This window comes from Moorena sp. SIO4A5, assembly GCF_010672005.1.
Taxonomy (GTDB): Bacteria; Cyanobacteriota; Cyanobacteriia; order Cyanobacteriales; family Coleofasciculaceae; genus Moorena.
This window is the reverse complement of record NZ_JAAHHZ010000004.1, coordinates 1-86,124: the sequence shown is the minus strand read 5'-3', so window position 1 is coordinate 86,124 and position 86,124 is coordinate 1. Positions and strand designations below refer to the sequence as shown.

General features: G+C 44.0%; 65 protein-coding genes, 3 tRNA genes and 2 pseudogenes. 33 read left to right on the top strand and 37 right to left on the bottom strand.

Annotation, left to right across the window (positions count from 1 at the left end):
- Window positions 1-224: 224 nt before the first annotated feature.
- A tRNA-Ile gene (locus F6K57_RS04405) sits at window positions 225-297 on the bottom strand.
- A gap of 166 nt (window positions 298-463) precedes the next feature.
- On the opposite strand from F6K57_RS04405, the gene F6K57_RS04400 reads away from it, so the two are divergent.
- The 4 genes from F6K57_RS04400 to F6K57_RS04385 all read left to right on the top strand — a co-directional run bounded on the left by F6K57_RS04400 (window position 464) and on the right by F6K57_RS04385 (window position 5,675).
- Entirely contained in the window at window positions 464-643 is a 180-nt protein-coding gene (locus F6K57_RS04400) for a hypothetical protein (protein WP_293065161.1), read from the top strand.
- 405 nt (window positions 644-1,048) lie between these two features.
- A complete protein-coding gene (trmL, locus tag F6K57_RS04395) occupies window positions 1,049-1,510 on the top strand; it encodes a tRNA (uridine(34)/cytosine(34)/5-carboxymethylaminomethyluridine(34)-2'-O)-methyltransferase TrmL (RefSeq protein WP_293018498.1) in 462 nt (153 codons plus the stop codon).
- A gap of 1,389 nt (window positions 1,511-2,899) precedes the next feature.
- Window positions 2,900-5,263 carry a peptidoglycan DD-metalloendopeptidase family protein gene (locus F6K57_RS04390; protein WP_293065158.1) on the top strand — a complete coding sequence of 788 codons (2,364 nt, stop codon included), beginning with the start codon at window positions 2,900-2,902 and terminating at the stop codon, window positions 5,261-5,263.
- A gap of 339 nt (window positions 5,264-5,602) precedes the next feature.
- Window positions 5,603-5,675 (top strand) — tRNA-Met (locus tag F6K57_RS04385).
- Between the two features lie 40 nt (window positions 5,676-5,715).
- On the opposite strand, the gene pyrE is transcribed toward F6K57_RS04385, so the two are convergent.
- Window positions 5,716-6,327, bottom strand: coding sequence for an orotate phosphoribosyltransferase (gene pyrE, locus F6K57_RS04380; protein WP_293018270.1), 612 nt, complete (start codon window positions 6,325-6,327; stop codon window positions 5,716-5,718).
- Window positions 6,328-6,473: 146 nt separating this feature from the next.
- Between pyrE and F6K57_RS04375 the strand changes: the two genes are divergently transcribed.
- On the top strand, window positions 6,474-6,941 hold the full coding sequence (locus F6K57_RS04375) for a hypothetical protein (protein ID WP_293018272.1): 468 nt from the start codon (window positions 6,474-6,476) through the stop codon (window positions 6,939-6,941).
- A gap of 56 nt (window positions 6,942-6,997) precedes the next feature.
- Here the strand turns inward: F6K57_RS04375 and F6K57_RS04370 are convergent.
- Window positions 6,998-7,070 (bottom strand) — tRNA-Ile (locus F6K57_RS04370).
- Between the two features lie 169 nt (window positions 7,071-7,239).
- Between F6K57_RS04370 and F6K57_RS04365 the strand changes: the two genes are divergently transcribed.
- The 4 genes from F6K57_RS04365 (at window position 7,240) to F6K57_RS04350 (ending at window position 11,142) form a co-directional block, all read left to right on the top strand.
- Entirely contained in the window at window positions 7,240-7,962 is a 723-nt protein-coding gene (locus F6K57_RS04365) for a hypothetical protein (protein WP_293065153.1), read from the top strand.
- A gap of 354 nt (window positions 7,963-8,316) precedes the next feature.
- On the top strand, window positions 8,317-9,768 hold the full coding sequence (locus F6K57_RS04360) for a hemolysin family protein (protein WP_293065150.1): 1,452 nt from the start codon (window positions 8,317-8,319) through the stop codon (window positions 9,766-9,768).
- 52 nt (window positions 9,769-9,820) lie between these two features.
- The gene (locus F6K57_RS04355) at window positions 9,821-10,507 is read left to right on the top strand and encodes a lecithin retinol acyltransferase family protein (protein WP_293065147.1); all 687 of its coding nucleotides are present in this window, start codon (window positions 9,821-9,823) and stop codon (window positions 10,505-10,507) included.
- 200 nt (window positions 10,508-10,707) lie between these two features.
- Window positions 10,708-11,142 (top strand): hypothetical protein, encoded by a 435-nt coding sequence (locus F6K57_RS04350; RefSeq protein ID WP_293046716.1) that lies wholly within the window; start codon window positions 10,708-10,710, stop codon window positions 11,140-11,142.
- 86 nt (window positions 11,143-11,228) lie between these two features.
- On the opposite strand, the gene trpD is transcribed toward F6K57_RS04350, so the two are convergent.
- Window positions 11,229-12,269, bottom strand: coding sequence for an anthranilate phosphoribosyltransferase (gene trpD, locus F6K57_RS04345; RefSeq protein WP_293065144.1), 1,041 nt, complete (start codon window positions 12,267-12,269; stop codon window positions 11,229-11,231).
- A 67-nt stretch (window positions 12,270-12,336) separates the two neighbouring features.
- The gene (gene ispF, locus F6K57_RS04340) at window positions 12,337-12,816 is read right to left on the bottom strand and encodes a 2-C-methyl-D-erythritol 2,4-cyclodiphosphate synthase (RefSeq protein WP_293065141.1); all 480 of its coding nucleotides are present in this window, start codon (window positions 12,814-12,816) and stop codon (window positions 12,337-12,339) included.
- A 302-nt stretch (window positions 12,817-13,118) separates the two neighbouring features.
- On the opposite strand from ispF, the gene F6K57_RS04335 reads away from it, so the two are divergent.
- On the top strand, window positions 13,119-14,951 hold the full coding sequence (locus F6K57_RS04335) for a CapA family protein (RefSeq protein WP_293065139.1): 1,833 nt from the start codon (window positions 13,119-13,121) through the stop codon (window positions 14,949-14,951).
- Between the two features lie 67 nt (window positions 14,952-15,018).
- On the opposite strand, the gene pgsW is transcribed toward F6K57_RS04335, so the two are convergent.
- The 4 genes and pseudogenes from pgsW to F6K57_RS04315 all read right to left on the bottom strand — a co-directional run bounded on the left by pgsW (window position 15,019) and on the right by F6K57_RS04315 (window position 19,065).
- A complete protein-coding gene (gene pgsW, locus F6K57_RS04330; protein ID WP_293065136.1) occupies window positions 15,019-16,164 on the bottom strand; it encodes a poly-gamma-glutamate system protein in 1,146 nt (381 codons plus the stop codon).
- A 22-nt stretch (window positions 16,165-16,186) separates the two neighbouring features.
- On the bottom strand, window positions 16,187-16,642 hold the full coding sequence (gene pgsC, locus F6K57_RS04325) for a poly-gamma-glutamate biosynthesis protein PgsC (RefSeq protein WP_293065133.1): 456 nt from the start codon (window positions 16,640-16,642) through the stop codon (window positions 16,187-16,189).
- On the bottom strand, window positions 16,629-17,840 hold the full coding sequence (pgsB, locus tag F6K57_RS04320) for a poly-gamma-glutamate synthase PgsB (RefSeq protein ID WP_293065130.1): 1,212 nt from the start codon (window positions 17,838-17,840) through the stop codon (window positions 16,629-16,631). The genes pgsC and pgsB overlap by 14 nt, the downstream gene beginning before the upstream one ends.
- Window positions 17,841-18,161: 321 nt before the next feature.
- Window positions 18,162-19,065: pseudogene (locus tag F6K57_RS04315) on the bottom strand (IS982 family transposase).
- A 709-nt stretch (window positions 19,066-19,774) separates the two neighbouring features.
- Here F6K57_RS04315 and F6K57_RS04310 point away from each other — a divergent pair.
- Complete coding sequence (locus tag F6K57_RS04310; RefSeq protein ID WP_293018285.1) at window positions 19,775-20,284, top strand: hypothetical protein; 510 nt, start codon at window positions 19,775-19,777, stop codon at window positions 20,282-20,284.
- Window positions 20,285-20,521: 237 nt separating this feature from the next.
- Here F6K57_RS04310 and F6K57_RS04305 read toward each other — a convergent pair whose 3' ends face one another.
- The 19 genes from F6K57_RS04305 to F6K57_RS04215 all read right to left on the bottom strand — a co-directional run bounded on the left by F6K57_RS04305 (window position 20,522) and on the right by F6K57_RS04215 (window position 42,174).
- On the bottom strand, window positions 20,522-22,036 hold the full coding sequence (locus F6K57_RS04305) for a glycosyltransferase family 39 protein (RefSeq protein ID WP_293018287.1): 1,515 nt from the start codon (window positions 22,034-22,036) through the stop codon (window positions 20,522-20,524).
- Window positions 22,037-22,048: 12 nt separating this feature from the next.
- The gene (locus F6K57_RS04300) at window positions 22,049-23,635 is read right to left on the bottom strand and encodes a glycosyltransferase family 39 protein (protein ID WP_293018289.1); all 1,587 of its coding nucleotides are present in this window, start codon (window positions 23,633-23,635) and stop codon (window positions 22,049-22,051) included.
- A gap of 235 nt (window positions 23,636-23,870) precedes the next feature.
- Window positions 23,871-24,440, bottom strand: coding sequence for a metal-dependent hydrolase (locus F6K57_RS04295; RefSeq protein ID WP_293018291.1), 570 nt, complete (start codon window positions 24,438-24,440; stop codon window positions 23,871-23,873).
- Between the two features lie 278 nt (window positions 24,441-24,718).
- Window positions 24,719-25,684, bottom strand: coding sequence for a lysylphosphatidylglycerol synthase transmembrane domain-containing protein (locus F6K57_RS04290; RefSeq protein ID WP_293065126.1), 966 nt, complete (start codon window positions 25,682-25,684; stop codon window positions 24,719-24,721).
- 11 nt (window positions 25,685-25,695) lie between these two features.
- On the bottom strand, window positions 25,696-27,048 hold the full coding sequence (locus tag F6K57_RS04285) for a hypothetical protein (RefSeq protein ID WP_293065123.1): 1,353 nt from the start codon (window positions 27,046-27,048) through the stop codon (window positions 25,696-25,698).
- 85 nt (window positions 27,049-27,133) lie between these two features.
- The gene (locus F6K57_RS04280) at window positions 27,134-27,928 is read right to left on the bottom strand and encodes an acyltransferase (protein WP_293065120.1); all 795 of its coding nucleotides are present in this window, start codon (window positions 27,926-27,928) and stop codon (window positions 27,134-27,136) included.
- The gene (locus F6K57_RS04275) at window positions 27,921-28,949 is read right to left on the bottom strand and encodes a lysylphosphatidylglycerol synthase transmembrane domain-containing protein (RefSeq protein WP_293018299.1); all 1,029 of its coding nucleotides are present in this window, start codon (window positions 28,947-28,949) and stop codon (window positions 27,921-27,923) included. Before F6K57_RS04275 ends, F6K57_RS04280 begins: the two co-directional genes overlap by 8 nt.
- Before the next feature lie 177 nt (window positions 28,950-29,126).
- Entirely contained in the window at window positions 29,127-30,557 is a 1,431-nt protein-coding gene (locus tag F6K57_RS04270) for a Coenzyme F420 hydrogenase/dehydrogenase, beta subunit C-terminal domain (RefSeq protein WP_293018303.1), read from the bottom strand.
- Between the two features lie 17 nt (window positions 30,558-30,574).
- Window positions 30,575-31,780 carry a polysaccharide pyruvyl transferase family protein gene (locus tag F6K57_RS04265; RefSeq protein ID WP_293039959.1) on the bottom strand — a complete coding sequence of 402 codons (1,206 nt, stop codon included), beginning with the start codon at window positions 31,778-31,780 and terminating at the stop codon, window positions 30,575-30,577.
- Between the two features lie 165 nt (window positions 31,781-31,945).
- Window positions 31,946-32,968 (bottom strand): NAD(P)-dependent oxidoreductase, encoded by a 1,023-nt coding sequence (locus F6K57_RS04260; protein ID WP_293065115.1) that lies wholly within the window; start codon window positions 32,966-32,968, stop codon window positions 31,946-31,948.
- Window positions 32,969-33,049: 81 nt separating this feature from the next.
- Window positions 33,050-33,778, bottom strand: a complete 729-nt coding sequence (locus tag F6K57_RS04255; protein WP_293065112.1) for a class I SAM-dependent methyltransferase — start codon at window positions 33,776-33,778, stop codon at window positions 33,050-33,052.
- A gap of 30 nt (window positions 33,779-33,808) precedes the next feature.
- Complete coding sequence (locus F6K57_RS04250; protein WP_293065109.1) at window positions 33,809-34,654, bottom strand: hypothetical protein; 846 nt, start codon at window positions 34,652-34,654, stop codon at window positions 33,809-33,811.
- An 82-nt stretch (window positions 34,655-34,736) separates the two neighbouring features.
- A complete protein-coding gene (locus tag F6K57_RS04245) occupies window positions 34,737-36,494 on the bottom strand; it encodes a glycerol-3-phosphate dehydrogenase/oxidase (protein WP_293065106.1) in 1,758 nt (585 codons plus the stop codon).
- 21 nt (window positions 36,495-36,515) lie between these two features.
- On the bottom strand, window positions 36,516-37,127 hold the full coding sequence (locus F6K57_RS04240; protein ID WP_293039974.1) for a glycosyltransferase family 4 protein: 612 nt from the start codon (window positions 37,125-37,127) through the stop codon (window positions 36,516-36,518).
- Between the two features lie 265 nt (window positions 37,128-37,392).
- Window positions 37,393-37,962 carry a glycosyltransferase family 4 protein gene (locus F6K57_RS04235; protein WP_293018316.1) on the bottom strand — a complete coding sequence of 190 codons (570 nt, stop codon included), beginning with the start codon at window positions 37,960-37,962 and terminating at the stop codon, window positions 37,393-37,395.
- A 769-nt stretch (window positions 37,963-38,731) separates the two neighbouring features.
- Complete coding sequence (locus tag F6K57_RS04230) at window positions 38,732-38,884, bottom strand: hypothetical protein (protein WP_293018318.1); 153 nt, start codon at window positions 38,882-38,884, stop codon at window positions 38,732-38,734.
- A gap of 103 nt (window positions 38,885-38,987) precedes the next feature.
- A complete protein-coding gene (locus F6K57_RS04225) occupies window positions 38,988-40,010 on the bottom strand; it encodes a glycosyltransferase family 2 protein (RefSeq protein WP_293018320.1) in 1,023 nt (340 codons plus the stop codon).
- A gap of 393 nt (window positions 40,011-40,403) precedes the next feature.
- Complete coding sequence (locus tag F6K57_RS04220; protein ID WP_293065101.1) at window positions 40,404-41,483, bottom strand: hypothetical protein; 1,080 nt, start codon at window positions 41,481-41,483, stop codon at window positions 40,404-40,406.
- Between the two features lie 448 nt (window positions 41,484-41,931).
- Window positions 41,932-42,174 carry a hypothetical protein gene (locus F6K57_RS04215; protein WP_075898082.1) on the bottom strand — a complete coding sequence of 81 codons (243 nt, stop codon included), beginning with the start codon at window positions 42,172-42,174 and terminating at the stop codon, window positions 41,932-41,934.
- Between F6K57_RS04215 and F6K57_RS04210 the strand changes: the two genes are divergently transcribed.
- Window positions 42,174-42,362 (top strand): hypothetical protein, encoded by a 189-nt coding sequence (locus F6K57_RS04210; RefSeq protein WP_293039986.1) that lies wholly within the window; start codon window positions 42,174-42,176, stop codon window positions 42,360-42,362. The genes F6K57_RS04215 and F6K57_RS04210 overlap by 1 nt on opposite strands.
- 63 nt (window positions 42,363-42,425) lie before the next feature.
- A pseudogene (locus F6K57_RS04205) lies at window positions 42,426-43,096 on the top strand (Uma2 family endonuclease).
- 6 nt (window positions 43,097-43,102) lie between these two features.
- On the opposite strand, the gene F6K57_RS04200 reads toward F6K57_RS04205, so the two are convergent.
- Window positions 43,103-43,474, bottom strand: coding sequence for a hypothetical protein (locus F6K57_RS04200; RefSeq protein ID WP_293065097.1), 372 nt, complete (start codon window positions 43,472-43,474; stop codon window positions 43,103-43,105).
- A gap of 29 nt (window positions 43,475-43,503) precedes the next feature.
- Here F6K57_RS04200 and F6K57_RS04195 point away from each other — a divergent pair, with 29 nt between their 5' ends.
- Window positions 43,504-43,716, top strand: a complete 213-nt coding sequence (locus F6K57_RS04195; RefSeq protein WP_293065094.1) for a hypothetical protein — start codon at window positions 43,504-43,506, stop codon at window positions 43,714-43,716.
- A 243-nt stretch (window positions 43,717-43,959) separates the two neighbouring features.
- On the opposite strand, the gene F6K57_RS04190 is transcribed toward F6K57_RS04195, so the two are convergent.
- Complete coding sequence (locus F6K57_RS04190) at window positions 43,960-44,313, bottom strand: DUF433 domain-containing protein (protein WP_293039996.1); 354 nt, start codon at window positions 44,311-44,313, stop codon at window positions 43,960-43,962.
- A gap of 282 nt (window positions 44,314-44,595) precedes the next feature.
- Here F6K57_RS04190 and F6K57_RS04185 point away from each other — a divergent pair, with 282 nt between their 5' ends.
- From F6K57_RS04185 to F6K57_RS04170, 4 genes are all read left to right on the top strand, one after another.
- A complete protein-coding gene (locus F6K57_RS04185; RefSeq protein ID WP_293065091.1) occupies window positions 44,596-44,751 on the top strand; it encodes a hypothetical protein in 156 nt (51 codons plus the stop codon).
- Between the two features lie 1,065 nt (window positions 44,752-45,816).
- Window positions 45,817-49,260, top strand: a complete 3,444-nt coding sequence (locus tag F6K57_RS04180) for a CHAT domain-containing protein (RefSeq protein ID WP_293065088.1) — start codon at window positions 45,817-45,819, stop codon at window positions 49,258-49,260.
- A 26-nt stretch (window positions 49,261-49,286) separates the two neighbouring features.
- Window positions 49,287-49,646, top strand: coding sequence for a hypothetical protein (locus F6K57_RS04175; RefSeq protein WP_293065086.1), 360 nt, complete (start codon window positions 49,287-49,289; stop codon window positions 49,644-49,646).
- A gap of 158 nt (window positions 49,647-49,804) precedes the next feature.
- Entirely contained in the window at window positions 49,805-51,610 is a 1,806-nt protein-coding gene (locus tag F6K57_RS04170) for a hypothetical protein (protein ID WP_293065084.1), read from the top strand.
- Between the two features lie 290 nt (window positions 51,611-51,900).
- Here F6K57_RS04170 and F6K57_RS04165 read toward each other — a convergent pair whose 3' ends face one another.
- Window positions 51,901-53,178, bottom strand: a complete 1,278-nt coding sequence (locus F6K57_RS04165) for a CCA tRNA nucleotidyltransferase (RefSeq protein WP_293065082.1) — start codon at window positions 53,176-53,178, stop codon at window positions 51,901-51,903.
- A gap of 176 nt (window positions 53,179-53,354) precedes the next feature.
- Between F6K57_RS04165 and F6K57_RS04160 the strand changes: the two genes are divergently transcribed.
- Window positions 53,355-53,603, top strand: a complete 249-nt coding sequence (locus tag F6K57_RS04160) for a Ycf34 family protein (protein WP_044492409.1) — start codon at window positions 53,355-53,357, stop codon at window positions 53,601-53,603.
- A 226-nt stretch (window positions 53,604-53,829) separates the two neighbouring features.
- Window positions 53,830-54,459 (top strand): DedA family protein, encoded by a 630-nt coding sequence (locus tag F6K57_RS04155; protein WP_075898074.1) that lies wholly within the window; start codon window positions 53,830-53,832, stop codon window positions 54,457-54,459.
- A 74-nt stretch (window positions 54,460-54,533) separates the two neighbouring features.
- Here the strand turns inward: F6K57_RS04155 and F6K57_RS04150 are convergent, their stop codons facing one another.
- The 3 genes from F6K57_RS04150 to urtA form a co-directional block, all read right to left on the bottom strand.
- Complete coding sequence (locus F6K57_RS04150) at window positions 54,534-55,736, bottom strand: argininosuccinate synthase (protein ID WP_293065079.1); 1,203 nt, start codon at window positions 55,734-55,736, stop codon at window positions 54,534-54,536.
- Between the two features lie 84 nt (window positions 55,737-55,820).
- On the bottom strand, window positions 55,821-57,047 hold the full coding sequence (locus F6K57_RS04145) for a SpoIID/LytB domain-containing protein (RefSeq protein WP_293065077.1): 1,227 nt from the start codon (window positions 57,045-57,047) through the stop codon (window positions 55,821-55,823).
- Window positions 57,048-57,502: 455 nt separating this feature from the next.
- Entirely contained in the window at window positions 57,503-61,765 is a 4,263-nt protein-coding gene (gene urtA / locus F6K57_RS04140; RefSeq protein ID WP_293065075.1) for an urea ABC transporter substrate-binding protein, read from the bottom strand.
- 1,075 nt (window positions 61,766-62,840) lie between these two features.
- Between urtA and hemC the strand changes: the two genes are divergently transcribed.
- The 9 genes from hemC (at window position 62,841) to F6K57_RS04095 (ending at window position 76,569) form a co-directional block, all read left to right on the top strand.
- The gene (gene hemC / locus F6K57_RS04135; RefSeq protein ID WP_293065073.1) at window positions 62,841-63,809 is read left to right on the top strand and encodes a hydroxymethylbilane synthase; all 969 of its coding nucleotides are present in this window, start codon (window positions 62,841-62,843) and stop codon (window positions 63,807-63,809) included.
- A 325-nt stretch (window positions 63,810-64,134) separates the two neighbouring features.
- On the top strand, window positions 64,135-65,562 hold the full coding sequence (gene glgA / locus F6K57_RS04130) for a glycogen synthase GlgA (RefSeq protein WP_293065071.1): 1,428 nt from the start codon (window positions 64,135-64,137) through the stop codon (window positions 65,560-65,562).
- Window positions 65,563-65,820: 258 nt separating this feature from the next.
- On the top strand, window positions 65,821-69,939 hold the full coding sequence (locus tag F6K57_RS04125; RefSeq protein WP_293065069.1) for a CHAT domain-containing protein: 4,119 nt from the start codon (window positions 65,821-65,823) through the stop codon (window positions 69,937-69,939).
- Window positions 69,940-70,117: 178 nt separating this feature from the next.
- On the top strand, window positions 70,118-71,344 hold the full coding sequence (locus F6K57_RS04120; protein WP_293065067.1) for a serine/threonine-protein kinase: 1,227 nt from the start codon (window positions 70,118-70,120) through the stop codon (window positions 71,342-71,344).
- 292 nt (window positions 71,345-71,636) lie between these two features.
- Window positions 71,637-71,984 carry a DUF6825 family protein gene (locus F6K57_RS04115; protein ID WP_293065065.1) on the top strand — a complete coding sequence of 116 codons (348 nt, stop codon included), beginning with the start codon at window positions 71,637-71,639 and terminating at the stop codon, window positions 71,982-71,984.
- Window positions 71,985-72,144: 160 nt separating this feature from the next.
- The gene (locus F6K57_RS04110; protein ID WP_364301255.1) at window positions 72,145-73,848 is read left to right on the top strand and encodes an AarF/ABC1/UbiB kinase family protein; all 1,704 of its coding nucleotides are present in this window, start codon (window positions 72,145-72,147) and stop codon (window positions 73,846-73,848) included.
- A 222-nt stretch (window positions 73,849-74,070) separates the two neighbouring features.
- Window positions 74,071-74,814, top strand: coding sequence for a Stp1/IreP family PP2C-type Ser/Thr phosphatase (locus F6K57_RS04105; RefSeq protein WP_293065061.1), 744 nt, complete (start codon window positions 74,071-74,073; stop codon window positions 74,812-74,814).
- Window positions 74,815-74,878: 64 nt separating this feature from the next.
- A complete protein-coding gene (queG, locus tag F6K57_RS04100) occupies window positions 74,879-75,832 on the top strand; it encodes a tRNA epoxyqueuosine(34) reductase QueG (RefSeq protein ID WP_293065059.1) in 954 nt (317 codons plus the stop codon).
- Between the two features lie 65 nt (window positions 75,833-75,897).
- Window positions 75,898-76,569, top strand: a complete 672-nt coding sequence (locus F6K57_RS04095) for an HAD-IA family hydrolase (protein ID WP_293018359.1) — start codon at window positions 75,898-75,900, stop codon at window positions 76,567-76,569.
- 211 nt (window positions 76,570-76,780) lie between these two features.
- Here F6K57_RS04095 and F6K57_RS04090 read toward each other — a convergent pair whose 3' ends face one another.
- The 3 genes from F6K57_RS04090 to F6K57_RS04080 form a co-directional block, all read right to left on the bottom strand.
- Window positions 76,781-77,749: an arginase gene (locus F6K57_RS04090; protein WP_293018360.1), complete on the bottom strand. Its 969-nt coding sequence runs from the start codon at window positions 77,747-77,749 to the stop codon at window positions 76,781-76,783.
- Entirely contained in the window at window positions 77,727-78,173 is a 447-nt protein-coding gene (locus F6K57_RS04085) for a type II 3-dehydroquinate dehydratase (RefSeq protein ID WP_293065056.1), read from the bottom strand. Before F6K57_RS04085 ends, F6K57_RS04090 begins: the two co-directional genes overlap by 23 nt.
- A 551-nt stretch (window positions 78,174-78,724) precedes the next feature.
- A complete protein-coding gene (locus tag F6K57_RS04080; RefSeq protein WP_293029662.1) occupies window positions 78,725-79,612 on the bottom strand; it encodes a D-isomer specific 2-hydroxyacid dehydrogenase family protein in 888 nt (295 codons plus the stop codon).
- 1,065 nt (window positions 79,613-80,677) lie between these two features.
- On the opposite strand from F6K57_RS04080, the gene F6K57_RS04075 reads away from it, so the two are divergent.
- The 4 genes from F6K57_RS04075 (at window position 80,678) to F6K57_RS04060 (ending at window position 85,851) form a co-directional block, all read left to right on the top strand.
- On the top strand, window positions 80,678-81,682 hold the full coding sequence (locus F6K57_RS04075) for a hypothetical protein (protein ID WP_293029659.1): 1,005 nt from the start codon (window positions 80,678-80,680) through the stop codon (window positions 81,680-81,682).
- A gap of 236 nt (window positions 81,683-81,918) precedes the next feature.
- Window positions 81,919-83,127, top strand: coding sequence for a pyridoxal phosphate-dependent aminotransferase (locus tag F6K57_RS04070; protein ID WP_293029654.1), 1,209 nt, complete (start codon window positions 81,919-81,921; stop codon window positions 83,125-83,127).
- Window positions 83,128-83,129: 2 nt separating this feature from the next.
- Window positions 83,130-84,449 carry a Coenzyme F420 hydrogenase/dehydrogenase, beta subunit C-terminal domain gene (locus tag F6K57_RS04065; RefSeq protein WP_293029650.1) on the top strand — a complete coding sequence of 440 codons (1,320 nt, stop codon included), beginning with the start codon at window positions 83,130-83,132 and terminating at the stop codon, window positions 84,447-84,449.
- Entirely contained in the window at window positions 84,442-85,851 is a 1,410-nt protein-coding gene (locus F6K57_RS04060; protein ID WP_293029647.1) for a flavocytochrome c, read from the top strand. The genes F6K57_RS04065 and F6K57_RS04060 overlap by 8 nt, the downstream gene beginning before the upstream one ends.
- Window positions 85,852-86,124 lie beyond the last annotated feature (273 nt).

Genomic DNA, 86,124 nt, shown 5'->3' with positions numbered 1-86,124 from the left:
GATGTACTAGAGCAGCAAGTTTCCAGTGGCCCTGTGATTCGTACTCTGGATTTACCAAACCCCTACAATACTTCCCTACGGTTGCTAGAGCAATCGAGTGATATACCAATCCAAGTGGAAAACCAAGAATTTTTCTTGGCACCGCAGCCGCTACCACAGCTGCGTAGATGAGTATGGGTGAGATCAGTATGGGGTGATAGTAGTAGCTGACCGCAAGTGTTCAATCCAGGGTGCAGGAGTTGAACCTGCCTAGGGCAAATTATGAGTTTGCTGCCTCAACCGCTCGGCCAACCCTGGGTTATTCCTTTCTATTATGGTAGCCTGAATCAGGTTATTGCAACACTACTAACTAGAAATTCCCGATTTATCCGATAATTCACAGAACATAAGATAATCTAGCTGTATAGCAGGACTATAATACAGCACGGAACCAGCGGTAATTCGGAATAACGTTAATCACCCTATGAAATTCAACACAACTGTAGCGCTAACCATAGTTCTACTGACAATGATGTTAGGTGCAGGTGTCGTGAGTGCCTTTTGGGGATTCTCTCTCGGTCACGAAGCCCTCAAAGGAGTTACTCAACCGGATACTAACCATCCCCCTAGTCATACCTCTCCTGTTTCAGGAGGCTCCTCCTAGGAACGAGCCGCACTCCCACATCGCCTTTCGGCAAAGCCGACGCTACGCGAACAGGAAAATCCCGACGGCTCCATTGAAATCTCCCATGGCTAAATCAAGATTATATCCAGGGATTCGCAAGAGTACAAAACTCTTACTGGCTGAGCCAAACAGCCTCTAAACCCTCCCTTCGCCTAGCGGCGACCTAGGAGCATCAAACATCGGGCTTACTTGTTAGTTTTTGGTTCATGTCTTTAGCAGAGGCTTTTCAGCTTGCACATAAACCGCTGCTCTTTTGAGCGCATTAATCGGTGTTCCGATTTATCCATTCTAGCGGATATCATCGGAAAGAACAACAAATCTGGTCTCCAATTCCCCTCCCGTTATAGTCAAAGACTTAGCGGGAGGGGAATTGGAGTTGAAATGATGGTAAAAGTTGTCTTAATCAACCCGCAAATTCCACCGAATACCGGCAATATTGCCCGAACTTGCGCCGCCACCACTACTCAATTGCACTTAGTGGGTCCGTTGGGTTTTGAAATTAGCGATCGCTACTTGAAACGAGCAGGACTAGATTATTGGCCCTATGTAGATCTTAAATATCATGATTCCCTTGATGCATTTGTCAGCTATCACCAGAAGCAAGAGGGGCGTTGGATTGGCTTTACCAAGAGAGGAACATACAACTATATCAAGTTTCAGTTTCAGCCCAAGGACTGGTTATTGTTTGGCTGCGAAACCACAGGTTTGCCTCCCCATGTCTTAGATGCTTGTCAGGCTAAAGTCTTTATCCCCATGACCCAGCCGGGAGTTCGCAGCTTAAATCTCTCCGTCAGTGCTGCCCTTGGCTTATTTGAGGCCAGGCGTCAGTTGGGTTACTTGGAATAGGTGTTTTCTGTGTTAATAATTAGGACTTACTAAGTTTACTTGGTTTCCCCAGTCCTATTTGTATAAATTTTTGATATAGATTTCTTTTGTATAGATTTACTTGTATAGATTTTTCTTATAGATTTAGTTGTATCGATTTACTTGTATCGATTTACGTTTAAGCCTTAACCGTTTAATCCTTAATTAAAGCTTAGCACTTTAATATATCACTCCTGAAATCGGGTGTCAATAGAAATATCGACGGCGACTAAAGTCGCTGTTTCCCTCGTGCCACTGTTGCCGGACTACGATAGAAAAATTACATGGGGAGCAGCTGATTGCCCCACTCAAAACATACTTATCCCCCTTCAGGGGTTTAAACACTATAGCTAGAGTTCAAATGCCTAATTTATCCTCTACTGATGGTGTAAATAGGAAATGTCTGTATAAATGTGTAATTTTTGTGAAAAACAATCCCTCTCAGCGAATTCCCTAGGTGATCAATCAATAACTAGATTTTTAGATTTGGTTAAACTGTGTAAAAACGTTTTGTTGCACAAGTCTGTTTTAATCAGGGAAAGACGTCAAAACAAGCATCTTTGGGTAGAATCAAGGACTGTCAGCCTACAGCTGGCCGGACGCACCTTGGTTGAATGAGTTAGTGTGTGTAGAATTACTCACCAGAAATTAAGCTATCTAGAAGACTGAAATTACTTAACACATATAAGAAATTTCTATCATAAAGAGTAGGATTACCGAGAAATTACCCATAGATTTTGCTGATATCAAATGGGGAGTGATCAGTATACCAAACCAGCTATCAGTAGATAAAAGGAGGATTTGAAGGATTTTGTGAGCACACCATCAACTAGCAACCCACGATTAAGATCCGGGTTGATACAGGATTATACGGTTGTTGTCTTACCCAAAATTCCCGTAGAGTTCAGCTGTAATCAGTCAGTTGCTTCGAGAGTCCCATCGCTGTTTTTATGGCGCTCAAACAGAATAATCAGCAAATATGCTCGATTTTCTTGGGTTACTGAGGGTGGTTTCCCGGAGAACGCCTGATTAGCCAGTTACTTTATATGCATATATATGCAGCATATGCAGGAATCCGGAACGGCAGCCGTGGTCAATCCCGACAATATCTCTGCTATGGGATGTTGTCCACCTAGTTGTCTAAGGATAATTACCTATCAATGGCTTCAAGGTGTATCTAGCTATTGCCGTCAAGGAATAAATTTTTTAGTAGTCATGTGAGCTTGTCTAAATCAAAGAAGCACGGTAATCTTTGCTAAGTCTCCCAAATAGATGTGATTTGGATCACACTTTAGAAGTGAGTCACATCATTGACTGGTAAAAAATAAATCAGGAACTGTTAAGCGCTCGTCAAACACCAGGAGGACGTTTTTGAAAGGAACACTTACTGATAAGGTCAATCATGTTCCGACCTGTGCAGCAGAGTCATCAGATTCGCCATCGAAACTACCTGCAAGTAATCATCCGGTCGGTGCAGCAATTCCCCTTGAGGTGAACCGTAAGGCTCGTACCTCAGCAGCCATGATTGGATTGGCGATTTCCATGGGGGCATCTGGGTTACTATTACCTCAACAGGGTGATGAAGCAATGGCATTCGAGCCAGTTGCTCCTGAGCCAAGTGGGACGAATCTACCAGCAGCCGAATTTAAGGTTACCGCTGTTTCAATCCCCTCATTGCTAAACCCGGCTAAGGAGGGACAAGGGGGTGTCGAATCAAAGCCAGCCTCACCCTCAGAACTTGCGATTCGGCAAAGCCGACGCTACGCGAACGCGAATTTTAACAAGCTCAAAACCGATGAAACTCTCCCAATAGCCAGGAAGTCTACCATTGGTGAGGTTAAGGGTACTGATGTCAAAGCCTCATCTAAGTCTGAGGGTGTAGAGCCAAAACAGTTGCTAGCATCTGCACCAGTCTCAAAATCGGGTAACCTGTCAACGGATGCATCACAAGCTGTTTCCGACAAGACCAATAATCTTTTAAAAGCTAGACAAGACCTAGCCCTCAAGCGCCTTCAAAAACATCGAAACCGTCTGAGCAAAAGTCTGGTTCAGTTGAGGTCCGAGGAGTTTAACAAGTCTTATGAACTGGCATCAGCGACCCTTGGTTCTAGCCCACACACTTTACCCCCTGCAGTGCTAAAACCTGAGGGTTCAGTAACACAAACATCGCAGCCCATTGTTACGGTACCTACAGCTCCGGCGCTGCTCCCACAGCCAATGCCGAAAGTTGCTGTATCACCAGCCTTAACCCAATCAACTAGATCTGAGCCACTACCAGTGGTCATTCCAGTACCGACTCCAGAAACAACTGTCATATCGGCAGTCAAACCATCAGTTTTCAAGGTCAGTACTCCAAGAATTGCATCGGCTACAACCAAGGTAACTACAGAGCAACTAAATGTACCACAGCCAGTGGTGGTGGGAACTAGGCTGTCATCTACTGGCAACTCGTTTCACCAGGTCAAAGCTGGTGAAACCCTCGATTCTATTGCCCGTAGCTATGGTTTATCCCGCTCAGAGCTAGTCTTAGCCAATCAGCTAGATAATCCTCACCTAATTGAAATTAATCAACAGCTGAAAATTCCTCAATTTAGGAGATTCGATCACCAAAAGTCCTCTTTTACCTTGCTATCTAGCAATAGCCGGAAATCTAAATCTTGGAAGCCAGGAATAGCGCGACCATTGGATTTAGGAACTATCTCTGTTAAGACTTCTACTAGTAGAGATCAAATCACACCCGTATCTATACAGGAAAAACCTAAGGTAAAACCGTTAACTGAGACGATTCTGACTCAATCGACTTCAGACAGTGGTCTGTTAGCTCAGGCTAATTCCTCTATTGAAAATCAGCCCTTAGAGTCTATTAACTCTCAGCGCAACTCCTATGTTGAAAAATTAAGGGCTGATATTCTCAAGATGCGAGAAGAAATCCGGGAGAATAAAACCAGCCCAGAGGAAAACAAACCAATCAACCTAGGAGTTCCTACTAACGAGGCAGTTGCTGAACCCTCAGATAAGGAGTCTAAATCTGTTGAGATCACTCCCCAGTTCAATCCTGAGAATAATCAAGCAAGCGGTACAAAAGAGTGGCAATTATTACCGCAGCCACCGACAGCTCCACAGGCTCCTATTGCTATTCCAAGACCTCAGCTACCTCAGAAAACTAGACGCAGTTCTATTGCCATTCCTGTGCCTCCACCTGAGGTATCACAACCGAGAAGGATAGCTGTAGCTCCTGCCCCACCGGAACGATTTAACCCAATAATCCGCATACCGGTAGGAAAACCTGTTTCACCAGGAGTGCCACCTCTGTCTCAACCAGATATGTACTTGCCAGATAGCCCTAACCGCTTTAACGGATATATCTGGCCAAGTAATGGTGTGCTTACCTCAGGTTATGGTCGGCGTTGGGGACGGATGCACAAGGGCATTGATATTGCAGCTCCCATTGGGACACCGATTATAGCAGCAGCCCCTGGTGTTGTGGTCAGTGCTGGTTGGAATTCAGGTGGTTACGGTAAATTGGTGGAAATCAAGCATCCTGATGGAAGTCTGACCCTTTATGCCCACAACAGCAGAATTTTTGTGCGTCGTGGACAACAGGTTGGCCAAGGTCAACGAATTGCCGCTATGGGTAGCACAGGTTATAGCACTGGTCCTCACTTACACTTTGAGCTTCATCCCAGAGGTCGGGGAGCTGCCAATCCAATGGCCTATTTGCCTAGAAGACGGTAATAAAGTGATTTCAAGGGAAGTATCCCCATCAGGCCAAATTACCAGGTCGAAGGAGGAGACAGAGGTGAAGGGTAAGGTGAGTAAACGGAACTTTCCTACTCTTCCTCACCTTCTGGTGACAATATTTAGTATGACCCTTAGCAGCTTGAGCTAAAGGCAAAGTCTAAGCCTGAAGCCGAAATTACCTTTCCTATTTTTCTTCTACCTTTTCCCTATACCCTTTTACCTGTGCCGTTCCATGGGTGCCCATGCAGTATGCCAACTAAACTTCTGTTCAAGAAAATTATTTAGATAAATTATTGGCATTGATATGTTATAGTACATAAGGGTTGAAAAAAAGGCTCAGTAGCTCAGTGGTTAGAGCAAGGGACTCATAAGCCCGAGGTCGCAGGTTCAAATCCCGCCTGAGCCATATAAATTAGCTAGTTAACTGGGCTAGCCAACTGGGCTAGTCAACTGGATTGATCAAGAGAACCCTGGTAGTGTTCTCGGATTTCGTTAATCGAAAACAGAGCTTGAAACATTAGCCCAGCCGACTGATAAAGCTCGGCTCCACCTTGCAGCCGGTCAACCAGGGCTATTACCAGCTCTACCTGGTAACCGGCTTCCTTAAGGCGGTCCACGGCTTTCATGGCTGATTGCCCAGTAGTCACAACATCTTCCAATACCACTACTTTGGCTCCTGTGGGCAAAGTAGGACCTTCAATGTATGCCTTGGTTCCATGACCTTTTGGCTGTTTGCGGATAATTAGACCTGGGATAGGGCAGTTTTCTAAGGCAGAAACAATGCTAACCGCACTCACGATCGGATCTGCACCTAGAGTTAAGCCAGCAACTGCTTGAGTATCAGCAGGTAGCATTGAGAATAGCAAACGTCCTATTGCCAATGCTCCTTGAGGATGAAGGGTGACCTGTTTACCATTGATGTAATAAGAGCTACGCTGCCCTGACGAAAGCACAAAATCACCCTCTTGGTAAGCGAGTTGGCAAAACAAATCCAGCAGAAAAGGTCGCAGGGTAGGTAAATCCTTTGGCATGGACAGGGCTTGAGATTGGATGTTCATGAAACTTACTGAAAAAAACCTAGAGTCAAGGGAAAATGGGAGCCTACAAGCTACCATCAAACCGGTTGATTTGGATTTGGTGGGTATTCTTTCACCCGCTGGGGTAGTTTCCCCCTAATATCGGATACTATTGAGGAAAACTACGGGTGATTACGATGCAAATGCGTTGGGCAAAGCTGTTTAGTGTTGTAGTTATAGCAGCCACTGCTAGTCTAGGAGCAGGTGGTGCCATAGCAGAAACTAATTCGGAGGAGTTGGAGCTAATTCCTCTAATAACCTTACCTGAGGCTTTTGAAAACGCTTTTTTTGATAACTCTGGGGACTTTTTCGAAAACAGGAGCATCAAGAGTCAAATCGATACAATTTTCGGTTCCGGATGGCCACCTGCGTTTCCAGAACTAGCACTTGAGCGGGATGCTGAGCGTGTCAGTAATCTTTATCGGGATCTACTAGAGCAGCAGGTTTCGAGCGGTCCTGTCATTCGTACTCTGGATTTACCAAACCCCTACAATACTTCCCTACGGTTGCTAGAGCAATCGAGTGATATACCAATCCAAGTGGAAAACCAAGAATTTTTCTTGGCACCGCAGCCCATACCACAGCTGCGTAGATGATGAGTATGGGCGAGATCAGTATGGGGTGATAGTAGTAGCTGACCGCAAGTGTCCAATCCAGGGTGCAGGAGTTGAACCTGCCTAGGGCAAATTATGAGTTTGCTGCCTCAACCGCTCGGCCAACCCTGGGTGATTCCTTTATATTATTATGGTAGCCTGAATCAAGTTATTGCAACACCACTAACTATAAATTCCCGATTTATCCAATAATTCTGAGAACATAAGATAATCTAGCTGTATAGCAGCACTATAATACAGCACGGAACCAGCGGTAATTCGGAATAACGTTAATCACCCTATGAAATTAAACACAACTGTAGCGCTAACCATAGTTCTACTGACAATGATGTTAGGTGCAGGTGTCGTGAGTGCCTTTTGGGGATTCTCTCTCGGTCACGAAGCCCTCAAAGGAGTTACTCAACCGGATACTAACCCTAAGAAAAAGTTGACAGGAAAGAAGGGGTCTTCTTCTGGGAAAGAAGGGGTCTTGATTGTGAGCGAGAAGGATATCCTGGTTAACGTTCACGCCCACATACACAATAAGGGTAAAAATCCTTCGGCTAAGAAAAACAGCCAGAAAACTAAGCAAATTAGTTGGTCTAAGCCCGCTCAGAAGGAGTCGTCGTCTGATGTATTGACTCAAGAGGCATCCTTCACTCGGAAAAACCCTAAGCTAAATTTACCGGTTAAAAGTCAGGATAAGGGAGTCACCCTAGCGGTAAATTCTGCCAGTGTGCAGGAGGGTTCTTTAATGTTGGATGTCAGCTTGAAGAATCAGAGTTCTAATCCAGTCAGGTTTCTGTACAGCTTTTTGAATGTTACCGATGATCGCGGTCGTGCCCTAAGTGCAATTACGGAAGGCTTACCAGGAGAATTACCGGCTAATGGCAAGGAATTTTCTGGAACAGTGAGCATACCGACAGCTTTACTAGAGAACTCCGAGAAGCTTTCCCTGACACTGACCGATTATCCGGATCAAAAACTACAGTTGAAAATGTCTCAGATTCCTGTAGTTAGATAAGGAAGCAGCTCGAGGGAATGGTTGTTAAGGAGAAAACCTTGACGCTATCCTAAAATCTTATGTTGATAGCAAGCAACTAAGGCAGTTTCAGAGTCAGTCTCACGGCCAGTCTCACAGCCAGTTTCACAGCCAGTTTCAGAAATTTCCTTGACTGGCATTCGTGAACTAGCTCAAGCAAATGCTAGTAATACAACTGAAAACCCCATAATACAACTGATAAGTTTTTGATGGTAACCGATAACTCCATACCAAGCTGCCCTAGCTCTAAGAAGATACATCAGAAGGCAACCGTAACCAGCAAAAAATGAAAATTATTTGCTTTTACCTTTCACCTTTTCTATGGTTGCCAACCTGATGGTTCTTCTAACAGTGGATGCTTCTATTAGCCTCTCTGAGGGAGAGGTTTTTCTGGGATTGTTATCAGTGCTACTACTGATAGCCATCAATGCTTTTTTTGTCACGGCTGAGTTTTCGATGGTGGCCGTGCGGCGATCGCGGATTAGCCAATTAGTAGATGCGGGTGACGTGCAAGCAAAGACGGTTCAGGCTTTGCAACAGAGCATTGACCGATTACTATCTACAACTCAGTTAGGGATTACCCTCTCGAGCCTTGCTCTGGGATGGATTGGGGAGACTACCATGGCAACTTTGGTAGCAGCTGGGATAGCAAAGCTACCAATAACGCCAGATCTAAGTCCAGTTATTACCCATTCCCTAGCAATCCTGGTGGCATTTTTCCTGATTGCGTATCTACAAATTGTTTTGGGGGAACTTTGCCCCAAATCCCTGGCTTTACTTTACTCAGAACAACTAGCACGGTTTCTGGGGCCACCCAGTCTGGTAATTGCCAGGTTTTTCAATCCTTTTATCCAGATTTTGAATCAATCTACCCGCTGGCTCCTGAGGTTGGTGGGTGTTCAATATTCTGGTCAAGGTTGGTATAGCCGTGTAACGCCGGAAGAGTTGCAACTCATAATTACCACTGAACGGGAGTCTATTGGACTGGAAGCAGAAGAGAGAAAACTACTGAAAAATGTGTTTGAGTTTGGGGAGGTAACAGCCGCAGAGGTAATGGTTCCCCGCACCAGTCTTATTGCTATTTCCCATGCAGCAACCTTCGAAATCTTGTTAGAGGAAGTTGCCAAGACTAGTCACTCTCGCTATCCTGTGATTGGGGCATCCCTAGATGATATTCGTGGCATTATCGACTTCAAAAAATTGGCTAAACCTTTATCTAAAGGGAAGCTAGGACTTCAGACACCGATTAAATTGTTGGTTTGCCCAGCTAAGTTTGTCCCAGAAACTACCCCATTGAGTGAATTACTGCCGATGATGCAGCGATCGCATTTGGCAATGGTGATGGTGGTGGATGAGTTTGGAGGTACAGCTGGATTAGTCACCCTCAAGGATTTAATTGCTGAAATTATTGGTGATGGACCTGAATCTGACATAACCCAGGACTTGACGGTACAAATTCTGGACGAGTATACCTTCCTGGTGCAAGCTCAGATGAATATCGAAGAAGTCAACGAACTTTTGGATTTAAACCTACCTGTAATTGATGACTATCACACTTTGGGCGGTTTTCTGCTCGACAAGTTTCAGAAAATTCCTGTACCCGGTGAAACCTTAAATTATGACAATCTAGAATTGACCGTTGTGTCTGCTTCTGGAGCGCGCCTAAACCAAATTCGCATACGCCGCCAGCAGCCACAAGAGAATAATTCAGTAGATGTTTCCGATTCTGATAAAATGCCGATAATTCCCAGCAAGGAGGATGTCTCCTTTGATAATGGAGGGCTTTGATAGTTTTGGTTAATTTTATTTGATTAGTGCCGGAGAAAACCAAGAGAAAATAATGGCGCGAGGAGATCAAATTTACGTATTCCAAAAGTTTCTTAACTTTGAAGGGGTTTACCAACATCATGGTATTGACTGTGGAGACGGTAGTGTGATCCACTACCGCAAAAAAACTGAGACAATTGAACGTAATTCTATGGCTACCTTTGCTCTAGGTGAAACAAAAATTTATGTCAAACAGTACTCAGTTTGTTTAATTCCAGATGTTGTGATTCGTCGGGCAGAAAGTCGATTAGGGGAAAGGCAATATAACCTAATTTTTAATAACTGTGAACACTTTGCTAATTGGTGCAAGACTGGGAAAAATGAAAGCCAGCAAGTCAAGGATTTTATTCCGGTAATTAGTAATACGAATATCGAGGGTTTGTACGAAGCTATAAAACAAGCACTTCAGGGAGCAAAGCAAGACGATACAACTCAGTTACTTAATCAAGCATTATCTGATCTCAGGGTGGTTTGGGATGAGATTCAACCTAAGTATAAACAGGAACTTAAAGAAATTAATGTCTGGCAGCAAGTGGCAATTCAAGCTATTAAAAACAATAGAGAAGACTTAGCCCGTGCGGCTTTGATGCGGAAGCGGAACTATGAGAAAAGCGCCACGGACAAGAAAGCTCAACTAGACCAGTTAGCGAAGATGACAGAAACCTTGATTCGCAACCGTATGAACTGGCAACAAACCTAGCGGGTTGGTTAAGTAATCAGAAAGCTACTTTGAGCGGTCAGCTATCAGCAATCATAACTTATGGGGTCGATTTAATTTTATGACCCCTACTCCCTACTCCCTACTCCCTACTCCCTAAAATCTAGGACGAGGTACTTCAAGCAATTCAGAACTGCTATATATTCTTACTATAGTTTAGTTGTAAAGATCCAAAAAACTGAATGGAACGTGGTTTACTATGGTTACCTCTGCTAGCAGCATTTTGCTGGCTGGCTTGGTCAGGTTGGAACGAATACCAAAAGATTGAAGCTTATCGCCGCTGGGCTGAACAGTTTGAACGGGCAAAGTATGATATCTATGCCGTGCTTGGTCAAAACGGCAGTGACCTGACTTGGGGCAAACCCACTAGAAATGAACCAGTAAATCTAGAAACCTTTTCCCTCAAAGACGTTAAATCAATCAACTTGCTAGTTGATAATCAAGTGGTTGACTTAGAGCAACCACCGGATAAAGGTCGTGCGATCGCATTAGAATTTCAGTTCCTCAAACCCATAGATCCAGTCAAAATTCCCTTTACAGAAATTCCGTTGGCAGTGGAGTGGGGAAAATATCTCCAGTCATTAACTATAGCGCTGGGTGAAGGGAATAGGGAATAGCTAACTTCGGATCTCGACATTGGGTAGCACCCTCAGCCATTAATCCCAGGTTACCCTGACAAGTCAGACCTGGGGCTGCTGGTGAGTTAAGCTAAAAACTTCACCAATTGCTCTAACTTCAACCAAGGGGCACCGCTCGCCATAACATCCTTTGCCATAGCAATCCCTGCTGTGTGGTCTTCGAGAGGTATAACACCGGCGACTTGAAGGGCTAATGAAGCATTTAATGCCACCACATCCTGCTGGGCTGGTGTTCCTTTACCTTGCAAAACATTCCGTAAAATTGCTCCATTTTCCGCTACATCACCGCCTCGTAGGGACTCAGTAGGAGCAGGAGTTAGACCGAGATGTTCCGGATTCAGACTCAAAAGTCGCACCTCACCCCCCGATAGCAGTGCCAAGTCAGTTTCATCTGCCAATCCCGCCTCATCTAATTTTTCCCTGCCATGGAGAACTATTGCGTTGGGAGTACCCATTAAACACAACGATTGCGCTACAGTTTCTACAAAGTTGGGAGCATAGACACCAATTACCTGACCGGTGGGACGCAAGGGATTTACCAATGGTCCTAACAAGTTAAACACTGTCCGTACTTTGAGGGTTTGCCGTAACGGTGCCACTGCTTTCATGGCTGGATGCCAACCCCGAGCAAACAGAAACGTTACCCCTACCTCATCCAGGGCTGCCTGAATCTTGTCCGGTGCTGCTGATAAATTTACTCCTAAGCCTTCGAGCACATCAGCGGAACCGACCTTACTAGAGGCAGAACGATTACCATGCTTAGCCACCAGCACTCCAGCTGCCGCAACTACAAAGGCTACTGCGGTAGAGATATTAAACGTAGACGCGCCATCCCCACCGGTACCACAAGTATCAATAACGGGTTGGTTGTGTTCAATGGTTGTCTTTTGCAAAGACTGGGATTGTAGCACCTGAGCCATCCCTGCCAATTCGGTAGCGGATACTCCTTTAGCCTGGATAGCTGCCAAAAGTGCGCCAGATAAGACGGTGGGAATTTCTTCATTCAACCATCCCTGCATCAGTTGTGATGCCTGGTCACTGGATAACGATTGCCCATCCAACAACTGTTGCAACAAACTGGGCCAGTTAGAAGAGGTTTGAACCATTATTTATAGAAGCTGAGTATTTGATCTAGAAATGCGATCGCATTAACTATTCAATCACTATTTCCGATCAATCTCCCACTAACAACGCTACAGCATAAGCGGCAATTCCCTCTTCACGTCCCACCGGGCCCAACTTTTCATTAGTGGTTGCCTTAATGCCAATTTGGTCAGGCTTCAGGTCTAGGACTACACTTAAGCGATCGCGCATCGTCTTAATATGAGGCTTAAGCTTAGGACGCTCTGCCACCACTACCGAATCAATATTGCCAATCTGCCAGCCATGGGATTGGATCAACTGATTCACCTGACTCAACAATACCAAACTATCCGCACCCGCCCATTTTTCGTCAGTTGGGGGGAAATAATGACCAATATCGCCCAAACTCAAGGCTCCCAGCATGGCGTCCATGATGGCGTGAGTCAGGACATCGGCATCACTGTGACCGACTAATCCCAATTCATGAGGAATTTCCACACCTCCGATAATCAGACGGCGACCTTTGCCCAATTTATGGATATCGTAACCGTTGCCAATCCGAATAGTCATTTTTCCCACTAAATCCCCCGTTAACAGAGCAAGCGATCGAATTTTACCTGTTTTTTAAAGTCTAACAATCAGGCTTTTTACTTATTATTTAAAGTATCAAAAAAATTACCTTTCTGGTTAACCCTTCCACTATTCAGCAACAGCATTTTATGAGTAGTTGTGCTCATTGCCAAACTGGGATGCACCATGATTTATTTTTTTTTAAACGCAATTCGTTGAAAAATTATCAAACAACGGCGCAAGAGGATATGGATAATAGCAAGAGGATATGGATAATAGCTAGGGCTATATTCATGCTCTTTATGGTCTTATTTTATTCGGGTCAAGCACTTTCTCTTAGCCAAGTAGAGGAAAAAAACTATATCATTGCTAACTTTGTTGGGGATGTGATGATGACAAGGCGATGGGAAAACACCCCTGATAGTTTTATCCCTAAGTACGGGGTCAATGCAATTTTTGAGCCGACTCGGGAGATTTTTGCCCAGGGAGATATTAATTTCGCCAATCTGGAAACTCCGTTGAGCGATCGCGGTACTCCTCACCCCAGCAAATTTGTAAAATTCCACACCAAGCCCGAATATGTATCGGGACTAACCTACGCAGGTATTAACGTAGTTTCCCTTGCCAACAATCACACTTTAGATTTCTCAGAGGAAGGGTTACAACAGACCATTGATGTGCTAAATGCCAACAATATCAAGCACTTCGGTTCAGGGATGAACCTTGAAGCCGCAGCTAAACCACTGTTAATGGAAATACACGGAATTAAAATTGCCTTTCTTGGTTTCTCTGGAATTACCGGCAAGCAACCTCCCTGGCTGTATGCTGATGTGGATCGCGCTGGTTCGATGCGACTAACCAGCCATTATTTAGAAGAGGGAATCAAGACTGTTCGTGACCAAGCTGATGTGGTGATTGTGTCGATTCACGGTGGGAAAGAATACAGCAGCGAACCCGGAAGCTGGCGAGAATTAGAGCATTTGGCCATTGACTTGGGCGCAGATTTGATTGTTTCTCATCATCCCCACGTCTTACAAGGGGTGGAAATGTACAAAGGAAAACTGATTGCCCATAGTTTGGCTAACTTTGTCTTTGACCAACCTTGGTTTGAAACCTTACCGAGTATGATTCTTACCTGCAAGATCGATAAGGATGGTGTCTTTGAAGCGTTTTTCCATCCTATTTATCGCGCTGATTATGTGCCGAAGTCCGTTAGGGGTAATCTGGCTAACTCGATTATTAAAGAAATTGCCGATTACTCGTCTAAATTTTCGACATTGGTTTTACCTGAAGAGAATATCGGACGGATCATTTTGGATCGAGATAGCATATCCCAGGATAACAAGGTTATTCAAACAACAATTCCCCTTCAGCCAACCCAGGACAAGTACAGTCTCTCCACTCCCATTGTTCTGGACGAGTCTTGGTTGCTTTCTTCGGTTTCCGCAGATGCCAAAGCAGAAGCAAGATTTGGTCGGGATCTTCTCTGGTTGAGTGGATTTGAAGAATCTGAAATCAATTTATGGGATTTGAACGGATCGGGTGAATTGTACGATGATTCTGTGGCTAAATTTGGCCAACGTTCTTTGCAAATTACTGGGATGTCTAGCAACAGTTCCGACGGGCAAGCAAATCTGACATCGAAAATTCCCGTTGAGTCTGGCAAAAACTACACCCTTTTAGGTTACGTGCAAACTGAGCAAAATGCCAAAGCTAAGGTTGAAATCCAGTATTATACTCACCAAGGACGCAGATCCAAATATTACAGCGATTATAGCGATCGCCCTTTGCCACCCATTTCCAGTGAAACTGCGATGGCCTTATCTGAGTCTGTTCCTTGGCAATTGTTCAGTTTCGATTTTCAGCCTCCCGAAAACACGGAGGCTGTTGACATTGTTTGCCAAAATGCTTCGACTGAGGGAGCAAATAACCGGGCTTGGTTTGATGGCTTAATGCTGATTGAATGGCAAGAAGATTTTGCCCCGCTGCCTCAAGAATTACCGACACCCAATAATCTCAAAGTATTGCAAGTTCGCAGCCACAATCAAGAGAGTCTGAATATCTGGCTGGGGAAAACTACCTATTCCCAAAGGTTAAATATCAATTATACTGAGAATACTGGCTCGATGTCCTAGGATATTTTCTAGGATATTTTTATATTTCACGATATTTTATCCTCCTAACGACATTTTTATGGAGGTTTTATGCAACTGGCAAGTCTTTTTCTGCCAAGTTTGTCTCTGCCGAATTCAAGATAATAGTTCCTTGCCTTTCTTTGACCAATAGCAACAATAAAGCAGTAATCACCGTGAAAACCGCAATTACCAAAAACTTATTATAGTGGCTAAATATTTTTACTTCACTGACAAGAGGTATTTCTTCAATATCGCAAGGCATATTAAGTCTTTTGCAAAGTTCTGTCATATGTCTCATCTGAATTACAGGCATACCACTTTCCGCAAATCTTTTCATCAGACTGTCAGAAGTACCTGGTTTTATCCGCATATTTTTATTGAGTCCAGCCTGGAAAATTCTTTCTTTGGTATCGTCACCTACAGATATCTTGCCACCTCCTACATTTACATAAAGTTTGATTGTATCACTATCACTATATTGACTGTAAATACTCATTCTATGGTCGATATTTTGTCTTCGATCTATTTCGTAAATATAGTACATCTTATTGCGCTTGATAATTTCTTCCATCATTTGTACTGCTTGTGCTTCCAGTCCTAATCCTAAATCTTCCAATCCACCCCGAGAAGCAGCTACAGACCGATTGGAAATAATTTGTTTTTCGTTGAGAATTCTTTCCATATCAAGCCATGCTAGATTGGGAAGATTAGATCCCCATGAGGAACTGCCAACACTGGAGATCGCAATAACTTTTATATCCATTGCTTCTGCTGCCGCCATAACAGCAAGATTCAAAGCTGGATAGGAACCGCTGAAGCTTGCAGCTATAGTATCTCCATTTTTTACTCCCGCTTTTATGTATAAATCGACCATTAATGCCGCCCAATTTGGATTAATTGTTGCTACTTTAGCGGTAGGAGCAACTACCATTGTTGTTATCGGGGATGATAGCACTCCTATCATCCCCGACTCAATAAACTTATTAAGTTTGTCCGCATCATATTGATCGTAGTATTGTTCGCCAACTTCTTTCTGACGATACTCTTTTATAGTCTCCATACCAGCTTGCATTATTTGGGCAGCTTTTATCTCTGTCTCTCCAGCTTTCACCGAAATATTTTCCACAGCCATTAAACCTATCAACGCTACTATAGCGACGGTCAGGATAATTTTCCAAGTCTGTTTTTCCGATTGCCAGTACAGTCTTTTCATGTTCAAAAACCTCCTAGTGCTATTAGCTCACCAAAATTAGGATTAACTTAACCAGTACGCTGCCTATTATCACACTTGATAAAGCTTCAACCCAACCATAAGATTCCATATTGTTCGCAATCAATCCTGGAATAACATAACCAATAACATTAAGTGAGTCTTGTCCCATCTCCATACCACCTCCTAAATTTCCTGGCGATAATATATCCCAGATTAATTTGAATCCAAATCCTAAAAGTATGGCGATCGCTGTTTTTCGTCTACCGTATATAATCAGCTTATAACTGAGAACACGAACAATTAAATATACCAGGAAACTCACAGCAAAAGTTACTACCATACTCAATGGTCTATCCAGGTAAAGAGCAATATATCCCGGAACAATTATTCCCCCCGGATAAAATCCTGTAATGTTGGCAAACAAGACGCTGATTACTATCCCGATCGCGATCGCTTCGGTCAAACTATTTTCCCACATTTACTTCTCCTGTTAATTTCGCTTTCTTCTCCACCAGTTCGATTAGATTTACTCCCCCATCCTTGATATTTCCAACACCCATCACCATTGAGGAAGCTTCAGAAATCTCTACTATTCTTTCCCAGATATCTTCCGTTATCAATCCTTCAGCGTTAATTATTTCTGAATCAGCTATTCCCTGCCCGATCGCTATTTTAATTAGGACATCACATTTTTCTCCTATTACTATATACTTATCAGCTGGCTTCCATTGAATTATATATTGACCAATTTCCTGGGAACGGCTAATTCTATCTTTTCTCGTATTTATTACCATTATTTTTGTTGGTTTTTCGCTATGGCGCAAAACAGCATTATTCCAATTTTTTTCTGTCGATTCTATATCATTAGCTGCAAAACCATTAATGAAAACTATTTTTTCACCGCCTTTGTCAATAGTATACTCCTTCATTGATCCGATATCTGGAGTAGCTTTATACATGCCTTTTAATGCAATGTCTTTGGAAACATTTAAAGCACTGCATACTGTTAGCGCTAAAGCTACGTTTTCTTTATGTTCTATATAAGCAAATTTACTCATGTCTTCATCTGATATCCTCTCTAATTCTGCTGGTGATACAACCAATAGTTCGCTATTACGATCTTGGCAAGCCATCTGAAAATCTTCTCGATAATCTTGTGCTGCTGTGAACAGCTTCCCATTTTTGGGAATCGTTCCCAAAAGTGCTAGAGTCACATCCCGCTTTCTCGGGCCCATAACATCAAGATGATCTGCACGTACATTGGTGATTACTCCATGAGTTGATTTAATCATATTTAACTCTGTTACCGCCTGCAAACGAGGATTAAGTGCCATACATTCTATTACCAACACTTCCGCCTGGTTTTTCGCAGCAAATGCCACTATTTTTAACTGCTCGATTATGTTAGCTTTCGACTTTATTCTGTAAACTGGCAATTCTCGCCCTTTATCTGTAATTAATCTTGGCTGAGTTCCGGTGGTTTTGGCAAATACCTTGAAACCCCCTTCCCTAAGACCACCAGCAATTAATCTGGTGACCGATGATTTTCCCCGGCTACCATTTACATGGATTCTGACCGGTATAGACATTAGGTTTTTGATATGAATTACATATTCTAAACCCAGAACTATCAACATGATTATTGTCGCCACTGTGATCACGAGCCAAGTATTCAATCTACTTTCCTTCCTTCAGTTATTTTTTATGTTACAGACAATACCATATTTTTTGCAGTTCTTTGGGATAGAGCTCACTTGACAAAAGAGACTTTTGTGCCTGGGGGGCGACATGCAAAAGGATTTGAGCTTGCATGTCGCCCCCCCAGTTCATAACTGAAGTTCCCCTGTACAAATGTACTATCTATGCCCAAAAGTTATGCCAATCCTAGCTTTGAGTGCTGTAGAACAATAGTACTACTGGGTACAACCAGTTTGAGAAAATGCTTGTACCTATTGCTATGATTAGATTACAGCGTACTAGACTAACGTCAGTTTTGGTTAAGCGGAAGCAGGTAATAACTGTTCTAGGCGGAGGGAAGGCTTTTTGGGCTGGTGGCAATAGGCAATCAGCCCACCCAACAGATTAATCAGAAAATTGACGGGACTGCGATGGCGGGTGTGTTCAATCTGAGAAATGTTCTTCAACTGGTCGAGGATGGTCTCAATAATGCTTCGCTTGCGGAGCAATAGCTTGTCCCACAACGGCAAGAGTCGGTTCTTCATGTTTTTTTTCAACGGGGTAATCAGTTGTAAACCTGTAGTTTGCCAAAGTTGCTCACTGAGTTTTTTGGAGATGTAGCCTTTGTCTCCAAACAGCTTACCCGTCAAGCTTTTAACCAGCGCGGGAACGGGTTTGCGGTCATCGACATTCCCCGGTGTCAGGGTGATATTGAGTAGTTCTCCGCAATCATTGACTACCAAATGAAGCTTAAAGCCAAAGAACCAATCTACAGAAGTGCGTCCACGCGCTGCCTGTCCAGAAAAGGTACGATGTTGAGAAATCCGTCGATTATGACAAACTTTCAGCTTCGTGGAATCGATAAAACTCACCCCAGTATTTTAACCAAAGCAGTATCGCAGGTAAGCACACAGGGGTAACAAGGTTGAAGGGAGTAACTGTACGAAACGTGAGTAGCTGACCAGACCAGGAAAAGCCTCGTGCCAGTAAGGTTGAACCAGTTTTTGATAAAAGTCCTTAAAAGTGCGGTAGCCCATTTGATGGAAGGCAATCACAATCGTCATCCGTTCACTCAAACATAGACCCGATGACCGATTGCGATATTCTGCGCCCGCTTCTAGTAGTTGTCTGTTCCATAAGGGTTCAAATGTTTGACAGAAGTCATTGCCCTATCGGGCACGCTACGCGAACGACATGGCAAAACAGGTTTTCTATACTAAGCATGGGGCAAGCTAGGGGTTGACGGTTGGCACTTTCAGCCTACCTGCTTCGCTCCTCCTTATCCAAAACTGACGTTAGACTAGTGTGGCGCGTACGCATTGGCTATTCATTATAGCACAACTTAGTATCCCATGGCCAGAAAACCCCTACGCCATGTGAAGGTTTGTTTTTGATAAGTGTACGCTCTATAATAAAAAATTAATAGATGAGCGCCTTGCATCAGCACTACATAAGGCGATGAATCGATTTGTACCCAGTAGTACATTAGTCCTACCTGTCAAAATGTAGGCACCGTAAGAGTTCAGGGATTCATAGTACACGTGTATGGGGGAACTTCAGTCATAAACGAAAGTATTATCAACGAGGTCTAAGGGCTAAGTCGCTTATACAGCGGTTTGCAATTCAGTTAGGTACAAAGTTCTGGGTTTTTAGGGACTGAGGCCGTGGGCCACGCGGGGCGCGTTCGGAGCAGGGAAGAGGGAAGTCGGAAGTCGGAAGTCGGAAGTCGGAAAACAATCCTGTGTACCTGATAGTTATGCAAACCGCCGTAGAGTCTGCGTTTTAGCTTATTTCGTCGCCCCCTCAGGAGAATTGCTGTATTTCCTTACTCTTAATATTAAGTTTTATTTCGAGATTGGAAATTTATGGAACCTACAGTGTATTTACGGATATCTAGAGAACAAATATCCCAAATATATGACGAGGTTCAACAATGAAAAAAATCGGTTCTACTACTCTACTCATGTTCGCTACACTCTCGGGACTTCTGTTGTTTGCTCCCCCAGTAAAAGCGGATCAAATCAGATACTGTTACAGTGTCCCTCGTTACTACGTTGAGAAGGATGCAGCTAACCATCGTGAAGCTTACGATGATGGTTATCAGGAGGGGCGACGTGATGCCAGGAGGGGTATAGCTTATGAAGAGCGCACCGCAGGGGGCGAGTTTAGCCGTGGCTATCGTCATGGATATTACGGTCGCCGCTACAGAGGTCAGCGGCGTCAGGTTGCAGACCGCCGTAACTACTACAACACCAGGGAGTGTCGTACCTACAACTATGACGATAATGAGAATATGAAAGATGTTTTGGGCAGGATTTTGCACCAATTTGAAAGGGATCTGCGTTGGGATATGAACTGGAACAATAATCCTCAACGATACGAGGAAAGGTACGAAGATAGAAGCCAGGACAGAAACTCTCAATTATATCGATATCCAAGATAGTTGTTCATTCAAGTATTTCCATAACCGAGTCACTATGGTGCTGCTACTACCTTATGAAAGCTTTGGGGAGTTGGTAGTGGTACACAATTGGTGATTTTAGCTCCTGTTACCTTTACCAGACCGTAGCCAAACCACTACATGTTTACCATTACCGATTCTAATTTGATGAAATTGCGATCGCTACAAACCAGCAATAACTACTTTTAGGCTTACTTCAATAGACAACTGCGGCGAAGTCTACTCGTCAGAGGTTTGATCTGCAGAACGTGGTTTAAGCAGAAAGATTTCTATCCCATCAATGGGTTTCTCTCGGGTTTCAATCTGAAATTGCTCTTTAACAACAGACCGAAATAGTTTCGACGACTTGACATAAACTAGCCATAAACGAGATTGGGTTGGGGGCAAACTGCTAACCCAACCTTCTATCGCTTGCTGATCGTTTTTTCTAACCGATCGCGGGAGTACATCCTTAATCTCAATACTCCCAGAGCCATGATAGTAATGATTTAATGCTACAGGTATTCTCTGACCAATGGACCAAACAATCACATCACCCGGTTGTTCTTTGGTGGCAATGGTTTCCACTAAACCACGCCAATTTTCTCGATCCAGCACGGTATAGTAACGCTTTAGCCCACCACCAACAGCAATGGCATAGATCAGGGCTATCACCAACGCACCAATACGCCATCGACGCCAAATGCCGAGCCCAGCGGCTGCTAAAAGAATAAATAGGTATGGAGCTGCTAACAGTAGGTAACGATTAACCCAAAGAGAGCGAGAGACTTGGGACACTGAAAAGAACAGAACTAAGGGTAAAAACGCCCAAGCCGCAATCCAAGCCAGCTTACCTGAGCGTGGTTTGTTGAATAGGACAACACCTAGCAAACAGGTCAACATGACAGAGTAGGCATTGTAAAACCAGTAGATGGCATTGGAATTGGCTCGACCAAAGGGCCAAGCGGTAAAGCGACCTGGCTGCATGATCACATGCAGTAAACCAGGACTAGTGCGTCCACCGAGATCACGAACTGATGTACCAGGTACTTTTACACCTCCCATAAATTTGGCGCTTTTAGTTACTAGGGGAAACACCCATGGCAACCATAAAATACCAATCAGTAACAGTCCGACCCCGAAACGGAACAAAACACGAGGTTGATTCCGATACTTCCAGCCAAACACAACTATGTCTGGGAGCAGCAGCGCTACGTTAATGGGTGTGGTGATAATTGCCAAGAATCGCAGACCAGCCCATCCTAATAGTAAAGGAGTCGTTGGACGTTCTAGGGCGTGGGTTAAGATCAGTGTGCCAGCAACACCAAAGAATGTACTCGGTGCGTACATCCGGACTTCTTGGGCATGATGGATAAACAGGGGTGAGAGGGCAACGATGAGGGCAGCAATTAAGCCAGTGGACTCTCCCATTAAGCGCCGACCAAGCCGATAGGTAACAAAAACAGTACCAATACTAAACACAACGCACAATCCCCGCAGCCAAGCATCACTACTGCTAACTATCATCCAGATCCGTAAAAGGATCTGATATAGGGGGCGTGTACTATTAAAGACTTGCTCTAGGTGCTTGGCACGATGAATACTAATGAGTTCATCAACCCATAGGCTTTCTGTACCAAGTTGATAGAGGTACAATCCAGTGGCTAATAGTAAGATTAAGGTAATGGGCATCCATGGTCGGAACCAATTTCCTCGCTCTAGGAGCGCTGCTGTTTTGTAGTTGTTGGCTTTCATGCTCTCTAATAATCAAAGCCCTAGAGCTGAGACCGATGTTGATTTGTTTTTGATATCAGTAGGATTTGGAGTATCAGTAGAATTGAGAGAATTGGGTATGACCAGAAATAGATGCATTAAATCATTTTGTCTATAAAAGTTCTCGTTAGTGAATTCTGCGTGTCTTTCCAGGTCAAAATGTTCTTTGAAAACAGTGCGAAACTTTTTTTGGTCAAAACCTGTGCCGCAAACTAGCCAGAGCCGCGAGGAAATAGGTGGCAAGTTATTTAGTGCTTCCTCTACGTCAGGCTTTTTGACTTGAGCAGAAGGACAAAGTTTCTTCAGAGAATAGATCGGGGCATCTCCATTATAGTAATGACCCAGCGCTGAGGTCATTTTTGGCGAACCTATGGATAACACGATGGTATCACCAGGTTTTTCATTCATGCTAATTGTTTGCGCTACATTTCGCCAATCTTGGCGATCCTGCACGGTGTAATAGCGTATTAGCCCACTGCTAACGGTAATGGTATAGATAATTGCTACTGCGATCGCTAAACTCCGTTTCCAACGCCACAATCCCATCAAGCCAGCGGCCAGAATAATCAAAATGTATGGGGATAAAAACAGTATGTAACGGTCTATCCATAATCGTTTAGACACTAAAAAAATCATGACTGACGGTATAAACGCCCAAGCAGCAATCCAACACAGGCGTGGTTTGTGGTTTTTGTGGATGATGGCAATACCGACCAAGGCAGCTAATAGTAGACTGTAGGCTTGATAAAACAAGCTGCTGACCTTCGATGTGGAAGGAAATGGAAAGGCAGTAAAATTCTTTAACTTACGTAAAACATCCACAAAACTCGGAAATGAGTGTCGAGTAGCCGATGCATCAATTTTGGCGATGGGATTAAGGGCCTTGCTTAGGAAGGGCAGGCTTCCAGACACTAGAGATAACAAAGATGGTAACCACAACAGGATCACCAGCAACAGCCATTTGCCGAAAGCTAATAATGTAGCCCGTTGCTTGCGAAACCGAAACCATACCAACCAGATGTCCGCGAAGAGCAGGGTGGCATTGAGTGGGGCAGTTAGGTTTACCAACAGTCGTAGGCTAGCCCACCAAGCCATTGAGGTGGTAGTAGGATTCTCAAGAGCATGCACTAGCGCTAGGGTACCACCTAGACCGAGACAAGTGCCTAGGGTGTACATACGAACCATTTGGGCAAAATTGATGAACAGCGGCGATAGAGCTAAGAGGAGGGCAGCAATCAAGCCTGTTGGCTTTCCCGCTACACGACGACCAAGCTGGTAAGTTAGAAATACACTGCCCAATCCAAACAAGACAGACAACCCCCGCAACCAAGCATCGCTGGTGCCAAACTGCATCCAGAGCCACAGGAGGATGAAATACACTGGGCGGATTAGACCCAGATGGCCTGGTAAGCCTTTGGCATCATTAACACTGTAGAGTTCATCCACCCACAGGCTCTCTGTGCCGAGTTGATAGAGGTCAAACCCAGCCGCCAATAGCAAAATTAAGGCGATGGGAATCGATTCCCAAAGCCAATCGGCTTGGATTGAGGTTTCTGTTGAATTAAGTTTTTCTGCTTTCATGGATCTGACCAACCTTATCTACAATCAGTATTAAGAACCACCGTGATCAGACGAGGGTTCATCATGGCTCAGGAAAGATGGTTGATCGCCATCAACAAAGAACGATTAACCTCTTACCAAAGTAAATTGGGACACACGGCCATATTACTTATCAGCCTTGTTTTAGTCATTTATGCAAAAGATCTATTATTGTCTCGATAACCTGATCACCTGATCAGCCCATCACCCTTGGCCTCTATCTTGCCAATGGTTTTCTGCCGTCAGTTTTCCCAAACCCATACCATGCCAGTCCTACCAATGGTGTAAGTACTACGATTTCCCACAGTATTCCCAAGAAATTAGGAATACTCAATATGGTGCGCACCATACCCAATTCTGGATTAAAATAATCAAATCGGGCAAAGATGGTAATAGGTGAAATAAAATACTCTAGGGAAAAAGGCCAGAGTGCCTGGACTCCGAAAGGTGCTGTTGGGTCAGCTACTAGCATATCCAAGAGAATGTGGCTGCCATAAACTAGAGCTGCCCAAATTCCCCACCGGAGCCGATTTAACCTCCAACGTCCCACTAGCCAAGCAACGAAGATGCCAATTACGGCGGCTACTATCAAGCTGTGGGTGGCCTGACGGTGAAAAGCTCCTGGATTTCCAACCAGCAGCAATCCAGGCAGAATGTCTATGTCTGGCAAATTCGTGAGCAATACTGAACCATACAACAGCCGAGTTTGCTGATGCCAAGCTACATAAGGGCGTGCCAGAACAAATCCACAAATACCGGCTAATGTGTGTCCTACTGGTGATGGCATTTTATTAATTTTAATTGGTAATTGGTAATTTTAATTGGTAATTGGTAATTTATATTTGGTAATTGGTAATTTATATTTGGTAATTGGTAATTTATATTTGGTAATTGGTAATTTATATTTGGTAATTGGTAATTTATATTTGGTAATTTATATTTGGTAATTTATATTTGCTCTGACTATTGTTTATTGATCACCATTACACCTGATTACCTGATCATCCGATTACCCGATCACGACCTTACCTGATCACGACCTTACCTGATCTGAGTTAATCACCTTTACTTGCGCAAAGCGTATACAATTCCCCCCAGCAGCCCCTGAATTATCACGATTCCGTAAGCCAGCCAAGCAAAGGCAATCGCTTCGGATCTGGCAATATTGTAGCCGTAAGCCGCAAAAAAGAATACAAATGCATTCTCACGGAGACCAATCGCGTTGATCGATACAGGCAACACCATGATCAAGGAGACTAGGGGAATGATCACAAAGAAACTAAGAAGGGGAACCGGTAAATCCAGTGCCTTGGAAATTAGGTAATAATGAGCGATGACACTGATTTGCACCATCAGTGACAACCCCATCGATATAGCCAAGGCATGTTTGCGGTTCCCAAAGGCTAGGAAAGCTTTAATAATATTCAATACCTTGTTTTTTATGGGGTGCCAAAAGGGTAGTTTTATCTTGCTAATAACCCTTGAAATCTTCTGAGAGGGTATGAAAATCATCGAGACTACAAGCATAATTGCTGCTGTACCTAGCATTACCCACAGGTGAAGTAATGGTAACTGGGCGATCAATGTCTGAGAAAAAAACAGCGCCCCGAGGCCAAACAGCATCAAACCCAGTAAACCGAGGAAACGATCCAAAAACACAGTGGCTAGTGCGACTGACTTGCTGGTTCCCAAGCGCCAGGCATCATAAGCCCTAATAGCATCCCCACCAATAGTGGAGGGCAAAAAATTACTGAAGAATATGCTGACCATGTAGGACTTATACAAATAAGGGATCCTAGCTTTCACATTCTGAGCCAAAAGCAGTACCCGCCACCGATGAGCTCTGATGTAGTAACTGGCTAAGTAGACCACAAACGCTGCTATTAAAAGAGGAATGTTGGCAGAACTCACAGCTAGGAAAATTTCGGGCAGATTTGTCTTGCGCAACGCCCAAGACAGTAGCACTATGGAAACGCCGCATTTAATTATCGTAAGAATCAATTTTTTCCTAGCAGCTAACCTTTTTTCCATTGTTTTTTAGTTTATGGACTGTAGTAATTCCAAGTCATCTTACTGCGGCGGTACTGGTTTTGAGTCCATAGCCGTGGGCGATCAAGATTGGGATTAGCTTCGGGGTTGCTGTAAATGTGCAGCTGATTCCCATTGAGAACCATCACCTCTTCCCGCCAATCCCCAGACACATCAGCAACGTAAAGTCTCGCCGCCTGTTCTTTGAACCGATGGAGAAATTCTCCACTCAGGGCATCGAAAATGCCTACGTCTCCTGGTTTATGGCGCTCTTTGACAGCCACTAATTGCCTCGACTCTCCTGTCCAATCAATCGGGAAGATCACCTCTACACCTTTTTCTGTCCATCCCTTGGGAGCAACATCATCCATTTGATAGTCAGCAATCAGTTGACCTTGGGCATCAAATACAAAGGGTTTCTGGTGCTTGTTGTAACGGCTGCGGCACCACACTTCTAATCCCGGTCGTTGGGGGTCAAAATCACCAATGGCAGCATTTTGTGGTTCTTGATGCTTGTAGTGGGTTTTCCAAATTACGCGATCGCGGTTATAAAGGAAAACCCGATTGCCACCCCCCTCTTCCAGAGCTACCACCTCTAATCCTGGGATGTCTGGACGCACATCAGCCACAAACAGGGAGTCAATATGACCTTTTATGGGAATTCGCACCAGTAGCTCTCCTAATGGTGATATAATCGTCCCGCCCAAAACCTCATCTTTGCCATCTCCGTCGAGATCTGCCACCCGTGCCCCATTGTGGGCATTGGCAAGGAAATCATCTCGGGTCCACAAAGGTTTAAGGTTTTCACCTTTGAGTAGGTTGTCTAGGGAATAGGCTGCTAGATAACGACCCATACGGTATCCTTCAGCATTAGTGGTCTGAAGTAGTAAATCGCGATCGCCTTTGCCCCGGAAATTGGCTACTACTAGGTGCTCCCAACCCTCTGTACCTTCTAGAGATGGGAGTTTTATAGTTTTCTGAGTCTCTCCATTAACCCCCTCAACAATATGAAGGGTATTGTCCTTGGTTAAAAACAGAACTTCTGTCTTTTGATCTCCATCTACATCAGCTGCTTGGACACCTGGTCCATGAGTTCCAGGTAGTCCGTTTTGCTCCGACTTCCCTACCACTTGAATGTTGATCTGCTTTGCCCAGAGCTTTTTTCCAGAATGATCGTGAACTGCAATATAATCTGACTTAGTGATGATAAAATCTTGTTGGCCGTCATCGTTAATATCTGTTGTAATCAGCCCACCAATACGCCTGTCTGGAGCTGGTCCACCTACAGGAATGACTAGGGGTTCAATTTGAGAATAAGCTAAACTATTAGCCTGAGTCCTTGATTTTTCCGTGCTGGACTGACTCACACATCCCAAGTTGATAAAACTGAACAATAAAAATGCTGAAAATAGACCAAAATCCCATCTGTTTTTGCGGGATTGGTATCCTAAACTAGGGTTTTTTATATTCTGTTGATCCATTTTGATAACTCTCCGCAAGCTCTACCTTGCGCCAGCTTCGTACCTGTGCTGGCACACCCATCGCGATCGCGTATGCTGGAATGTCTTTGGTTACTACTGCACCCGCACCGACTATTGCACCTGTACCAATAGTTACCCCATCCAAAACAATCACATGTGCTCCTAGCCAGACATCATCACCGATGTGTACACCACCCTTAGTTGCTAGTGGTTGTTGGACAATTGGGATGTCAGTACGATCAAATTGGTGACTAACACCACCTAAATAGCAACGACCAGCGAAAATGCAGTGCTGACCAATATGGACTTCGGTAGTCGAGTCAATGCGGCACTCTGCACCAATATTGGCATGGGCACTGATAAAAATAGAGCCAGCACGGGTCTTGAGTTGAGCCGAGCGACCAATTTGCACCCCATCACTAATCTCAATCCGCTCATCTTCAAAACCCCTTACGGACAGTACTGCATAGTCATCGAGTACCACATTGCTACCCAGGTGAATACGACCCGGTGCACGCAAGGTGAGGTGATGACCGAAGAGTGCATTTTTACCCACACTACCGAATAACTGCGGGTATAAGATGCGCCGCAGCCCTAGCCCAAGAGCACCAGGGAGTTGACCTACCAGCAGCGTCAGCAGTTCATATTGTAGAAGTCGCCTCCAACTACGATCACCTAAGACTAAATCCTGATACTTTTTTATAAACGAGCTTTTACTATCAGCTGAGACAGCGCTGAAGCGAAACTGTTCATGTTTACTAGTCATCACCATTTTCTCCGTATTTGTTCGTCACTTCCATCGGTACTCCCTCACGGATGGGGCTACCATCACTGACGAACGGATAAAGTAGACTACCAATTCCAGCATGGAACAGGGTCTTTGCTCTCAACAGCAATGCCGTTGAAAATGCTAGTGCAGGGGTAGCACCTACCAACCCAAGAGTGAAGCTGTAGGCAAACTCCATCAGACCAATACCTCCAATCGAGATTGGTAAGTTCATGATAAAGAGGATAACTGGCACTGCTACGAGCATGCTGACAAAATCGATCTTGGAGCCGAAGGCAAGTGCACTAACCCAGACATTCATGACCGCTAAGAAGTAGAAGATTAGAGAATTAATTAGAGCCCCCCAGATTGCCCCTGGGTCACTCTGATAGGCCAGCACTGCTTGCCGAAATTTCTCAATCTTGACGAAGAGTTTCTGCAGCAAGGGTACACGCCTTACCAATAGCTTCTGAGTCAACCGGAATGGTCGTTGGTCAATAATCAACCAGCAGATCAATGCAATGCCTATTGACCCGATGGCAAGGCCAATAGTCAACCAGGGCAGGTTGAACAGGTGCAGGTTGACCACTACTGCCACCATTGCTAACAAGACCAGGGTGGCCAAACCAGTGAAACGTTCCACAAAGACTGAGGCTACAGCATCGGCGTAGCGTCCAGTGTAGCGCCCTAGTTGATGCATCCGGACCACATCGCCCCCAATGCTGCTTGGCAGCACCAGATTGAAGAATTGACCAACCATATAGTAAGCAAACAGCCGCCAAAGATTAACTGGCAAGCCACGAGAGCGCGAAAGCATGTACCACTTGAAGGCGCTAGATAGATTAAGCAACAGCCCAAACCCAATCGATGCCAACAAAAATGGTGGTTTGACGTGAACGAAGGTGTCTAACAAATCCCGCCGTCCGTCAGCGCTGAACAACCCTGCCTTGTGAACAACATATACTAATAGTGCAGTTGTGCCAGCAATGCGGACAAAACGTAGTGTCGAGTTTTTCGGCATTCCAAGAGCTTGTTAAAGATTTTTCATTGGTAATTTGTCATTTGTAATTAGTAATTAATAATTGGTAATTAGTAATTGGTAATTGGTTTACTATCTACTATTACCAGATTGAGGTTTTGGAGTTTTGCTCATCTATACTGATCATTAGATTTACCTTACTTACTTGATGTCAATTATTTATTGGGTATCCAAGGCAGGGTCTTGTTTTTGCCTTTTTTTTGCTTGTTTGCGTAAGCGCCGTGCAGCCTTGAAGGCTTTGTAGCGCATTTTCACTGCTGTAAACACTTCCCCAAACCGTGAGAAAAAGATGGCCAGCATCAACTGGCGCATCCATTTGCGCTTAGAGAAAATAAAGGTAGCCTGACGCAAACCCTCGTGACGGTGGTCTTCTTTAGTTGGTGGGGAAATCGGTAAATGGTACTGGGGTGCAGATATTCCCTGGGCTTCACGCCACTGGATACGCACGAAGGGAGAGACACGTTTGTCACGGTAGAGGTGATCAAAACTGGCTTCCACTTCCTGCTTACCTAAAGGCATAGCGGTAATATAGCCCGATTCACGCATCTGTTGTAAAATCTTTTGACCACGTTCCGTGCGGCACATGACCATGCTTGTACCTTCCGGGTGTAGGTACTCGCCATCCTCACCGCGCACCCAGAAGTCGGAAACTGAAATATCCGCAAACTCAGCACTATAGTCAGGACACATCAGGCAACGCTGGGGTGTATAGAGATGGTAGAGGTAATTATAGGCACCATCCTTGTAATCAAACCTGTGCAGGTCGAGGCGCTGACCGTCGAGGGTTTCGATCTGAAACTTGCCAGGGAAGTTACCACCACGATAGAAGAAGCGCTTGATCTTCTCTTGGGGAAGACGACGGTGGGATAGCAACTCAGTAGTACCTTCTTTTTCTAAGGTGCCGTGGCAAGCTAAGCCAATGGTGAAGATTTCCCGGCGTACCAAAGGCTTATAGACCTTCTCCAATTTCCGTAAACCCTCAATCTGACAGCCTACACCGACAAAGGCAAACTTGCCTTCCAGTTTTTTGACGTCACGTATGACTTTGGCATGGGGGACAACACAATACTTGGAGCCAGCAGTGGCTCGAATTTCTGCCTCGGTGCGGCAAATCACAGGTGTGGGTGTGATGGGATCATCTGGCTCATAACCCACAGTCAGGGCAGCATCAATTATCCCTTCTTTGACCATACCAATCAGCAGTTGGGAAACGAGTCCACCACCACTGCCTTCTGCCTGCACCTGGGGATTGTTAGCAAAAGTCAAAAAGGCACTCTCGTAAATGCCACCAAGCCCCTCTGGTGCCTGCTCAACGCCGAACATTTTCTTATACTGAGCAGTGTAGTCAAAGTCTATACCGGGACAAACTTTTACACAGAGTCCACAGTCAACACAGGTTTTAGTATCAATAACTGGGTATCGGTGTTCGTCAAAGGAAATGCAGTCTACAGGGCAGATGGGATCGCAAGCACCGCAGCGGGTACACAGATCCTTGGGAACCACATACAATGGCTCAGTCTGCTGCTGTTTGTGAAGTGGCAAATAGCCATCTTCAGACATGCTTAATTCTGTTGCCTTCGATTTTTTCAATTTTTCCTCTCTGTTGCTCAAGCTGTAACTTGCACCTCAGATTGCTGCCGCTGGGCCAACAATTGGCTCACCAGTTCAACGCTACTGCGGGCTTTAGCTTGCTCCCGCTGCACCAGTGGTGTCATGGCCGCTCGCGTTTCATGGCGCTGTTCCCAAGCAGACTTAATTAAATTTGTCAAGGTGTTGGTGGTTAGTTCATCAAAGTTGATCAACCAGTTGTCCTGACCAATGGTTTTCATGAAGCCTGCTGTTTTAGGGTAGGAGTTAATGGCCACTACAGGGGTGAGAACTCCTGAAGCCAAAATTACGGAATGAGTCCGCATCCCCACATGGACTTCTACCCGCTGTAGCAAGCCAGCAATTTCCTGGTAGGTGTAAGTAGCATTACTGATTACCCGGATGCGATCGCGCCGCTTGACATACTTCAAACTCTCGTTGGTAATCTTGGTATCCATGACTTGGGTGATGGTATACATAATCTCAATGTCTAATTCCTCAATCAGTCGGTCGAGAGTAGACCCGATTGCCTGCAAAAAGCGTTCGCGCCCAAAAGTCTTGTTATCCTTGCGCCAGTTATCGATGTAGGCATTGATATTGAAACCAATAGTGCCTTTCGGATTTTTGAAAAGCCCCTCTTTGCCTATGATCTCCTCCATGCGTTCTGTTGGTGGCGGGGTAGTGTTGATGGCGCAATCCGCATTGATGTAAACGTCCTGGTAATTCAGTTTCTGTTGGTCAAGCAGTTGCTTTGATTGCTGATCTCGCAGGATCAGCATTGGGCTAGCATCAAGAACTCTTTGCAAAGCATACTTGCCCAGTGATGTAGTAATTGGTCCTAGACTGGCGTTGTAAAGTGCGATCGCAATACCGCGTGCCTTACAAGCTGGGGCGATTAAGGAAATTGTGGAGAGATAGTTAAACAGTGGGTTGAGTAACTTGCGATCAAACAGAATGTTATCGGTTACTAGCACCAGATCAGCTTGCAACATTGCTCGGAAAGTTGGCAAACCAAAAATCTTAATAGCACCATTCCAAGGCATTAATCCAAGTGCCTTGAGATTGTGGTGGCCAAAATGGCGTTTGACGAAGCGTGGGTTGAGAGTTGGTACTATAAACAACGCATCGGGATGTGCTGCGGCAATATCATCGAGCAGATTGCCTAAAATAGCAGCATCTCCTGCATTGCGACCTGAAAAGTTACCGAGAACTGTAATTTTTTTCATTTTTTCCTCAATCACTACCAAATTATTACGTTTTCACGGGATGAACGATACAAATAGTTGTGCCAAGAAGTTAGGAATCAGAATACTAATCAGGATTTACTCATTCAACTTACTCATTCAGTATAACCAGCCAGTTTTCACTGATTGAATCCCCATTAACCCAAATCAAAGAGATATCCATCCTTGGTCAAGATACCATTGGGCTAATTCCTTTAACCCTTCTTCATCGGAATGGACAGGCACAAACCCCAGTAAATTTCTCATCTTTGCTGTGTTAAATGAGCGGTCTTTTGTATAAAACGCTAGCCGTCTTCTATAAATAGGTGGTTCTATCCCCAGGGGACGACAGATGAATTCCAAAAAATCCCCTAAGGCAAACAGTGGCGCAGCTGGCAAGCTAATGAATTTAAATGAAATTCCATAGTATTCACTAATAATAGAGACCATTTCTTTAAAGGTTATCGCCTCCTTACTTCCACAAATAAAAACTTCTCCCACTGCTTTAGTATGGGTGGCTGATAGTATAAAAAAATTGGTCAAATCATCAACATGAATTAAGTGCAGTAAGTTACTTCCATTGCCAATTATTGGTATCCACTTACGGCCAACCATTTTGAAAATTTTCAAAAACCGTTTCTCCCCAGGACCGTAGATTCCTGACGGTCGTACCACAGTGACTGGTAAGCCTTCCTTTTTGGCAAAATCTCTGATCCACAGTTCTCCTTCTAGTTTGGTTTCCTGATATATATCTCCAGGATGCATTGGACAATTTTCATCACCAGGAGGATTTTCGACATGACCATGAACACCAATTGTTGAAACGTGAACAAAACGCTTAAAATCTGGTTCTTTTAAAGCGTATTTTGCTAGCAATTGTGTGCTTAAAACGTGGACATTGTAGTAGACATTGTCAGCGGATTTAGCTTCTCGAAAAGGAGTTACAATATGAAATATATAGTTAACTCCTTTTATGGCTTTCTTGATTAACTCTTCATCAAAAACATCCCCTTTAATCCATTCAATTTTAAGGTCATTGAAAGGCTCAAGTTTAGAACTAGGACGTGCAATAGCGACGATATCTAAACCTTGTGCCACTAATTTACGTACAAGAACTGAACCTGTAAACCCTGTAGCTCCAGTCACTAAGACGCGACTGCCAGTTGGGAGTTTGAATTGAGGATCTTCCATATTCTACTTTCTGAGCTAACCTAAAAAATATTGGAATTTCACCAAGCAAGTTTATACAATTAATTTTAATCGGTATCTGGCTTAAGTCTTGGTAAGCTTTAAAATTACTGGTGAACCAAACAAATTAGTCAAGCCTGATAGTCGAGCTAACTTCTCCATAAATGAAGAGAAGCTAGGAGATTTTAAAGCACGATGCAGTACCATAGGCACAAAGAATTGAGGATAGCGCTCAGCTTTGCTCAGACCAATAGATTTAAAAAATTCTAGAAGCTCATGTTCTTTATAACAGACAAACTCTCGTGTATTTCCTTCCAACCCTTTCTTGAACTTAAATAGATAGGGGGCAATAGCATTGACGCTCCTCACTGTCGGATAATCTAGGATGACGGCTTGCTTTGCTACTCGATTTAGTTCTGTTAAAAAAGACTGCCATTGAGTTACATGAGCCAGGAATCGGTAGCTGATCACAACATCAAACGCTTCGTCTGGGTAAGGGAGATCCAAAACATTCCCAACCTTGAAGGAACAAAGATTAGCATCAAGAAAATTCTGAATCCTCCCCTTACAGACATCCGCACTACCAAGCACAGTTAGTTGATAACCATTTTGAATCAGAGCCCCTGTGAGTTGACCATGTCCTCCTCCCACATCAAGGATGGTGGCTTTAGGATAAGGAGTCAGCATTTTCAAGGTTGCGTCTTCCTGGACTTTCAGTAGCCAAGCCCCAATTTCCCCGGCAAAACGGGAAGCATAATTCTCAGAAGATGTTTCGATATCGGCTGTTTCGGGAAAATCACCTGTAGAAACCACTGTTAAATTCCTTTAGTCATTTGTTGATTTTTAATTGCTATTTTTTCTAGACCGAATTGCTAATTGGTTACGAATAAATCGCCAGGGGTTTTCTAGAGAACCATACGCCTGAATAGGTGTCATGGGATTCAGTAGCATTTCCTTGATATCTTTTCCTGGTTTTTCTGAACTCAAGGAACCCTGGATAGTAAATCCAAAACTGCCAGGACGACAAAATTCAGAAGCTAAAGGAAGTGGATCGCTTCCTGGTAAGATCCGCCATCCTTTTTTCTCTGCTTGTGTGAACAAAACTGGTCGTGACCAGAATACAGGACGTCCACCATTGTCTCCTAGAAAAAGCTTGGGAAAATTCCTGTCTTCCAAGAGCTTATATAATAGTTGTCCCCGATCTCCGATCCATTTACCAACTCCCCAGGGGAGTATAGGGATTCCCTCCGCAGACAGAATTGCTTTAATGGTTACGTCTAAGGGTAAACCATCTTCAAGGTTTTGGTCAGTGATCAACGCTAATACCTCAAGGTTTTCCGCTGTCACAATTTGGCGACCAGCAATTAAGAATATTCCTTGGCCTAAGGCGTTACAGGTATATAAAGAGAAATCTTCCTGGGTACGGTGGAACATCCAAGGTTTTCCCTGGCTTACCCTAGACTGATTATTGTTGTCCGCTAAATCAGCTAACTTTTTATACCATTTTTGATGCTCTATTTCTGTCAACAATAATACAGCCTGAAAATTTTCTTGATCACCTGCCTCACCAGAAAATCGCTGAAAATTGCCCCAAGCTGACGTTAGCAGTTGATCGATATCAAAACAGTTATAAAGGTGAACGTGACTATCAATTAGGATTAATTGATGGTTTTGAGGGGTAGCGACCATGGATTTTTGTTAATCAACCTCCCGGATTTCTATAAACTGCTGCTGTTTCCAGCAGATTCAGCTAAAATCTTGCACCAAAACCTCAACGGATCTTCTCGGCTAAACTAACCGGACCGTTAGGGGTTTCAATTCCAATACTTTTGTCCTGACTTAATACACCTCCCTTATTAAAAATGTGATTAACCTTGTCTAACTCTAGCTCTATTTGTGACCGACTCCATCCTAATTCCGCCCCCATCACCTCAGCACAGATTCTGAGGGCCTCGTTTCCGGGATGACCAGCACTACCCAGTTCCGTCCGCCGGAACACCACATCACCTAATGTTTGAGCCATTTCCTCAACAACCCCATACAAGACTTCAGCTTTGAGTACAGCTAAATCATCAGTAGGTGTACAGGAGTGATCTGATCCTCGCTCCAAATATAGCAGTAGATCTTGATAGGCACTACCGTAGTTATACACGAGGCGGCGCATTACCTCCTGCCCCAGTCCATAGGGTTGCTTAAAGATTGCTGTCTGCAAAAACACTTCAAATTGTTCGATGTGTCCACCGTAAATTGGTGTAACTGATGACAGGGACTTGGGAGGCTTTTGCCCCCATGACCGAAATACCTGGTTAACGACTTTCTCAGCCACATCTCTGGCAGTGGTATATTTCACCCCAACCACCGAGATCAATCCTGGCAATTCTTCTTTGGCATGATCGAAGATTTGATAGTTTTTAGCCAGTTGTGGCTCTCCGGTCTCAGTAATGCCAGTTCTAGGAAGCAAGCCACCATGGACGAAGGCGACATCGGCTTGGTTGAGTTTAACCGATGGCCATGCTTGGTTGATGTCATCGAGTAGGTTTTGAATATCCTGTTCAGTAATGTTGAAGTTATCCGGGTCTTGATCCCAAACAGCATAGGATGTACCGACCAGGGATTTACCACGCCAGGGCGCAATAAATAGTAAGCGAGACCCCTTGTTAACTATGGCATCGGAGTCACGATAGGAGTATGGCGTGGAAATACCCACAGCATAGCTTTGGCAGAGGGGACGGCGAATCACCAGGTTCATGGCTTTGGCAAGGGGAACTCTGGGTTGCTGCTGGGGTTGCTGCTGGGGTTGGTTTAGTAAACTTAACACCCGATTTGTCCATGGTCCGCTGGTGTTGACCACAGTCTTGGCGCGGATGTCGAATTGATTCCCAGTTAACACATCTTGCCCCTGAATACCCGTAACCCGATTTCCAGCTTGGAGAAATCCAGTAACTTCTACGTAGTTAGCCACCACTGTCCCAGCTTGCTCAGCTGAGCGTAGAAAAGAGAGGGTCAACCGTTCAGAGTTGTAGACCTGAGCATCATAAAAGACTGCTGCTCCAGTTAGCCCTTCCTGGGGAATTCCTGGAAGCAGCTGCTGACACTCTTGCTTAGAGATTACCCGACCATTGGATATGTGTTTTTGGGGATCGAGTTGGCGATTGCGATCGCAACTGATCAGGTCATTGATAGCAAGTGCCACAGATAGCACTTCTTTTCCCTTCATGCCATGGCCGTAGGTGGGAATCAATACTGGTAATGGATGAACTAAGTGAGGCGCAATCCGCATTAAACTGGTGCGTTCATGAATGGATTCACGCATCCTTTTAAGGTCAGCATGCTGGAGATACCGTAATCCTCCGTGGATAGTCTTCAAACTATTAGCAGAGGTAGCGCCACCGAAATCAGCTTTTTCTACCAAGGCTACTGACAATCCCCTGAGGGTTGCTTCCCAAGCTACGCAAGCTCCATAGATGCCACCACCGATCACTAATAGGTCGTAAGAGTTTCTGGCTAACTCTACTAGGTTCCTTTTCATTACTTGTCTTACACTAGGTGCTTACGCTATATGCTCTACTAACTCGTGATGTAGCCAATCATAAAGACTGTTTAATTTTTGCCGAAAAGCCGCATAAGTATGCCTTTTTTCAATCAATTTCTTGCCAGCACTGCCCAGCCTCAGTCGTAGCTTTTCATCAGCGATCAGAGCCACCATTCCCTCCGCGAAAGCTTTGGCATCTGGGCTCCTCAGCAGAGCAACGTGATTGTCTAGCAACTGGGTATGGGTTGGCAAATCTGTGGCTAACAAGACTTTACCACTATCGAGATAGGAGTAGAGTTTCATCGGGGTATTTTTACCCTTAGTTCTCGGAGAGACTAAAATATCAGCTTGCTCCAGATAGATAGCCAGATCATCAACTGGTTTCGGTCCTAAAAAATGGACATGTTGTTGCATGCCAAGACAGTGAGACTTATTCGTGTATTTCCGAATGTCGTCCGCTTCTCCACCGATAATGACTAACTCAGCCTGATCAGTCTGCTCAAGGGTCAACGCAAAGCTGTCTAGAAGTAGGTCAATCCCCTGATAAGTCTCCAGATTGCCTACATACATCAGGAGTAGATTATCGATTGCTAGCTCACGTCTCAAATTACTATACATAGTACTATACATAGTTACACCAATGTTGAATCTTGAATTTGAATCTTGAATTTGAATCTTGAACTTGAAACTGTTGAATTTGTCAGCAACAATTTACAATAACCTGCACATTTTTACGATAATTATCTTTCTTTACAAAATAAAACTTAGTCTTAGGGCATCCTAACAATAGGTTTTGTTGATCATTAACAATTATTAGTTAATTTATTATCCTCCAATTCTAAAGTCTAGAGGGTTTCAATATTTAGTCTAACTTTAACTACTTTTTAGGAATTTGTTAAAAATTAGAGTTAAGCAAGGATATATCTGGAATAACTACAGTTTTTCTGGGCTTGTACTTTTGAATATCTGCTGCCAAAGCATCGCAAACTGAAACCACGACTTTGGCATTCTTCACAGCCAGTCCTTCAAAAAAGTTGAATACTGACGAAAAAATATGTAGCAAAGGATACTTTTCAATCATTTGTTGGGCTATAGATGAATCCATGTCATAGATATAGGGAATCTTACACAGGATTTTGAGCCCTAAACCAATAAAGACGGATTCTTCTCCAGCATGAACCAAATCGTAGCGTTTCTTAGTCACTAGGCGAATTACAGCAAGCAACATGAAAACATCACAGACGATTTTCTTCCAGGAGAAGCCTGGTCGTATATTCCGAACCCAAGGAAGCTTAGGGGTTCGGTATATCTTGATATTTTCATAATTGATGTCACGCCCTTCAGGATAAGTCACGACATCAACTTTGTCTCCCCGTTCAGAAAGCACTTTCAAGACCAGGTTGACTGCGATGGGTGTGCCACGATTCTGATAAAACGGATGAGGAGCGAGCAATAGAATGTTCATCCTACTGACATTTCGTTGATCATAGGAGACTGGTTTATTATCCCAGACAGTCCATTTATCCCTGCTGCTTTTGACCTCAAGCCGATCTCTAAGCCGATTAGTTTTGCTCTTTAAATACACGTTGATCTCCCCCTATGTTATTCAAAGCACCCTGAGCAAGAGCGCCCGCTTTCCAAGCCAGCTTGATTAAAGCTTCACTATTGCTCAGTAATTTTACGGTAGAGCTTAAAATAATTTAACAATAACCAGTGGTTAATTTCAGCTATGACTAACAGCCTTCACTGAGCAAGAATGTATGACTCAATGGTAAACACCGATATAAATGGATTAAATAATTGTTTAACTAGAAACTAAAACTGCTCCTAATTTATTCCCTGAGGATGAACCTTACTGCACAACTAAGTGTTATGCAGAACTGGTTTTAAGGGATTTTTTATCCAAAAAAATTCTCTTTTAATTAAACCCTAAACAAATTATACAAATCAACGAGTAATCTGGAGCTTAATGAAATCTTGATGAGAAACTTCATATAATCTTTAAAAATTGCCAATCTTCAAGAAATCCCTTTGGTTGGTGGCTAAGCTAATATGCATTTAAATTTGAGTACGAGCCACTTGTGCAAAAGCTGGTCTAGCATCTGAGCATCTCCCGATCTCCCCATCCTCATAAGGGTAGGTTTTTTACAAAGACCTTAGGTGTGGGGTGACCGGGTGTGGGGTGACCGGGTGTGGGGGATAAGAAAATATACCTAATTTGTTGTTAAAAATCATCATTGTCTTGATGGAACTGCCGTGGTTTCCCCCACTCGCGCTCTGGTACTTGACAATATTTCCCCCACTCGTGCTCTGGATAAAGACAATAAAAGTACGTACTTGCCCCTTTGTAAAAAACCTACCCCTGTGAGATCTCCCCATCTCCCCATCTCCCTATCTCCCCAAAGCACCCCCATTCACAATTTAAATTGTGAATGGGGGCTGATGATACTTTGGTTAGCCACTAACCAACTGGATTTCTAAGTGATATCACTAAGGTTGCTCAACATTAGAGGACACCACTTCTCTGACCCGATAAATCGGTCTTCCCTGAGATTCGTGGTAAGTACGCATCAGTAGTTCCCCCAGTAGACCAAGACTAAACAGTTGTACACCAGTCGAGATCAAAAGTACTGCCAAGATCAGTAAAGGCCGATCCCCGATTTCTTGATTCAGTCCTAGCTTGAGAATGGTCAGATAAGCCCCAATGATTATTCCGGTGCCTAGGGAACTCAGACCTAGTAATCCAAATACATGCATGGGTCGGGTGAGGAATTTCTTCATGAAGAAGATGGTCAACAAATCCATTAGCACCCGGAACGTTCGCCCCAGACCATACTTGCTACTACCATAGCGACGAGCATGGTGACGCACGGGTAACTCGGTAATTCTTGCCCCCTCAATAAATGCCAAGGCTGGTAAAAACCGATGTAACTCACCGTAGAGGTTCATGTCCGCTACCAATTCCGAGCGATAAGCTTTCAGAGAACAGCCATAGTCATGGAGTTTAACCCCAGTGGTGCGTGCAATCAGCCAGTTGGCAATTTTGGATGGCAGTAAGCGAGTTACAGCCGCATCCTGCCGATGTTTGCGCCAGCCACTAACCAAGTCATAGCCTTCCTCAAGTTTGACAAGCAGCATGGGAATGTCAGCTGGATCATTTTGTAGGTCACCATCTAAGGTAACAATGGCACGACCCCGAGCATAATTAAACCCAGCTGCCATGGCAGCTGTTTGACCATAGTTACGACGCAAAATTACCCCTCGCACATTAGGGCGGGAGAGGACTTGCTCCTTGAGCAGTTGGGTGGAACCATCTGTAGAGCCATCATCGACACAAATCAGCTCATAGCTGAGCTGAGTATCGGTTAAGCTGGATGCGATCGCATCAATCAGGTGGGGCAAACTCTCCACCTCATTGTAGATTGGTACCACCACTGATAGGTCTGGTGTGATGTTATTGCCAGACCAGTTCTGGGCATTTAATTGCCCTTGTTTAATTAAGGAAATTTCCATAGGATGCCCCAGGTTGAGTAATATCCAATCCGGTTTAAACTGTAAGCATATATTATTGATGGTCTACTCTAACTTTTGGGGATATGTCAAGGGATTAGGCACATTTATAGACCAAATTCATCAATCTTTTAAAGTTGAAGGTTTGTTGAAGGTTTGTTGTTCGCGTAGCGTGGCCTTTTGGCCAAGGTTGTTCGCGTAGCGTGGCCTATTGGCCAAGGTTAAATGTTGAAGGTAAGCTTTCAGTCATCAGGAATCAGTAATCAGTTTGACCCGGTGGGTGGAACGGGCATCCTGCCCGTTACAATTTTCGGACGGGCTATCCCAACACTGGCAACCGCGACACAATCAGGGCGAGCCCTTCCCTAACGCACCCTACTGCTGACCGCTGACCGCTTACGATTCAACTGACTGTAAAATCCCATCTTCTAACTGATAAATTGCTGTCATAATCCCAGTTTCTGGATTGTTCAACAGAGATTTTTTGACCTGTTGTAAGTATCCTAATATATTGCTGCGTAAAATAGGTTTTTCTACTTTAAGGGTGTGACGGTAATCCCAAACATCCCAAATCAATAAACCGATACCAGCCAGGGGATCAATGATACTTGCTCCTAACTCCGTTGCCACTAAACCACCAGTTTTTGCTGCCATTTTGCTAGCGGCTTTCCCAGCTAGTTTGCTGCTAACTTTACTGGCTACTTTTCCTCCCATGGAAACCAGGATAGGTTTAGCTACCAAGTAACCACTACCGCCAATTAACAATTTCAGGGAAATATTGGATAGGTTTCCTTCCGTATCATTAATTGTGGTCGAAATTTCGTTAATATATCTATCCCACTGACCTTGAGGAATTTGATATTGGCTTTGGATGTCACTAAGATTGTTGCCCAACTCAGCCATATATAATTCAATCGTATCATTCGTGATTAGTTCCATCCTCATTTGAGCATTCTGAGGAACTAGTACTCGTTTAGAAAATTCTTTTTGGAATGTCTCGGTAAGTTTGGCGTCAATGGCTTGCTTGCCAGAGGGAAGGTTGGGATTGATTTGATGCATGATAGCCGACGCTCCCCACATAAACGGAACTGAAAGTTCCATCTTTTTTTGATTGAAATAATCAAAATACCAATCCAAAAAACTATCTACACGGGGGATTAACTCTGCTTCCCAAACATCTAACTCCTGGGCGGCAAAGGCTTCAGCACTGGCGTGAGATTGTTTGACGGCATCAGCAACTGCTTGATTAACTTTACTAAAGTCGGGATGAGGTTCAATAACAACTGTTGATTCAGCAGAGGGGGTAATTTGAGCCGGATTGCTCGAATGGGGGATGATAAGTTTGCTGACTAAGGGAATGAATACAATAATAATTACTAAAGTCCAAATCAGTGGAGCCACTGACTTAATCAGTTGGGTAAAGGCTTGGATGCGCTCTGTCTTTTGAGTATAAGTTACTTCCTCTTCCTGACTCATAGTGATTTCTCCACTGATTTAGGACTAGTATATTTTATACTATTGTAATCAATTTTTTGGTAAGCATTCAGCTATCAGCTATCAGCTATCAGCTATCAGCTATAGCCAAGGGAACAGGGAACAGGGAACAGGGAACAGGGAGCAGGGAGTAGGGAGTAGGGAACAGGGAACAAAAATTCGCACAATTCCTACACGGATTGCTATATCAGCTATCAGCTAATGCCCATGCTACTTGAGGTGCTATCAGCTATCAGCTAATGCGCTACTTGAGGTGCTACTTGAGGTGCTATCAGCTTGTGAATAAAAGAGGTAAGCTTTGGCCTTTGGCCACGCTACGTTAGGTCCGATGCGTCGAAGCCTGTGCCACAAACTAGAAGCCTGTGCCACAAACTAGAAGCCTGTGCCACAAAGCTGACGGCTGAATGCTGACGGCTGAATGCTGACAAGCTCACTGGCGATCGCTTAGATAATAGCGATTACCCAGGTACAAAGCTGCTGCTATAGCTAATCCTGGCAAGGTAATAACCGCTGCCCAAGGAGAGCGTAACCAATTCACTTGCTCAGCTCTTATGTAGTTAATGGACTTCTTGTACATACAAGATTCAGCTGGACTAACTGAACCCAACAAAACAGCACTGGCAATTCCAGTGGTTGATAGGAAAGCAATCAAGGTTAATTTGGGTTTGAGCATTGTTGAGATTCCCCGCTAGTGTTACTTGGGTAATTGTCCTTAGTCTAGCTTTGTTTATGCGATCGCAGGTTGTTCGCCCTTGGCGTTCGGTGTCGGGTAGGTTAGCTGGTTGTTCGCGAAGCGTGGCCTATTGGCCAAGGTTGCAGGTGATGTTTCCTATTCCCTGTTCCCTGCTCCCTGTTCCCTAAAAACCTCACCTAATTGAAAACCGCTATATTAAAAACCAAAGAGATATATCACGATCGATAATCATGGATACCATTACCCTAGACTTAAAGGGAATCGTTGAACTAACTGATGAGCAATTTTGGCAATTTTGTCAAGATAACCGTGACTATCGCTTTGAACGTACTGTATTGGGATAAATTGTGATCATGTCTCCAACTGGTGGAGAAACCAGCAATCGCAAGGCTGATCTGATTTATCAATTACAAGCATGGAATAGAAAGCATAATTTAGGGGTTGTTTTTGACTCTTCTGGTGGATTTAAACTACCTAATAATGCCGACCGCTCTCCTGATGCGTCATGGATAACTAAAGAAAGATGGGACACTTTGACTCTACAGCAAAAACAAAAGTTTGTGCCTTTGTGTCCTGATTTTGTGGTTGAGTTGCGCTCTCCTACTGATTCTCTCAAGAGATGTCTTGATGCAGTCGCTCATGGGGGAAACCACGGCAGTCGCTCATGGGGGAAACCCCCAAGACCGCGCTGCCTCCCCAAGACCGCGCTGCATCGCTACAAGCAAAAATGCAGGAGTATCAAGAAAATGGAGCCCGTTTGGGTTGGTTAATCGATCGGGAAAATAGGCGAATTGAGAGTTATCGTCAGGGGAAACCAGTAGAAATTTTAGAATTTCCGACAACTCTATCTGGAGAAGAGGTTCTCCCTGGTTTTGTTTTGGATTTAAGCAGTATTTGGTAATTGGATCTAGGAAAGGGAATAGGGAGTAGGGAGTAGGGAGTCGGGAGTCGGGAGTAGGGAGTCGGGAATTGCGTAGGGTGGCTTAGAGACCGGCTCGCCAAAGATTGATAACGGGCAAGATGCCCATTCCACCAACATGCCCATGCCACCAACATGCCCATTCCACCAACATGCCCATTCCACCAACATGCCCATGCCACCAACATGCCCATGCCACCAACATGCCCATGCCACCAACATGCCCATGCCACCAACATGCCCATGCCACCAACATGCCCATTCCACAGCAACATGCCCATGCCACCAACATGCCCATGCCACCAACATGCCCATGCCACCAACATGCCCGTTCCAGCCACTGAAACTATAATAAAACAAGTATAAATTTACAACGTGACGTCATCGGTATGCCTACCTTAGATATAACAGTTGAGCAAGTCATCATGTTAGTAAAGCAATTACCCTTAGAGGGAAAAAAAGCTGTATTTAAGGTACTCCAGAACGAATTAGAAGTTCAAGAAAATCCTTGGCTAAAATTGGCTGGAAAATATCAGGACGATTCACAATTTGAGGAAATGTTAGCTTACATCGAAGCTGAATGCTTACATAACGCTAAATAATAAAACTCCCACACTACTCCCGATTCCCAATTCCCAATTCCCAATTCACGATTCCCAATTCCCAATTCCCAATTCCCAATTCCCAATTCCCAATTCCCAATTCTAAATTCTAAATTCTAAATTCTAAATTCTAAATTCTAAATTCTAAATTCTAAATTCTAAATTCTAAATTCTAAATTCTAAATTCTAAATTCCCGATTCCCGATTCCCGATTCCCGATTCCCGATTCCCGATTTGACATTTTCATCCAATAGATAGTTGAGAGTCATCAGCTTTTTTCATTACTTTCCGTTCTGCTCTCAACTTCCGCAATCGCAGCGCAGAAGTCGAGGGGTTAAGTTGCTGTGCTTTCAGTTGTTGGTGACTCCACTCTAACCAGTCAGCAACATATTGGCTGACCATTTCTTTATTGTGTAGATAATAAAGAATAGTGGCGTAGACCTGTTCTAGATTTAGGGATGGATAAGTTTCGGCAATTTCTTCGGGAGTGCGGGCACGATGGATATAATCATAGAGAATAGTTTCTATTCCTATTCTTGTGCCTTTGAGCCGAATATCGTCCACACTGAGGAAGTTAAAATAGTCTTCTAATTGCATTTTTTTGATAGGAAAGGGAATAGGGAATAGGGAATAGGGAATAGGGAATAGGGAGTCGGGAGTCGGGAGTCGGGAGTAGGTAAGAGGAACCCACCCCTAACCCCTCCCAGGAGGGGAAGGTAAGAGGCAAGAGGCAAGAGGCAAGAGGTAAAAATCCTGTGTACCTCTTAGTTATGGAAAACGCTGTATTAGCTTATTAGCTAGTTACAATTAAGAATTTTATCATACTTTGATGATGTTGGGAAGGTTATTAAACCACAAGTATTGGGTGCATCTCAATGCATGAAATTAGGCAAAAATTATAATAAAATTTCCACACTTGCCATACTTCCCACACTCCCCGCGCCCCCGCCCCACACTCTTCCCGATTCCCGATTCCCGATTCCCGATTCCCGATTCCCGATTCTCAATTCTCAATTATCAATTCTTAATTCTTAATGCTTAATTATCAATTCTAAATTCTAAATTCAAAAAAAAAATAGCCGTAGAAATACTATCCACAGCTATTTCAATGACCTATGTCAGAAGAATATCCGAAACTTTCGGATGTGATCCTATGCTATCAGACCAAACCCTTGGCCAAGGGGGGGAAACCCCCCCAGAAATTTAGCGCTGCATCGCTTATTCAAAAGCACCTCAAGTAGCGTGCGCATTAGCTGATAGCTGTTCGCGTAGCGTGCGCGTAGCGCTTAAGCTGATAGCTGATTGCTGAATACTTACGTTATTGTTACCTTTTAAATAAAAAAAATGTCCTAAACTAGACTTACATTGCTATCATAATTTATCCATAATTGAGTGCATCAATCCCTAACAATAGTATTTGTAAATAAATGTAAAAAAAATAAATTACCCCTTGCATCTTTTTCAGGATTTATCTATACTATAGATATTGAGACTGAGACTAATAACCGCGCTGGTTAAAACCATTAAGCGAGGCCAGCGCGGTTTTCCTCCCACCTAAATAGGAGTTACTTCCATGATGGCAAAAATATCACAATTATCAATACAGCGGTTTGCAATTGCTGTTAGGTACAACGTCTGGGCTTTTAGGGAGCAGGGAGTAAGCAATAGGCAATAGGGCTATAAGGCTCAAGGGTTAACAATACACCAGACCAGGTAATCATTTATAACACACCAGTACCCATTTCTTCCTAACGAGTACTAATTTCTCACACACCAGTACTCGTTTACAAAAATCAGTACTGGTGTGTAACAAACGGGTATCGGTTTCTTCTTAACAAGTACTAGTTTCTCATTAACTAGTACTTGTTGCTAATAAACGAGTACAATTTTCTCACATGGCAGGACTGGTTAGGTGCATCTCAGTGTTGCAATTAGGTATAGCGCTACGCGCCAGTCAGCAAAGCTTGTCGGGTGGGCAAAAACCCTTTGGTTCTTTTAACAATTCTAGATAATATCATTTTGTTCACCCTACGCACTGAATTCTGACTTCTTAAGAAACGCTATAATGTTTCAATAACTATTGTATAGCAGTTGATGGCAATGCCTGACAATACATCTGATGCCCAACTTGACTTTCTCTTAGAGGTTCTACAAGCAACCGCAGACAGTAATGTTGATCAGCAGGTAGTTTATCCATTACTGAAAGCAAATATCGACAAACTTAATCAGACGTTAGCAGAAAAATTGCGGGATTGGCCAACAAGTAAGCTGGCGGAAGCGGAAGCAGATGAAGCGGAATACTTAGCAGCAGTTATTGGCAATTTTAGCATTCTAATTAAGCAATTCCCCTTGGGTGACAAAGCCAGCACTATGGAAATTGCCATCACTGGCTATGAAGTGGCACTAACTGTTTTTACCCGTGAGGCGTTTCCTATTGATTGGGCAACGACTCAAAACAATCTCGGTGAAGCTTACCGTAACAGAATCGAAGGTGAGAAAGCACAAAACCTAGAAGATGCGATCGCTTGCTACCAATTGGCTTTAGAAGTAAGCACCCGTGAGGCGTTTCCTATTGATTGGGCAATGACTCAAAACAATCTCGGTAATGCTTACTTAGAAAGAATCGAAGGTGAGAAAGCACAAAACCTAGAAGATGCGATCGCTTGCTACCAATTGGCTTTAGAAGTAAGCACCCGTGAGGCGTTTCCTATTGATTGGGCAATGACAAAAAACAATCTCGGTATTGCTTACGCTCAAAGAATCGAAGGTGAGAAAGCACAAAACCTAGAAGATGCCATCGCTTGCTACCAATTGGCTTTAGAAGTACGCACCCGTGAGGCGTTTCCTATTGATTGGGCATCGACTCAAAACAATCTCGGTAATGCTTACTTATACAGAATCGAAGGTGAGAAAGCACAAAACCTAGAAGATGCGATCGCTTGCTACCAATTGGCTTTAGAAGTAAGCACCCGTGAGGCGTTTCCTATTGATTGGGCAACGACTCAAAATAATCTCGGTGCTGCTTACGCTCAAAGAATCGAAGGTGAGAAAGCACAAAACCTAGAAGATGCGATCGCTTGCTACCAATTGGCTTTAGAAGTACGCACCCGTGAGGCGTTTCCTATTGATTGGGCATCGACTCAAAACAATCTCGGTATTGCTTACTTATACAGAATCGAAGGTGAGAAAGCACAAAACCTAGAAGATGCCATCGCTTGCTACCAATTGGCTTTAGAAGTACGCACCCGTGAGGCGTTTCCTATTGATTGGGCATCGACTCAAAACAATCTCGGTATTGCTTACTTATACAGAATCGAAGGTGAGAAAGCACAAAACCTAGAAGATGCGATCGCTTGCTACCAATTGGCTTTAGAAGTAAGCACCCGTGAGGCGTTTCCTATTGATTGGGCAACGACTCAAAACAATCTCGGTATTGCTTACGCTCAAAGAATCGAAGGTGAGAAAGCACAAAACCTAGAAGTTGCCATCGCTTGCTACCAATTGGCTTTAGAAGTAAGCACCCGTGAGGCGTTTCCTATTGATTGGGCATCGACTCAAAACAATCTCGGTATTGCTTACTTATACAGAATCGAAGGTGAGAAAGCACAAAACCTAGAAGATGCGATCGCTTGCTACCAATTGGCTTTAGAAGTAAGCACCCGTGAGGCGTTTCCTATTGATTGGGCAATGACTCAAAACAATCTCGGTGAAGCTTACGCTCAAAGAATCGAAGGTGAGAAAGCACAAAACCTAGAAGTTGCCATCGCTTGCTACCAATTGGCTTTAGAAGTAAGCACCCGTGAGAGCTTTCCCCGAGACTATCTAGATACTAACAATAACCTTGGTTTGGCTTACCAAGATGCTCAAAATTTCCCTGAAGCTTACAAGGCTTTTGATGCTGCCATTGAAACAGTGGAATTCCTGCGAGATGAAATTATTTCTGGTTCTGGAGTAGAAGACTACAAAACCAAACTAGCTGAAAAGTACAACCGAAGCTATCTAGGCATGGTGGAAGTTTGCCTAGAGTTAAATAATATCACCGCAGCCATTGAATATGTTGAACGGAGCAAAACCCAGAATTTAGTTGACAAGATTCTCAGCCGTGACCTGAAAACCATCTTTCACCCAGAAGTTGTTACTAAACTAGAACAATACAGGGATGAAATAGCAGCAGGTCAGTACGAAATCCAACAGGGTAACGCTGACAATCCAAAAGTCTTAGCACAACATCTCCAACAGTTGCGAAAGCAGCGTAATGATTTACAATACCAATATTTACCTATCGGTTCTAGGTTTAAGTTTAAGCAATTTAAGAACAATTTAGATGACCACACTGCTATTGTAGAATTTTACATTACAGGGGATAAACTGCTCACGTTTATCTTTACCGGTCAAACTCAACAGCCAATAGTTTGGCAATCTGAGCCACAAGACTTAGACAAATTTGTAAATTGGAAAGATGAGTATTTACGAGATTACAAAGCTGATAAAATCAATAAAAATAATTGGCAAAACGACCTGAGTAACCGCCTACATGAGTTGGCTGATATTCTGTCCATTGATGACATCATTGAGCAGATTACCGAAAGGTGCGATCGCTTAATTTTAATCCCCCATCGGTATTTACATTTGTTGCCCCTTCATGCTTTACCGATTACCAGTAAGCAGGGAGAAGCTACATCTCAAATTCTAATGGAACAGTTTCCAGCAGGGGTAAGTTACGCTCCTAGCTGTCAACTACTCCAACTTGCTCAAACCAGAAAACGCCCCAACTTTACCCATCTGTTTGCCGTCCAAAATCCCAGTGCTGATTTAGTTTACACTAACCTAGAAGTAGAAGTAATTAAAGGCTACTTCAATTCACCACCAGATACAGAAGTTCTGGTGGAAAACGCTGCCACCAAAGCCGCCATAGATAGCAAAGTTTTCAACACATTCCACGTTGTCCATTTTAGCTGTCACGGTTACTTTAATTACCAAGAACCACGGAAATCGGCTCTAATCCTGGCCAATGCCCAGAAACCGGCATCTGCTGAACCCAATTCGGAGCGCTATTTACGAATAAGTGAAGAGGAAGTATTTGACCTAGAGCAATGTCTGACTATCGATGAAGTCTTTGAGTTACAATTAGAACAATGTCGCCTTGTTACCCTTTCTGCTTGCGAAACAGGATTAATCGATTTTAATAACACCAGCGATGAATACATTGGTTTACCCAGTGGTTTCCTAGTTGCCGGAAGTCCAGCAGTTGTTAGTAGCCTGTGGAGGGTAGAGGATTTATCTACGGCGTTGTTGATGATTAAATTTTATCAGAATCTGCGAGAGCCGATGTCCTTAGCACTTGCCCTGAATCAATCCCAACTCTGGCTGCGGGATGCCACTGTACAGGACTTACTAGATTGGGCTAAACAGTTAACTCAAGAGTTGAAATTGGATAATAATTTTAATAAGAAAATTAAGAAAGTACTCCGGTTCTTTAACCGTGAAGAAAAACCCTTTTATTATCCTTATTATTGGGCGGCTTACTGCGCCATTGGACAATAATATTTTTAGTTACCTAAACAAAAAAAATGGAAATTTCAAGAATTATTCAAGCTTTTACGCAAGCACTAAAAACTCACTCGAAAAAATTTGAACTTATAGACTTGCAAGACTTAGACCAACTTTTAGTAACTTTAGACACTCCAACAGAAGCTGAATTAGATCAGATACTAACTAATTGGTTACAAACCCATACAGAAGTCAGAGATACTCTACGCCCATTTGCTGAAACTAATAAGGAATTAAAGAATTCGCCCAAGCTTCCGTCTAATTCCGAAGCAAGTATTCTTCAAAATCTATTTGAACTGCGACAAACCAACCAAGAAGTTATTAAAGCTAAAACTAATCAACAGGATCAAGACAAGAGTCAGCAATCAAAACAAGGGTAAGCATTGAGCTATCAGCCGTCAGCCGTCAGGTAAGCTATCAGCTATCAGCTATCAGCTTATGCGCTACGCGCACGCTACGCGAACAGCTATTGAATAAAATAAGCATTCAGCTGACAGCTGACGGCTGACGCCTGAATGCTTACTAAAAATCTCAAACAATGACTCATAAAATCTACGCACCTAATATTCATCTCTTTGCCTTCCATCTTAGGAATGCATCTAGTAGTGATTCCCAACCAGACACCGACTATAACAGCAAACTACTTTGGCACAAGTACGATCAGATTTGTGCTAAATTTCAAATTCAAGATAAGCTAGACCTGAGAGACGTTGCCGAAGGTTCCCGCATTGCTTTACTAAAAGGATCCACAACTGATAATATTCTCTTACCGTTGGAGGGAAAATTATCTCTGAAGAATGGCAAAGGAATAAGGATTACTGGTCAAGCTTGTCCACTCCAGATCTATGATAGTTATGCTCTCGGTTTGAATATTCGGATTCCTGAAGTTGAGAATAATCAGAAAACTGAAGACGTAGACCTGACTGTATTCAACTATTTTAATCCAGACCAGTGCTTTCTTCCCAGTAAAATTAACAGTAACATTAACAGTTCCCTAGGACAAATTCTGTTACTAACTGCTTGGCTACCCCAGAAGCATCAGCAAGATTCCCATGTATGGAAAGAGATAGCTGATCAGTGTGTGCAGAATTTTCTGGGAGAAAAGGATAAGGATAACTGTCCACCGCTGTATCAAGAAGGTCAATTATTTGATAGTCCAATTTTTGAATATGGCATTCCCGATCAATCTCAAGACTATGGCCAAATTTTTGTTTGGCTATTTTTAGGAGAAGAGGTGAATGGCAACTATAGTGCCCGAGCTGACGAAAATTTTTGCTGGTTTTATCAAAACTTTATTGATTTATTTTTTTATCGCCAAAAAGTTATTCGAGCTTATCAAATCAGCCGGGAGGTGTATAGTGATGTTAAACAACAATATCAAGATATCAAAAAAATAATCAATGAAACGACAGGTCACAGGCTGGAAGCCTATGCCACGACTCAAAGTCAAGATAAAACGACAGATCACAGGCTGGAAGCCTGTGCCACGACTCAAAGTCAAGATAAAACGACAGATCACAGGCTAGAAGCCTGTGCCACGACTCAAAGTCAAGATAAAACGACAGATCACAGGCTAGAAGCCTGTGCCACGACTCAAAGTCAAGATAAAACGACAGATCACAGGCTGGAAGCCTGTGCCACAGCTCAAAGTCAAGATAATCAGAGATCATTATCTGAAGCAGAACTGTTGGACTTTAAGCATAAGCTGAGAATACTGCCGAAGCTAGACTTGAACTATTCAGACTTGCTGGGACAGTTAGAAAGCTATAGCTTGACAATCAAGATTAATGCTCAAAATTATTCCGAAAAGCTTCAACAACTTCAAGAAAAATTACCAAAGGATGATTTAAGGATTTTGTCAGTATTTTCTGATAAAATAAGCCATACTTATCAAGAGCAAATTAAAATAAACTTAAGCTATTTTGGACATAGTTCTGGCCTATTAGACAAAGCGATTTCCTCAATCAGAGGTATTGTGGAAATTGAACAAGCAGAACGCGATCGCGCTTTGGAAAAAGCCCTCAGAGATAAGGAAGAGGCTGATCGAGCCCGAGACAAAGAAGCTGATAAACAGGAGAAAAGACTACAACTTTGGATCACCTTCGTGGGTACTGGCCTAGCGGTCAGTAGTATTTCGTCCCAAAGCGACGCTAAACAACCTCTAGAAGCGATCTTGAGCACACTAGAATGGAAGGGATCCTTAGATGATTGTCCTGAAGCTGGACTCCAGCCTTGCTTGAGTTACACTTTATGGTTTGTGCTATTTCATGTTTTGATTGGTGTTGTCCTTGCTACGATTTTTGCTTTTATTGTGGATCGAATTATCAATCGGCGGTCAAAATGACTGCTGATGTAAGCATTCAGCGGTCAGCGGTCAGCCGTCAGCCGTCAGCCGTGAGCTAAAAGCTCACCCTACGCGAACAGCTTTCCATAACTCAGATTAAACTAATGCTTACCTGTTTTATTCAAAAGCTCTTCCCTTTGCTTACCCTATGCCCATAAGCACCTCAAGTAGCCTGTCCATAGCCCATAAGCTGATAACTGATAGCTGATAGCTGATAGCTGATAGCTGATAGCTGATAGCTGATAGCTGATAGCTTATGATAATAAGTTAATCGGATTTAATATCATGTGTTATTTGTTTTTGTCTTCAGAGCCACAGTTGATTGAGTCCAGCTTTGCGGCAAATTCCAGAGCACCTTTAATACTATCGATATTGCCCTCAATCCGTGCAAGTTGAATCTCAGTCAGTAACTCACCAATTTTAGAACTAGGGGATAACTTAAGAGACTTGATTAAATCTTTACCAGTAACCAGTGGTGTGGGATGGGCAACCTGGTCATTGGGATTCAAATAGTGCTCAATCAAGGGTGCTATAGTATCCACAGCCATGCCCCTGGCAACTGCCAAAAGCGCTACCACAGGAAAGACAGCTCCAACGTTAAGAAAGAAGAAATACTGGTCCCGTAATGGGATATCCTTGGCAGTAGTATAAGACAGCAATTGGGGCAAATGTTGGATTGCCCTGACTACTATTCGAGTCTGAACACGAGAGTACTTTAGAGCTAACAGCTGTTGTTCAGCAACTGCTGGTATTGATGATAATAAATTTGCTAGCTTAGCCAAATTTAGCAACGATAAAGAATGCTTAGTCACCTTTAAGTTCAATTCCACCCCAAGCTTAGGCCAGGTTTCTGCCAGTACCATCGCGGATGGGTTAATTGCTGTCATGTACTCGAAAGATTCAGCGGTGGCATCAGGCAGCCATGGTCGTAATACATTATCCTCCCAGGCCGCTTTTAGCCAAGGTACACCCTGAGGAGACTTGAGGAGATAGCCCAATTCTGTCCGTACCCGTTCTGCTGCGATTTGGCTCAATAATGGTGCTACCTTTCTTAGCACTGATTGGGTGGCTGGGTCAATCTGAAAACCCAACTGAGCAGCTTGTCGATAAGCCCGCAGTAATCGTAATGGGTCATTTTGTAAGTTTTCTGGTGACACCATCCGGATTATCCCTTTACGGCAATCCAAGATACCTTGTAATGGATCAATGAATTCCTTGGTGTGGGGATTAAATGCGATCGCATTAATCGTATAATCCCGCCTATGTAAGTCAGCCTCTAAGCTATCCCCGTCCTGTTGAGCAAAGTCAACTGTTGCGTTGCCAAACACTACCCTAGCTATTTGACGCTGGGCATCCAAAACCACAAATCCGGCCTTATAACGTCTTGCCAGCTTGCTTGCTGTCCGTACTGCTTTAGTGGGTAAAACAAAGTCTAAGTCTAAGTAATCCGACTGTCGGTTGATCAGAGCATCCCTAACCGCACCACCCACCAAGCAAGCCTCAGAAGGGAGTAACTCCCAGTTAAACGGCCAATTTTGGGGTGATATAGCAGTTTGGTAATTAGTCATTAGTCATTTTCTGAAATCTCAGAAATAATACTATATATCAATTGTGGTAAACTCGAACATATAACTTTATAAAAGTAGCAAACAGAGTAGCCAATACTTAAGTATTTGATATTATAAGCTAGCTAATAAATTTCTGAATTGAGCTATGCTAAAATAAAGGAAATGGAGTTTAAGCAATGTGTATTTGCATTAACTGCCACTACGTAGACCGGTGTACTACATACCATGCTGTGGAAACCCAGCATCAGGTACCTCACCTGACGGAATCTCCCAACTTTGAAGCGGTTGAGCCCACCATCAATGTCAATATCCGTTCTACTGAAGATATAATCGAAATGGAATGGGACGTTGTGGGGTGTAATAGCTTTAAGCAGGAAACTGGGAAGTGGGCAAAGCTTCGTCCTGGTGAACTGGTACCCACCTGATGGGATTGTGAATTTTAGGTATTCTGGCGATAAGCTCCACTCTGTAGCTAAGATCAGCATGGGATTCATCGCCAGTCAAGTTTTAATTTAACCGAGCAAGCTTTTGATAAAAGCTCGAATTGGTTCTGGTTGTGTTTGTCCAGTATTTTCTATAATACTGCTTTAATTGACACAAAAGACACGATCGAGCCAAAATATTAAAAAGTATTAATTTTTGTAACGCTGGATGTCTTTTGAGCTTTTATCGTTGGAAACAGTCCAGGACATAGCTAAGGACTATGGCTACTGGGCAGTTTTTTTTGGGATTGCCCTGGAAAACGCTGGGGTTCCCATACCGGGAGAAACCATTACCCTGGTAGGTGGCTTCGGTGCAGGTAGCGGCGAACTCAATTATTGGGTAGTCCTATGCTCTGCGATCGCTGGTGCTGTCTTAGGAGATAACTGTGGTTACTGGATTGGGAAAATCGGTGGTTGGCCCTTACTACTGCGAATTGGGGGTTTAGTCCGGATCACAGAAGCACAACTGACAGAGGCTAAAACCGAATTTCGTAAGAACGCTGCTAAGGCCGTTTTTTTTGGTCGATTTGTGGCAATACTGCGGATCTTTGCTGGTCCAATGGCAGGGATTGTTCAGATGCCTTACCCGAAATTTATATTATTCAATTTAGCTGGTGCTACGATCTGGGCATCAGTGATGGTGAGTTTATCCTACTTTTGCGGACGCTTGATACCTCTGGAGCTATTAATCTCTTCGGTATCTAAATTTGCGATTGTTGCTCTGATCTTGGTGATTGGCTCGATTGTTGTTCCTAAATGGTTTGAGTCTCGTAGGCAGAAATTGGAGATGGGGGATTAGTTTAAATTGGCAAACGGTAATCGGTAATTGGTAGTTAAGGATTACCTTAACCCAATTACCGTAACGCAAAATTCCTAACTCCTGGTTTTTGCTGACCACACCCGAGTTGGTAATCCCCACAAGTAGATGAAACCCTCAGCGGCCTTGTGGTCAAACTGGTCTTCCGAGGTGTAGGTAGCTAGTTCCGGAGTGTAGAGAGAATTCTCTGACTGACGTCCTACAATTATGGCATTACCCTTGAAAAGTTTAATCTTGACTGTACCGGATACCCGCTCCTGGGTTTTTTGAATGAAAGCATCCAAAGCATCCTTAAGGGGACTGTACCACAAGCCTTTGTAGACCATTTGACTGTAGGTGTCTTCAATCCCTCGCTTGTACTGGGTAACATCAGCAGTCAAAGTCAGACTTTCCAAGTCACGATGAGCTTGGATCAACACCGATAGGGCTGGTGTTTCGTAAATTTCTCGGCTTTTGATACCAACTACCCGGTTCTCAACCATGTCAATCCGTCCCACACCGTGATTGCCAGCTAACTCGTTGAGTTGACTAATCAAAGTCACGGGGTCAAGGAGATTACCGTTAAGAATAGTGGGAATACCTCGCTCAAAGCCGATTTCAATATACTCTGGCTCGTCTGGTGTATTTGCGATCGCTTTTGTCATGGCATAAACTTCCTCTGGTGGTTCTACCATCGGATCTTCAAGCACCCCCGCTTCAATACTCCGCCCTAACAGGTTACGGTCAATGCTGTAGGGGGAAGACTTTTTCACTGGTGAGGGAATACCAAAGCGCTCACCATATGCGATCGCATCTTCACGAGAGAAACCCCACTCCCTAGCTGGTGCCAATATTTTCAAGTTGGGGTTAAGGGCGATAATCGACACATCAAAACGCACTTGGTCATTGCCCTTACCGGTACAACCATGAGCTACCGCATCTGCACCGTATTTTTCAGCAGCCTCCACCAATAATTTAGCAATCAGGGGACGAGCCAGAGCAGTAGAGAGGGGATAGCGACTTTCATAAAGAGCATTAGCCTGAATGGCTGGAAACGCATAGTCCTTGACAAAGGTGTAGGTCGCATCAGCAACCAAGGATTCTGTTGCCCCAGCGTCCAAGGCTTTTTGTCTGATTGGTTCTAGTTCATCTCCCTGACCTAAATTTGCCGCTAGGGTGATCACCTCCTTTACTCCCCATTCTTCTTTAAGATAAGGGATACAAACCGACGTATCTACGCCACCGGAATATGCTAGAACAACTTTTTCAGCACGGCTCATGATAGTTTCACCCTGTGGAAAACAACAAAATATCTATTCTATCCACATATTTCCAGAATAGGGTTGCTCAATTGGCACAGAACTCTAATCGTAATCCGCTTCAACAGTATCAATCCAAGCCAAACTAGTGCCTGGATAATAGTTGCCTAAAATTTCTTGATAGGTGTAACCCTGCTTAGCCAAGTCACGAGCTCCGGTTTGACTCATACCCTGACCACCAAATACATTTTTGACAATATGGTCAGAAGCCGCGTACAAGGATTCTACCACCCCACCTTTGTAACTTAGAAAAATGCCGCGAGTTTCTTGAACTGCCTGAGCCGTGGTGTTCCACTCATATTTGATTCCTTTGTAAACTTGCCAACGCTGAGTGTTTCCCAAATCATAGAACTTACTAGCAGGTCGAATCGCATGAACCAAAGCATAGGAGCGAGCAGCAATGGCTTGTGCTTTCAGAGCTGCCATTGGCCAACTAGGATACACTTCCGCTCCCACCACCGAAGTCAGGTAAAGCTCAAGGTCAACGTAGTTTACTGCCAAGATGCTATCTCCCTTAGAAATCAATAGCAAATCCCCTCGATACCAGCGATTTCCCACTAATACATACCCTCCGTTAGTTGGCTTCACCCAAAGCCCTGCGGGGGTCTTATAGTTACCAATTTGAATATAGTCCCCTAATGGTTTTACATTACTTCCCTGATTGGCCGTTAGTTTACCCAGGGGCTGACCCCTAGCATCTAGCAACTCACCCGGTGTTGAAGTAGCCACTACCAGAGACTTAACACCATTGGCTACAGCAACTCGCATTTCTAGGATGGGAGCATCATTCAATGGCTTTGGTGCTGGTTGCTGATTTTTGGTAGCTCCTTCAGACTGGCTGGGCGGCTGGTTGTTATGATTATAAGACTCAGTCTTGGCTGATTGATCTGATTTATCCTGGGATTTATCCTTAGTAGTAGCAGTAGATTGTTTCGTGTCTTGCTTGCTAGAGGTTGATGCTTCGGTAGCTTTAGTTTGGGCTAGGGTTGGTGAGGGTGGTGACTTAGAGACAGTGGAATTCTCATCCTTGGGGGTAGGAGATGGGGATGGTGTTGGATCTGTGGCGGTAGATGTTAGTTCGGATGTGGGAGTATCCTCTGAGTTAGCCAACCCATCCGACTCAGGGGAAACTTGATCTGGGGAATTTGGAGCAGAAGACGTTGAGGAAGATGTTTCTAACTCAGAGCCAGGTGACAGGGATTTCGATAAGACTAAAGGTACAGATAGGGCAATTGAAAATAGGGCAATTGACCACAACACTGATTTCGTCATTTGTAATTAAAATTAAACACTTGCTTCACCGGCTATTACACTATATAATACAGCATTCCTATTGGAATTCTGGATAGTGACAGACAGCTTATCCCTTTCTTAGCTTCCGCCAAAATTCATCCCACATCTCAACACTTCGTTTTGAGTGTGGGATGAATTTTGGACAAACTCTTTCACAAAAAACCGGCACGATGTGTCAAAGTGTATTTACTGACAAGCAAAGCTTAAAATGCTAGCATGTTGGTGAAACGTTTTTACAAAAAAGTCAAAAAAAATATATAGAGCAGAGGCCGATGGAAGATGAATCAGGTAATTGCTAGTTAACACTAAAGCTTTGATCCTCCCAAAGATCGGCAGGGGGTCAACCCTCAACCTTGGCCTTTGGCCACGCTACGCGAACAACCCTCAACCCACCCTACTTCGGACGCCAAGAGCGAACAACCTTCCACAATCACTTACTTTCGCCCAGTCAGCCAATAGGTGATCATCTCTCCTTTGCCCTTCACATTAATAATTCCTCGCTCTTCAAACAAATACTTGTCTCTTAAACGCTCGTAAGTGGCAGCAGTAACTTGAATTCTCCCAGGTTCCCCTTGAGAGTCCATCCGAGATGCCACATTAACCGCATCCCCCCACAAATCATAAATAAACTTCTGGATACCGATCACCCCAGCTACCACAGGACCAGTGTTAATCCCGATGCGCAGGCGGAATGGTTCTCCATCATCCCGCTGGAAACGAGTAATTTCCTGTTGCAGATCCAATGCCATGTTTGCGATCGCTTCTGGATGGTCATCCCTAGGGTTTGGTAGACCACCAACAACCATGTAGGCATCTCCAATAGTCTTAATTTTTTCTAATCCATGGTGCTGCGCTAGTTGGTCAAAGCTTGAGAAAATTTGATTAAGTAGATTAACCAATTCTGTGGGAGAGATGCGAGCAGAAAGCTTGGTAAACTCCACAATATCAGCAAACAGAATTGTTACTTCCTCAAAGCGATTCGCAATAGCTTTTGGCTCTTGTTTTAATCGTTGGGCGATGGAGTGAGGTAAAATATTCAACAACAAGTGTTCCGACTTTTCTTGTTCAGCTCTCAGCGCTGCTTCTGCCTGTTTGCCCTTGGTAATGTCGGCTACAGTGCCTTCGTAGTACAGTAGTTTCCCTTGAGCATCACGCACAACACGAGCATTCTGGGATGTCCAGATGATTTGGCCATCTTGTCGATAAACCCTAGCTTCAAAATCCGAGATAGCACCATGCTCCTCAACCGCAGCAATAAACTCAGCATAGCTGTTGGGGTTGACATAAAGTTGCTGTTTAATATCGGTCACTTTAGTAACTATTTCTTCTGGGCAAGAGTAGCCATACATCCGAGCTAAAGCTGGATTGACACTCAGGTACTGCCCATTCGATGTAATCTGAAAAATCCCCTCAGCGGCATTTTCAAAGATGCTACGATACTTCTCTTCAGCTTCCTGGAGTGCATCTAGAACCCGTTTGCGCTCCGTAATATTACGAGCGACCCAAATCACACAATTGTTTGGCAGGGGTGAGACACTCGCAGCAAACCACACCTGGGAATTATCACCTCTAAAGTGTGAAGTATGAAAGGGTTTTTCAGTTTGCCCCACTAGCTTTTGGCCATTGAATTCCGAAAATTTTTCATAATCGGATGAATTGTGATAATAGTTGTTAGTGTGATGCCCTATATTCTTGGAATCGAAGTCCGAAAGTTTGTGGCCATTCAAGTCTGAGTTAGAACTAATTTCATCCTTAATACTTCCTACTTGATAATGTCCTATAGGTAAACTGTATTCTATATTCAGGGTTTGTTTAGTATCTAAGACTTGCCGGATATGGGTGACAAAAAGTTCAGCTTGCTTGGGGGGAAAAACCTCGTAGACACTCTTACCAAGTAGTTCGGTCGTTGGACTATATAAAACCTCAGAATTGGTCGAGACTACTTTCATGTATCGTCCTTGAGCATCAAAAACGGTAATCACATCTGTCATCGCCCCAAACAGTACCCGCAACTCAGCTTCGGATTTACGTAGTGCTGCTTCGATGTGCTTGCGCTCTACAATCTCAATCCGTAGTTGATGATTGGCGTCCCGTAGTGCTGCTGTTCGTTCCTCCACTCGGGTTTCTAACACTTCATTGGCTTTTTGCAAGGCTTCCTGAGCTTGCTTACGCTCAGAGATGTCTTCTACAGTACCTTCGTAATACAGCAGATTGCCATCTTCATCTTTAATGGCACGGGCATTTTCGCAAATCCAAGTCAAACTGCCATCCTGGCGATAGACTTGGGACTCGAAATCCACTAAGGTAGGATTTTCTTCCAATAACTGGATGAATTGGGAGCGACGGTTCGGATCAACATAAAGTTGCTGCTCAATATTCGTGACAGTATTAATTAATACTTCTGGGGACTCATAACCATAGATACGAGCTAAAGCTGGGTTAGCACTGAGGTAACGTCCTGAGGGGGTGGTTTGGAAGATACCTTCTACAGCATTTTCAAAGATATTGCGATATTTCGCTTCAGCTTGCCTCAGGGCTTCTTCAGCTTGCCGACGCTCGGTAATATCAATCCCAATAGTGAAAGCAACTGAGCCTTGATGGTACTTCTGGGCAACAATCACATAATTGTGCTTTTCGTTATTGACGATAGCCGACACCTCTCGGCAAGCATCTTGCTCTGAGCTAGCAAAAAACTCCTTGACAAAGTCATTAAACTCTGAGCTAGCCTCAAGAAACCCAATGTCTTGACCCACAAAAGCCTCTGGGGGCAAGTGAAACGTTTTGGCTAAATGGTGATTCACACCTAGGTATTGCAAATCCGAGCTAATCCAAGAAACAATCCCTGGTACTGCGCCTAAAACTGCCTGTAACTGATCTTTGGTCTTGCGCAGGTCCTCAAGGGCCTGCTGACGTTCGGTAATATCAATCCCAACGGTGAAAGCAGCTGAGCCTTGATTGTACTTCTGGGCAACAATTAAATAATTGTGCTTTTCGTCATTAACAATAGCCAAGACCTCTCGGCAAGCATCTTGCTCTGGGCTGGCAAAAAACTCCTTGACAAAGTCATTAAACTCTGAGCTAGCCTCAAGAAACCCAATGTCTTGACCCACAAACCCCTCTGAGGGCAAGTGAAACGTTTTGGCTAAATGGCGATTCACACCCAAGTAGCGCAAATCCGAACTAATCCAAGAGACAATCCCCGGTACCGCTTCCAACACGGCCTTTAACTGATCTTTAGCTGCCCTGAGTTCTTCTTGAGCTTGCTGACGCTCTCGCACCTCCGTAATTAGCTGAGCATTAGATGCTTTTAAGTCAGCTGTGCGTTGTTCAACCTTTAGCTCTAGCTCATCGAACGCTTTCTGGAGTTTTGCTTCAATTCGTTGCCGCTCAACTATTTCATGTTTCAACTGTGCCGTTGCCATTTCTAATACTTGTGCATTGGTCTCGAAAGACCTAGCTTTTTCAATCCATTGAGCCACCTCAGCCAATAATTCAATCACCACATTTGTGCTGTAGGGTTCGATCAATGGTGTGGCCCTAGCCGACCCATTGTATTGGTGAGTTTGTGTATCACAGGCACAGTTATAGGTTTCAACCCCTAACCAGGGTAGGGGTTTAATCGGACGTTCACTGGTAAACACAATTTCAAATTGTCCAGTAGGCAAAATCCGCCCAATCCGGCATTTTTTGGCAATATGGTGATTCGGTTCGATTTGGACTAATCCTCCCGGAGCATCAAATTTCTGACCATAAGCTGCCACCCGTACCCGGTCTACTTCAAATGATTGAGCGGATTCCACGGCTTGTTTCCAAAGGTAAACCTGGGCGTAGGCGGCTTCAATGGGGTCACTAGTCACTCGGTTAGCTCCGTAACGACGCTGAAAATTCTGGACAAACCGTTGATTATTAGGAGTGTTCAGACTCTGGAAATAGCTCCAGCTGGCATAATGTCCCGCCGCTGTATCCCCTATCCTTTGGAGTTCCGCCTCAGCCACACTCACTGCCATAATCGGAATCTCATCAGCTCTAATTCCAGAGGATTTGTACTGGCGATAGAAGGCTACATTACTGTCACCATTGAGGGTGTTGAAGACCACATCTGGTTGAACCTGTTTAATTTTGGTGATCACCTCACCCATATCTTGAGTGCCTAGAGCCATGTAATCTTCCCCAACCACTGTCCCCCCCAGTTGTTTCAGTTGCGCTTTAATAATCTTGTTGGCAGTCAGGGGGAAAATATAGTCGCTACCGATCAGATAAAATCGCTTACCGTAATTTTTCACCAGCCAGTTCACCGCTGGCTCAATTTGTTGATTTGGACAAGACCCGGTATAAAAAATATTGGGGGAACATTCCAGACCCTCATATTGTAGGGGGTACCATAGCAGAGAATTTAACACCTCGAATACAGGCAAAACTGCCTTACGAGAAGCAGACGTCCAGCAGCCAAAGACTGTGGCTACCTGATCCTGTTGAATCAGTTTTCTGGCCTTGCTCTCAAATTCCGCTGAGTTCGATGCGCCATCCTCAACGATCGCTTCGATAGGTTGACCAAGAACTCCTCCGGTTTGGTTAATTTCTGCGATCGCCATCAGCTCAGCTTCCACCAGGGGGGCTTCGCTAATTGCCATAGTACCTCTTAAGGAATGCAATATACCAACTCGTATACAGGGGTTATCAGTCTTGAAACTTGGCATTGCTTAAATTCCTGCAATATTTATTTGCAAATCTTTAACTTTTAATCACCCATCAGCCTCTCACTCTGGGTTTATCTAGCAACCGCAGGCGACGTGACCTACTATTAAATAATCAATGTTAAATCAAGCGCGAATGTAGCGAGCACCCTGATTAAGTCAGGATAAAACCGTGTTAGGGGAGGAATTTTTGTGGGTGTAAAGGAAATATTTTCGGGTCAACCTGTTAACTACCTACACAACCCATCGAAGATGACTTAGTTTCTGGGGCAGTTGTGGTTATAGAAGTCAAATTTAGAGAATCAATAGAAAAGTGGCAAAATTTAGGAAAAATTTCGAAATTTTAGTTTTAATTTCCATCTTTTATTCCCTCCCACCATTTACCTCTTCCCGATTAAGTCAATTACACTGCACCTCAACCAATTAGTACAACAATAATATAAATAACTTAAAATTTCCTGTGAACTTATATTTCAATATAACGACTATACAATTCTTTACAAATATCTGATGTCTCTTTGGATACTATCACTGAAAAAATTTTGTTTGGCGTTGCTGATAAAAGTGAACTCATCCCACCACTCAAGTAGATGAGATATAGAGTTATGAGATAAGCATTCAGCCAACAGAGGTCAGCGGTCAGCCGTGAGCTAAAGGCTCACGCTACTTGAGGTGCTTTGTGGCACAGGCTTTGGCCACGCGGGGCGCGTTTGGCCACGCTGTGCGAACGACGCGCTTGAGGTATAGCAGTCGCCAGGGCAGGCGCGGACATGACAAAAGTCTCAAACCTAAGTAAGCGCAAGAGTTTGACTTCTGACTTCTGACTTCTGACTTCTGACTTCTGACTTCTGCTATAACTCAGCATTATTCCAATGCTTACTTGTTTTATTCCAAAGCTGATAGCTGATACGCGACACGCTGATAGCTGATAGCTTACAGAAATGCTATATACTACACCTTAGTTTTTGACAAATGACAAATGACAACTAGCTAATGACAGAAACGGAAAGGGAAACGTCACCTTCTGCGGTAGTCTAGAACAAGTAAATTGATCTGCCTTGTAGAAATTGACAGCCCTATGACCTCTACCGTTACCAGTCCTGCCCGGACAATTCGCATCGGTTCTCGGAAAAGCCAACTTGCTCTGATTCAGACTTACTGGGTACAAGAGCAACTGAAAAAACATTTTCCAGACCGAGAGTTTGAAGTCCAGACCATGAGTACCCACGGAGATAAAATCCTGGATGTGGCTTTATCTAAGATTGGGGATAAAGGGTTATTCACTAAGGAACTGGAATTGGGAATGCTTAGGGATGAGATCGATTTTGCGGTGCATTCCCTCAAAGACTTGCCCACCAAATTGCCAGAAGGGTTGGTGTTAGGGTGCGTCACAGAACGGGAGAACCCCGCAGATGCTTTAGTAATGCACCAAAAGCACCAAGATAAACAGATAGAAACGTTGCCAGAAGGCTCGATAATTGGAACCTCCTCCCTCAGACGGCTGGCTCAGCTGCGCTACCATTTTCCCCATCTGAGTTTTAAAGATGTTAGAGGGAACCTAAACACCAGACTGGCCAAACTGGATGCTGGTGACTACGATGCACTAATTTTAGCAGTAGCTGGGCTACAACGACTGGACATGAGCGATCGCATTCACCAAATTTTACCACCAGAGATCTCACTCCATGCTGTGGGACAAGGGGCTTTGGGAATTGAATGCCGTGAGGATGATCAAGAAGTCTTAGAACTACTCAATGCGATCGCACATCCCCCCACTGCTCAACGCTGTTACGCGGAACGGTCATTATTAAGAGCGCTCGAAGGTGGCTGTCAAGTTCCCATCGGTGTAGACACTCAGTTGGAAGGCAATACCCTAACCCTAACAGCTATAGTGGCTAGTGTGGATGGGCAAAGACTTGTCAAAGATACCATTCAAGGGGAGCAGAGTCAAGCAGAAAATCTGGGACTCGAACTTGCCGAACAGCTCAAACAACAGGGAGCACAAGAGATTTTGGATGAAATTTTGGCTCAAATCGAGCGGGAATAGGAATATAGCTGAAAATTCAATCCAATTCCTGTCCGAAACGCTATAGATTTTATAATTTTCGCAAAGCCGCTTTTAGTGTAGGAAAAGGCTAAGGAAAAGGTTTTTTAAGCCATAGCCTTTTTCTTTTACCGTAGAATTTTTCAGAAGGCTAGAGTAAGCTAGGATAGCCGGAAAGCTGAAGGTTCTTCGATCAAGTCAACAGAGGAGTTAAAGGTCAATTCCTGAAAAGTTCTGCTCCATGTTTCAGGCTTGATCAAATGCACTTCATCCTTCAAGCTTGCAGCTATTTCCTAGGCACTAACAACAAATAATTGACAACTAACAGATGAAGATTCTATTCGTTGCGGCGGAAGCAGCTCCCATCGCGAAAATTGGCGGTATGGGGGATGTAGTGGGATCATTACCCAAAACCTTGAGGCAATTGGGACCCGATGTCCGAATTTTCATGCCTTACTACGGCTTTTTGCCCGATAAAATGGAGATTCCAGAGGAACCAGTGTGGTCCGGTGATGCTATGTTTCAACACTTCAATGTGTTTGAAACCCTACTACCCAAGACTGATGTCCCCTTATATTTATTTGGTCATGCTGCCTTTGCTGGTCGCCAAATCTATTCTGGAGATGATGAAGACTGGCGATTCACCCTATTTGCCAATGGTGCAGCTGAGTTTGCTTGGAACTACTGGAAGCCTGATGTTATTCACTGCCATGATTGGCACACGGGCATGATTCCGGTTTGGATGCACCAATCATCAGATATCAGCACAGTTTTCACAATTCACAACCTGGCTTATCAAGGCCCCCAGCGCTGGCGCTTAGAAGAAATTACTTGGTGTCCCTGGTATATGCAAGGTCATAATACTATGGCAGCAGCTGTACAGTATGCTAACCGGGTAAATACTGTTTCTCCCACCTACGCTCAACAAATCCAAACGGCTGAATACGGTGAATCCTTAGAAGGTTTGCTGTCATTTATCAGTGGTAAAACTGTTGGAATTGTCAATGGTATTGATACAGAAAGTTACAATCCCGAAACCGATAACTACATTCCTCACAACTTCACCGCAGATACTCTCGACATCCGCAGCAAAAACAAAGTAGCCCTCCAGAAAGAAGTCGGCTTAGCCATCAACCCGGATACCTGTGTGATCAGTATGGTTTCCCGCTTAGTGGAACAGAAAGGGATTGACCTGCTCGTGCAAGTTTTACAGGGTTTCCTAGCTTACACCGATTGTCAATTTTTAGTCCTAGGTACGGGAGAGCGCTACTATGAAACCCAACTGTGGGAAATCGCATCCCGCTATCCAGGACGAATGTCTGCTCAAATCCTCTATAACGATCCTCTAGCTCGACGCATCTATGCTGGTAGTGATCTATTCTTAATGCCTTCCCGCTTTGAACCCTGTGGGATTAGCCAAATGCTGGCTATGCGTTACGGCTGTATCCCCATAGTACGACGTACTGGGGGTTTGGTGGATACCGTTTCCCACCATGATCCGATCAAGCAAACTGGCACCGGTTACTGCTTTGACCGCTATGAACCGTTAGATTTTTATACTTGTATGGTTCGGGCTTGGGAAGGTTTCCGCTACCAGAAAGAATGGCGGAGTTTGCAGCAACGAGCTATGAGCCAAGACTTTAGTTGGGAGAAGTCAGCCAGGGAATATATCAATATGTACCAAGATCTGGTAGGATTACCGGCAGAAGTACCTCAACATGTACCACAAGACAACCATTTAGTTGTTGCCAGCTAGACAGAACATTCCATAAGTTACACCTATTCTGTTACTGTGAACAGTGATCACTAAGGATGGCTAATTTGGTAGTGATCAACAAGTAGTGATTTGGCTACAGTCTGGTCAAAGTAACAGGAGCTAAAATCACTACTTGTGTACCACTACCGCTAATTTAATATGGCTAATTTAGTTTTAAATTAGTAAAATTACCATGGCCTTCCCTTAGTGGATTGGTGCTACAGCTGTTTCAAATTAGGTGCATGACTACTAGACTGCATGACTACTAGACAGAGAACCTTAGGGGGGGTTGCTATGAAGATTATGGGGAAACCGGTATTAAAACCCAAGCGCAGCAATTATTCTAAGTACCAAGGACGGTGGAGCCGCCTAGAGGGCAAGATTTTCCCTCCTCAAGGCTCTAACCGAACAATCTCTCCTTCATTCCTCAACCGCAAATCTCTAGCTCAAGTCATGCCCTGGGGGGTAGCCATGTTGCTCTCCCCAACTGGGCTACCAGCAATAGCACAAATCACCTCAGCAGAAGACAGTGCAGGGACAATTGTAACTCCTAATGGTCAAAGCTTCGATATTACTGGTGGTAGCCTCTCTAGTGGCGATAAACCGAATCTGTTCCACAGTTTTGAGGAATTTGGACTCGATTCCGGTCAGATTGCCAATTTTATCTCTAATAATCCCCAGGTTAGGAATATTTTGGGACGAGTCGTAGGCGGTGATCCCTCAATTATTAATGGTCTAATTAAAATCACAAGCGGTGGCAGCCCTAACTTATACTTAATGAACCCAGCAGGAATTATTTTTGGGGCTGGTGCTCGAATAAATGTCCCTGCTTCCTTTACAGCAACCACAGCGACTGGGATTGGCTTTGAGGACGGGAATTGGTTTGATGCCTTTGGTGACAATAATAATTACCAGAACTTAATTGGTGACCCCACTAGCTTTGCCTTTGATTTAGCCCAACAAAGAAGTATCATTAACGCTGGTGAGCTGGAAGTGCCAGACAATAGCACTATCGCCTTGATCGGGGGTAGTGTGATTAACACTGGGCAAGTGAAGGCACCGGGAGGCAATATTACTATCGCTGCTGTACCAGGGGAAAGTCTGGTTAAGATTTCTCAATCTGGAAATTTGTTGAATCTAGAGATTGACCCCCCTCGTACACCAAATGGGCAACCATTAATTACCGCACTAGATATACCAGAGCTACTGACAGGACAAGCCCAAGGCATTGAGACGGGACTCAGTGCCAATTCCAATGGAACCGTGCAGCTGACAGATTCTGGCACCACAGTTCCCACTGAGACAGGAACAACCATTGTCTCGGGGACCCTAGATGTTTCCAGCCCAGAACTTAGGCGACGCAGTGTAACAGTATTAGGCGATCGCATTGCTGTAATTAATGCCACCATTGACTCTTCCGGCGGTAATGGTGGCCAGGTGTGGATTGGGAAGCACCCCCAAGACAATCCAGACAATGTAAATTTAAATGCCAATCGCACCTTTGTCAGCGGTGATTCCTTGATTAAGGCTGATGGAGAAGCGGCAGATAGAGACGGAGGTCGAGTTACTGTCTGGTCAGAGGAAACCACAGCATTCTATGGCGAGATTACTGCCCGTGGCGCTGGAGAGCAAACTTCATTGTCCCCATTGTCCCCAGATGCTGGGACAGTTGAGATATCTAGCCAACAGACTTTAATCTTTGATGGCACAAAAGTTGATGTCACCGCCCCTCTTGGTGAAAACGGCACGATTACATTCGACCACAATAACATTAGTATTGTACCTGGGACAGGGATTGCTGGTCAGCAGCTAGCAGATAATCCCCTTGGTTTTGATGTGATGGAAATTTTGTCGGGGGATGGGGGGACATCTGGCTTTACCCTTGGCGCGAATGCCCTAGAACAAGTTTTGGGCAACATTGTTCTGAATACTAGTAATGATATTACCGCCCCTAACGTGTCTCTGAACTTTTCTGGAGATATCACCATTAATGGCGTTAATGTCACTCTAGGTGATATCAAGACAAATGGGGGAGCGATTACAATCACAGCGTCTGAGGCTCTGAGCACAGAAGAGCTTAACTCATCAACAACAGTTGGCAAGGGAGGGGATGTTACCCTCGATGGCGATAATATTCAGGTTAGCTGGATCAATGCCCAAGGTGGTATTGATGGGAAAGGCGGCAATGTGGAAATTACCACAGAAGGTTTTTTTAGAGCCACTGGGACGTTTGACACCTTAATCGAGGGCAAAGAAACAGCAGTCAGCATTGCTACAGTTGGGGGAGATGGTGGAGGAAAAATCACCATCAGTCATGGGGGAAACGGGCAAACCCCCTTTGAGGTGGGAAATAGTATTACTAATGGTACAGAGGGAGCTATTTCTACAGGTGATTCTACCATTCTTCCACCAGAATCCTTTTTGACTTCAACGAGCTCAGATTCAGGTGATATAGAAATTAATACTGGGGAGCCATCTTCAAATGCGACTAGCGCAGGTCAAGCAATGGCTACCAATTTGTTGGGGAATTCTTCGACTAGCGCAGGTCAAGCAATGGCTACCAATTTGCTCGGTAATTCTTCGACTAGCGCAGGTCAAGCAATGGCTGAAGATGTGATTTCAAATTCGACTAGCCAAGGTCAAGCAATGGCTGAAGATGTGATTTCAAATTCGACTAGCCAAGGTCAAGCAATGGCTACCAATCCCTATTCAAATCCGGCTAATATATTCCCCAGTCGCCCTCAACTATATCAGTATTCCCTTGAATTCTTACCAATTCTTACTCAACCAAAGCCTCAGGCAATTGCTCCCAAAACAGAATACACTCAAATAAACCATAAAAATACTAAATTAGAACCTAATTATAATCTTAAAAACCTTGAGTTTGTTAATTTTCCCCCTAAATCGAATTTAATCAACATTTATTACAATCAACCAGCACCACAGACTATAGCAGAGATTACTAATACTAATAGTACTAATATTAGTCAATCACTGGCACAATCAGTCCCACAGCAAGTTACCAGTAAATCCTCTAAATCTACCCTAGAAGCTGAAGCTGATGTTAAACAACTTGAGGGAGGCTTTACCTATGCCTTTGAAAAACATCTAGGCATTAGCAACACTCCCATAGTCACCCTGGAAGAAGCCCAAGCCCACCTGCGCCAGATTGAAAATATTACTGGACTCAAACCAGCCCTAATTTACCTCTTCTTTAAACCAGAATTTAAACCGGAAACTACTAAGGGCAATCTAGTCAATTCTAAAGGATTGACGTCAACCAAACCGGAACGAGAGAGAACGGAAAATCGGCAAAAGACTAGGTCACACTGGCAAGAAAATCTCGATACACAGCTGGAATTACTAGTCGTTACGGCTTCGGGAGCAGTAATTCGAAAACAGGTGCAGGGAGCAACGCGATCGCAAGTTCTCTCTGTTGCTCGGGAATTCCACAGGAGTATCACCAATCTCGAAAGCGCAAATGTCTACCTACCCTTGGCTCAGCAGTTGTATCGTTGGTTGATTGATCCAGTAGAGCAGGAGCTAAAAGCCCAAAAAATAAATAATCTTGCCTTTATCATGGACGTTGGTTTGCGCTCCTTACCCATGGCAGCACTTCATGATGGCACTGGGTTTCTTGTAGAACGATATAGCCTTGGTTTGATGCCAACTCTATCATTAACCAACATGAACTATGTAGACATTAGGAAATTTCAAGTCTTGGCGATGGGAGCATCCCAGTTTAAGAACAAAAACCCATTACCAGCAGTTCCTGTAGAGTTATCGATGGTTACAGAACAACTGTGGTCAGGAAAGGCATTACTTAACGAAGCGTTCACCGTAGCAAATTTGATAAAAGCTCGTGCCTCACAACCCTTTGGTATCGTTCATTTGGCTACCCATAGTGAATTTTTAGCCGGTAAGCCAAGTAATTCCTACATCCAGCTGTGGGATACCAAGCTGCAACTTAACCAGTTGCCTAAACTAGGCTTAAGTAAGCCTAAGGTGGAGTTGTTGGTCTTAAGTGCCTGTCGTACTGCCTTAGGAGACGAGCAAGCCGAATTAGGATTTGCCGGTCTAGCAGTGCTAGCGGGGGTCAAGTCCGCATTGGGAAGTCTCTGGTATGTCAGCGATGAGGGTACCCTGGGGCTAATGACAACGTTTTACGAAAAATTACAGCAACTCCCAGTCAAAGCCGAGGCTATACGGAAAGCTCAGTTAAATTTGCTCAGGGGCACAGTACGTCTCGAGAGAGGGCAGTTGGTAACGGATCAGGGCAGTTTTCCTTTACCGCCAGCGTTAGCTAAGTTGCCAGATGTGGAGTTACGACATCCCTACTATTGGAGCGCTTTTACCCTAATTGGTAACCCTTGGTAATGTTTGATCCTGATTAACAACTCCTGCTACAGAATAGTTAAGCTGAATAATTTGACTGATAGTTATCCTGGTTTTTCCTTGATCCTTGATTGTCAACAAGTGAGAAACGAAACCTAGGTGGTGTCAACCATTCTGCACCACTTAAGGTTAGCATAGGTGGGAGTTGAACTGAAGTTTCATGGACTTAAAGGCAGGCACAGTCTTGCACAACGGCAAATATGTTCTTCATAGCCAGCTAGGCAAAGGTGTCTTTAGCATCACCTACCTAGCCATCAACGCTGAGTCTGGTCAAACCGTCGTGATCAAAACCCTCAGCGACAATCTGTGCCACCATCCCCATGGTGACCAGTTCAAGCGGCAATTTCTTGCCCTTGGTAGGCTCTTGAGCGGCTGTCAGCATCAGCATTTAGTCAGGGTAATCGAATCCTTTGAAGCTGACGGACGACCTTACCTAGTCATGGAATATATTCCGGGGCAGAGGTTAGCTGAACTCATCCAAGCCAATTTGGTTCCAGAAGCTCAAGCTATTGCATACATTCGTCAAATTGGCGATGCCCTTAGTATCTTACATCAAAAGGGTTTGCTGCATCTAGATGTTAGACCAGAAAATATCATTCTGCGTCAAGATACCGATACACTAGTGCTATGTGAGTTTGGTATTACTAGTCAACTCACCCTAGGAGTCAGGCAAACCCACGCCAGTTTAATTGCTGCTGGGTATAGCGCCCCGGAACAGTACATTTCTAAAGGGCAACTTTCCCAGGCAACCGATGTCTATTCCTTAACCGCAACCTTTTACTGCTTGCTTACTGGAAACCCACCCCTACCTGCACCAGTCAGGGAAGTATTGCATGCCCAGGAAGGTTTCTATATTCTTTTCCTGCCGGACTTACCACCATGTCCACAAAACCTAACTCCAGTAGTTAAACAAGCAGTCTGGCGTGGCTTGCACATGGTCACCAATCAACGTCCTAAAACTGTAGAAGCTTGGTTATCGCTGCTGCCAACTCAGGAAAAAGTGCCTCAAAGCAGTTCTCAGTTGAAAGTGCTGAGTCCTCAGCAAAAGTCATTAATTGCCCCAAAACTGAGCATTAAGACCTCAAAACTGAGCACTCAGACTTCAAAACTGAGCACTCAGACCTCAAAACTGAGCACTCAGACCTTAGCTGTTCTCAAAACTGTCCACGCCAAGCTCAAAACTCAAACCTCAAAACTCAAAACTACCAAAGCTGGATTCCCACTGAAAGCCCTACTGATGACCGGTGCCCTTGCCGCCTCAGCCGGATTAGGATTTGGTTTCGCACTGCGAATTAACTCTCAAAAAGAACCTGGTTCTACCATCTTCCACACCGATCAATCCTTCCCTCCTCGCAGCAATTGGCCTTTGTCAGAACCCCAACTCTGAAACACTTTCAACCTGATCAAGGTGCTTTATTCATATTCATACTTCCACAGGACTTACAGCACACTGGCCACCAAACGCACTTAATAATTAGTAGGGCTACGAAGGAAAAGTTACTGCCTAAGTCCTGTGAGATTTAAATACATAAAATGATATAATATGTGATTTTTAAATTATAACGACATGGGATATTGCACAAACTGAGGATATACGAGGCAAGCAACTGGATTTGAATTAAGTCATAATCCTGGGCAAGTACGTTATAATTTGTTACGTAAGCTAAAGAAACTTATCAATGAGTAACTCTGTAATTCATGCCTTTTTTCTGGGTAGGGCTGCAGCTCAAGCCATTAATCGGCAGCTCGAGGATGCTCTAACCAATGCCCTGAGTGAGTTAGGCAAGTTTGATGCTGAGCAGCGTGAGCGACTGCGGCAGTTTACCGAGCAGGTAATAGAAAGTGCCAATCGCGAAGCCGGAGCAGAAGCTGATTCTACTATTAGTAGTAAAACAGCTAGTAACACAGCTAGTAACACAGGGAAAACAGGATCGAAGCCAGCTGATCTGCAAGCCATGATTGATGAGCTGCGAGCAGAAATTGCCAGCTTGCGTACTGAATTAAAAAACTATGGCAAGCAATCTTGATAAGATTTATCGTTACTACCCTAGATTATCTACAGAAGTGAGTAGTTTCGACATAATTTTTAATAACCTGCTATTTTTTTGATAAAAACCTTACAGAGAAATCCGAGTGTCTGCTCTTTCTCAAAACTCTATTAACCTTACAATAAATCAGGAACGCAATGTGTCTAGCCAAAGTTCTATAGGTAAGCAATACAGCGAAAAAGCTTATCGGTGGAATCAAGAAAATTACTCCCGTCAAAGGCGTTTTATTGATATTTGGCGTTTTGTTTTAACCCTCATCACTGGGTTGTGGCTTGATGGTAAACCTTGGAGTTATCGGGGAGGATATACAGAGCAAAAGCACGCATATAGACGCAAAACACAAGCTATCTGGATTCGAGATACATTCTTAGATCTAGGACCAACGTTTATCAAAGTTGGACAGTTATTCTCCACCCGTGCCGATTTATTCCCTAGTGAGTATGTAGAAGAACTGAGCAAACTACAAGACCGGGTTCCTGCCTTTAGTTACGAGCAAGTTGAGCAGATCATCCAGGAAGATTTAGGCAAGCCCATCAAGGAACTGTTCAGTGGTTTTGACCCAATTCCTCTGGCAGCAGCTAGCTTAGGGCAAGTTCACAAAGCTCAACTTCGCAGTGGTGAAGAGGTAGCGATTAAGGTCCAAAGACCAGGCTTAAAAAAACTGTTTACTATTGATTTACAAATTCTTAAGGGGATCGCCTATTACTTTCAAAACCATCCAGACTGGGGGCGTGGTCGGGACTGGAGTGGGATTTATGAAGAGTGCTGTCGGATTCTTTGGCAAGAAATTGATTATCTTAATGAAGGCCGAAATGCAGATACATTTCGCCGCAACTTCCGCAGCTATGACTGGGTGAAGGTACCCCGTGTCTACTGGCGCTATACCTCATCACGAGTTTTGACCCTAGAATTTTTACCAGGGATTAAGATTAGTAGTTACGAAGCTCTAGAAGCAGCTGGCCTAGACCGCAAATTAATCGCTCGTCTGGGAGCAGAAGCTTACTTACAGCAGTTGCTAAATGATGGCTTCTTCCATGCTGACCCCCATCCAGGAAATATTGCGGTTAGTCATCAAGGCTCCTTGATATTTTACGACTTTGGCATGATGGGGCAGATTAAGGCCAATGTGCGCGAGCAACTGATGGAAACCCTGTTTGGCATTGCCCAAAAAGACGGTGACCGAGTGGTGACTTCCCTAATTGAATTGGGTGCGCTCTCACCAGTGAGTGATATGGGACCGGTAAGGCGCTCAGTTCAGTACATGCTGGATAATTTCATGGATAAGCCCTTTGAGGAGCAATCGGTGAGTAACATCAGCGATGACCTCTACGAAATTGCCTATGGCCAGCCTTTTCGATTCCCAGCAACGTTCACATTTGTGATGCGAGCCTTTTCTACACTGGAAGGAGTGGGTAAAGGCTTAGACCCCGAATTTAATTTTATGGAAGTTGCAAAACCCTTCGCACTAGAGATTATGACCAACGGCAACACTCCCGACAACAATAGCTTTATTAATGAACTGGGACGCCAAGCCGCACAGATGAGTAGTACAGCATTAGGTTTGCCCCAGCGCATTGAAAGTACTATTGATAAATTAGAAAGAGGAGACCTGCGCATTCGAGTGCGCTCTATTGAATCAGACCGGGTTTTACGACGGCTGAGTGGTATTCAGTTGGGAACCAACTATACTTTATTAATCAGTGCCTTCACCCTTTCGGCTACTATATTATTTGTCAATGGTAATGTCGTACTAGCCTTAGTAGTCGTTTTGGTGGCAGCTATGTTAGGATTTGCCTTAATTAGGTTGCTCCGACGGCTTGACCGGTTTGATCGCATGTTTTAGTTGTTGTAAAGTCGTAATAGCTCCTTATCCCACGATCTATCCACCGTAGTAGCAAGTACTAGGAGGGAAAATCGTTGGATGTTTCGGCATTTATCCGGACATTGTTGGACATTTCCTTAATTCAACTGAATCAGGTCGATAATAATCATGTTTCTATCCATCAAAATCAAACTGAAGCTCACAGACGAGCAGAAAGCATCAAGCCAGTAAACAACCGATGTGATGAAAAGTTGCTTCGCCGGTATTACAGATCCGGGCTTACTACGTACAGTTAACCAAGATGACTACTACATAGACCCGGACGGTCGCTTCTTTATTGTTGCCGACGGTATGGGTGGTCATGCCGGTGGACAAGAGGCAAGTAAAATCGCCACTGAGGCGATTAAGACTTATTTGAATAAATATTGGAACTCTCAAACCCCTTCTGATGAGTTACTAGAACAAGCGATCTATCAAGCCAATCAGGCTATCCTCAACGATCAGCAAACTCATCCAGAACGGTCAGATATGGGAACCACTGCCGTAGTGGTGATGTTCCGTCAAGACCAGTGTTGGTTTTCTCATGTAGGAGATTCTCGCCTCTATCGGTTCCGGAATTCTAAGTTAGAGAAGATTACAGAAGACCACACCTGGGTAGCCAGAGCCGTTAAGTTGGGAGAACTGACAGCTAAACAGGCTCGGATGCATCCCTGGCGTCATGTTCTGTCTCAATGTCTAGGCAGAAAGGACTTACCTAAAGTCAATGTCCATCCGATAGAGGTTAAATTATGCGATCGCCTTTTGCTTTGTAGCGATGGACTCACCGAAGAACTTTCCGATGAATTGATTGCTTCCTCTCTCCAAGATAGTTCAAGTATTGAGCAGGCTCTGGATATCCTTGTTGAAGCAGCTAAAGAAGAAGGCGGTAGGGATAACATTACTGTGGTTATAGTAGAGATTGGGGAAAGGATGAAAGGTCTTGGATGAACGGTGTTGGGTGAACGTGCGTGATTAACACACCTTACAGGTAGAGTTAGGTTGTAAATACAACTTGGATATACCAGTTACTAGCACTGAGGTAAAACAGAAAGCTCGCTCGCTCGGCTTTCATAAGGTAGGAATTGCAGCTGTGGATGTTGATCATAATGACTCAGCAGAGCAAAACTTGAAGGCTTGGCTAGCGTTAGGGTATCAAGCAGACATGGCTTGGATGGCAAATCCTCGACGCTTGGATATTCGTGCCTGTATGCCAGAGGTGAAGTCGGTAATTTGTGTTGCTCTCAACTACTACACCCCTCACCAGCGTCCCGAAAGCCCTGAGTATGGCAAAATCTCCCGTTACGGTTGGGGGAGAGATTACCATAAGGTCATGCATAAAAAATTGAAGCAATTGACCTTTTGGTTACAAGCACAAGCAGAAGAAATCCAGGTGCGTTACTATGCTGATACAGGGCCAGTACAAGATAAAGTCTGGGCGCAGCGCTCAGGTATTGGTTGGATTGCTAAAAATGGTAATGTAATTACGCGGGAGTATGGCAGTTGGGTATTTTTAGGGGAAGTGTTGACTAACCTAGCATTGACTCCAGATACCCCTCACACTTCACACTGTGGTAGCTGTACCCGCTGTATTCAAGCCTGTCCAACGGGTGCTATTACCAAACCGTTTGTCGTTGATGCCAACCGCTGCATCGCCTATCATACCATTGAGAATCGCGCTGAAAACTTGCCGGAATCGATTAAACCCCATTTAGAAGGCTGGGTTGCTGGTTGCGACATCTGTCAAGATGTTTGCCCCTGGAACCAACGTTTTGCTAAAGAAACTGATGTGGTAGAGTTTCAGCCCTACCCTTGGAATGTGGCTCCTCGACTCACGGAATTAGCTACTATATCTGATCAGGAGTGGAATCGACGGTTTCCAGCTTCTGCGCTGCGGCGTATAAAGCCAAATATGCTACGGCGCAATGCCCAAGCTAATATTGATGCATCTCAAAAATCCGTTGACTAGCCATTGATTACTTGGGTGGCGAATTGCGAATTGCGAATTGCTAATTGTTAATTGTTAATTGCTCAATGAGTGTAAAAGTAATTCTTTTTGATTTTGATGGGACTCTGGCTGATACCCTTACTGCCATTGTCAAGATTACCAATAGCTTAGCGGAAGAATTTGGATATCAGCCCACATCAGCTGAAAAATTGGAGCAAGTTAGACATTTAAGCTCTAGGGAAATTATTAAGCAATCGGGTATTTCGAGGTTTATAATCCCGTTTTTGTTGAAAAAAGTCCAAAAACTATTACGCGAAGATATTCAAAGTTTAACTCCTATTCCTGGACTAATAGACGTTTTAAATGATTTTAAATCTGAAGGTTACCAATTAGGGATATTGACATCTAACTCAGCAGAGAACGTTAACCTTTTTCTGACCCATAATTCTTGGGTAAAGCTTTTTGATTTTGTTGACTCAGGGAGTCCTATCTTTGGAAAAGAAAAAGTTATTCGTAAATTCCTCAAAAAACATAATTTAAATCCTGCTGATGTGATCTATGTCGGAGATGAAACTAGGGATATTGAGGCAGCTAAAAAAAATACTATTAAAGTAGTTGCTGTTAGTTGGGGATTTTCTTATAAAGAAGTTCTAGCTCAATATCAACCCGATTTTTTGATCGACGAACCCCAGGAGTTATCTGAAGTAGTATCTAATTTAGATCAATCAAAAGTTAAATCAAAAGTAGTTTGTTATTAGGAATGAGTTACTTGTTACTTAGGGCTTGCTGATTAACTCTCAAAGCATTGACAGATAAAGGTTTTAGCCTTGTTGGGTCGAAAAAAGTGCCAGCTTTTCGGTCGAAAAAGCTCATTTAATTCACATTTTGGGCAGACAAGAGCCGAAAAATCAAGGGACAATTCTTCCGACTACCTCCTATATAATTCCCATTTCTCCTAACTCCTGACTCCTAACTCCTGACTAATGCAGCCTCCAAGACTTGCCATGCAGCCTCGCCCATAGCATTCCCCTTATCATCGAGAACTGGATTAACTTCAGAAATCTCTAGGCAACAGACCTTCGGATTTGCCATAATGGTCTGGATGAGGACGATCGCCTCATTCAGATATAGACCATTCGCTTCAGGGGTTCCTGTTCCTTGTGAAACCGTTTCGCAGTCTAGACTATCAACATCAAAGGACAGATAAATTTTGTCACACCATTGCAGATGTTGCTCAATCAAACTGGTGTAAAACTCTGTTCCTTTTTCTCGGATATCCTCAACGCTATAGAGTTTAATCCCCAACTTGTCAATTAAGATTGAATGCTCTGGCTTGAAAAAGCGAACACCAATAAGAATCAAATCTTCCGACAACACCTTGGGTACAATACCACCCAACTCCTTGAGGTGAGTCCACTGTTTTTGTGCAGCCAGTGGCAGTTCATTCGACGAAGCACCTAGTAAAGTTCTGGCTTCTTGATCCAATGCTAACACTGCACCCAAGGGCATCCCATGCATATTACCAGAGTGAGTTGTGTAGGGTGAGTGCATATCACTATGAGCATCTATCCAGATAATGCCTAGGCGTTCGTTGGGATAAGCTTGTTTAACACCAGCGATCACTCCTGCGGCTGATGAGTGGTCGGCAGACAACACCAGGGGAAACTCACCTCTTTCCAAAGTATCTGTAACTGTGTTACAAGCAATTTGGCAGGTTTCAAGAATGTAGCGGAGACGCTTAGCATAACGACAACCTGGATTGTGGTTTTTATCTGCCAACAGAGCGTTACGTTCAGGCAAGCGAATGATTGGGTGTTCGGAGAAAAAGTGACTGCCTGCTTTGTGAGCCGCCATCCGGATAGCATCTGGTCCCATGCTAGCACCCAACTGAGCTGCACCCAGTTCTGAGCAAATTTCAACGATTTTGATAGGGTTCATGTTTAAGAAGTCTCAACATTGCTTCGAGAGCAACAAAATAAGAATCGATCCCAAAACCTTGTACAACTCCAACTGCAGCGACTGACATCACTGATTTGATATTGCGCTTGTCGATGTTGGTAATATGAATTTCCACATAAGGTGGAGCGATGTAAGAGAGGCAATCCCTGAGAGAATAGGCGTTGTAGGTGAATCCTGCCGGATTAGCGAGAACCCCATCCACACCTGCTGCTACACTGGCATAAACCTTATTGATGGCTTCACCTTCGATATTTGTGTAGAAAATATCCAGTTCATAATCAAAGTCACTGGCGTGTTGCTTCAGCATCCGATCAAGCTGTTCAGCGGTGGTATCATCATAGGTGTTGCCCTGACGATAGCCCAGTGAGTTCAGGTTAGCTCCTTGAATGAGTAAAAATTTCATCAATAACCTCCGTTAACTTGGATACCCCTGGGTTTTAACCAAGGGAGGAAAGTTGTAAAGTTTTTCACCTCCAAATCTTGCAGAATCATTGTCAATGGATATCGATCATAGACCCCCGTACTTTAGTCGGGGGTGACACCCAACCGGGTTCGTTACCGAAAAAATTGGGTTTAAAGCCCCGTCCTTATAGGACGGCTTTCTTTTTAAGCTAAAACTTGACAGTTTTTACAGAGCGTGTTAAAATAATATTATAAACAATAAACTAAAAAGCAAGATAAATACTATCTAATCAATAAGTAGGCAACGTAAAAAATATGTACGAGATACATATTGCGTAATTTGGTCTAACGACTTAAACGTCTATGAAAAAAGTTAGATTAAAAAAGTATCTATCTTTTTATAAAAAAGAAAGGTACGGTGGGGCACACCGAAACCTAGATCCATTATCTAAACGCTTTAGGAGATTCGGCCTCTACTCTTTCTGGTTCCGGCCTGATTGAGCAAGCTGAGTTGTTGATTAAAGAATCCCCGCTCTTATAGGGCGGGGAGTGTCAATGTGCTTTCATGTAATCTCCGAGGGTTTGGGTGAAAATCTGGATCCGTCGTTCAAATGCGGCTTGAGTGTACCATGCACGGCGAGGGGTCAGAACAGTATTAGGCAGTGTCATAAAACGTGAATCTTCATGGTGGATGTCCATCCCTGCATAGGAGAGCCTGCCACTACTTAGGGCTTCTTGTAGAGCAGAAAATTCAATCAGATCATCCGGTGAGATACTGATCAGAATTGCTCCTGGTTTGACTTTAGCAAAGGTGTTGTGATTGAGCAGATGGTGGGAATCAGCATTGAGGGATAGGGTGAGGAAAATGATATCGCTTGTACTTAACAACGTCTCTAGATCAACGGGTTGAGCCAGGTTGCTTTCTTTCGGCTTGCGGTTGCAGTACACAATGTTCATGCCAAAGCCTTGCAGCATACGAGCCACCTGGGTTCCGATTGTCCCCATGCCGATGATACCCACTTGAGAGCCAAACAGTTCAATTCCCTGATGTTCAAAGATTTGGAAATCACCCGTACGAACTTTGTGATTGTAATCCACCAACCGCTTGGCGGCAGCTAGCATTAACGCAACTGCGTGTTCAGCAACCGAGGCTCCAGTGAAGCCAGGGGTATTGAGCACTTTAATATTATGCTGTTGGCAATAGGCTTTATCAATATAGTCTGTGCCTGTGGTAATGGTGATGATCAGTTCCAGCTTCGGGAGTTTTTGCAAGTTAGCTGCACTCCAATCCATCAACGTGGTGATGAGGATATGAGTATCCGGATTGTTGGCGATCGCCTCTTCTAACGAAAAGCCCTCTGAATGATCCTGATACCACACCATTGCAATACCTGGAATTGAGTCAAAACAGGTTTCAGGGTATGGTTCCCGATTGTTCACAAATAAACAGTTTTTTACCACTCTGGATTGTCCTCTAATCACTTAGTCTGGTCAGCTACGGGATCTCAAGCCCCTGGCTTATTGGGACTTTAGCCAAATAAGCGCCCAAATATAGCCATTACTCGCTTTATATCTGATAAATACGTCCGGATTTTCCTAGAGCCAATGAACAAAACGGCAAGACATGGCATTGCGATAAGCACTAAAGTTCCCCTGTACAAATATACTAAAGGTGCTCAAAAGTGCTATCGATTCTAGCTTATAGTACTGTGGAACAATAATACTACATCGGGACAGACCAGTTAAAAAAAATGCCTGAACATATTGCTAGGATTAGATTACAGCGACATCGAAACTGGTTGCGTGTACCCTTAAGTATTCATTTTATCAAAACTTAGTGCCCCATTGCTTAAAAACTCCCTACCCATGTCGTTGAAACCAGTTTTCGTCGGTGGGTAGATACACACTGGCGCACGAGGAAACAGCTATTGTCGGATTTGGTTTGGAGTGGGTCAAAGCCTCCGAGGGAAAATGCCTGGAAACTGATTCGTCGGGTTCGTTTCACATAGGTGCGCTCTTACCATTAAGAATTAAATTCGCCACGGGTCGCACGTGAGTAATCATGATCCTGACCCGGCGATGGCCTCACGAAAACAACATGCTCAACTATGGTATCGACTGGAATTCAAAATGCCAACGTAGCAGTACGTGGTTGATTAGTTTTCTCAGTCAACTAGACTTAATTTTTACGTTCTACAATCCTTTTGTCATAGTTGATTGAGATGCTCTTACCCTGTATAAGAGCTAATTTGTAAATTAAATATTAAGAAGCCTGAAAGCCTTGCTATGATTGCATTTTAGCATTAAGTAGTTCAAGTGTTCTAGTTTAATGGAAGCCTTATCCTACAAGGATTACAGCGAGTTTATAAATCAGCTCTAACTTGTATGGAATGCTCACTTTATGTTATTAATAGGCTGTTTAAGTCTACCTAGATAATTCCAAAATAATTTTACAGAGGTAGTGCTTGGTCATGGTGCAGGTAGTTAAAGGAACAATAGTAACTGATGCAAAGCTTACAATCACCTCAATGTCTAGGGCGAAGGATTGCAGTCAGTAACATTCTAGACGTAACCCTAAGGGATGGGGGCTATTTAAATCGGTGGCAATTTTCATTAGAAGAAACCAAAAGCGTATTGAATTTTTTACAGGATCAGGGATTGAGTCAAGTTGAGGTGGGTTTTCTACGCACACCCGACAGAATGACATCTCCAGTGAATGGTTGCCCAAAAGAGTTTTTAGCAGAGATTCAGCAGTTATATCCTGAGATGTCTTTAGTTTGTATGCTCAATCCAGCCGAGGATAACTGGCAGGCAGCAGTAGCTGACAAGTTAGACCAGATCTCGCTGCTGCGGATGCCCTGTACCGCTGATCTGGTTGACAAGGCATTAGAAATCGCTAATCATCTTAAAAAACAATCCAGCCATCTCAAAATCAGTTTAAATCTGATCTGTGTTTCATCCTATTCACTGGCGGAAATTGAGTGTCTGCTCAGAACGATTGCCCCATCGAAAAACGTGGATATTGTCTACCTAGCTGATTCTAGAGGGGCACTTTATCCTCATGAGGTTAACGCCATGATGGCATTAGTCAGAGAGATTTGCCCACAATCGTTAGGGTTTCATGCCCACGATACTTTGGGATATGCAATTGAGAACTCTAACCAAGCCTTTGCCCAGGGTTGTGATTGGATTGATGTCACTTTAAAGGGCTTTGGCTTAGCCGGAGGGAACACGCCATTAGGTGGGTATCTGGCTCACCACGATTTGCAATCCTCAGGGCAGTCGATTCAAGCCGAAGTCACGGATTTTTGCCAAAAGCATTTGCCTTTGAGGCACCCTGATTCGTTGACACGTCAACGTTATCGATTGCTCGCTGCCAAAAATATTGATCCGGTTTGGTGTGATCAATTGCTGGAAAAATATCCAGACACTCTGAATAAAAAAGTCGAAAAACTTCCCCGTCAGCATTATAAGAACATTGATTCAGTTTTAGACATAATGATCCCTTGATTAACCTGATGAATTCATGACTATAACTTTGTTCAACATAAAAAAATAAGTTTGATTCTGTTGAACAAAGTTAAGCACATACACAGAATTAATTGCCTAATCGTAATCTCTGTAAAGCTTACCTTGTAAAGGTTTGAGCTTTGTAAAATGTGTCATTAATTTTGTGCACCTGCTTATTACGACAGCATGGATAAAACCAATTGAACAGTAAGCTTAAAAAGATCAAGATGATAGTTATGCCTGAAAGTGACGTATCATGTCCGCCCCTAGCAATGGACATCATTATGGAGGTTTTTGATCGCGCCAATCATCAAGGACTGGAACCTATCAATTTTGGTAAGGGAATTTCTTCCTTTAACCCATTTGAGCACGTGGATGTCAATATCGATAGTGTGCTGCTCGGTCACCACGTCGGGTACGGCAATATCAATGGTATTAACAGTTTGCGTCAAGCCATCTGCGGCTACTATCAGGAAAAATTTGATTACGATCTCTGCCCAGATCGGGTCTGCATTACGAACGGTGCTTCTGGTGCGTTGACCCTTGCATTTGCAATGCTACTGAATAAGGGAGATGAAATCATCCTATCTGAAGCTTGCTATCCAGCTTACAACGTATTAGCCAAGATTTTTGGGGTAAATTGTCGTTTAGCTCCCATGGGAGATGACTATTGCATTGATATTGAACAATTGCCAAACCAGATTTCCAATAAAACTAAAGCAATTGTGATCAATTCACCCAGCAATCCATACGGTACATTTTTGCAAGACCATCAGCTCGAAGCGATCGCTAATTTAGGTGTTCCCGTTATTTTTGATGAAGTCTACCAAGCTTTACCCCTCAACGATGAACCCATTCCCAGTGCCATTGGTTTATCTGACCGTCATCTGATAATTAGCAGTCTATCCAAATCCTTGGCAATTGCTGGTGTCCGGGTAGGATATTTGATTGTGCCTGAATCACAGGTGGAATTGATGACCAACGTCAAAGCCGTTCTCAATATGTGTACCAGTTTACCCAGCCAACTGATTGCGGAGAACCTGATACAACACTGGGATGAATTGGTGAGCAAACACCGATATCTGTTGCGCTATAATTGGTTACTGTTTGAGCGCACAGCCAAACGCCTTGGATTAAAACTGCGAACTCACCCTCAAGCAGGCTTTTTTGCGCTAGTAGATGTGGCTGAGGCAGAAAAAGATGCCATGGAATTATCCCTGCATCTGGCTCAGAATTATGCCCTGAGTTCCACTCCTGGCATTGATTTTCATGATCACGATCATGCCTTTTTGCGATTAAATTTTGCCAGCCCAGCCCATCACATTGAAACCGGTTTAACCAGGCTTGCAGGCTATCTGCTTGGCTCAGAACAATCCCTACAGCAGTCACGTAGACGTAGTACAGTATCCAAGTTGGGCAAAAGTCATATATTGAAAGCAACCTAGTGGTGATCGAACATACAACTTTCAAAGAGAAATCTGAAGCAGCACCTATTTCAATCGATCAGATCGTTACCTCCAGTCTATGTATGGGATGTGGTCTCTGTCAGAGTCTTGCTGAACCGGGTGCAATTAAAATCGTGATGACTCCACAAGGGCGAACTCGTCCGATGGCTCAACCCAACTTAAGCGATCAAGCACTAGAAACCATTAATGCCACCTGCCCGGGTCTACAGTTGCACAGTGCAGATCCAGCATTACTAGCCGATGGTGCAGTGATTGATCCAATTTGGGGGGCGGCGGCTCAACTCCACATTGGTTATGCTGCCGATCCGGATATTCGCTACCGGGGTTCATCCGGTGGGGTTTTGACCGCATTGTCGCTTTATCTACTAGAATCCAAATCGGTAGATTTTATTCTGCACGTGAAGGCATCCCAAGAGCGACCAATGTTATTTACCCCTTGCCTGAGTTTTGATGCGGCCAGTGTCTTAGCCGCATCTGGATCTCGTTATGGACCGGGTGTATCGTTAGTGAATTTTATCGATGTTATCAATCTAAATCGGCCGTTTGCAGTGGTGGGGAAACCCTGTGATATTACGGCAATTCGGAATCTAGGAGAACATGATCCACGAGTCAAGGAATTGGTGCGCTACTGTCTATCGTTTTTCTGTGGGGGAATGTCCGATTTGTCAAAGTTTGTGCAGGTCTGCGATCGCTTTAATGTGACAGAAGCCGATCTCAAATCCTTTCGTTACCGGGGCTATGGCAATCCCGGTCCGACCCGTCTCGTCACCCAGGATAACCGGACTTTTTCCATCAGCTACCAGGAACTCTGGGAGGATAAGATGGCATGGGGCACTCAACCCCGCTGTAAAATTTGCCCTGATGCCATCGGTGAAGTTGCCGATCTGGTGGCCGGAGACTGCTGGCCGAATTCAGACCCTCAGGGGGAAGATGAAGGGTTTAATGCCATCATGGTGCGGACTCAAAAGGGACAAGACCTCTGGGAAAAGGCGATCGCAGCAGGGGCGATCACGATAGCAAAAGACATTACTTTTCGCGATCTAGATCATTTTCAGCCCCACCAGGTACGTAAGAAAAATGGTGCCTGGGCGAGATATGTGGGAATGCGGGCAGCCGGGTTAAAAACCCCCAGAACAGAAGGGCTGCGCCTGGAGGAACTGGCTCGAACCCAAGATTGGAAGCAGTTACTACAAGAAGCACGGGGAGCAAGGGAGCGGGCTAAAGATGGCCGCCTGGGTGAACCGGCTGGCACCCATGAACATCAGAGAAACAAATCACAGAAGAGTGAATCATATGACTGATACTCACAACATGATCGCGGATGTTGTCGTGGTCGGGAGTGGTTTTGCCGGTCTGAGTGCGGCGATCGCTGCGGCTCAAGCGGGTGCATCCGTCATTGTCTTGGAGAAGGAAAACAGCCTCGGCGGTAACTCAGTTGTTAGTGGAGGAACTTTGACCGTTGTGGGTTCTCCGATTCAAGCCAGAGAAGGCATCCAAGACTCTTTTAGCCTGTTGAAATCAGATATGTGCCAGGCAGGGGAACAGAGAAACAATCCGCGCTTGGTTCAGCAGGTGATCGAGCAATCCTACCCCACTTTCGAGTGGCTCACGAATGAACTTGGTGTGAAATTCAAAGATCGAGTGGATCAGTATGGTGGCCACTCCGTACCTCGCAACCACACACCAGAAGACGTTTCAGGTGCCGCCATGATCACTGCACTGTTGACTAAAGCCAAGCAACTCGGGGTCGAAATTAGAACCCAAACTCGCCTGAGCAAATTACTGGTAAACTCCCAGACAGATACCCATCCGATCCTCACAGGAGTAGAAGTGCAAACAACCAAGCCCTCAGCTCCGATCCAGCAGATTAACGTTAACCAGGGAGTCGTTTTAGCAACAGGGGGCTTCTCCGGAGATACCGCTTTTCGGCAGCAATACGCCCCCCATCTCCCCCCCAATCTGGATCACACTAATGTTCCCAATACCAGCGCAGAAGCCTTGGTAGAAGCCATCAGAATTGGTGCCCAGTGCCTCGATTTGGATCAGATTCAGCTTGCTCCCTGGGTCTCTCCAGATGAAACAGGCTATGGCATTGCTCCACTCTTTGCTAGCTATACGGTGCTAGCCTATGGATTAGCGGTTGATCCAGTGACTGGAAAACGCTTTATTAATGAACTCGCTGATCGTAAACGGTGGACAGATAAGTTGTTAGAAATTGGTCATCCTTGTATTGGTATTGCCGATGCTGCGGGAATGCAAAGTTCTGGCATTGATATCGAACCTGATTTAGATCGAGGCGTGGTGAAAAAATTTGAGACCCTATCATCTTTAGCAAGCACGTATCAGATTCCCTTAGAGAAACTGAACCAAACCATCAGTCGATATAACTCCTTTGTGGAGCAGCATCAAGACCCAGAGTTTGGTAAATTTATACGGGATTATGCCAAGCCGTTGAGTTCCCCCTTTTATGGCGTTCGATTATGGCCTAAAGTCCATTACACTATGGGAGGCCTTAAAATTGATGTTCGCGGGCGGGTTCTGGGGAAAGGCGATCACCCGATTATCGGGCTATATGCTTCAGGAGAAGTCACAGGCGGTATTCACGGAGCCTGCCGTCTAGGGGGGTGTGCCATCACGGAATGTCTGGTTTTTGGGCGAATCGCGGGTAGAGAAGCTGCAACCCACACTCAAGTCCCTTCCTAGAAGCCTCAGTGACCAATCACATGCATTTTTGAATCGTAATAATAATTAACTTTCCCTAATGGTAAAAATAATGGTAAAAATGATTGACTCTCCCTCCTGAAGGGGTGACATGAGCCCTGAAAAGCTTACTAGATAAGGCTTTGATGCCAGTTGTCTTAGGAAAGATAAACTGGCAAATTGACCCTACGAATGATGTAATGGCAAGCTCAAACCCTTATAACGAAGTCCAAGGTCAGGCCAAAACAGCATGTATCTTTTTGTTACAGATCGGCT

Excerpts from the sequence above, each read along its gene's own strand:
- F6K57_RS04350 (WP_293046716.1), top strand. The coding sequence starts at position 10,708 with ATGGAACGTGGTTTACTATGGTTACCTCTGCTAGCAGCATTTTGCTGG.
- F6K57_RS04115 (WP_293065065.1), top strand. The coding sequence starts at position 71,637 with ATGAGTAACTCTGTAATTCATGCCTTTTTTCTGGGTAGGGCTGCAGCT.
- F6K57_RS04290 (WP_293065126.1), bottom strand. The coding sequence starts at position 25,684 with ATGGAAAAAAGGTTAGCTGCTAGGAAAAAATTGATTCTTACGATAATT.
- F6K57_RS04150 (WP_293065079.1), bottom strand. The coding sequence starts at position 55,736 with ATGAGCCGTGCTGAAAAAGTTGTTCTAGCATATTCCGGTGGCGTAGAT.
- urtA (WP_293065075.1), bottom strand. The coding sequence starts at position 61,765 with ATGCCAAGTTTCAAGACTGATAACCCCTGTATACGAGTTGGTATATTG.
- F6K57_RS04225 (WP_293018320.1), bottom strand. The coding sequence starts at position 40,010 with ATGGAAATTTCCTTAATTAAACAAGGGCAATTAAATGCCCAGAACTGG.
- F6K57_RS04275 (WP_293018299.1), bottom strand. The coding sequence starts at position 28,949 with ATGCCGAAAAACTCGACACTACGTTTTGTCCGCATTGCTGGCACAACT.
- pyrE (WP_293018270.1), bottom strand. The coding sequence starts at position 6,327 with ATGAACATCCAATCTCAAGCCCTGTCCATGCCAAAGGATTTACCTACC.
- F6K57_RS04155 (WP_075898074.1), top strand. The coding sequence starts at position 53,830 with ATGTCTTTTGAGCTTTTATCGTTGGAAACAGTCCAGGACATAGCTAAG.
- glgA (WP_293065071.1), top strand. The coding sequence starts at position 64,135 with ATGAAGATTCTATTCGTTGCGGCGGAAGCAGCTCCCATCGCGAAAATT.
- F6K57_RS04295 (WP_293018291.1), bottom strand. The coding sequence starts at position 24,440 with ATGCCATCACCAGTAGGACACACATTAGCCGGTATTTGTGGATTTGTT.
- pgsW (WP_293065136.1), bottom strand. The coding sequence starts at position 16,164 with ATGAAAAGACTGTACTGGCAATCGGAAAAACAGACTTGGAAAATTATC.
- hemC (WP_293065073.1), top strand. The coding sequence starts at position 62,841 with ATGACCTCTACCGTTACCAGTCCTGCCCGGACAATTCGCATCGGTTCT.
- F6K57_RS04185 (WP_293065091.1), top strand. The coding sequence starts at position 44,596 with ATGAAATTAGGCAAAAATTATAATAAAATTTCCACACTTGCCATACTT.
- F6K57_RS04145 (WP_293065077.1), bottom strand. The coding sequence starts at position 57,047 with ATGACGAAATCAGTGTTGTGGTCAATTGCCCTATTTTCAATTGCCCTA.
- F6K57_RS04165 (WP_293065082.1), bottom strand. The coding sequence starts at position 53,178 with ATGACTAATTACCAAACTGCTATATCACCCCAAAATTGGCCGTTTAAC.
- trmL (WP_293018498.1), top strand. The coding sequence starts at position 1,049 with ATGGTAAAAGTTGTCTTAATCAACCCGCAAATTCCACCGAATACCGGC.
- F6K57_RS04300 (WP_293018289.1), bottom strand. The coding sequence starts at position 23,635 with ATGAAAGCAGAAAAACTTAATTCAACAGAAACCTCAATCCAAGCCGAT.
- F6K57_RS04365 (WP_293065153.1), top strand. The coding sequence starts at position 7,240 with ATGAAATTAAACACAACTGTAGCGCTAACCATAGTTCTACTGACAATG.
- F6K57_RS04195 (WP_293065094.1), top strand. The coding sequence starts at position 43,504 with ATGCCTACCTTAGATATAACAGTTGAGCAAGTCATCATGTTAGTAAAG.
- F6K57_RS04355 (WP_293065147.1), top strand. The coding sequence starts at position 9,821 with ATGGCGCGAGGAGATCAAATTTACGTATTCCAAAAGTTTCTTAACTTT.
- F6K57_RS04240 (WP_293039974.1), bottom strand. The coding sequence starts at position 37,127 with ATGTATAGTACTATGTATAGTAATTTGAGACGTGAGCTAGCAATCGAT.
- F6K57_RS04085 (WP_293065056.1), bottom strand. The coding sequence starts at position 78,173 with ATGAAATTTTTACTCATTCAAGGAGCTAACCTGAACTCACTGGGCTAT.
- F6K57_RS04215 (WP_075898082.1), bottom strand. The coding sequence starts at position 42,174 with ATGCTCAAACCCAAATTAACCTTGATTGCTTTCCTATCAACCACTGGA.
- F6K57_RS04305 (WP_293018287.1), bottom strand. The coding sequence starts at position 22,036 with ATGAAAGCCAACAACTACAAAACAGCAGCGCTCCTAGAGCGAGGAAAT.
- F6K57_RS04120 (WP_293065067.1), top strand. The coding sequence starts at position 70,118 with ATGGACTTAAAGGCAGGCACAGTCTTGCACAACGGCAAATATGTTCTT.
- F6K57_RS04095 (WP_293018359.1), top strand. The coding sequence starts at position 75,898 with ATGAGTGTAAAAGTAATTCTTTTTGATTTTGATGGGACTCTGGCTGAT.
- F6K57_RS04260 (WP_293065115.1), bottom strand. The coding sequence starts at position 32,968 with ATGGAAGATCCTCAATTCAAACTCCCAACTGGCAGTCGCGTCTTAGTG.
- F6K57_RS04090 (WP_293018360.1), bottom strand. The coding sequence starts at position 77,749 with ATGAACCCTATCAAAATCGTTGAAATTTGCTCAGAACTGGGTGCAGCT.
- F6K57_RS04280 (WP_293065120.1), bottom strand. The coding sequence starts at position 27,928 with ATGACTAGTAAACATGAACAGTTTCGCTTCAGCGCTGTCTCAGCTGAT.
- F6K57_RS04220 (WP_293065101.1), bottom strand. The coding sequence starts at position 41,483 with ATGAGTCAGGAAGAGGAAGTAACTTATACTCAAAAGACAGAGCGCATC.
- F6K57_RS04265 (WP_293039959.1), bottom strand. The coding sequence starts at position 31,780 with ATGAAAAAAATTACAGTTCTCGGTAACTTTTCAGGTCGCAATGCAGGA.
- F6K57_RS04245 (WP_293065106.1), bottom strand. The coding sequence starts at position 36,494 with ATGAAAAGGAACCTAGTAGAGTTAGCCAGAAACTCTTACGACCTATTA.
- F6K57_RS04170 (WP_293065084.1), top strand. The coding sequence starts at position 49,805 with ATGACTCATAAAATCTACGCACCTAATATTCATCTCTTTGCCTTCCAT.
- F6K57_RS04160 (WP_044492409.1), top strand. The coding sequence starts at position 53,355 with ATGTGTATTTGCATTAACTGCCACTACGTAGACCGGTGTACTACATAC.
- F6K57_RS04105 (WP_293065061.1), top strand. The coding sequence starts at position 74,071 with ATGAAAAGTTGCTTCGCCGGTATTACAGATCCGGGCTTACTACGTACA.
- F6K57_RS04335 (WP_293065139.1), top strand. The coding sequence starts at position 13,119 with ATGGTCTTATTTTATTCGGGTCAAGCACTTTCTCTTAGCCAAGTAGAG.
- F6K57_RS04400 (WP_293065161.1), top strand. The coding sequence starts at position 464 with ATGAAATTCAACACAACTGTAGCGCTAACCATAGTTCTACTGACAATG.
- F6K57_RS04190 (WP_293039996.1), bottom strand. The coding sequence starts at position 44,313 with ATGCAATTAGAAGACTATTTTAACTTCCTCAGTGTGGACGATATTCGG.
- pgsC (WP_293065133.1), bottom strand. The coding sequence starts at position 16,642 with ATGTGGGAAAATAGTTTGACCGAAGCGATCGCGATCGGGATAGTAATC.
- F6K57_RS04070 (WP_293029654.1), top strand. The coding sequence starts at position 81,919 with ATGCCTGAAAGTGACGTATCATGTCCGCCCCTAGCAATGGACATCATT.
- F6K57_RS04075 (WP_293029659.1), top strand. The coding sequence starts at position 80,678 with ATGCAAAGCTTACAATCACCTCAATGTCTAGGGCGAAGGATTGCAGTC.
- F6K57_RS04175 (WP_293065086.1), top strand. The coding sequence starts at position 49,287 with ATGGAAATTTCAAGAATTATTCAAGCTTTTACGCAAGCACTAAAAACT.
- F6K57_RS04310 (WP_293018285.1), top strand. The coding sequence starts at position 19,775 with ATGAAAAAAATCGGTTCTACTACTCTACTCATGTTCGCTACACTCTCG.
- F6K57_RS04125 (WP_293065069.1), top strand. The coding sequence starts at position 65,821 with ATGACTACTAGACAGAGAACCTTAGGGGGGGTTGCTATGAAGATTATG.
- ispF (WP_293065141.1), bottom strand. The coding sequence starts at position 12,816 with ATGACTATTCGGATTGGCAACGGTTACGATATCCATAAATTGGGCAAA.
- F6K57_RS04250 (WP_293065109.1), bottom strand. The coding sequence starts at position 34,654 with ATGGTCGCTACCCCTCAAAACCATCAATTAATCCTAATTGATAGTCAC.
- F6K57_RS04360 (WP_293065150.1), top strand. The coding sequence starts at position 8,317 with ATGGTTCTTCTAACAGTGGATGCTTCTATTAGCCTCTCTGAGGGAGAG.
- F6K57_RS04230 (WP_293018318.1), bottom strand. The coding sequence starts at position 38,884 with ATGGGGAGATGGGGAGATCTCACAGGGGTAGGTTTTTTACAAAGGGGC.
- trpD (WP_293065144.1), bottom strand. The coding sequence starts at position 12,269 with ATGGTTCAAACCTCTTCTAACTGGCCCAGTTTGTTGCAACAGTTGTTG.
- F6K57_RS04235 (WP_293018316.1), bottom strand. The coding sequence starts at position 37,962 with ATGAACATTCTATTGCTCGCTCCTCATCCGTTTTATCAGAATCGTGGC.
- F6K57_RS04060 (WP_293029647.1), top strand. The coding sequence starts at position 84,442 with ATGACTGATACTCACAACATGATCGCGGATGTTGTCGTGGTCGGGAGT.
- F6K57_RS04180 (WP_293065088.1), top strand. The coding sequence starts at position 45,817 with ATGCCTGACAATACATCTGATGCCCAACTTGACTTTCTCTTAGAGGTT.